The sequence below is a fragment of the Sphingobacteriales bacterium genome, from assembly GCA_016699615.1.
Lineage (GTDB): Bacteria > Bacteroidota > Bacteroidia > Chitinophagales > JADIYW01 > JADJSS01.
In genome coordinates, this window is the sequence record CP064984.1 from 2,404,386 (window position 1) to 2,519,728 (window position 115,343).

Consider the following 115,343-nt stretch of genomic DNA (forward strand, 5'->3'; position numbering starts at 1 on the left):
AACCAACAAATATGCTTAGCTTTAAATTAGAATGGGCAGGTGGTTTTGTTGGAGTATTAGGAAAAAAGAATATAAGCTACAGTAATTCATATTATAGTTATAATTTTTACAATCAAAAAGTAAGAGGAATTGGTAGAATGACGTTTAGTATAGGATTCAATTTCTAGGCTACTAATCTACGAAAGGCAATACTTTTGGTCCTTGTGCATTTACTTTGCTCACATATACTTCAGACTTAATACCCAAATTATTCATGACTGCTTTCATAGCATCGCCAACTTGGTGTGCAACGTCTTTGCCTTTGCACAGTGCAAATACACTTGGGCCACTTCCACTAATGCTACTACCTAATGCACCATTTTCTATGGCAGCATTTTTCATATCATAAAATCCAGGAATTAATTTGCTTCTGTATGGTTCTGCAATATAGTCTATTAAGCTTCTTCCAATTAAATCATAATCACCACGCAATAAACCTATCATTAAACCACCAACATTGGCACTTTGACGTAATGAATGTGCTAATGATATATCTTTTGGTAATATTTCTCTTGCTTCTTTAGTTAATACAATCACATCTGGATTGATAACGGCACACCATAATTCTTCTGGAACAGGAATTTGAATGATGTCTAATGGTTCGTAGCTTCTTACTAAAATGAAGACACCAAACAAACTTGCTGCTACATTGTCTGCAATGGCTGCATCACAAGCTGCTTTTTCAGCATCAATTAAAAATGGAAGCATTTCATTTTTTGTCAATTTTTCATTGCATAGCATATTTATAGCATATACACCAGCTACTGCACTAGCTGCACTACTACCTAAACCACTTCCACTTGGCATCATTTTTTTAAGCCAAATTTTGCAACCAAAATCAACATTGATGTAATCTAAATATTCTTGAATAGCTACTGTTGCAGAGTTTTTTAGTGGATTTCTTGGTAATACACCACCATCGCCTTCTATGTCTACGATTTCTACGCCTTTTTCTGCTTTAATTTCCATTATCAACTCATCACCTGGTTTTTCGATTGCAAAACCTAAAACATCAAAACCACATGCTACATTTGCTACTGTTGCTGGTGCGAAAACTCTAATTTTATCTCCAATTTTCATTTTATTTCCTTCAATCTTATATCAATTAATTGGCTAAATAATTGCCTAAACTAATTATTTCTGCAAATACGCCAGCTGCAGTTACTTCTGCTCCAGCACCTGGTCCTTTTACTACTAATGGGTTGTTTTTATATCTATCTGTTGTAAATACTATCATGTTGTCACTACCATTCAAATTGTAAAATGGATGTTGAGTATCTACTTCTTTTAGAGCAATTTCTACTTTGTTGTTTTCAATAATTGCCATGTATCTAAGCACTTTGTCTTTTTTCTCAGCTTTAGATTTTAGTTTTTCATACAATTCATCTAACTCTGTTAGTTTTTGCATAAAACTCTTTAAATCTAAACTTCTTAATTCTTTTGGTACTAAATTTTCTACTTTAATTTGTTCAAGCTCCAATTGGCTACCACATTCTCTTGAAAGTATAAGTGCTTTTCTTGCAACATCCAATCCACTCAAATCATCTCTTGGATCTGGTTCTGTAAATCCTTTTTCTTTTATACAATGTTAGAAAATAATGCATCACCTTTATAATTATTAAAAATATAAGAAAGTGTGCCAGAAAGTACAGCTTCAATTTTTAGAATTCTATCGCCAGAGTTTAATAGTGCATGTAATGTATTGATGATTGGTAAGCCAGCACCAACATTGGTTTCATACATAAATCTTGAGTTCGATTTTTTTGCTGTTTCTCTCAATGCAACATATTTTGCATAAGAAAGTGTATTTGCAATTTTATTTGGCGTTACAATAGATATGCTTTTCTTTAATATTTTTTCGTAATGTTCTACATAAGCTTTGTTTGATGAGCAATCTACTAAAATTGAATTTGCAAAGTTTAATTCAATTATTCTATTGATAAATGTATTTGTATTTGCGTCTTCTTTTTGTTCTTCAATCGTTGCTTGTATATTATTTATGTTGATGCCATTGCTATCAATAACCATTTGTTTAGAATTGATGATTCCAATCAAATTAATTTTTACATTTTTCTCTTTTTCTAAGTATTGTTGTTGTTGGTGTAATTGTTTTATCAATGTACTTCCAATTAGTCCTGTGTAGCCAACTAAGAAAATATTGATTGATTGTTTGTCTTGAATAAAAAAGATTTCGTGCAGTGCGTTTAATGCTTTTGCTTCATTGTATCTATCGATTACAGCAGTGATATTTAATTCTGATGAACCTTGTGCAATTGCTTTAACATTGATGCCATTTTTTCCTAATGCTTTAAACATTTTTGCAGAAACGCCTGGTACACTGTTCATGTTTTCGCCAATTACTGCAATAATTGTTTTATCTAATTCTATTACTAATGGTTGTATATATTTATTTTGAATTTCATATTTGAATTCTTCTTCAACAGCTTTTTGGCATTTTTTTACATCATTTGGTAGTACACCAAAGCAAATCGAATGTTCTGATGAGCCTTGTGTAAGGAAAATTATATTTACACCAGCTCTTGAAAATGCACCAAATAATCTTGATGCTATTCCAATCACACCTACCATTCCTGTACCTTCCATTCTTAATAATGCAATGTCAGAAATAGATGAAATGCCTTTGATAATATTGCTTGACTTGCCTGTGTTTTTAGAAATATACGTGCCTGGGTGTTCTGGATTAAAAGTATTTTTAATAATAATAGGAATGCCTTTTACATAAGCTGGTTGAATTGTAGGTGGATAAATTACCTTAGCACCAAAGTGTGATAATTCCATAGCTTCTTTATAACTTAAAGTAGGAATAGTAAGTGCCTGCTCAACTCTTCTTGGGTCTGCTGTAAGTACACCATTTACATCTGTCCAAATTTCTATTGAATCTACTTTTAGTGCTGCACCAAAAATTGCTGCAGTATAGTCTGAGCCACCTCTGCCTAACGTTGTAATGTTATCATGCTCATCTGTGCCAATAAAACCTGTGACAACAGCAGTGCCGTGTATATTGTCAAAATATTCAATGATATTTTTATTAGTTCTATCGAAATTTACTTTTGCAGATAAATAATTGCTGTCAGTTTTTATTAATTGCGTAGCATTTACATAAATACCTTTTAATCCAACTTCTTTCAATGCACCAGCAATGATAAAACATGATAATCTTTCTCCAAAACTCACCAGTCTTGCTAATGTTTTGTCCGACAGTTCGCCTAATAAATGTATGCCACCAAGTATGTTTTCTACTCTTTGTAAGCCTTCTTCTAGTTCTTCTACTAATGCTGGTTTTATTGTTTTTTTAGTAATTAAAGCATGAATAGCATCTAGATGTCTTGCTTTAATGTTTTCTAATATTTCAGTATAAGTATTGTCTCTCTTTTCTGCTAATTTTCCAGCATTAATGAGTTGGTCTGTTATTTTGGTAAAAGCAGAACATACAAGTACAACTTCGTTGCCTTGTTTTTTCTCTTTTTTTATGATTTCAATAATTTTTCTGATGTTTTCTACAGAACCTACAGACGTTCCTCCAAACTTTAGTATCTTCATAAATATTTTAACTTAATTTGCTTAAATTTGCGTTACTTCAAAAGTAATAAATAGAATGCTAATATTTATGCATACCTTAGTGAATTAAATTAATTTAAAATTAAATGTTGAGGTTTTTATATACTTTATACAGTATTTGGCTTGCGGTCTCATTTTTTTTAATGACACCATTCATGTTGCTTTTTTTTATTTTATGTAAAATATTTGTGCCATACAAACATCAAATAAAAGTAGTGTACTATATTAATCGTACTTTTTTCTTTTTTTGGTCTGCATTTACAGCAATTAGATACAAAATAAAAGGAATAGAATATGTTGATAAAAAACAGACGTACATATGTGTATTAAATCATACAAATTCTGCTGATATGATAGCTGCTGCGTATGGTGGCAGAGTGTATGCAAAGCCATTAATCAAAAGAGAATTAACATTGATACCATTTTTAGGTCAAATCTTCAAATTAAGTTGTATCGCTGTAGATAGAAGCAGCTCTGAAGCAAGAAAACAGAGTAAAGAAAATATGTTAAGTGATTTAAATAAAGGAATTTCTATGCTTATTTTTCCCGAAGGAACTAGAAATAGAACAGGCAAGCCATTGAAGGAATTTTTTGATGGTGCATTTGATATTGCTGTAAGTGCAAATTTACCAGTAATTCCTATGGTATTTACAAATATAAAAAAAATAAATCCAAGACATGACTTGGTATTTAAGCCAGAAACTTTGGAAGTTAATCATCTAGAACCAATTTTTCCTGATGGAAACGATGAGTTGGCTGTGCAAACTTTAAAAGAAAAAACATTCAAAGCAATGTGGAATTTTTTAGTGATGCATGATGAAGGATTTAAAAATTTTGAATTAATATGAGTGTCGGAATTAGTTATTTGTCTGTTGTGCCTATACGTGCAACACCTTCAGATAAAGCTGAGTTAGTTAGTCAGCTATTATTTGGTGAAACATTTGACATTATAGAACAGCAAGAAAAATGGACTAAGATTAGATTGCACCATGATGCATATGAAGGTTGGATTGATAATAAACAATATCAATTGGTTGATAAATTAAATAGTAATAAATTTGTTGTAGATAAAAACTTATTATATAAAAATAAAATTTATTATACAATGGGCAGTTTTGTTGATTTTGACATTAAAAAAAAGCAACAAAATTCAATTATTTCTACTGCAAAACAACTACTAAATGTTCCGTATTTGTGGGGCGGTCGTTCTATTTTTGGTATTGATTGTTCTGGATTTGTGCAGATTGTTTATCGTGTAAATGGAATTAATTTGCCACGTGATGCCTATCAGCAAGCAGAAGTAGGTGAGTTGGTAGATATTGAAAATGCTAAAACTAATGACCTAGCATATTTTGCCAACGATGCTGGTAAAATAATACATGTAGGTATTGTAATTAGAAATAGAAATTCGATAAAAATCATTCATGCATCAGGCAAAGTAAGAATAGATATTTTAAACAAAAAAGGCATCTATAATGAAGAAACTAAGACGTATTCACATCAATTACATAGCATAAAAAGAATTGAGAAGTGACTATGATAAGTCAGTCAAACTTTTCTCTAAAGTATTTAATTTAGATTGTCCATCTTCTAATTTCTTTCTTTCGTTTTCTATTATTTCTGGCTTAGCATTTTGTACGAATTTTTCATTGCTTAATTTTTTCTCAATGCTTGCAATAAAACCTTTGTAATACTCAATTTCTTTTTCTATTTTTTGTTTTTCTTCTGCTGTATTTACTTGAATTCCTGTAATGATGTATAATTTGTCTTTGTCAATAAGTTGTGATACACTATTGGCAACTTCTGATGATGTGAATTGTATTGGATTGATGTTTGCCAGTTTTACTAATGCTGCTTCATATTCTTTGTAGAATGATGCGTCTTCGCATTGTACTTGTACATCTATCACATGTTTTGGCGATAGTCCATTTCTATTTCTTACGTCTCTGATTGCTGCAATAAATTGCTTTGCTTTTTCGCCTTTCGCTATTTCTTTTTCATTAATATTTCCAGCACTTGGGTATGTTGCAACAATAATATCAGTATTGTTTTCATTTAATAAATGATAGATTTCTTCAGTAACAAATGGCATAAATGGATGCATTAATTTCATTAATTGCTCAAAATATGCAATAGTTTTTTGGTATGTATTTTTGTCTATTTTTTCGCCAAATGGTGGCTTTACATATTCCAAATACCAAGAGCAAAAATCATCCCAAATAAAACTATAAAGTGTTGTTAGTACTTCTGATAAACGATATTGTTCGTATAGTTTATTGGTGGTTTCAATGGTTTGATTTAATTTATTTTCAAACCATGTAAATGCTGATTGATTTAGGATTTGTGAAGTAGAATGTTCATTATCTATTTCCCAACCTTTTACTAATCGCAAAGCATTCCATATTTTATTGGTGAAGTTTCTACCTTGCTCACAAGATTTTTCATCAAATAATAAATCGTTTCCAGCAGGCGAGGAGAATAGCATTCCAGTGCGCACACCATCAGCACCATATTTGTCAATCAAATCAATTGGGTCAGGCGAGTTGCCTAATGATTTAGACATTTTTCTGCCTTGTTTGTCACGAACAATTCCTGTTAGATATACATTTCTAAAAGGTTTCTCATTTCGGTATTCATATCCAGCAATAATCATACGTGCAACCCAAAAGAATAAAATTTCTGGTGCAGTAACTAAATCATTAGTTGGATAATAATAATTGATATCTTTTCCGTTTGGTTCTTTAAATCCATCGAAAACAGATATTGGCCATAGCCAAGATGAGAACCAAGTATCTAATACATCTTCATCTTGTTTTAGATTTGATGTGTTTGAATTCGGATTTTTTTCTAAATATATTTTTAATGCTTCATCATGTGTTTTTGCTACTACATGGTTTCCTTTATCATCATACCAAGCAGGAATTTGATGTCCCCACCATAATTGTCTTGAGATGCACCAATCGTGTACATTTTCCATCCAATGCTTGTATGTGTTCTTAAACTTTTCAGGCATTAATTTAATTTCATCATCCATTACTGATTTTAATGCTGGTTGTGCTAATTCTTCCATTTTCAAAAACCATTGCATAGAAAGTTTTGGTTCTATTACAGCATCTGTGCGTTCAGAATAGCCAACTTTATTTTTAATGTCTTCAATTTTAAGTAGATGATTTTTTTCTTCTAATTCGATAGCCACTTTTTTTCGCGCAGCAAATCTATCTTCGCCAATATATAATTGAGCTTTTTCACTCAAGGTGCCATCGTCATTCAATATATCAATTACTTCAAGATTGTGTTTTATACCAAGATTATAATCATTAATATCATGTGCTGGTGTTACTTTTAATGCACCTGTTCCAAATTCAATATCAATGTAATCATCAAAAATAACTGGAATTATTTTGTTGAGTAATGGTAGAATTGCCTTTTTTTCTTTTAAGTGTTTGTATCTTTCATCATCTGGATGTACACAAACTGCAGTATCACCAAATAACGTTTCTGGTCTTGTTGTGGCAACAGTGATATATTCATCAGTTGCTTGATTGTTTTCATCAGCGATGAAATATTTAATGTAATATAATTTGGAGTTAACTTCTTTATGAATTACTTCTTCATCAGAAACAGCAGTTTTGCCTTTTGGATCCCAATTGACCATACGTACACCACGATATATTTTTCCTTTATTGTATAAATCAATAAAAACTTCTATCACTGCATCACTCAATGAATCATCCATAGTGAATTTTGTGCGTTCCCAGTCGCATGATGCACCAAGTTTTTCTAGTTGTTTCAGGATAATTCCACCATATTTGCTTTTCCATTCCCAAGCATGTTCTAAAAACTCTTTTCTACTTAAATCTTTTTTTTCAATTCCTTTTTCTTTTAGTAATGCAACTACCTTTGCTTCTGTTGCAATAGATGCGTGGTCTGTGCCTGGAACCCAACATGCGTTTTTTCCTTGCATGCGCGCACGTCTAATCAATACATCTTGTATAGTATTGTTGAGCATGTGTCCCATGTGCAAAACGCCTGTTACGTTTGGTGGTGGAATTACAATTGTATATGGTTCTCTCTCGTCTGGCTCAGAATGAAAATATCCTTTTTCCATCCAGTGTTTGTACCATTTTTGCTCTATCTCGTTTTGGTTTATATTTTTAGGTAGTTCCATCATCTGAATTAAAGTTGCAATTTATATAAAAATGCAAATTTAATCATTTAGATTACTAATGAAAATTCTAATTTAAAATGAAATGTTTTGATAATGTATGTGTTCTAATTTATGAGATTTAGTTTGTGCTTATTGGCGTTACTGTAAAGCCTTTGTTTTGTAATAGTTTTATTAAACCATTTTTGCCTGCAAGATGACCAGCGCCAACAGCAAAAAAACTTGTTTTTTTGCTTGCAATTTGTTCAATTTTTGCTATCCATTTTTCGTTTCTATCGTCTAATAATATTATCTTATAAATGCTCATATCGCCAGTAAAATTATTTTCAAATTGCTCGTTTAAATAATTTAAATCTTGTTTTTTATAAGCTTGAACCATTTCATTATACTGTGTGATTTGTTCATCGTAGTTGTGTAGGTTTTTTACTAAGTTTTGATATTGTAATTTTAGCGGAATACTATCGATAATTGCTAATTGTTCTTCAAATTTTTCCAATCCAATTTTTCCAATATTATTTTCGGATGCTAAATCATTTAATTCATTTTCGTAAACTTTTTTATTTTCTCCAATGATGCTTAATAAGATAAATTGTTCTACATAAAATGGTTTAAGCTTTGTGTATACATTTTCAAAAATTGCTTTGCTCATGCCAAATTTTTCAATTAAAAATTCTTCTAAATCATTGTATTCTTTATCAGAAATAAAGTCCTTGATGTTTTTGTCTTCTGGTAATAAACTTAATTCTGTTAGTTTTGCTTCATTTATCTCAGTCAAGTCTAGTTCCATAACTAATTGCTCACATGCTTTAAGTTTTTTTATGGTATTCTTCCCAATAAAAAAATCATCATATGGTATTGCATGGATAGTGCCAAATAGATATGATGGTGCTTTAAGATTATTGCCTGATATTTCCCACAGAATAGAATTTTGATTAGGTAAAGTTGTTTTGTTACTTTTTTTAGATTTCTCTGTTGCAGATAAAAGTTGTATGGCAAACATCATGATAATAAAAGCATTAGATTTCATTGTCTTTTTTTACAAATTTAATGTATTATGGAATACCAAATTATTTCTAAACATTTTTTAAGAATTTTATTTTGCTAAGTATAAATTAAGGTATGATATTTGACAACTTACTTTTTATGCGAAATAGTATATTCATATTTGTTGCTTTAATTTTATTTTCTTTTACACCTACAAAAGATGAGCCATATGTTTTATGGAACAAAGAAAGAAAATTACTATGGTCAGATTTTAATGCAAAGCCAAATAATCTTGGTGCAGAAGCAGCCATGACTTCATCTTCTATAGAATTTGGCTATTCTGCAACAAACACAAAATATCAATTTCAAATTATAAGTAAGTTTTTCCCCAATCTTTCTTGGAGTATAAAGAGCAAGCAATCAAATTATATTTTACAACACGAACAGTTGCATTTTGATATTACAGAACTGTACACGAGAAAACTTATAAAAAGTATTCAGGATAATGTAAAAACAAAAAAAGATGTAAATAAAATTAGTGTGCTTGTACAGAAAAATATGAGTGATTGGAATAAAGATCAGGATTTATATGATAAGGAAACAAAACACAGCATCAATACTGAAAAACAAGCATATTGGAATGAATACGTTAATTCACAATTGGACTCAATGCAGAAATATACAAATTATAAGTTTGTGAAAATTTTAAAATAAATTCTGTTTGCTATTAATTTCTGATTCATATCCAATATCAACTAATAGGTTATTACTATCAGCAGCAGTTGTAGCTAAAAAATCACATCTTTCATTTTCTTTATGCTCATTGTGTCCTTTTATCCAAGTAAATTTTATTTGATGTTTTTTGTATGATGCATAAAATCTCAACCAAAGGTCTTTGTTCTTCTTTTTAGCAAAGTCAGGTTTCTTTAGCCAAGAAAATAACCAAGATTTTTCTACACTATCTACTACATATTTTGAGTCAGAAAATATTGTAATATTCTGCCCATCTTTTTTTATTGCTTCTAAGCCAATAATACATGCCAAAAGTTCCATTCTATTGTTTGTTGTTAGCCTGAAGCCTTCACTAATTTCTTTGTAATGTTGTCCTAAACGCAAAATTACACCATATCCACCTTTCCCAGGATTTCCTCTTGCGGCACCATCTGTGTAAATTTCAATCATTATTTTGAGTATCTTGCAAATCTATTCATAATTAGTAATATGACCAAGAAAGAAAAGGCATCTTTTGTTGTAGATATATTAAATCAATTATTTCCAGAAACACCAATACCATTGGATCACAAAGATGCATACACCATGTTGATAGCTGTCTTGCTTTCAGCACAATGCACAGATGAACGCGTAAATAAAATAACACCATTGTTGTTTAAGAAAGCAGATACACCAAAAAAATGATACAACTTTCTGTAGAAGAAATTAAAGAAATAATTAGACCATGTGGTTTGTCTCCACAAAAATCAAAAGCAATATATGAGTTGTCAAAAATTTTAGTAGAACAATATAATTCTAATGTTCCAAGTACATTTGAGGCATTAGAAGCATTGCCGGGTGTTGGACACAAAACTGCATCTGTTGTGATGAGCCAGATTTTTGGCTATCCAGCTTTTCCAGTAGATACACATATTCACAGGCTTGCTTATCGTTGGGGTTTGAGTAATGGCAAGAGCGTAACACAGACAGAAAAAGATTTAAAGCATATATTTAATGAAAATTTATGGAATAAATTACATTTGCAAATTATATATTATGGTAGAACATATTGTAAGGCAAGACAACATATAGTAGAGAATTGTGTAATGTGTAAAAATATTGGAGTTAAGAGCAGAATTTAATTTTTTTTATTATCTTTATCCGAAACTAATCTTAATTTAATATTATGAGTAGAAAAAAAATATTGTTATTTACTTTAGTAGTAACTTTTGTATTACAAACTCAAAATTCATTCGCACAAAAAAAGAAAAACTTTGGTGGCGATGATGCAAGTGGTCATGCTGTTGGTATATCTTTAGGGCCAGCATGGGCATTAACTGATTTAGGTGGTGCTAATAAAATTAGTACACCATTTATAAAAGATTTAGATTTCCCAGGTACAAAATTTGGATTATCTGCTTTTTATAAATATCACATAAATGAATGGGTTGCTGTTAGAGCAAATTTAATGTGGGCTATGTTGCATGGAGATGATAGATTTATTAGTGGACCAGATGTTTATGCAGTACATAGTGATGTAAATGATGCATTTTTTAGAAAAGTAAGAAATCTAGATTTTAAAACTCATTTGTTTCAAATAAATGCTATGGCAGAAGTAAATTTGAAGAAATACGATCCAAGAGCATATGGAAAAGGAGATAAATTGAGATGGGCACCATATGTAGGTGGTGGTGTAGGAATGTTTTTCTTTAATCCATGGACTAAAACATTTGATGCAACCAATGTAGCTGATAATCCATATATTTCAACAGCTGAGGCTACAGCATTAGAAGAATATAATGGTAAAAAGATTAAACTTAGAAAATTAGCTACAGAAGGAAGTTCATATAAACCAATTAATTTTAATTTATCTGCGATGTTAGGTATTAAGTTTAATGTTTCAGAAAGAATTTCAGTAGCATTAGAAGGTTGGTATCATCAAACATTTACGGATAGATTAGATGATGTGGATGGAAATTATCCAAATTTAGATGTATATACTGCAATGACACCATTACAAAAAGCAATGTCTGTAAGATATTATGAAATTGCTTCTGATATAGATCCAAATGGTTACTATAGTGCAAGTATATGGTCTGGAAATACAGGACAAGAAAGAGGCGATAATAATATTACGGATGCTAAAGGTAAAAATGACCAGTTTTTTAATATACATGCAACAGTAACTATTAACTTGTTAAGAAACAATAAAGGTAAATCATTTGGTTGTGGAAGTAGGAATCCATACAATCATAAATTTAGTTGCCCAAAATGGTAATATAACTTTTAATATAATTTTATTGGAAAGGCTGTCAATTTTGACAGCCATTCTTTTTTTAACAAAAGTATAGTTTCTTGCAACTCATATTGCATATATTTGAAAGAAATACTTATGTCTGATAAAAATTCTTTCTTTAGTTTATCTAATTATTTCAGTTTATACAATCAATTCTTGGATACGCCAATTGCCAAGTCATTAAATCTTAGAAAAATATCTGAAAAATTTGTTTATGAAGGCGCAAAAAATGGTGTAAAAATCGCCTCGAAAACTTCTACAATTTTTAAATCAAATAACAAACAACCCGAAAGATTAAATCCAAAATCTAGTAATAATGTTTTTGACTTAAATTATAATGAAGAGCAAATAATTATTCAAGAAACTATCCAGCAGTTTGCACAAAAAATGAGAGTTGATGCAGAAAAAACAGATGAAGCTGGAAAAATATCAGATGATTTGTGGCAATCTTATCATGAATTGCAGCTACCATACATGCAAACACCAGAGCGTTTAGGTGGAATTATGCAAGAAAAATCAACTGTAACTCAAATGTTGATAATAGAAAATTTAGCACATGGAGATTTGGGAATGACTTATGCGTTTTATACAAGCAATAGTGTATTAAATGCAATTGTTGAGTTTGGAACAAATGCGCAACAAGAAGAATTAGTTCCAAAGTTTCTAAGTGATACACCAATGATAGCTACAATTGCTGTTAATGAACCAACACCATTATTTTCTCCATTTGAACTGAGTACAAAAGCCACAAAAAACGAAGAAAATTACATTTTAAATGGTATAAAAAATATGGTACCACTTGGCAAGCAAGCAGAATATCTTTTAGTTGCTGCTCAAGATGAAAGTAATAGCATAAAAATATTCATTGTTGCAACAAATCAAAATGGTTTAGAAATAACTACAGATAAGAGTATGGGACTTAACTCAGCAGAATTATGTACTGTTAAATTAGATAATGTTGTCGTACATGCATCTGCAATATTAGGTGATGATAGTTTTAATTATGATAAGTTTATAACGTACAGTAGATTAGGTTGGTGTGCTTTAGCAGTTGGTTGTTGCCAAGCAGTTTTGGATTATGTAATACCATATGCAAATGATAGATATGCATTTGGTGAGCCAATAAGCAACAGGCAAGCAGTTGCATTTATGATTGCAGATATGAAAATTGAATTGGATAGTATGCGCATTTTGTTGCAAAGAGCTGTTGCATTAGCAGAACAAGATAAAGATTTCTCCAAACAAGCATATTTGGCATATATATTATGTTCTGAAAAATCTATGCAGATAGGCACAAATGGCGTGCAACTATTGGGAGGACATGGATATGTTCGAGATTTTCCAGTAGAAAGATGGTATAGAGATTTAAGAGCAGTATCTATTTGTACAAATGGATTACATATTTAATTAAATTATTTTAATAATAAACATATGAATTTAGAAATACCAAAAAAGTTTTATGCATTACAGAATGCAGCAACTTTAGTAGCAAAAAATATATTTAGACCAATTTCAAGAAAATACGATGTAGCTGAACATGATTATCCAGTTGAGCTAGATTTATTAGCATCTGGACTTAATGGATTGAATGATGGCTCAGATGCACCAATTGGTGGCACAAATGCAAAGTCTGACTCAAACACTGATGCAGTGAAGAATGGTGCTAATATGGCTAACTGTGTTAATATTCAAGCGTTATGCTACGGTGATGTTGGATTGTTATTGTCAATACCAGGACAAGGTTTAGGCAATGCAGCAATTAATGCTGTAGCAAATAAAGAACAATTAGAAAAATTCTCAAAATCTTGGGCAGCAATGGCAATTACAGAACCCAATTGTGGTTCAGATTCTTCTGCAATAACTACCACAGCAACAAAAGATGGCGATGATTATATTTTAAATGGCGAAAAATATTTGTTACAGCAGGCGAACGTGCCAATGCTGTTGTAGTTTGGGCTACATTAGATAAAAATATTGGAAAAGCTGCAATCAAATCTTTTGTGGTAGAAAAAGGCACACCAGGAATGGAAATTGCTCGCTTAGAAAAAAAATTAGGCATTCGCGCATCAGATACAGCAGCAATTACATTTACAGATTGTAGAGTGCCAGCAAAAAATCTTTTAGGTACTGCCGAAATTGATGTGAAAAAAGGATTTGGTGGTGTAATGGAAACATTTGATAACACTAGACCATTTGTGGCATCAATGGCAAATGGTGTAGCAGAAGCATGTATTGAAAGAACTAAAGAATTATTAAAAGAAAAAGTAAATTTAGATTATAAAACACCAATTAATAATACCAAAACAATAGAAGCTGAGCTATATAAAATGGAAGCCGAATATGAAGCAACAAGATTATTGACTCTAAAAGCATGGATGGCTGATAATAGAAAGCCAAACTCTTTAGAAGCTTCTATTTGTAAAGCAAAAGCTGGTAGGATTACAAATTATATTTCGCTAAAGTGTGTTGAGTTATGTAGTTCATTAGGCTATTCTCATGCTGAATTATTAGAAAAATGGGCACGTGACTCTAAGATTTTAGATATATTTGAAGGAACTCAACAAATACAACAACTAATTATTGCAAGAAGATTATTAAATAAATCATCTGCAGAATTGAAATAATATTATTATGATTAAAAAGGAAATTACTTTTTCAGATATCGTTACTCAACTACCAAAAGTAATCACAGATTTACCTAAAATTGCAACTGCATTATATTATAATTTTACAGTAAAATCTAATACTGAGATTACATTTGCTGATCTATTTCAGAAGACAGCAACAAAATTTCCTAATAATATATGTATTTATTATTTAGATAAAAAATGGACATACAAAGCATTTGATTTGTGGACGAATAGATTAGCCAATCAGTTTTCTTCATTAGGTATTAGAAAAGGTGATGTTGTTGCAGTATTATTAGAAAATAGACCAGAAGTATTAGCTGTGGCTATGGCTATGGCAAAAATTGGTGGCATTGTTGCATTGATAAATCCTGCACAGAAAAACAAAACACTAATTCATAGCTTGAAGTTAGCATCGCCAAAATTGTTTTTAGTTGGTACAGAACTTATACAAAACTATATTGATATTAAAGATGAATTAGAATTATCAAAAAAACAGATTTTTTGTTATTCAAAACGAGTTAATCAAATATAAAAAAAATAATATCGAAGTATTTGATATAGAATCTGAAAACTTTTCTGAAACAAAACTTACAAAGAAAGTTCAATTATTTGCAAAAGATCCAGTGTTGTATATATATACATCAGGTACAACAGGCTTGCCAAAAGCATCAGTAATTAGTAATTTAAGATGGATAAAAGCATACAGTGCATTTGGATTAACAACATTAAGATTAAACGATAAAGATATTCTATATGTGCCATTGCCATTAATACATGGTACTGCAATGTTAGTATGTTGGTCGTCTGTGTTGGCTGGTGGCGCAGCTATGGTAATTAAAAATAAATTTAGTGTATCTGATTTTTGGAAAGATATAAAATATTATAATGCAACAGGTTTTGGATATATTGGAGAAATGTGTCGTTATTTGTTGAATACATCAGAACATCCATTGGAAAAAAATAATTCTTTGCAAAAAATGATAGGCAATGGAATGCGCCCAGAAATTTGGCAACAATTTAAACAGAGATTTGATATAGAGCAAGTGGCGGAGTTTTATGCATCAAGCGAAGGCAATATTGCATTCTTTAATATATTTAATCTAGACCAAACTATGGGTTTCTCAATTACAAGCTATGCCATAGTTGAATATGATAAAGAAAAAGATGAAATTGTAAGAGATAAAAATGGCTTTTGCAAAAAAGTGGGCAGCAACCAAATAGGCTTGTTGCTTGGCGAAATTAATGAGCGTTATCCTTTTGATGGTTATACAGAAAAAGATAAAACATCATCATCTGTTATGAAAAATGTATTTAAAAAAGGCGATGCATATTTTAATACTGGTGATTTGGTGAAAGATATGGGCTTTGCACACACACAATTTGTAGATAGGCTAGGTGATACATTTAGATGGAAAAGCGAAAACGTTTCAACAACTGAGGTAGAAAGTATTATTAACCAATATAAATTAATAGATGAAAGTGTAGTGTATGGTGTAAGCGTTGCTGGCGCAAATGGAAGAGCAGGAATGGCAAATCTAATTTTTAAACCAAAAAATGCTGAAAATTTTAATTTTGAATTATTCTATAATTATCTGTCTAAAGAATTGCCACCATATGCAATTCCAATATTCTTAAAAATATCCAAACAAACAACAGTTACATCAACATTTAAGTATCAAAAAAATGAGCTTAAAGAAAACGCATATCATCAATACAAAAATGAAGATATATATATATTGATTGATAAGAAGTATGTTTTGATGAATGACGAAATTTATGAAAAATTAATGAGTGAACAGATACGGTTGTAAAACTTATGTGCTATTATTGTTCATCATTATATGAAAATTAGAATAGCTTTTCATTCAGATATTCCAAAAATTATTGCTGTTGCAGAAAAAGTATTTAAGCAACACTATGCAAATATTCTTTCTCAAGCGCAAATAGATTATATGTATGATAAAACATATAGTAACGAATCTTTGCTACAACAGATGAAAGATGGCGTTACTTATTTTATTTGTGAAATTGATGAAATACCAGTTGCGTATATGGCATATTTTTTAAAAGAAGATAATAATATTTATCTATCAAAGTTGTATGTAGATATGTCTATGCACAAATCTGGTGTAGGAAAACAATTGTATCAAACTTTAGAAAATATCGCAATTAAGAATAAATGCGATTATATAGAATTGAATGTACATAGAAAAAATACAGCTATGTATTTCTATAAAAAAATGGGTTTTGAACTACATGAAAATACTGATATTGCCTTTGGCAAATATTCGTTGTGTGATTATGTATTAAGAAAATACTTGAAGCCAAAATAGCTTCAAGTACTTCAATTTTTATTTAGCAATATTCTTCGTATGCAGCAACTAAATTGTCTGCTATCATTTTGGCTGGTCTTCCTTCTATCATATGTCTTTCGATGAAGTGTACCAACTTGCCATCTTTGAACAATGCAATGCTTGGTGAGCTTGGTGGATAAGGAAATGTAAGCTCTCTTGCTTTTGCAACAGCTTCGCTATCTACACCAGCAAATACAGTTGCTAATTTGCTTGGTTTTTTTTCTGCTTCAGTAGAAATAATTGCAGCTGGACGTGCATTTGCAGCAGCGCAACCACAAACTGAATTAATGACTAAAAGCACTGTTCCTTCAGATTGAGCAACAACTTCTGTTACTTCGTCTGCTGTTTTTAATGCTTGAAAACCTTTTGATGTTAATTCGGCTTCCATTGGTTTGGTTAAGTGTTCTGGATACATATTTGTGTATTTTGATAATTAAGTAATAAAATATTTTAATAAAGATGTTCAAAAATTGTGCTATGGTTTTTCTATGTCAATTTGTCTTTTTTATTTGAAATTTTAATTCTTGGATTTATGAATTATACAGTAATAATTTCATTATTACATTGCTCCATTATTAAATTATAAAAACCCAAGTTCTAATTTTGCTTCTTCAGTCATCATATCTTGATCCCAAGGTGGGTCGAAAAGTAATTTCAACATTGCAACTTCATTTACGCCATCAATTGCTTTTATTTTTTGCTCTACTTCAGCTGGCAAACTTTCTGCTGCTGGACAGTTTGGTGCTGTTAATGTCATTAATATATGCACGTCATTGTTTAGATTTACGTTTATTTCGTAGATTAATCCTAATGCATATATATTTACTGGAATTTCTGGATCGTAGATAGTTTGTATCTGAGTGATACATTCGTCTTTAATTTCCATAAAAGTTTTATTTAATACATTTTCCATATGAATGAATAACTATTTTCTAATTTGAATGTGCTATTGCGTAATATTTCATTTGCTTTATCATGCTTACTAAGCCATTGGCACGAGTAGGTGATAAGTGCTCTTTTAATCCTATTTCTTCTATAAAATATAAGTTTGCTTCGGTGATTTCTTTTGGTGTGTGTCCACTCAAAACTTTTATCAATAATCCAATAATGCCTTTGGTAATTATTGCATCACTATCTGCATAAAAAAATATTTTGCCATCTTGTATTTCAGAATGCAACCATACTCTACTTTGACAACCATGTATTCTGTTTTCTTCTGTTTTATACTGTTCATCAATTAATGGCAAAGACTTTCCAAAATCAATTAGATATTCGTATTTGTCATTCCAATCATCATACATGGAAAAGTCTGCTATAATTTCATCTTGTATTTCGTTTATGCTGCTCATTATTTTTGCAAAATTATATTTTATATTTCAGTAGAATTAATTTATTTATCTCTTCTGAGAAAGTATACACCAATTAATATTAAAACTACACCCAATATATCAGAAATATTTAATGGTTCTTTTCCAACTAATACGCCAATAAATATGGCAACAATTGGTGTAATGTAAGTTACAGACGCTGCTTTAACTGCACCCATCTTATCAATGATATAGTAATAAATTAAAAATGAAATACCTGTTCCTAAGATAGCAAGACCAAGTATTGTTTCAATTGTTATGGTTAGGTTCTGAAATATTTTATCAATTCCACTAAATGGTGTAATGAATAATAATATTATGGTTGCACTTACCAATTGATAGGTTGTTAATGCAATGCCTGATATTTTTAAAGGTGTGATGAATTTTCTAGCATAGATAAATGATGCACTAAATGATAATGCTCCAATCATCATAAATGATATTCCTTTTAATGTGTTGCTGTCAAATTCAGCATCAAATGGTTTTGAAAGTACTATTATTCCAATTATTCCAAGTAATAATCCAATACTTCTGCTTTTAGTAATACTTACTTCTTTAATAAATAATAAACTAAGTATAAATGTAAAAATTGGTACTGTTCCACTTATAGAACCAGCAATGCCAGAATATAATAAATGTGAGCCAATAACAAAGCAGAATAAATAAATGACTCCAGCTAATAATGACATAGCTAAAAAGTGATACCAATATTTTAAATGATGTACACTGTATGATTTGTTTATTATTCCATAAATAATAAGTGGTATTATAGATATTGAAATTCTTAAAAAAACAACTTGAATTGTAGAAATATATTCTGTTGCATTCTTCATAAATAAAAAATTGCTTCCCCAGAATAATCCAAGTAATAGAAATGCAATGTTTGAGTTTATATCTTGTTTTAAATTTTTGTACACAATATTATTTTATAGTTTTAACTCAACATTTTTTTTGCTTTTAAAATTCCATCATACAATAAATCTATTTCTTCTTTCGTATTATAAAACGCAAAAGATGCTCTCGTGTTCCTGGTATAGAATAAAAATCCATCACTGGTTGCGCACAATGGTGTCCTGTTCTGATGGCAATGCCCATATTGTCTAAAATAACGCCAACATCATACGGATGAATACCATCTAACAAAAATGAAATAACAGATGATTTATTTGTTGCTGTACCATAAATTTTTAATCCATCTATTGATGATAATTTCTCTGTGGCATATTGCAATAATTCGTCTTCGTATTTTTTTATATTTTCTAAACCTAAATTTTCTATATATTCTATTGTTGCGTTAAGTGCAATGCAGCCAGCAATATTTGGTGTTCCAGCTTCAAACTTAAATGGCAAATCATTAAAAACTGTACCTTTGAATGATACAGATTTTATCATATCTCCACCACCTTCAAATGGTGGTATTTCGTTTAGTATATCTTCTTTTCCATATAATATTCCAGTACCTGTTGGTCCATAAATTTTATGGCCACTAAATGCTAAAAAATCACAATCTAATGCTTGAACATCAATTGAAATATGTTGTATAGCTTGTCTTGCATCTATCAATATTTTCGCATTATTTTTTTTAGCTATCGCAATAATTTCTCTTATTGGATTGATAGTACCTAATGCATTAGATACATACGTAATTGATACTAATTTTGTTTTTGTTGTAATGATTTTTTCTGCATCTTCAATTTTAATACTACCATCTTCTTGCAATGGAATTACTTTTAAGATACATTTTTTTTCTTCGCACAGCATTTGCCATGGCACAATATTAGAATGGTGTTCCATTTCTGTCACCACAATTTCATCACCTTCATGAATAAATTTTTTACCAAAAGTATAGGCAATCAAATTTATACTATTTGTTGTACCTTTTGTAAATATTATTTCGTGCTCATGTTTTGCATTGATAAATTGTTGAACTTTTTTCCTTGTTTGTTCGTATAAATCTGTGCCAATTTGCGATAGGTAATGCACACCACGATGTATGTTTGCATTTTGATGTTCGTAGAAATATGTTTCAGCATCAATTACTGCTTGTGGCTTTTGAGTTGATGCGCCATTGTCTAAATAAACAAGTTGCTTGCCACGAATTTTTTCATTTAATATTGGAAATTGATTTCTTATATGTTGTATGTCTAATGCCATTGTATATTAATTAGCTATTGTATTTTTCCTTATAATAAACACTCGAGTTTATCTTTTTTCATGGCTTAAATATTTAATTTTGCCTCAACAGCTTCGATAAGATAGTTGCAAGAATCTTTGCTGTCTACTTTTTCTATTACTTCTTCAGCAAATGCAATCGTTAATAATGCTCTTGCTTTTTCTTTTCCAATGCCACGTGCTTGCAAATAAAATAATTCTGTATCTTCAATTTGTGCAATTGTAGCACCATGCGAACATTTTACATCATCAGCAAAAATTTCTAATTGTGGCTTAGTATAAATATTTGCTTTGTCATTAATAATAATGTTTTTATTGCTTTGAAATGCATTTGTTTTCTGAGCAATTTGGTCTACTAATATTTTTCCATTAAATACGCCAGTAGCTTCTCCATCTACAATTCCTTTGTACAATTCATTGCTATTGGTGTTTGGTTGGTTATGATTTACTTTGGTTCTATTGTCACAATGCTCATGTCCGTTCAACAAGTACAAACCATTCATATTGCATTCAGCATGCTCGCCATTGATGTCTACAACTAAGTTGTTTCTTGTAATTGCACCAGAAACTGTAATTGTGTTTACTGTAAATATCGATGATTTTTCTTGCTGTACAAATGTATTGTCTGTAATATAAAATTGTTGTTTTCCATTTTGAATTTTATCCCATTTTACAATACTATTTTCATGTATAGAAATGTTATTTACAATGTTGTAGTATGTTTTTAAATGATTTGGATTGATATAATATTCTGTGAAATGTACTTGTGTTTTTTTAGCAATATTTATTTTGTGTTTTAAATTGATGATTTGATCTGATTTTGTTGCTATATATAATATTGCTATTGCTTTTTCTTCTTCAAAACTTTTATCAATATTTATGTTGATGCCATCAGAGCTCAAAGCATTATTTAATTCTAATAAAAAATCTTTGGTAGCTTGTTCTTCTATGTTATTGCTATTCCAAAATGTAAACTTTGGTGTGTTTGGTATGTAAGATAATTCTGCAATAAAAACACCATCTACAAAAACAATTTTATATGTTGCATTGAATTGTGTTTCTATATGATTTTTAATTTCATCTATAGTACCATCACTCAACTTATATGCATCATCTGCTTTGCTTGTGATATTGCTGAAATTATTGTCAATAATCTTATTGTAATAAGTATATTTCCATTCTTCATTTTTCATTGATGGAATGCCAATGCTTATTGCATTCAATAAAGATTGCTGTTGTTTCTTATCAATTATGTTTGGTAGTAAACTTTTAAGTATGTCTGTATTTGAATTCATTAATTTGATAATTCGTTAATTTGATAATGGTTTTTTTGATGTGGCAATTATTTTTGTTGTAATTTTTTTTATTTCAAATAATTGTTCAATTAATTCTTTACTTGTAGGATAGCCGTCAGAATGTTCACAAATTAATAACCAATATTCTGTTTCTTCAATTTCTTTCGCAGCAATTTTTAGTTTATGAATGAAATCTGATTTGCTTTCTGCGTTTTGTGCTTCTCTAATATTTGCACCTATTGATGTTCCCGATTTTAATAACTGTCTTGCAATAATATATTTCCTATCATTTTCTAATAATGTAACATACTTTACTATTTGTAAAGCAAATTGAAAAGATTTTTGAACAATGATATTATCTTCTGTTTTTTGCATAATTACTTCATTAACGAATTAATGAATTGATAAATTATTTAATTAATTCATATTCCTCGTATCCTTTTTCTTCTAGTTCTAATGCTAGATTTTTATCGCCAGTTTTTACAATTTTACCATCATACATCACATGTACAAAATCTGGAACTATATAATCTAATAATCTTTGGTAGTGTGTAATAACAATAAATGCATTGTCTTTAGAATGTAACTTATTTACGCCATTAGCTACAATACGCAATGCATCAATGTCTAACCCAGAATCTGTTTCATCTAAGATAGCAAGCTTTGGATCTAACATTGCCATTTGGAAAATTTCGTTACGTTTCTTTTCGCCACCTGAAAAGCCAACATTTACAGAACGAGAAATAAAATCTTTTTTCATTTCTACCAATTCCATTTTTTCACGCATTAATTTCAAAAATTCATTTGCTGGCATAGGTTCTTCGCCATTAGATTTGCGTTGTTCGTTGATGGCAGCTTTTAAGAAATTTGCATTGCTCACACCAGGAATTTCTACTGGATATTGAAATGCCAAGAACAAACCTTTTTGCGCACGTTCATGTGTTTCTAATTCTAATAAATTCATTCCATCAAACTTGATGGTGCCTTGTGTAATTTCATAGCCTTCTTTTCCAGCAAGCACATTTCCCAGTGTAGATTTTCCTGTTCCGTTTGGTCCCATGATAGCGTGTATTTCGCCTTTGTTTACTGTTAAAGAAAATCCTTTTAAGATTTCTTTATTGTCAATTGATACGTGTAAGTTGTTTATTTTAAGCATGATGTTGTTGTTCAATTTTTTAATTAGCGAATTTTTTACTACAAAGTTCGCAAAGTTGATTCGCAAAGTTCACAGAGTGAGATTTTGCTATGAGTTCTTTGTGTATTCCGAAGTTTCGGAACTTAGTGTGCTTTGTGGTTTCATTTTTCATGTTTTATATCGAATAGTTTTTCATATTTATTGAATGATATTTCACTTTGGCTAAATGAAAAATACAATAGTTTACAATTTTCATCATTAGGATTTTTCTCCAAATATACCACCAAAGACTGCTTTAACATTTTAAAAGGTGTTTTATATTTATTCATTTCATTAAATAAATTTTTCTTTAAATAATTATCAATATTTTCACTTTCGTGTAAATATTCAAATAATACAGTCATGCCAAAATCTACATTTATAATATCCAGACATAATGCCTTAAATTTTGGTGAGTATGTGTCGATTTTTTTATTTAATATTCTATTAGTCAATTCAAATATTGCATATGAAGATTTAAATATTTCGCCTTCATCATAAAACATTAAGTTGTCATATAAATGTAATATTCTATTGTATTTACTCAGAGCGATTCCATATTGTTTTTCTGAAAGATTATTTATCTTTTCATCCTCTATGATTTTAAGTTGAATTTCATTAGCTTTTTTTTGTTCCTTAAATGCTATATAAACTAAAAATGCTGAAAAAAATGCTATTATTGGACCAATAATTCCTCCAATTGTATGACCTATTTCATTTGGATCTAATATTTCTTTTTCGTTATATAGTAATGAAGTTATTATAAATATAGATGCAACTATTATTATAATTAATATAAAAATTAGAATAAAGCTATAAAGCAAGTTGTTTGAAACCCATTCTAAAATATGCTTGTCATTTTCTTGTAATTTTTTTTGATATTTATTAATAAATATTTTCATTTTCAAATTATCACATTTACAAATTAATTATCCAACACTACCTTCTAAGCTTATTTCTAATAATTTTCTGGCTTCTACGGCAAATTCCATTGGCAAGTATTCATTACTTCTTTTACAAATCCATTCACTATCATGGCTACTGCAGTTTCTTGGTCAATTCCTCTCTGTTGAAAGTAGAATAATATGTCTTCGCCTATTTTTGATGTAGTTGCTTCGTGCTCTACTTTCGCAGATTTGTTACTTACTTCCAAATATGGAAATGTATGTGCGCCACATTGGTTGCCCATTAATAATGAATCGCATTGAGAAAAATTGCGTGCATTTTCTGCTTTGCTATGTACTTTTACCAAACCACGATAAGCATTTTGTGATTTTCCTGCAGAAATACCTTTTGATACAATTCTGCTTTTAGTGTTTTTGCCAATATGTATCATTTTGGTGCCTGTGTCTGCTTGCTGAAAATTGTTAGTTACAGCAACAGAATAAAATTCTCCAATAGAATTATCGCCAGCCAAAATGCAACTCGGATATTTCCAAGTAATAGCAGAACCTGTTTCTACTTGTGTCCATGAAATTTTACTATTATTACCTTTGCAAATTCCACGTTTAGTTACAAAATTATAAATGCCACCTTTACCATCTTTATCACCTGGATACCAATTTTGTACTGTGCTGTATTTTATTTCTGCATTTTCTAATGCAATTAATTCAACTACTGCTGCATGCAATTGGTTTTCATCGCGCTGTGGTGCTGTACAACCTTCTAAGTATGATACATATGAACCTTCGTCTGCAATAAGTAATGTACGCTCAAATTGTCCACTACCAGCTTGGTTTATTCTAAAATAGGTGCTTAGTTCCATTGGACAACGAACACCTTTTTGAATATAACAGAATGAACCATCAGAAAATACGGCACTGTTTAATGCAGCATAGTAATTGTCTTTTTGTGAAACAACTGATCCAATATATTTTTGCACCAATTCGCCATGGTCACGTATTGCTTCACTCATAGAACAAAATATAATGCCTTTGTCTTTCAATGTTTGTTGGAATGTTGTTTTTACAGAAACAGAATCAAACACAACATCAATTGCTACACCAGATAGTCTTTTTTGCTCGTCTAATGATATACCAAGTTTTTCAAATGTTTTTAGTAGCTCTGGATCTACTTCATCTAAACTGTTGAGTTCTTTCTTTGGTTTTGGTGCAGAATAGTAAATAATATCTTGAAAATTTATTTTTGGAAAATGCACATTTGCCCAAGTTGGCTCAGTCATTTTTTGCCATTGTCTAAATGCTTTTAAACGCCATTCTAACATCCAGTTTGGTTCTTCTTTTTTTGCAGAAATGAATCTTATGATATCTTCATTTATACCTTTTGGTGTGGTTTCTGCTTCAATATTTGTTGTAAAACCGTATTTGTATTCCGAATTTACGACTACATCTAATATTTCATCTTGAGTTTCTTGCATAACTAATAATTATTAGCGTATTACCTAATATTAGGTACAAATTTACGAAGATTTATTGTAGAAAAACAGATTAATTTAGATTTAATCTAAATAGTTTCATTTTGTTAATGTTAAATATTAACTGTCTTTACATTGTACATAGATTTTACTGTTGGATGCATCACTCGTTTTTCTTTGCTGAAATAAATTAACATATTTATTTGCTTTATAATCTAATATTTTATTATTATCTTTTTATATTTGATATTTATTTCTATTTTGAATTATGAATGATTTATTTTTTTTAATCCATTCGTTGTCTGCCAATGAAAAAAGATACGTGACTTTGTATATCAATAGGTTTAGTAATACAAAAAATAATTATTCAAACTTATTCAACACAATTTCAAAAGACATCAATTGTAATGATGATGTAATTATAAAAAAGCACAGAAAAGATGCATTTATACAAAATTTGTCAGTAACAAAACATTATTTATTTAAGATAATTCTTAATGCAATGTGCGAATATTTCGATGAACAATTTATTGATTGGAAGTTAAGGAATCAATTGTCGCATATTTTTGTTTTAACATCAAAAGGATTAGATAAAACAGCACATAAGATGATGCTTAAAACAAAAGAAGAAGCTGCAAAGTATGAGAATTATTACATCTTGTTGGAGGTAATAAATCATGAACGTTGGTTGTATGGCAATAGAAGAATTATGCAGAAAGATAAGAATTATGGCATTCAACTATGCAATGAAGAAAAATCTATATATGATATCTTAAATAAATTACATCAATACAGAGAAATTTGGCATCAGTTAAATAGTGTTGAGCTTTCGCAACACCAGATGGACAATACTACGTATATTAATAAAATACATGATATAGTCAATGTTGACGCATTAAAGGAAATTCCAACATCTGATTCATTCACAATTAAAACTTGGTATTTTTCATGTTTAGCACATTATTATACACTTATTGATGATGCAGAACAACACTTAAAATATTATAAAGAAGTAATACTATTGCGCGAAAATCAATTTGCATCAAATCCATCAGCTCCAATTGATTTATTTGCGATATTTTATAATTATATGCTAGCATGTTACAAAAGTAAGAATTGGGAAGAGTTGAAAATTTATTTAGATAAAATATTGCAAGTTGAAGCTAAAACGATTGAAAAAAAGATAAAACTATTCCATGATTATTATCATTGTAAATTATTGTATCTTTTAGGTACAGAAGAATACATAGATATAGATTTAGTCTTGAATGAAGTAAAAAAAGGTTTGGCGTTATACCAAGAAAGAATAAGAACAGATTTTTTGATTTTAATTTTGCAATGTTCTGGGTTACTTTGTCTATTTAATAAAAGGTATAAAGAGGCAAATGCATGGTGGCAAAATGTTGTACACATTGAAAAAACAAACATAGAAATAAAAACACAATGTGCCGTTCATATATATATGCTCATGCTTTCTGTTGATGAGCAGGATTATGATGTATTAGAATATCAAATAAATACAGCAACAAAATTTTTAAAAGATAATAATCAATACAATAAATCTGAAGAATTATTATTGAAGTCTTTTAAAAAAATATCTAAAAACAAAAACAAACAAAAAGTGTATTTTTCTGATGTATATCATGAAATATCTAATATAAATAAAGGTAACTTGGTAACCATAATTGATGATTTTATTCTAAAATGGTTGAATCAGAAATTAAACTAAATCCATTTTTAATTAATTGATTTGTATGTAGTTATGTAGGTTTTTTAAGCTCAGAAATTTAATACACTGAGGTTATTAGCACCAATAATAATAATAATAAGATATAACTTTGTAATGTGTTGGATGTATTCGCAGCATAAGTAGTAGAAGCATGAAAACTAACTAACTACCTAACTTAAACTACTATTTTAAAGGCCGTAGACTTAACACCTAAAAATTAATGTAATGAGCATTGTTTTTAGTTAGGTCTACGGTTTTTTTTCAAGATTTATTAATACATTCTGGCTTTATTCTGCTCATCTTCTTCAAAAATTTCGTCAGAATAATCTTTAATAGTGTTGTATAATGTGTCTCTTTCTATTGGTTTTCTGCCTACATCTTTGATTAGTTTTACCAACTCATAAGTATTCATCGCAGGCTTTTGCTCTTCACTTCCAGCCATCGAATATATTTTTGTAGTATCATCAATAGTACCATCTACATCATCAACACCAAAGTTTAATGAAAGCTGTGTTGTGTTTCTACCAATCATTGCCCAATAAGACTTTATATGCTCAAAATTATCTAAGTATATTCTAGCAATAGCATAGTTTCTTAAATCTTCAACAATACTTACCTCAGGTAGATGTTGCATTTCATTATGTTGGTTCCTAAATTTTAATGGAATAAACGCATTGAAACCACCAGTTTTATCTTGTAGTTGTCGTAGTCTTTCCATATGGTCAACTCTTTGCTCAAAAGTTTCTATATGACCATACAACATCGTTGCATTACTTGGAATTCCAATACTGTGCGCAGCTTCATGCACAGCCAACCATTCTTCTGCACTACATTTTCCGCCAGCAATTTCTTCTCTAATTTTTTCATCAAAAATTTCTGCACCACCACCAGGCAAAGAATCCAAGCCAGCTTCTTTCATAATTTGTAAACCTTCTTTGTATGTTAGTTTTGCTTTTTTTAATATGTAATGGTATTCTACTGGTGTCAATGCTTTGATATGCAAATCTGGACGATGTGCTTTAATAGCTTTGAATAATTCTTGATAAAAATTAAAATCTTGCTTTGGCACAACACCACCAGTTATATGCACTTCAGTTACTGGCTGATTGTCGTATTTTTTTATAATGTTTAATATGTCATCTATCGAATATTCCCAACCTTGTTCTCTGTGTTTTATTAACCTAGAATAAGAGCAAAATTTGCAAGTATACACGCAAATATTTGTAGGTTCAATATGAAAATTTCTATTGAAATATGTATTGTCACCATGTTTGTAATTTCTAATATAATTGGCTAAAGCACCAACAAAACCTAGTGTTGCATGTTTGTATAAATACACACCTTCGTCAAAAGAAATACGTTCTTTATTTAAAACTTTTGATGTAATTATTTGTAAGTTTTTATCTGAATTATTGAACGCTAAGATTGTTTCAATATTATCTTTTTCCACCATATTCATAATTCAAAATTACTGATATCAAACAATAAAATAAAATTATTGTTGAGTTAAGGTTTGTATTTCTAGAAAAATAAAATTTTAACTAATGTATTTTTGAGTAATGGAAAATGAAAAGCAGATAATTTATGTACTTACATTTATGTGGTTCTGTGCTGTTGTAGACTTTATGCTGATGATGCCATTCGGTGCTGATTTTATGAATATCTATAGCATTCAGCCAAGTCAATTTAGTCTACTCATTTCTGCATATTCAATTGCTGCTGGTACTTCTGCATTTTTAGCTACATTATATATTGATAGATACGATAGAAAAAAAATATTAATGACTGCATTTTTTCTATTTTCATTAGGTAGTATATTTTGCTCATTTGCTGCAAATTTTTATATGATGTTTGTCGCAAGATTCATCACTGGTGCATTTGGTGGAATACTAGGCTGCGTTACTATTGCTATTATTTCAGATTTAGTACCATTTAGTAGAAGAGGAAAAGCAATGGGCGTACTCAATATGGCTTTTGGTATGGCATCTATTGTAGGCATACCGCTAGGTTTATTAATTAGTAAATATTCAGATGTGTTTTTCCCATTTAGAGTTATTGGTGTTCTAGGTTTAATTGTATTCTTTTTGCAAATAGAATTATTCCATCATTAGAGAAATACATCAGACAAGAATCTAAAATTAAATTTAATGATATAAAAGATTTAGTATTAGATAAAAATATATTAAATGCATTAGTTTTAGTCTTCTTTTTAATTGTTGGACATTTTATGTTTATCTCATTTGTTAATCCATATCTAACAGAAAATTTAAAGTTTACTAAGAATGATACTACTTTAATGTATGTTGTTGGTGGTTTGTGTGTTGCACTATCATCATCTTATGTTGGTATGCAAATAGACAAGATAGGAAAATATAAATCTTTTGTTATTCTAATCATTTTGTCATTTATTCCAATTTTGGCAATTGCACATTTACAAAGAGGCAGTTTAGTTTTGTCGCTTGTATTGTGCGCAATGTTGTTTGTATTTAGTTCAGGAAGAATGATGGCAGCAATGACTTTATTAACAGGCGCACCAACAGAACAACAAAGGTCAAAGTTTTTAGCAATTCGTTCAGCAATTATTGAGTTTAGCGAAGGTATTGCAGTATCTATAGGTGGATTAATTTTATCCAAAAACCAAGTAGACGGCACCATTGAAAATTATTCTATCTTAAGTTATATCACAGTTGTTGTTGGTATTCTATGTATATTCTTAGCAAAAAGAGTAAAAATCAGAGAACAAGATTAAATATAGTACATTTTCTATTCCAAAATTCATCATATAAACATTAACTTCAAATTAATATTTATCTTCTTATTTTCGCAACAAGGTAGCAAAGAAAAACTTTCTACTTATTACTAAATACTTAATAATTTTTTATGTATAGATCGCATACTTGTGGAGAATTACGCATTTCTGATGTTGGCAAAGCAGTCCAATTATCAGGTTGGTTACAAACAACACGTAACTTTGGAGAACTTATCTTTTTAGATTTAAGAGATAGATATGGCATTACTCAGCTAGTATTCAATCGTGATAATAATCCAATTATTGCTGATAAAATCAAATACCTTGCAAGAGAATTTGTAATTCAAGCAGAAGGAAAAGTTGTAGAACGTTCTAATAAAAATCCTAAAAATCCTACTGGAGATATCGAAATAATAGTTAATGATTTTAGAATTTTATCTGAGTCTAAAACACCACCATTTACTATAGAAAATGAAACCGATGGTGGCGATGATTTAAGAATGCAATACAGGTATTTAGATTTAAGAAGGGGAGAAGTACAAGAAAAAATTATGTTCAGACATAAAGTTGGACATGAAGTGCGTACATACTTAAATGCTAACGGATTTTTAGATATAGAAACACCATTTCTAATAAAATCTACACCAGAAGGTGCAAGAGATTTCGTGGTGCCAAGTAGGATGAATCCAGGACAATTTTATGCATTACCACAATCACCTCAAACTTTCAAACAATTATTGATGGTTTCAGGATTTGATAAGTATTATCAAATTACAAGATGTTTTAGAGACGAAGACTTGCGTGCAGATAGACAACCAGAGTTCACACAAATAGACTGCGAAATGGCATTTGTAGAGCAAGAAGATATTTTAAATATGTTCGAAGGTTTAATTAAACACGTTTTCAAAACAGTAAAAAATATTGATTTGCCAGAATTCCCACGTATGCAATACGATGATGCTATGAAATTATATGGCAGCGATAAGCCAGATATTCGTTTCGGAATGCAATTCGTAGAAATGAATGACATTGTAAAAGGAAAAGGATTTGGTGTTTTTGATAATGCAGAATTAGTCATTGGTATTAATGCAGAAAATTGTGCAGAGTTTACACGCAAACAATTAGATGAATTAACAGATTTTGTAAAACGTCCACAAATTGGAGCAACAGGCTTAATTTATTTAAGATATAATTCTGATGGCACTTTAAAATCTTCAGTAGATAAATTTTATAATGAAGATGAATTGAAAAAATGGGCAGATGCAGCACAGATGAAACAAGGCGATTTGTTGTTGGTACTATGTGGTAATACAGACAAAGTACGTAAGCAAATGAATGAGTTGCGATTAGAAATGGGCAACCGTCTTGGATTGAGAGATAAAAACGTATTCAAACCATTGTGGGTATTAGACTTTCCATTGTTAGAATACATAGAAGAAGATAATCGTTGGTTTGCAATGCACCATCCATTTACATCACCAAAAAAAGAAGACATAGAATTTTTATATACTGATCCAGCTCGTGTGCGTGCAGATGCATATGATTTAGCAATTAATGGTGTAGAAGTTGGCGGTGGTTCTATAAGAATTTTCGACAAGCAGCTACAAGCAAAAATGTTTGAACGTTTAGGATTTACAGATGAAGAAGCACAAAAACAATTTGGCTTCTTAATGAATGCATTTGAATACGGTGCACCACCACATGCGGCTTAGCATTTGGTTTCGATAGATTATGTGCTGTAATGAATGGCGTAGACTCTATTAGAGATTATATTGCATTTCCAAAAAATAACTCAGGCAGAGATGTAATGTTAGATGCACCAAGCACCATAGACGAAAAACAGATGAAAGAGCTGAATATAAAGACTATGGTGTAGGTAAACAATAATATTTTCATAAAATAATTTGTATTTGATTTATTTTCCAATAGATGTTGCTGAAAGTAATTTTAGGGAATTTTATTTTTAGGATTAAATCCAAAATAATTATGTTTAATTTTGATTGTAATCCAAAATTATTATGTATTTTTAGGATTGAAATCCAAAGTTATGATAGTACGCACGCAACTCAAATATGCGCAAGATCGATTATTTAAAGGCAAAGCATTGCTGATTTTTGGTCCAAGACAAGCAGGAAAATCTACTTTCGTAGCACAGTTATTGGCTCAGAATAAAAAGAAAAAAGTGTTGCATTTAAATGGCGATGATGACGATACAAGAGAATTGCTTAGAAAACCCAATTCGACCAAACTGAAAAATATAATAGGAAAGAACGATGTTCTATTTATAGATGAAGCTCAGCGTATCAATGATATTGGAATTGTTGTAAAAATTATTGTTGATCAAATAAAAACTGTACAAGTAATTGCAACTGGCTCATCTGCATTTGAATTAGCTAATAAAACCAATGAACCACTAACAGGCAGAAAGTATGAGATGTATTTATTCCCTTTTTCATTTAATGAATTAGTTGAAGAGTTTGGAATTATAGAAGAAAAACGACAATTAGACCAACGATTAATTTATGGTTCGTATCCTGAAATAGTAGTAAAGCCTAAGGATGCTGAGGAACATATTAAGCTATTAGCTAGTAGTTATTTATATAAAGATTTATTTAGACTAGAACAATTAGGTAAGCCTGTATTGTTAGAAAAAATTGTAAAAGCTCTTGCGTTGCAAATTGGAAGTGAAGTGAATTATAATGAATTAAGTCAGTTGGTTGGTGCAGACAACAAAACAATTGAAAAATATATAGATTTATTAGAAAAAGCATTTGTGGTTTTCAAATTACCTGCATTGAATAAAAATGTAAGAAATGAAATTAAAAAAGGTAAAAAAATATATTTTTATGATAATGGTATTGTAAACGCTATTACTGGAAATTTTTTACCACTACATAGTAGAAATGATGTAGGTGCTTTATGGGAAAACTATGTAATTAGCGAAAGAAAAAAATATTTATACCAAAAACACTTAGCATACGATACTTTCTTTTGGCGTACCACACAGCAACAAGAGATAGACTATATAGAGAAACATCAAAAAAAGTATCTTGCTGTTGAAATAAAATGGAACGCAAAGTCTAAACATAAAATTTCTAACACTTTTTTAAATGCCTATCCTTCTGATAATTTGTTGATTACTTCAAATAATATAGAAAATTTCTTGATATAATAGCGTATTAGTGTTATTAATACTAATGTTGTCTTTTATGATTTTCCAAAATAAGTATGTTTATTTAGGAATGTAATCCAAAACTATTATGTTTATTTAGGAATGTAATCCAAAATAATTATACTTTTATTGCTAGTAGTTTTCTTAACATATCTTCAATAGTATCTAATCTAAGCATGTTTTTGCCATCACTTAGTGCAAGTTCTGGGTTTGGATGCGTTTCTAAAAATATACCATCAACACCAGCTATAATACCACATTTAGCCAACGTTTCTGCAAATTGTGGTTGCCCATGCGTAATGCCATTTTCTTTATTGGGTTGTTGCAAACTATGCGTAATGTCTAATACTACATTATTGCCTTGTGATTTTAATATAGGAATATTTCTAAAATCAACAATCAAATCTTCATAGCCAAAACTATTGCCACGTTCTGTAATCCAAATTTTATTATTTCCAGTTGATAAAACTTTTTCTCTGGCAAATTGCATTTGTGTAGCATTGGCAAATTGTCCTTTTTTTATATTTATAATCTTTCCAGTTTCTCCTGCAGCAATCAAAAGTTCTGTTTGTCTACACAAGAAAGCCGGAATTTGTATCACATCCACAATATTTTTTATTTTTTTAATATCAGATGTTTCGTGTATGTCTGTTACTATTTTTAAGTTTAATATTTCTTTTATATTTTTTAAAATATCAATTGCTTTGTCTTCGCCAATCGTAGAAAAAGAATGTATAGATGTTCTATTTGCTTTTTTATAAGATGCTTTAAAATAAAATGGAATATTGAGTTTAGTTGTAATTGTTTTTAAATTTTCAGCAATCTCAAATGTAATAGCTTTATTTTCTACAACACATGGCCCAGCAATTAAAAAAAAACTATTTGTATTGTTGTGCATTTATATATTAGTTTAATAATTATACTTTTGTTGCCACCTTTCTTTTAAAAATTTTCTCAATTCCTCTTCTCTTGCATTTCTTCCTGGTTCATAAAATTTTGTTCCAGATATTTCTTTAGGTAAAAATTCTTGTTCTATAAAGTTTTTCTCATACTCATGTGCATACTTATAATTTTTACCATATTCTAAATCTTTCATAAGTTTGGTAGGAGCATTTCTTAAATGCAGTGGAACAGATAAATTACTTGTTCTTTCGGCCAATGCAATTGCATTGTTGATGGCTACATAGCTTGCATTGCTCTTTGCTGAACTTGCCAAATACACAACACATTGTCCAAGTATGATTCTACATTCAGGATAACCAATTTTCGTTACAGCATCGAATGTTGCGTTGGCTAATAATAATGCATTTGGGTTTGCATTACCTATGTCTTCAGATGCTAAGATGAGCATCCTACGTGCAATAAACTTTGGGTCTTCGCCAGCATTTATCATGCGTGCCATCCAATACAAGGCAGCATTTACATCACTACCTCTTATAGATTTTATAAAAGCTGATATGATATCATAATGTTGTTCGCCACTTTTATCGTATCTCGCAATATTATTTTGTATTATTTCTTCTACTTCTTTGTTAGTAATATTATTTGGGTTGCTTGTATTTTCAAATACTAATTCCAAAATGTTCAATAACTTTCTTGCATCACCATTTGAAAAATATATTAATGCATCATATTCGGCTATTTTTATATTTCTTTCTTTAAAGTATTCATCTTTTTCCAAAACATCATTGCATAATTGTATCAATTCTTCTTCGCTCAATGCGCTTAAAGTATACACTTGACATCTTGATAGTAATGCAGCATTTACTTCAAAGGATGGATTTTCTGTTGTTGCACCAATTAATATAAGTGTTCCGTCTTCTGCTGCACCAAGTAGTGCATCTTGTTGTGATTTGTTGAATCTATGTATCTCATCAATGAATAATATTTTTCTACCAAATTTTTTAGCTTCATCTATAATCAATCTAATTTCTTTTACACCAGCAGCAATTGCACTCATTTGTTCAAAAGGCAAATTACTATACTGTGCAATTAGCCTTGCTAAGGTTGTTTTTCCTACACCTGGTGGTCCCCAAAAAATCATAGAATGTACATTGCCAGATTCTAATTGATTTCTAAAAGCTTTACCTTGAGCCAAAAGATGCTGTTGTCCAATAATTTCTTGGATAGAGTTTGGTCGCATTCTTTCAGCAAGTGGTTTCATGGTTTATATTTTATTTTACAATTTTCATGACCATCATAGTCAGTCTTGAGATATTTAATAATTGCTCAGCATCATTGTAGATTTTTATTTCCCAAACATGTGTTTGTTTGCCAATATGAATTGGTTTCGCAATGCCATGTACATAGCCATTATTCACACTTTTTAGATGATTTGAGTTGATATCTAAACCTACTGCATATTCTTGTGTGTTGTCTAAGCATAAGTTTGCTCCAAGGCTACCTAATGATTCAGCTAATACAACATGAGCACCACCATGCAAAATGCCCATAGGCTGTTTTGTTTTTTCATTTACTGGCATTTTGGCTCTTATAAAATCATCACCAATTTCAGTGTATTCAATTTCAAGAAATTCCATCATTGTGCCTTTTCTTCTGAGTTGCAAAGCATCCAAAGTAATTTCATCTCTTTTCCAAATTCTCATTTTCTTTTTTATTTCAAACATAGATAAAATATACGATAATGTATAGAGCAATTAAATATTACTGATATTTTTTTACTTTTGTTGTAAATAACAAAATTTGTATACATTAAGACATATCGCAAGCTTGGTAGATGCTGAAATTATTGGAAATCCAGATTACGAAATTCACGTGGCATCGAAGATAGAAGAAGCAAATGCAGAAACAATCTCATTTTTAGCTAATGAGAAATATATAGATGTATTGTTAACTGTGCAAATTGGTGCATTATTAATATCAAAACATATTTATAATATTATTAAAGATAAAAAGATTGCTTGTGATGTAAAAGGTGGTTTTTTGTTGGTAGATGATGCATACCAAATTCTTCCAAAGCTTTTGGATATTTTTCAAATAAAACAAAACAAAGATTACATTATTGGAGAAAATACAAAAGTATATCCGAATGTGTATATTGGTAAAAATGTGCAAATTGGCAATGATTGTATTGTGTATCCTAATGTGTGTATTTATGATAATTGTGTAATTGGTAATAATGTTATTATTCATGCTGGCGCAGTAATTGGTGCAGATGGATTTGGCTTTGCACCACAAAAAGATGGTTCGTATACAAAAATAGCACAATTAGGTAATGTAGTAATTGAAGATGATTGTGAAATTGGCGCAAATACATGTATAGATAGAGCAACAATGGGTTCTACAATAATTAGAAAAAGTGTGAAATTGGATAACTTAATTCAGGTTGGACATAATGTAGAAATTGGAGAACATACTGTAATTGCTGCACAAACAGGAATTGCTGGCTCTACAAAAATTGGCAATTATTGTATGATTGGTGGGCAAGTTGGTTTTGTTGGTCATATTAGCATTGCACCTTATACTAAAATTAATGCACAAAGTGGTATTGCTAGTAGTATTCAAAAAGCAGAAAGTGTAGTTGGTGGCTCACCAGCATTTGAGTTGAAATCATTTTTTAAATCATCAATAGTGTTTAAAAACTTACCTTTAATGCAACAAAAAATAATGAGCTTAGAAAAAGAAATTGAAGCATTAAAAAAATCTAATCTTAATGATTGATAAGTTTGAACAATATATAGCAAAGAATAATTTATTTAATAAAGGCACACCATTACTAATTGCATGTAGTGGTGGTGTAGATTCTATGGTGCTTTTAGATATATTACAAAAGTTAGAATATAATATTTTAGTCGCGCATTGTAATTTTAAATTGAGAGGTGCGGAGAGTGATGCTGATACTGCATTTGTGAAAAAATATTGTGAAGAAAATAATATAAAATATTTTATAAAAGAATTTGATACTACGAAATATAAAAAAGAACATAAAATATCTACGCAAGTTGCTGCAAGAAACTTAAGATATGAATGGTTTGAACAAATAAGAATAGAAAATAAAATCCATTTTATTGTAACAGCACATCATGCTGATGACCAACTGGAAACTATTTTGTTGAATTTTGCAAAAGGCACTGGATTGAATGGTTTGATTGGCATGAAAGCAAAAAATAATTTTATTGTAAGACCGATGTTGCAAATTTCTAAAGCAGAAATTTTGAATTATGCTACTGAAAATAAGATTGAATTTAGAGAAGATAGTAGCAATGAAAGTATAGATTATACAAGAAATAAGATAAGACATCAAATATTACCAATACTAAATGAAATCAATTCAAGTATAGTTTATAATATAGATGATTTTAGTCAAAGAATGAAAGATATTTCTTTGTTGTTGGAAACGCAAATCAAACAAATAAAGAAAAAATGTTGGACAGAAAAAGATGGTGTTGTATATGTAAAAATTAATTACATTAAAAATCATTCATCAAGAGATACGGTTTTGTATTATTTGCTCAAAGATTTTGGTTTTACAAATGATGTTTTAAATAATGTAGTTAATCATAAAAATATTAGTGCGCAATTTTTTTCTGATACACATAGAATGATTATTGATAGAAATGAATTAATTATTTCATCAATTAGTGAAGTGAAAAATAATATTCTATGTTTTGATAAAATTCCAAATCAAATAATATTCAATAATTTTACGATTCAGTGTAGTTTGGTTCCAATTGAAAAACTGAATTTAAAAGAAAATAAAAACTATGCATACTTAGATGTAGATTGTATAGATTTTCCAATTGTAGTTAGAAATTTAAAAGATGGCGATTATTTTTATCCATTTGGAATTGGAAAAGCAAAGAATAAAAGCAAAGTTGGAAAAAAGAAAATCTCAAAATATTTTAGAGACTTAAAATTAAATTTATTAGAAAAAGAAAACACACCTATTGTATTCTCAAATGAGCGCGCATTGTGGTTGGTTGGCTATGCTATTGATGATAGATTTAAAGTAACAGCAAATACAAAACAAGTCTTAAAAATGAAAATTATTTGCTAACTATCCATTTCCTAAAGCCTTTGCCAAGTCTTTAAGTTGACTTTGCCATAATTCTTTAGCACTTTCTATATCAGCTTTTTCTGCAAAATCAGTTATGGTTAGTATAGTTTCTTTCGTAATATCAGTAACTTTTATTCTGTATTCAAAATAGGCTTTGTCATCTTCTTCATCTTCCCATTGTAATTTTACATATTCATCATCTTCATAAGCTAAAACAACTGCTTTTTGTTCATCTCCATTCCACTCAAAAGTAAATACTTCACCATTTGGGTCTAGGTCTACATAATCTGCAAACCACTGTACTAAGCCTGATGGTGTCGTAATAAAATTATACAAAATTGCAGGTGATGATCTGAAAGTTCTTTCTACTGTAAATGGAATTTTTTTGCCCATATTCGATTATTGATTGTGAAGTGCAATTAAAAACAAATTTTTATTTTATCCAAATATATTTTAACTTTTTTTTGATAAAATATCTTCCAAAATAAAAAAGCTGCCAATTATCAAAATTAAGTCATTGTTTTTTGATGCTTTCTTAGCTTGTTGTAATGCATTTTGGGGTTCAGTAAATGCATTTCCATTTAATTGATGTTTTTTTGCGCTTTCCAGAAGAATATTTGCATCAAGTTTGCGTTCTATTTTAGCTTCAGTAAAATAATATGTAGCATCTTTTGGCAAAAGTGGAAGTATCTTATCAATATATTTGTCTTTTACGGCGCTATAAATGATATGTAAATGATTGTATTGCTCATTTTTTAATTGTTCTAATGCATGATTTATGCCATCTTCATTGTGTGCTACATCAATAATTGTTTTAGGATTTTTGCCAATACATTGCCATCGTGCAAGTAATTTTGTATTGGTACAAACATTACTTAAACCTTGTTCTATATTTTTCTGTTTTATTTTATTTTTTGCATTTCTATTATATATATCTATACTTGATAGAATTGTTTGTATATTTTCTACTTGATATTTTCCAGATAAATCAGATTTTATTTTTCTTTCTTTTGATTTTATAGCGTAACGTACCTTATTGTATTTATTATTTTGTTTCGATTCAATAAGCTTGGTTGTATCTTCACTAAAAAACAATTTTGCATTTTGCTGTTTTGAAGTTTCTATAAATACTTTATCTGTTTCAGCATTTTTTCGACCAATTACTACTGGCGTATTTTTTTTAATGATGCCAGCTTTTTCTCTGGCAATTTCAGTAAGCGTATTGCCCAAAATACTTTGATGGTCATATGAAATATTAGTAATAACAGACAATTCTGGATGAATAATATTTGTAGAATCCAATCTTCCACCCAATCCAGTTTCTATAATTGCAATATCTACTTTTTTTGTGCAAAATAATGGAAAGCCATAGCAACTGTAATTTCAAAAAACGATGGCTGAATTTCCTCAATTATTGGCATCAACTTTTGCGTAATTTCTACAACATATTTTTTTGAGCAAAGTTGCCCATTTATTTTTATTCTTTCTCTAAAATCAATAATATGTGGCGAAGTGTACAAACCAGTTTTGTAGCCTTGTGCCTGAAAAATACTTGCTAAGCCATGTGCTGTAGAACCTTTTCCATTTGTGCCAGCAATATGTATCGTTTTTATTTTTTTATGTGGATTGCCCAGAAATGCACACAATTTAATTGTGTTGGCTAAATCTTTTTTAATTGCTTTTTCTCCTATTTTAGAAAACATAGGTAGCTGTGTATATAAAAAATTTATACTGTCCTTGTATCGCATGTATAAATATAATTAAGTTTCACGAATTATGTTATTTTTGTAGCTATGAGAGTGTTCAGAGGATTGGATTCGTTGCCAAAATTTAAAAACGCAGTATTGACAATTGGCACATATGATGGTGTGCATTTAGGTCATCAACATATTGTACATAGAATAAATGATTTGGCAAAAAATATAGAAGGTGAAAGTATTTTATTGACTTTCTATCCACATCCAAGACTGATTTTGCATCCAGAAGATAATACTTTAAAGCTGATAACAACCATTGACGAGAAAATTGAATTGTTAGAAGGACTTGGATTACAAAACTTAGTAATCTTACCATTTTCAAATGATTTGGCAAATTTAGAAGCAGAAGATTATATAAAAAATATACTAATTAAATATTTTAATCCATCGTATATTTGTGTAGGATACGACCATAAGTTTGGAAAAGGTAGGACAGGAGATTATCATTTATTAGAACAATTAAAAGATAAATATCAATACCAATTAGAAGAAATACCAGCACAAACCATTGATGAGATTTCTGTAAGCTCAACCAAAGTTAGAAAGGCATTGTTGGAAGGAAATATTAAAATTGCGAATCAATTTTTATCGCATCCATTTAGTATAAAAAGTAAAGTAATTCATGGTAATAAAGTAGGCAGACTGTTAGGCTTTCCTACTGCAAATATTGATGTTGCTGACGAGCATAAATTAATTCCAGCATCTGGTGTGTATGCAGTTTGGGTAAAAATAGATAATCAATTGCTGAAAGGTGCTTTGAGTATTGGTTATAGAGAAACTGTATTTGATAATAGTGAACTGACTATCGAAGTATTTATTTTAGATTTTAATCAAATGATTTATGATAAATCTATAGAGTTGATATTTGTTGATTATGTACGTCCACAAATTAAATATGATAATTGGGAATTGCTTCAAGACCAAATAAAAAAAGATGTTCAACAAGTGGAACATCTTTTAAGCTAATTATATTTTAGTAATGTTTATGCTTCTTTAGGCATTAATGCTTTCTTAGATAGCTTAAATTTACCAGTTTTTTGGTCTATACCTATTAATTTTACTTGTACAATATCGCCTTCTTTTAGTATTCCATCTAAATTTTCTAACCTTTTGTGGTCTACTTCAGAAATGTGTAATAAGCCATCTTTTCCTGGCATAAACTCTACAAATGCACCAAATGCTAGTATAGATTTTACTTTTCCTTCGTACACTTCGCCAACTTCAGGAACAGCTACTATACCTTTTATTCTTGTTACAGCAGCATCCATGTTATCTTTATTGTTCGATAGAATAACTACTTTCCCAATTCCTTTTTCTTTATTCTCTTCAATAGTTACAACTGTCTTAGTTTTTTCTTGTATGTCTTGTATTACTTTTCCGCCTGGTCCAATTACTGCACCAATAAATTCTTTAGGAATTTCAAAAGTCACAGCTCTTGGTACATGTGGTTTCAACTCAGGTCTTGGTGCAGAAATACATTGTTCCATTGCATTTAATATATGTAATCTTCCTTTTCTTGCTTGCTCTAAAGCTTCTGACAATATTTCGTAAGAAAGTCCATCAACTTTTAAGTCCATTTGTACACCACAAATGCCATCTTTTGTTCCAGTTACTTTAAAGTCCATATCACCAAGATGATCTTCATCACCAAGAATATCAGATAAAATAGCATATTTCCCATTTTCTGCAATCATACCCATTGCAATTCCAGATACTAATTTTTTAAATGGAATACCTGCGTCCATTAATGCTAATGAACCAGCGCAAACTGTTGCCATAGATGAAGAACCATTGCTTTCTAATATATCAGATACAACTCTTATTGTATAAGGATTTACATCATCACTTGGTAGCATTTGTTTTAGTGAACGTAATGCTAAGTTTCCATGCCCAACTTCTCTACGTGAAGTACCACGCATTGGTTTTACTTCGCCAGTTGAAAAAGGTGGGAAATTATAGTGCAATAAGAATTTACTATATGTTAATTCCTCAGCTTTATCAATCATTTGCTCATCTTGCTTAGAGCCTAATGTTACAGTAGTTAATGATTGTGTTTCGCCTCTTGTAAATAATGCAGAACCATGTGGTGTTGGCAATACATCAATTTCCATATCCAGTGGTCTTATTTCATCAGTTTTTCTACCATCTAATCTAACTCTATCATTCAAAACTGTATTTCTAATTGCATTTTTTTCTACTTTAGAATAGTATTTTGAGAAAAGACCTTTGTTGAAAGTTTCTAATGCTTCTTCACTTAATGTTGCTAAATAATCTTCCTTTATTTGTTTTAATGCATTTTTTCTTTCATGTTTGCCTGTTGCCGATTTTGCTATTTCAATCACTTTATTTTCTGCAAATGCTTTAACTGATTGGTATAATTCTTCGTCACTTTCTGGCAATTCTACAGCCATTTTCTCTTTGCCTGCTAATTTTTGTAATTCAATCTGTGCATTACAGTGTTGTTTTATTACATCATGTCCAGTTTTTATAGCATTGATCAAATCTGTTTCAGATGCTTCATTTGCTTCACCTTCAACCATTAAGATATTATCTAATGTGCCAGCAAGTATAATGTTTAAAGTAGCTTCTGTTTCTTGTGTTGGTGTAGGATTAACGATTAAATCGTTTCCTAATTTAATAACTCTAACTTCTGAAATTGGACCTTCAAATGGAATTGAAGATATAGTTAATGCAGCTGATGCTGCTAAGCCAACCAACGTATCTGGATTTACATTCTCATCATGCGAAATTAAGCTAATTAAGACTTGTGTGTCATTAACAAAGTTATCAGCAAACATAGGTCTAATTGCTCTGTCCACTAATCTTGATATTAATACTTCAAAATCTGATAATTTTGCCTCTCTTCTATGGAATGAACCTGGAATTCTACCAGCAGCAGCAAATTTCTCTTGATAATCTACTGTTAATGGAAAGAAATCCACACCTTCTTTAGGTTTGTCTGTTGCACATACTGTAGCTAATATATAGCAATTGCCTTTTTTTACTAATACTGCACCATCAGCTTGTCTTGCAAGTTTCCCAGTTTCTATTGTTACTTCATCAGTATTATTGTAATTGCATGAAATTTTTTGTTGTTTAAATTCTATCATAATATTTTTTAGGATAAGGTAATAAAAAAAAAGCGAGGTTTTGCCTCGCTTCATTATTTTGGTTTATTTTCTTAGGTTAAGTTTCTCAATTAGCCTTCTGTACTTATTGATGTCTTTACTAGATAAGTATTTTAGTAGTTTTTTTCTTTGACCTACCAATTTGTATAAAGATCTAGTAGATGAATGATCTTTTCTATTTGAACGTAAATGTTCAGAAATATGGTTGATTCTATGTGTAATTAATGCCACTTGCGACTCCACAGCACCTGTATTGGTAGCTGCTCCACCAAATTCTTTAAAAATTTCAATTTTCTTTTCAGTTGTTAAACTCATAATGTTTAGAATTAATAAGAGTGCAAAGATAGTAAAATATTATTTAATTAAACAAGAAAATAAATCTACACAGGTTAATTTAATTTTAAAGTTTTTTTTAATCTTTAACACAACGGACATTGTAAAATATGTTTGCATGTGGACCTTCAATTACATAAATATCTGGAAATGTATTATCCATTGCTTGGTAGTATGCCCTAGCTGTAGTTGCACCTTCTGTACTTGACCATAAGAATGAACTTGCACCTACAGATTGGAATGTTGATGTAGATGCACTATATCTACCTGCTAATATTTGGCCAAATCCTGTTGTATTTGTTCCTTGTCCAGTACCACCACCTTGGTCTTGTCTTTTAAGAGTATTGCCATCATCTACAACAGCAGCAGATAATGCATCAAATTCTTCTTTTGATGGTAGATGCCATCCTGTAGGACATACACCTTTTACAATGCCTGTGCCACCTAATGTAAGTGCTGGTGAGCCTTGTAGTGCATTTGTCCATAGATAGTATCTTCCAACTGAGTCTGGATGATACGCACCTGTATTTGCTTGACTGCCAGATGCATTGAATGCTAGTCCTTTAGCCATCCAACATTTTCCTCCAATACTTACAGATGGATATACTTTTCCATCTCTTTGGTCTATAAAAGTTGCACCACAAACAAATGCAGATGGTGCTAAACTACCACAAAGTTCAACCCAATCTGTTCCATTAAAGAAATTTAAACAGTTTGAAGTTGTACAGTAAATTATAAGACCTGCAGCTGGTGATACAATACTATCTCTTGCAGCAGCGCTCATTCTTGGTGGTAAGAAACCTTTGTTGTTAGAAACCACATCAAGCATTGCTGTAGCATGTGGTGTTGTGGTATTTACACCCATATTTTGCGCAAATGACGATATTCCCATTAATAACGTCAGTAATGATATTGTAAATAGTTTTTTCATATTGCTAATGTATTTATTTTTATTTAATATTTTGAATTTTTTTTGTAAACACTTTGTTATTATTTAAATTTTGGCATAATACATAGTAGTTTGCATTAGATAAATTATCTGTGTTAATGCTGTATTTGCTTTCTTTTGTTGAAGTTTCATACATGATATTTCCATTTAAGTCTATAATTTTAATATTTAAATGATTTAGGTTTTTGTTGTAAATATAAAAACTTTGGTTTGTTACTAAAGTAGGATATATTTTAATTTCTTGTTCAGCAACCTGCATATTTGATATTTTTACAGATTCAATATTTGAAAAGGTGAATTTCTCATCTAAATCTACTTGTTTTATTCTATAATAGACAAATTCTGTTGCTATGTCACAGTCAGTTGTATTATATACTTGTATTAAATTGCTATTTCCATAAGAATTAATTCTGTTTATTTCCTCAAAATTTATGCCGTCTAATGATTTTTCAACAACAAAATAATCATTATTTGTCTCGGATAGTGTAGTCCAATTTAAATCAGCGCAATTTGTATTTTCATTATATGTTGCATTAAATTCTGAAAATTCAACAGGTAACGGTGTGCCACTGACTTCAGCAAATGTGTAGCTTTTTAATTGACTTAAATTATTTGCAGTAATGGTTTTGTTAACAAAATCAATATTTGCAGATGTTAAGCTCCACGTTAGTCCGCCATCTGGTGAAGTATACATAGCTAAAGTACTTTCATTGTTGCCATTTAATTCACTTGATAAGTATTTTAAAACTAATTGAGCGTTTATATTTGTACTATTGTTGTAAATAATATTATACAATCTTTCTGCTGATGTAAATCCAAGAAAATTAAAGCTATTTACTATTCTTTCTATTTGTGTATTGCCTAAATTTGAATTGGTTGTGATTGTTGCACCCAAATTTCCTAAATTTTGATTATTCGGAGCATTGAGTTCTTTTGATATTACAACCTTACTTAATAATCCAATAATTCTATTGCTGTCATTCTCTCCAATAATACTAGCATTTTGGTCCAGTATAATAGTTCTTAAAGAATTATTTATTTTGCCATGAGTGAAAATAATTGCATTGTGTATATTTATATCATTGTAAATATTTAGTTCATTGCTTGGTTTATTAATTTCTAAACTGTCAATTTTTAGTAAATCGCCTTCTATTTTTTGTTCATAAATTCCTGAAAATTCAATGTTTTTAATATAAACAGTATCATTTGTGCCTAATTTTATAAGATCTCCTGATAGATTAATTTGTGTATTATTTATAATAGCAGAACTATCATCTATAATAATATTATCTAAAAGTTTTGTTGGTGTGTTTTCTCCAATAAATAATGTTGTGTTAATATATACATTATTTGAGAACATTAGTGTGTATAATAACATTATACACACTATAAAAGTTGTAAATTTTGGGTTCATTATGTTTGGGTTTAATGTTACTGTAAAGTTAATTTAATGTTTTATATATGTCAATTGATATATGTCAAATAAAATAATTTTCTAATTTTCTTTTATTACTTATCTTTATGCAAATGCATAAGATTTTCTTATTTGTATTCTTTAATTCTGTTTTGAGTATCGCTTTTAGTCAGATAGGAGGTAAGTCTGTTTTCCAATTCTTAAAATTTCCTTCAGCGAAGAATAGAAGGAATGGGTGGTGGTTTGGCCACAATTAGAACTAATGATATATCATTAGTTCTATCTAATCCAAGTTTGATTGATTCTAGTTTGCATAAACACATTTCATTTTCAAATGCATTTTTTATAGATGGAATAAATATTGGAAATCTAAATTATGGTCATTACCATAAAAAAATAAAAACCACTTTGGTATATACATTTCAATATGCATCGTACGGAAAATTTGAATACAGAGATATAAGTGGCAATAGTTTAGGAACATTTAGAGCGTCTGATTTTAATATTCAAGTAGGAAGCTCACATTATTGGAATAAACTATACTACGGAATTAATTTAAAGTTCATTATCTCACAATTAGCAAATTATTCAGCATTAGGCTTAGCATCAGATATTGCACTAGGTTATCATGATAATGAGAAGAAAATATATTTTTCTATTGTATTAAAAAATGCTGGCGCACAACTAAAAACATATACAAAAGAACAATCTAGAGAACAATTGCCAATTCAGCTAGATGCATCATTTGCAAAAACATTCAAAAAGTTACCATTAACATTAGCAATCACAGCGCAACACTTACAAACTTGGAAACTAAGCTATCCAAAAGAAAGTAGTAGCAATTTACTTGGAACTAATGAACCAAATAAAAGAAAAGAAATAATCAATAATTTATTTAGCCATTTAGTATTTGGTACAGAAATACAAGCAGGAAAGCCTGTGCGTTTGCGTTTTGGATACAATCATTTAAGAAGATTAGAATTAGCTTCATCATACAAAAAAGGTATGTCTGGCATTAACGCAGGTTTAGGATTAAATATTAAACAATTTGGAGTAGATTATGCTTTTGGGGCATACCATCAAGCAGGAAATGATCATCTATTAACTTTGAAGATTAAATTAGACGAATTCGGTAAAAAAGCAAAATAATGAGTAAGATAAATATTGCAATAGATGGATATTCTGCATGTGGAAAATCATCAACTGCAAAAATAGTTGCCAAGAACTTAAATTACACATACATTGACACTGGTGCAATGTACAGAGCAGTAACTTTATTTTGTATAAATAATAATATTGATATTAATAATTTAGATAAACTAAGTGTTGCATTGGATGAAGTATCACTTACTTTTAATGATAAAAATGAAATATTACTCAATCAAGAAAATGTATCATCAGCTATTCGTTCTGTTGAAGTCAATCAATTAGTATCTGAAGTAAGCGCAATATCATTAATAAGAAAAAAAATGGTTGAACAACAACAAAAAATGGCAGAACAAAAAGGAATTGTCATGGATGGTAGAGATATTGGTTCAGTTGTATTGCCTAATGCAGAATTAAAATTTTTTATGACTGCAGATATTGATGTTCGCACTAAAAGAAGAATGAAAGAACTAAACTTAGAATTTAATGATTCAAGTTTTCAGGAAATAAAAGATAATTTATTAAAGAGAGATAATATAGATTCTACAAGAGCAGATAGTCCACTTACAAAAGTAGATGATGCAATTGTAATAGATACTACAAACATTACATTAGAAGAACAAATCGATATAATTACTCAAAAAGCTTTGGAATTAACTCATTTATAAATTATCATTTGTTCAGTAGAAAATATTTTTTAAAACGTATTTTTACATAATAACAACTGTTTATGCTTACAGATGCACAAAAAACAACACTTATTAGAAAGGAAATTGCGCAATCTTATAAGGATTTTAAACAAAAATATCCAATCCTAAAAAATCAAAACACTATTGGATTAATAATATTTCTTTTCAGTGTAATAATGATTGTTTTAGCATCAATTTTATATTTAAAGAATATACTTTCTATTTGGATTTTAATACCATTCAATGCATTTTGGATGGGCATTTTACATGAATTAGAACATGATCTAATACATTGGATGTACTTTAGAAAAAATAAGTTGGTACATGATAGTATGTTATTTGTAATATGGATTTTAAGACCATTGACCATAAACCCATGGTTGCGTAGAGATTTGCATTTTCATCACCACAAATATTCAGGCACACTACACGATGTGGAGGAAAGAGGCGTGACAAATGGCGAAAAATGGAGTTTAAAGAGATTAATCACCACACCAGATTTATTATTAGGTGGAATTTTGAGAGCAAATACAATCAGAAAAGACATTATAAAACAAATACAATTAGGAAACTTAAGTAAAGCACAAGCATTAAGATTTAAGACAATAAAAACCTATGCTATGTTGCCATTCGGATTAATGGCACATTTCTTATGGTATGTATTTTTAATACATGTATTGATTCATTTTTTTACAAATACATTTGGCATAGCATACACAAGTCCAGCCATTGTTACCAATAATATGTGGTGGCTGCAACCATTTATTATGATACTAATATTACCAAATTTATTAAGACAATTTTGTTTGCATTTTATTACATCCAATATGCATTATTTTGGTGATGTTGAAAGTGGTAATGTAATTCAACAAACTCAAATACTAAATATATGGTGGACATTTCCATTGCAATTGTTTTGTTTTTTCTTCGGTTGGACACATGCCATTCATCACTTTGTTGTTAATGAAACATTTTATATAAGGCATCTTACTAGGAAAAATGCACACAAAATAATGAAAGAAAATGGTGTTAGATTTAATGATTTAGGTACATTCAAACGTGCCAATCGTTATAATGACACACAGAAACTAACCATAGCATAGATTTTCTGTTTTTTTATATTTTTCTATTTGCTAAAGAATTGTATATTTACATCATTGATGAAATGATGCTAAAGTTTAAAATACTTTTTATATTACTAAGTGTATTTCTAATACAACATGCCTTTGCCACACACAATAGAGCAGGAGAAATTACTTACAGACATATTACAGGATATACCTACGAATTTACAGTTACAACATACACTAAACTGAGTGGTGAAAGTGAAGGCGCAGACAGACCAAGATTGCAAATCGTTTGGGGCGATGGCAATGCAGATTCTATAGATAGAGTTTCGAGAATTCCAACACAGTATGCAGATGTTTTTCAGAATATTTACAGAATGTATCATACTTACACAGGTCCAGGCAGGTATATTGTAAGCATGGCAGACCCAAACAGAATTGACAACATCATAAATATGACCAATTCTGTAAATACTGTATTTTATATTGAAGACACAGTAATTATTCTAAATCCAAATAATGTTGGCTATAATAGTTCTCCAACACTTTTAATCAGCCATTAGATGCCGCCAATGTAGGACAGCGATTTGTACACAATCCAAATGCATTTGATATTGATGGTGATAGTTTAGTTTTTATGCTCATTCCACCAAAACAATCACAAACATCAAATGTAAATGGTTATTTATATCCAAATCAAATAAGAAGTGGATTAAATAATCAATTCAATATAAATGCTAATACAGGAGAAATAATTTGGGAATACCCTCAATTATCAGGAATATATAATATTGCAATTCTAATAAAAGAATACAGAGCAGGACTTTTAATAGGTACAGTTGTTAGAGACATGCAAATATTTGTTGATTCAACAAATAACAGACCACCAGTATTACAAATCCCACAAAATATATGTGTAGTTGCAGGCGACAGTGTTAGGTTTTCTGTAAGTGCATCTGATCCAGATGCAGGTCAATTAGTTACACTAACATCAAATAGTACAGCATACAACCAGATAGTTAATTCAGCAGTTTTTGTTGCAAATCCACCAAACAATCCAGTTTCTGGTTTGTTTAGATGGAAAACAGATTGCGCACATCTAAATAAAAATGACTATCCAATTTTATTTAAAGCAACAGATAATTTTGATGATTTACACTCATTAAGAGTCCAACATAATGATTTTGAACCTCAGCCTCTTGTAGATATAAAAACATTATATATTAGAATTGTAGCACCAGCACCTCAAAATCCAGTTGCACAAATTATAACTTCCAATAGTAGCGTTAAAATATCTTGGGATAGTTTGTATTTATGTAGCAATAATACCAAATTCTTGAATTTTTCTATTTGGAGAAAAATACGTTGTGCTGCTACTCTAAATAATTATAATACTGAATTAGCAGCTCAAGGATATCAAAAAATAAGTACCACAAATCTTTATACATTTATAGATAATACAATTGATGTAGGAAATGAATATAGTTATAAAATAGTGGCAGAGTTTGGAGATAAACCAGCTCAAGGTGTGCCAATAAATACGTTTAGAAGTATTGCATCCGAAGAAATATGTGTGCGTTTGCCATTAGATTTACCAATTATTTATAATGTAGATGTAAGAAATACATCCACTTCAACTGGAAGTATATATATAGAATGGTCAAGACCAAGTGCTTCCGAATTAGATACTACAATAAATATTGCACCATATACTTTTGTATTATACAGAGCAGATGGAATAAATGGTACGAATTTTACACCTATACATTCTGTTTCTGCCAATTCATATTCATTGTTAAATGATACAAGTTTCATAGATACTAATTTGAATACAGAAGAAAATAGTTATACTTATAAAGTAATGTTTATTGCAAATAATGATACATTAGGTTTTTCTGGAACATCTTCTAGTGTATTCTTGCAAACGACACCAGACTATAAAAGTATTGTGCTTTCATGGAGTTCAAATACTGCATGGGAAAACTACGAATATGTAGTTTATAGAAAATTACCAGGAAGTACGACTTATGACTCAATAGCTATTGTAAGTACAACTACATTTAGAGACACAGGATTAATAATTGATAGTACTTATTGTTATAAAATTAAAGCATTTGGCCAATACAACATTTTAGGTTTAAAACAACCATTAATTAATTTTTCTCAAGAGAAATGTGATGTTCCTATAGATACAACATCACCATGTGCACCAACACTTGCAGTTGATAATTTTTGTAAGAATACAACATTGACTCAAGATGATTTTGTCAATTACCTTGCATGGAGTTTCGCTAGTACATGTGATACAAGTACCATTGTTCAAACAAATGTGTATTATAAATCATACAACTCATCAGTGTATGTACAAATAGACAGCTTTAGTAGAACAAGTGTATTAGCATATGCACACGATTTGAATACATTAAAATCCTTAGCTGGTTGTTATTACATAGAAACTGTTGCTAAGAATAAGAAAAGAACAATATCCAATATTATATGTGTGGATGATTGTCCAATCTATGAATTGCCAAATACATTTACACCAAATGCAGATAATCAAAATGACTTATTTACGCCAATTTTGCCATATCGTGGTGTGTCCAAAATAGATATGAAAGTGTACAATAGATGGGGAAACTTAGTGTTCGAAACCAATAATCCTGATATTAATTGGAATGGTATGGATATTAAAAATGACAAAGATTTAAACACAGCAGTGTATTATTATGTATGTTACATATATTACAAAACAGCTAATGGAGAGCAAAAATTATCAGAACCATTAAGCGGATATATACATTTATTTAGATAAGATGTTCACAGGAATTGTACAAACTTTCGGTAAAATTATTGATGTTGTAAATGACAAATCTAATGTGCATTTTACCATCGAAAGCAATCTATCTAAGCAACTAAAAATTGACCAAAGTGTAGCACACAATGGCGTTTGTCTGACTGTAGTTAAGCAAAATAAACAATCGCATACGGTAACTGCAATAAAAGAAACTATTGATAAAACAACATTAGGTACTTGGGAAAAAGGAGATAAGATAAACTTAGAATTAGCTATGCAAGCTAATGCATTTCTAGACGGACACATTGTACAAGGTCATGTAGACCAAGTAGCAATTTGTAAAAAAATTGAACTGCAAGAAGGTAGTACTATGTTTTATTTTAAATTCATAGAAAAACCAAAATATGCTTTAGTAGACAAAGGTTCAGTATGTGTTGATGGTACAAGTTTAACAGTAGTAAAAGCAAAGAAAAAGTTATTTAGTGTAGCAATTATACCATATACATTAGAACATACATTATTCCATCAATACCAAGTTGGAAGTATAGTAAATATAGAGTTTGATATATTTGGAAAATATGTAGAAAATTTCCTTAAGCAATCTAAAAAATCAAAGAAATAGATTATTGAACAATTGCAAACTGTTGCTCTGCAAAATAATTGCTCTTAGCCAATAAAAATAAAACATACTCAGCATCTTTGATGTCAATGTTTCTCGCAAAAACAGGAGATTTTTGTGGTGTGTCAAATTTTAAAATTGTTCTGTGTTGTTCTTTCCATTCATTATTTCTATTGATTCTGTATATTTCTTTATCAATTTTTATATTACTAATTTCTTTTATGTTGTAAAAACTTCTACGATAGAAAAGACAAGTGGTTTTTCAGTAATCAAAAAATCTTTACTGATAATGATTCTTTCTCTACCAAAGAAAATCCACATAAAAATTGATGCACCAACCAAACCCACAATTGTCCAGATAATAAAAGATAGAATCAAAATATATTTACTATAAGTATGGTCAATTTTATTGATGAAAAAATAAATTAATAGAAACAAAGAGATAGACCATGAGATAGTTGCAAGACTTAAAATAATTAAATTCTTTACACTTCTTTTCATAGGAATTCTAATGGCTAAATAATTTTTATTTGCTTTGTAAGTGATGTGACCTTTATATATGTAATCAGAAATTTTCATTCAATGTAAAAATAATCGAACAAAAAGAATATATTAGCAAAAATATCTTAAATTATTTTATATGGCATTATTAAAATTTCCAGAAAATTTCATTTGGGGCACTTCAACAGCAGCATATCAAATAGAAAAAGCAGGCGAACACGATTGGAAAGGATTTAAAAGTATGGATGGTAGCATCTTTGATAATTGTAGTATGCATGATTCGCACCGTGATGAAGATTTAGAGCTAATATGCCAAGTAAGTAATGGATACAGAATGAGCCACGATTGGAGCAAGCTACAAAAAGCACCATTTGCTGAATTTGATGAGAAAGAAGCTGATGCTTATTTGCAATTTATGCAAGAACTAAAAAACAGAGGCATGCATATAATGCTTGTGTTGCACCATTTTACGCATCCAAAATGGTTTGTGGAGGCTGGTAGTTGGGAAAAAGGCGATAACTACAAAATGTGGGTAGATTTTGCAAAAAAATCAGTAGATAAATATGGACACTTAGTAGATACTTGGAATACTTTCAATGAACCAAACGTATATGTTAGTAATGGATATTTAATGGGTAATTTTCCACCATTCAAAAAAGGTAAGTTGTTTTTAGCTAGAAAAGTTTTGAAAAAGATGGAAATGGCACATAATGAAGTATACGATTATATACATCAGAGATTTCCTAATGCAAAAGTTGGAATATCACACAATACAGTAAAATTTGTTGGAGAAATATTTCCAGGTCATTTATTAGCAAAATTATTCGATTGGTGGTTTATGGATTATTGCCACAAGCATTTCCAAAAAGTAGATTTTCAAGGCTTGAGTTATTATGCCAGAATGCCATTCAGACCATTGCCTATTGATAATATTACACAACCAGGAAAATTAGAAAAATTAGGCAGAAAATCTGATTTGATGTGGGAATATAAACCAGAAGAATTTTACCACATATTTCATAGATATTATAAAGAAAATAAAAGACCAATTATTATCACAGAAAGTGGCGTATGCACACATGACCCAAATTTTAGAATTGAAAGCATTAAAGAATATTTAGGTTGGATACATAAAGCACAACAAGATGGTATTCCAATACAAGGCTATTTCCATTGGAGCACAATAGACAACCATGAATGGAATATTGGCTTACACTACAAATTTGGATTGGTAAGTGTAAATTTTGAAACTGGCGAGCGCACCATGACAGAAGCAGGACGATTTATGAAAAAAGTAGCAACTGAAAACGCAGTTGAAGTTTGATATGATATAAATAAAGAATAATGTAATTATATTTTTTTTATTTCGAGTATGATTTTTTGTTTACATTTCTCCCATGTAAAATGTTTATCATATACTAAAGGTTGAGGTTGAATATCTGCTTCATCAAAATAACTAAGGCTCTTATAAACCATGAAGATTGAGTTGTTATTGTATTTTTGTGAATAAAAGTCAAACATATCTTTTAACTCAAATTCTTGTAGCAAGTAGAAAATATCTATAAAATCTTTTTTAGAACCTCTTCCAGCAATAGCGTTGAGTTTCATGGCTGCAATGTCTTTTTTAGCAACCAATCTTATATTATTAATTAATAGATGTGCATCCAACAGTGGATAATTGTAACATACAAAATCTACTTTTATATTATTTATATTTGTAATTAATATGTTTTTAGAAAAACTAAGAACTTGAGTTTTGCCAATTTTGCTTATAATATCTATAAATAAATCTGTTTCAATTGCTGCATTGCCAAATAAATCAATATCTATTGAATTTCTATGCCCAATTTGCAAAGCTAATGAAGTACCTCCAACTAAATTAAAATTAGAGAATGTGTCTTCTAACATTAGTTTTTCTAAGAGTTCCAAGAGTTCTGGAGCAACTGTCTGTTTTTGTAGCATGTAAATTCAGATTTATCAATATTAAATATTGTAGAAACAAATGAAAGCGTTACGGCATCTAAGTTTTTTGCTTTTAAAGCTGCTTCTTTAATATTATCCATACCATATAAACTTACAATTAATTTCCAGTCATCCATTGTGCCATATTCTAAAACTCTTGTAATAAAAAATGATTGATACTTTATTAAATCAAATAAAGCTAAATCTACATCCCAAAATAGATGTGGTGAGAAATCTTGTATTGAAATGGTTTTTCCCATCAATCAAAGATATGATATTTCATTTTAAAAAATATAGTATTAAACTACTATAAACCTAAACTGTTTAATTTAATTTTTATTCTTTCGCTTAAGTCTTCACTCACAGGCATTAATGGCAATCTGATATTCTCGCTACAAATATCTACATGATGTAATGCACATTTTACGCCAGCTGGGTTGCCTTGCTCAAACATCATATTGATTAAATCATCAAGTAGGAAAACAGTTTTTCTTGCTGATGCAAAATCATTGTTTAATGCTTGATGTACCATTTCAGTGAATAGTTTTGGCGTGGCATTTGCCATTACAGAGATAATGCCATCGTAACCTAAAGCTATTTGTGGTACAATCAAATCATCATTTCCAGATAATAAATAAAAATTATCAGGTTTGTTGTGTGCCAATTCAATTATTTGCGACCAATCTGAAGTTGCTTCTTTTATGGCGATAATATTGCTAAAATTTTCAGCTAGTTTTAAGGTTGTACTTGCTTTTATATTGCTTGATGTTCTTCCTGGAACATTGTATAAAATTAAAGGTAATTCAGTGCTTAGCGCAATTGCTTTGTAATGCTCATACAAACCATCTTGAGTTGGTTTGTTGTAATATGGCGAAACTGATAAAATGGCATCTACACCAGTTAAGTCAAATGATTTTAATTCTTCAGCAATTTTTTGTGTGTAGTTGCCTCCAAATCCTGCGATAACAGGAACACGTTTAGATACCACACTCACAGTTGCACTTATCAAATCTTGTCTTTCTTTGTCGTTCATAGTTGCTACTTCGCCAGTAGTTCCAAGTACCACAACATAATCCACCTTATTTTCTATGACGTAGTTACATAGTTTCTCGTATTGATTAAAATTAATCGTTCCATCTTCATTAAATGGTGTTACCAATGCAACGCCTACGCCTTTTAGATTTATACTACTCATTATGCTAAAATATTGCTCTAATTTCAGAAAAATAATTGAAATAAAATAGGATTTGACTTAAAATGAACATTAAATTGAGGATAATAATTTAATGTAATTAAGATTCTTCTTGGTAATATATTTTGTAAAATTTTCTACCATCGTCATCAACGCCTTGCTGAATTAAACTTGTATTTCCATGTATGTATATATGAAAATTTTTGTCCAATTTAAGCACACTTTTGAAATATTTTGCCTGTTTCTTTACTGCTGGTGCAGAAATTTCAAATTTCTCTTGAAAATCAAAGTCATTATCTAGTTGATAAGTTTCGTCGTATTTTCTAAAAGATTCTATGATGTTTTTGTCTACTAATACTTCTTCTTCAAACGCAGCTTGATGAAATGTGTCGTTTTTCTTAAAATATTGTACAGAACGATTCAATAATTCTATTTGGTCTGATTTAGAAGTTTCAAATTCTTCTGGCAATTGCTCCACAATATATGATTTTGCAAATTGCAAAAACTGATTTGTTGCATTGATGTTGTCATCTTTTAGTTCAACACTCAAAAACTCATTTTGCCAATAATCTGTTTCTACTTTTGCATTGTCTATCACTAAAATAGTATAAGGTTCTTCCGTTTGCAAAATCAAACATGCTTTGTCTAATTTTCTACCGTTGATGCCTTCTTTCAAATGCATTTCCAAATCTTGTTGTTTTGAAGTTATTTCTATAAAATTGTCTTTATTTTCAATTTTGTAGATGCCAATTGCATTGTATAATTGACCATTAAATTTTACGTCATCAAATTTTATTACAAACAAATCTCCATCTTTTATATTTTGGTGTTTTGATACAGATTTCAAGTAATGATATATTTGTTGTGATGTATTTACAAAGTCTGATGCATTGAAAATTGATTTTGCCAATTTATATAATGCATGTAATTCTAAGTCTATAGTGTGCGTGAATTGATAGGTTGCATTGCAAGTATTAAAAGGCTTTAAAAATATTTTCTTTAAAATTTCTTCTTCAAATTCATATTCAATGTCGTACGTTTTTTGGTTGACTAATGATTTTCTGTCGTCTGCTATTTTATGAAATATAAGTTTTCTAATCGCTGCCTCATTAAATTCTATCATGTATTTTTTTGACTAAAATAATGAAATTTAGATTGTAATAATTAAATATTTATCATTCAAGTCAATAAAATCTATGTTTTGTTGCTTAAGTATTTTTTTGTAAATATTCTGGTGTCTGTAATCATTGTTGCACGCAATAATCATTTGTTTGAAATTAAATTTGTCTTTAATGATGTTTAAGTCTAAGTAAATATTATTTGAAACAATTAAATAATCAACTTCGATAGTAGAACTAAAGTTTTTGTACTGATGATTGTCTAATATGTAGAATAATTTATTATCGAATTGAAGTGTCTTTGATTCTAATGGCTTTGTGTTTTTTTGTCTTCCATAGCATTGTCTAAAAGCATTATGTATATTGAAATTATAGTCTTTTGCAGAAATCGGATTGTAATAATATAAATCAAATTTGTCTTTGTGTTGATAGCTAATTGCAAGATTATTCTTCAGATTATAAAGTATTATTTTGTCTTTTTTATAATTATCATATGTTGTGTAGTAGGTAGATAAAACAATAATGATAGCTACACTTATTGCATAAATGAGATATTTGTATTTTAATCTATTTATAAAAACAAAAAGCAATATTGCTACTACAAACATGAGTAATACTTGATAAAAATTAATGTACAAATAATCAATCTTTGCAAATGGCAATGATGCAATTTTTTCTGTACACCAAATAAAAATATCTATACATAATGATGTGAAGCAGCCAATGTATTTTGCTAAAAATGGAACGAAAGAAAATGGCAATAACGCAATTGAACTCCAAAGGATAACAGAAGAAAGTGGAATGGCGAAGATATTTGCAAATAGAAAATACGTAGGAAAATTTCCAAAATAATATATAACTAAAGGTGTGGTAAATATTTGCGCAGCAATACTTGCAGCCCATAATTGCCAAATATAATCAGCAATTTTATTTGATGTATAATACAATCCATAAATTGGCTTGTAGAATGTAAATAAGCCAAGCATGGCAAGATATGAAAGTTGAAAGCCAATATTGTAAATCAATAATGGCTCAAATAACAATTGCAAAAATGCTGCACCAAATAACATATTGATAGATGAAGCGTCTTCTTTTATGATTTTACCAAAGTTTAGTAATGAAAATAAAATAGCAGCACGCACCACAGCAGGAGATAAACCAACTACAAATGCAAATAGCCAAATTAATAATGCAGCAACAATGAATTTTGAAAATCTAATTGTGAAATTTCTATTTGGTATAAATCGCAACAAAAATGAAATTAATAAGTATATAATTCCAACATGTAAGCCAGACACAGAAAGTATATGCACAATACCAATTTGAGAAAATGATGCATATAGCTCAGAATCAATTTCAGCACGATGACCAAGTAAAATACCATCAGCCAATGCAAAATTTTGTTCCTTTGGAATGTATTTTCGCAATAAATTCTGCATCATAATTGAAAGATTATTACTCCATTTTTTCAATAAATATTTATTTGTATGTGTTATAAATTTCAATTCATTTTCTTTGACATAAGTTTGATGATAAATTTCATCTAAGGCCAAATAGTTTTTATAATTAAATTGCCCAATATTTCTTGGCTCATCTATTTGTTTAGGATTTAATTTTATAAAAACTTTATCGCCAATATTCAATTGTTTTATGTTGTCAGTTTTCTGAGTATACACTAATAGTTTGCCATTTGCTTGTACTATTTCTTTGTTTTTATTAATGATTGATTCAATTACTAAAGCACTTTTGTAAGATTTTTCTTTTTCTTCTATTGCTTGATGGATATAGCCAATTGCATATTCAGCTTGCTGTTTTGAAAAATGTATTGCTTGATTGTTTAACTTAAAATATTGTGTATAGAGAAGTGCAAAGATAAATACAATAATACTAGAGAAAATATTCAATATTGTTTTGTTGTATTTCTTGTAAAATATATTCAATAATATATAAAATATTAAAATTGGCAGAATTATCCAAGTGTATTTTGTGTTTATATCGTACGAATAACCAAGCAAAATGCCTAGAATAAAACTAATCAGAATTTTATACCATGGAGCATAATCTACATTCATAGCTCAAATATAAATATTAGGAATAAACAAAACAAAACTTATCTTTGCACTAAAATTTTCGTTTTGAGTCGTGTAATATACTTTGACAATGCTGCAACTACGCCAATAACTAAAGACGTAGTAGATGCTATGTTGCCTTATTTTAATGAATATTTTGGAAATCCATCGTCAATTTATAGTCATGGTAGAGAAACGAGAGCTGCCATAGAAACAGCAAGGAAAACAATCGCAAAATTGTTAAATGCACACACTTCAGAAATTATTTTTACATCAGGTGGCACAGAAGCAAACAATATGGCTATCAAAGGTGCCGTGCAATATCTTGGTGTCCAAACCATCATAAGTTCAAAAATTGAGCATCACTGTGTGTTGCATACATTAGAATATTTAGAAAAATATCATCAAGTAAAAATTGAGTATGTTGCACTTGATGAAAAAGGCATTGTTGATTTAGCTCATTTAGAAACATTATTACAACAAGGCAGTGAAAAGAAATTGGTGTCGTTGATGCATGCAAACAACGAAATAGGAAATTTATTACCAATAAATGATGTTGCTATTTTGTGTGAGAAATATAATGCATACTTACATTCAGATACAGTACAAACTTTCGGACATATTTCAATAGATACACAAGCAGTCGCAGTAGATTTTTTATCAGGCTCGGCACATAAATTTCATGGTCCAAAAGGCGTTGGTTTTTTGTACATGAGGAAGAAAAATAAAGTACAATCATTTATTCATGGTGGCGGACAAGAGCGTGGTTTTAGAGCAGGCACAGAAAATGTATATGGTATTGTTGGTATGGCAAAAGCAGCTGAAATTGCATATCAAAATTTAGATAAAGATGCAGCGTATATTTTATCGATAAAACAATATTTTATTCAACAATTACAAGAGAGTTTTGATGATATACAGATTTGTGGCAACATGGAAAATAGTTTATATACTGTATTAAATATTTCATTTCCAAATAAAGAAAACACAATGATGTTGCTGTTTAATTTAGATATCAAAGGTGTTTGCGCAAGTGGTGGAAGTGCTTGTAGTAGTGGTGCTGCAACAGGCTCGCATGTTATACAAGCCATTTTGCCAAATGTAGATAGAGTGAATGTTAGATTTTCTTTTTCTAAATTAAATACAACAGAAGAAGTGGATGTTGTTATACAATCTTTGAAAGCAATTTTAGTCTAAAATAATTTCGTCAATCAACTTAGCAATTGCTTCATAGTTTGTGTATATATTTTGTTGTTTGATGCTTAAATCTTCTAATACTTTTTTGATTTTTGGATGTGATTTTATTTTGCTTAAAACCAAATCTTGAATGATTTTATTTTTCCAATATTCTTGTTGATTTATTCTAAGCTCATTTTCATGAACAGAAAGATAGTAATTCGAAATTAAATTGTAGATATTTTTAATGCCAGTATTTTCCAATGCAGATGCAAGCACTATTTTTGTTTCCCAATTACGCTGTTGTTGGTTCATTAATGGCAAAATACTTTTAATTTGAGTCATGCTAATTTTTGCCTTAGTCAAATGTTCATTATCAGCTTTATTAATAATGATGATGTTTGCCAATTCCATTATGCCACGTTTGATGCCTTGTAATTCATCACCAGCATTTGGTAAAAGTAGCAGTAAAAAAATATCAACTATATTGCGTACTTCAATCTCAGATTGACCAACACCTACTGTTTCAACAATGATGTAGTCAAATCCAAATGCTTCGCAAATTAAACTTGTCTCATAGGTTTTTCTAGCTACACCACCTAAATAATCACCATTTGCACTTGGTCTAATGTATATGTTTTTATGATGAATTAAATCACCCATTCTTGTTTTATCACCTAATATACTTCCTCTAGAAATTGTGCTACTTGGATCTATTGCTAAAACTGCAATGCTTTTATTGTTATCTAATATATGTTTTCCTAAGCTATTTATAAATGTACTTTTTCCTACACCAGGCGAGCCAGAAATGCCAATTTTCTTAGCTTTTTTATTTTGTTGTATACAAAATTCTATTAACTGATTTGCAGTTGCTTGGTGTGTGTCTGCGTTGCTTTCTATTAAAGTTATAGACTTGCTGAGTACATTTCTGTCTTTTTGCAATATGCCATTAGTGTAATATGATAATGGTTCTAAGTTCAAAAATTTAATTATTTAATTCCTGAAAAGCTAGCCAAGCCATCAATCCAGCGCCAATCTCTAAGCAATTTTCATCTACATCAAAATGTGGTGTGTGTATTGGTGATGTAATACCTTTTTCTACATTTCCAGTTCCTAGTCTATAAAAACATGCAGGCACAATTTGTGTGTAGTAGCTAAAATCTTCTGCTGTCATTCTTATAGGATGTTCTTCCACATTTTCTTTTCCAAGATATTCTACAGCATGATTAAATGCATTTTGTGTAGTTGTAATATCATTGTACAAAAATGGATAGCCGTGTGCAATATTTATATCAATACTTGCGCCCATACTTTCTGCAATGTTTGTTGCTATTTTAATGATTTTTTCTTTTGCTTCTTCTCGCCAATTTTCATCAAATGTTCTAAGTGTACCTTCCAATTTTACTTCTTCAGGAATAATATTTGTAGCACCATTAGCTATAAATTTTCCAATACTAAGTACAGTTGGCATTGTTGGATTGGCATTTCTACTTACAATCTGTTGCAATGCTACTACAATATGCGATGCTATTAATACTGTGTCAATTGCTAAATGTGGCACAGCACCATGTCCACCATTCCCTTTTATTGTAATATATATTTCATCGCAACTTGCCATAGAAAGTCCAGTTTTAAATGCCACTTTTCCAGTTTCAAGTTGTGGTAATACATGTTGTCCAAATATTTTTTCTACACTTGGGTTGCTCAAAACGCCTTCTTTTATTAAAATTGATGCACCACCAGGCAATTTTTCTTCAGCTGGTTGAAAAATGAATTTTATTTGTCCTTCAAAATCATCTTTTATGTCATTCAAAATTTTTAATGCACCAAGCAAACAAGTTGTATGTACATCATGTCCACATGCATGCATAATACCTTTTTTTGTGGAGCAATAACTAACTTCATTTTTTTCTTCAATAGGCAATGCATCAATATCAGCACGTAAGGCAATCGTTTTTTTATCAGGATTTTTACCTTTTATGATACCAATAATTCCATTGCCACCTACATCTTTAGTATAGTTAATATTTAATAAGTCTAATTGATTTGCAATATATTTTGCTGTTTCAGTTTCTTCAAAACTCAATTCAGGATGCGCATGTAAATATCTTCTAATTTCAATTAAATTATCTGATTCTTGATGTGCAATTTTTTTTATCTTTTCTAAGGTATTCATACAATACGTTCTTCTTGTAAAAATAAACAATTCTATATTAAGCTATTTTCATTTTTTGTATTAATTTTAAGTATGACAGAATTTGATGTAATTGTAATAGGAGCTGGTCCAGGTGGATATGTAGCAGCAATTCGTGCGGCACAGCTAGGTAAGAAGGTTGCTATTGTAGAAAAAGAAAATTTAGGTGGTGTTTGTTTAAATTGGGGTTGCATTCCAACTAAAGCATTATTAAAATCAGCACAAATATATGAATATATAAAAGATGCATCAGAATATGGTGTGCATATAGAACATTCAAGTTTAGATTTTGATGCAGTGATTCAGAGAAGTAGAAAAATTGCAAATGAAATGCAACAAGGCATTCAATTCCTTATGAAGAAAAATAAAATATCAGTTTTTCAAGGATATGGGAAATTATTACCTGGAAAAAATGTTGAAGTAACATCTGATAATGAAATAAAGATTTTAAGTTCAGAGTATGTTATTCTTGCAACAGGAAGTTCTTCCAAATCAGTGCCTGCATTGCCAATAGATAATAAGTATATTATTGATTATAGAAAAGCTTTGGTATTAGATAATAAGCCTAATCAATTAGTGATAGTTGGTGCTGGAGCAATTGGTGTGGAATTTGCATATTTTTTTAACTCAATAGGCACAAAAGTTACCTTAATTGAGTTTGCTAAACATATTTTACCAAATGAAGATGATGCAGTTTCAATTGAATTAGAAAAGATATTAATAAAAAAAGGAATTAATATTCTTACATCATCAAAAGTATTGAGTTCAATTATTCGTGATGAAAATGTTCGACTAATTGTAAATACTGCCGAAAGTGAAATTGAAATAAATACAGAGTTAGTACTTAGTGCAGTTGGCATCAAAGCGAATATCGATAATATAGGTTTGGAATATTGTGGTATTCAAACGCAAAATAGCAAAATACAGACAGATGAATATTGCCAAACAAATATACAAGGTGTGTATGCAATTGGCGATATTATAACAGGACAAGCATTGGCACATGTAGCAAGTGCAGAAGGAATAGTTGCTGCAGAGCATTTAGCAGGATATAGCACTTTGCCAATAAATTATAATAATATTCCATCAAGTGTGTATTGCACACCAGAAATTGCAAGTGTTGGCTACACAGAGCAGTATTTAAAAGATAACAATATTGATTATATAGTTGGTAAATTTCCTTTTTCTGCATCAGGAAAAGCAAAAGCAGTTGGCAAAAAAGAAGGTTTTGTAAAAGTTCTAATTGATAAAAAGTACGATGAAATATTAGGCGCACATGCTATTGGCGAAAATGTTAGTGAAATCATTCAAGAAATTGTATTGGCAAGAAATGTAGAAGCAACAGCAACTTCAGTAATGCATTGCATACATGGACATCCAACAATTTCTGAGACAATTAAAGAAGCCATAGAACAATCAAAACAACAATCTATACATTTGTAAATAAATATTTAAAATAATGTTGCTAAAATGTTCTAATATTAAAATAAATTATTATATTTGAGTAATTAAAAATTTTTAAAATGAAAAAAGTAAAAATGTTATTCGTGATGGTGTTAGCAGTGTTAGCACTATCTATTTCTTCTTGTAAGAAAGCAAAAGCTAAAAACTGTAACGAAGCAGTAACTGATTATTTAAATGCTTCCGATGCATATCATAACAGCGAATATACGGTGGCTGATTGTGAAACACTTAAATCAGCACTAAAATCTTTTATCGATGATTGTCTTTCCAAATTTCCTGAAGCATCTAGAGCTGAAATTCAAGATTGGTATGATGAAATAGACAGTATGGGTTGCGAAGCATATGTAGCTGAAGAAGAAGTAACAAGACAAGCAAAATAATTTAATTTTCTAAGAATTTTTTAAATGGCTCAATTTATTGAGCCATTTTTTTTATCAAACATAAATAAGTTCGAAATCTTAAAATAAAAAGTAAGTAATTTATTATCTTACACAAAACTAATACGCAATGTCGCCAAGTTTAATTCTAATTTGCATTTTTATTTATTTCTTGTGTTTAATTTTTATCGGATGGATTACCTCAAGAAAAGCAAATGAAGATTCTTATTTTATTGGAAACAAACAATCAGTTTGGTATATCGTTGCTTTCGGTTTAATTGGAGATTCATTATCTGGATTAACTTATTTGTCCGTTCCTGGTTCTGTGAAAGCAGCACAGTTTAATTATTTTCAAATTGTTCTAGGATATGTATTAGGATATTGGGCAATTGCCTATTTTTTATTGCCATTGTATTACAAACAAAATCTAACATCTATTTATACTTATTTGCAAAATAGAATAGGCACAATTTCGCAACGCACAGGCTCATTTTATTTTATTTTATCAAGGTTAATAGGTGCTGGTGGACGATTGTTTTTAGCTGCAATGGTTTTGCAAAAATTTGTGTTTGATGCCTTCTTTATTCCATTTCCAGTCACAGTAGCAATAATAATATTCTTGATGTTGGTATACACTTATCGTGGTGGTATCAAAACTTTAGTTTGGACAGATATGTTTCAATCTTCGTTTCTTTTACTAGGCGTTTTGCTTACCATTGTTTTTATACTACAAAGATTAGATTGGAATATAATGGATGCCTATTATCAAATTAAAGATTCAGAATATTCAAAAGTTTTTTTCTGGGATTGGCAAGCTAAAAATTATTTTTGGAAACAATTTATAGGTGGCGCATTTATTGCAATTTGCATGACTGGACTTGACCAAAACATGATGCAAAAAAATTTGAGTTGCAAATCATTATCAGAAGCACAAAAAAATATAAATGCATTTAGTATCATAGTTGTTGTAGTAAATATGTTTTTTCTTGCATTAGGTGCATTGTTGTATATATATGCTACTAAGATGAATATTGCATTGCCCGAAAAACCAGATCAATTGTTTCCTGCTTTAGCATTCAATCATTTGGGAAAAATTGCTGGTCTTGTATTTGTAATTGGATTGACAGCTGCAACTTTTAATAGCGCAGATTCTGTACTCACTACACTTACCACATCATTTTACATAGATGTATTGCATATTAAAAGTAATGAAAATGCTGAGAATAAAAATAAAAGACATATCATACATATTGCTTTTGCTGTAGTATTGTTCTTTGTTGTATTAGCTTTTGGTTTGTTTACAGACCAATCTTTGGTATTCACAGTTTTAGATATTGCAGGCATTACCTATGGTCCACTTTTGGGCTTGTTTGTATTTGGTATGTTCACCAAAAGAAATGTAAAAGATATATATGTTCCTATTGTTTGTGTGATAAGCCCAGCTATATGTACTTTCTTATATTTTTCAAGTAAAAATAAAGCAATTTGGCTTGGTGGTTATCAAATAGGAGCAGAGCTATTAATAATTAATGGTCTACTTACATTTTTAGGATTATTTATACTAAGCCAAAAACCTAAATAATTATTCCATCTCTCATGGTGATTTTTTTATCAGCTTTTTCTGCCAATTTCTCGTTGTGTGTAACAATGATAAATGTTTGATTGAAGTTTGTTTTTAATTTGAAAAACAAATCATGCAATTCTTCTGAACGCTCAGTATCTAAATTTCCAGTTGGCTCATCTGCCAAAACTACCAATGGACTATTGATTAATGCTCTTGCAACAGAAACTCTTTGTTGTTCGCCACCAGAAAGTTCATTTGGTTTATGGTGCATACGATTGGTAAGTCCCATAAAATCTAATAATTCTTTAGCTTTTTTTTCTGCTTCTGTTGTTTTTGTTTTTGCAATATATGCAGGAATGCAAATATTTTCTAATGCTGTGAACTCAGGTAATAAATGATGAAATTGAAATACAAAGCCCAAGTTTTTATTTCTAAAAATCGAAAGTTCTTTGTCTTTTAAATCAGAAATGTTTTTACCATCAATATTTACAATGCCTTTGTCAGCTTTGTCTAGTGAACCAATAATATGTAATAGTGTGCTTTTTCCAGCTCCTGATGGTCCAATAATACATGCCAATTCTGCTTTCTTAATTTCTAATGAAACACCTTTTAGTACTTCAAGGTTGGCATATGATTTATGTATATTAGTGCAACTTATCAATGTGTAAAAAATTAAAACGAACAATGGTGGCAATATAACCATGCGCCAGCATTTACATTATATTTAATACTATCCATGTCTTCGTATATTTGAGATGTATGACTTAAAATTAATACTCTATATAAAACTGAATTTCGTGGTTTTATCACAATTGCTTTCATTGCATTTTTTTCAATCTCTTTTGTTAATATATTTGCACTGTTCCTATTCTGAAATGCGCCTACACAAATATATGCATTAGCTATTTTGTTATTACTTAATAAGTTATTTGCTTCCGCTTTTTTACTTTCATTAATTGAGGTAAAAGTTGTTGTGTCAATTTTTGTAGCTGCAATAAATGTTTGTGTATCTATATTTGATGCAAATGCTTCTGTTGAGTTTTGTGTGTCTTTTGTAACTATATTTTGTTGAGTAGCTTCGTTTCCTTTTTGTGGTGTATTGTTTTTAGGCATAAACCAACTTTTTATATTTGGAAAAAAAGAAGCTATAGAATAGTTGTGCTTAAATTTGTTTTGTTGTAATACGCCAATCGTTCCTACAAAAAATAAAAGTAAAAAGATTGGAATTATGTATATTAACTTACTGCGTTTACGACTTTGGGCAACAATTTCTGGAATTGCATCTTTTAATCTTGATATTGGTGTGATACCTACAATTGGTAGTCCATAATTTTCACAAGAAAAATTATTTTGGAAAGACTCAAAAAGAATATTGTTATTTTGGTCAAGATATAGTCTGCCTATATTTTTTAGAATATGGTTTTTATTTTGTTGTAGATTGTTTTTGATGTTTTCTGCGTATTCAAATACAATCTTTTCAGCTTCTGCATAAGAAATTTGGTGTTTGTTTTGTACAGCGTGTATCAGTACACCATCATTGTTTTGCAGTTGTCTGTTGAATGCAATAGATTTTCCTGGTGGATATATTTTTTGCTCAATTGCTTCTACTTTTGCATTAGAATAATTTCCTATCCATGCACCAATTTTTGGAACAATCACACAATTATTAGTATAAAGCAGTTCTACAATTATTTCATCAATCACAGCATAAAGTTAATAAGATATCTTGATACCACCAATAGCTTGGAAACTATATGTTGGATAACTAACGAAACGCTGATATTTTTGAAATGCCAAATTATTTAAGTCGATAAATGCACCAATATTTTTAGTAAAGAAATAAGTTGCACTTAAATTTAAGTCTACAACACCTTTTATTTGTTCTGAAATTCTGTTGGTAATCAAGCCACTTTCTATTGTCTGTCTCGTTGCGTTCATTTTTCCATAAGCAATCAAGTTTAGATTCACATGTAATTTGTTTTTCCAATTATAGAACGCTGTAAAATCTGCTTTTAGATTTGGTTGATAAGATAATTCGGAAGTTGTATTTTTATATATAAAATAATCTAAAGTTACATTTGCGCCAAATTGATTGCCTTTTTGGAAACCTAAACTAAAACTTGGATTCCATGCTTTTAATCTATGTACATAATCAGCTTGGAAAGTGGCATTTGGTGGATAGTTAATAGTTGTTGTATCATATGTGTTGTCAATAAACTGAAGGTGATTTCTGTTTACCAACTGAGAAAAACTTACATTGTAATAAAATCCTGAAAATGCACCACGAAGTCCAATAAATGTGCGTTTTTCATTGATTTGATTTTTAAAGTTATTATCATAGATAAATGCATTTTCTAGTGATGTTTGGTGTAGACTATTGATTTTTACATTTGAGTTCCATTCATTATACATCACCAAATAGTTTTTGTATATTTTTAATGTATTTAAGAATGATGGAAGTACATAAAACTTATTGTTTGTAATCATCATGTTTGCACCAGCTTGTAGTTTCCAAATTTTATATTGTACAATTGCATAAGGATTTACAGCAATTGAAAATCTATTGTTTTTTGATGTATCATCTTTGTAAGCAATATTATTTGCCCAAAAGTTGGCGCCAGCACCAATATTTTGCATAAACATATATGAGCCTTTTGCTTTTATATCTATAGTTGTTTCTTTTTGTTTTAAAGTGTTGCTTGTATTCTGAAAACCTACATTTGCACTATAATCATAATCTTTGTCTGCAATATTTTTTAGATAGATGTCTGCGCCAAATCTTTTGTACATATTTTTTACATCATTTTTTTCTAACAATGTATCTGTGTTACCATAAAAATGATATTTATCAAATTGAAATGTAGCTGATGCACCAACTAATGCACTGTTTTTAATGAAATATTCACCAAAACCTTTTGCTTTCAAATCAAAATATTCTTGAAATCTTGGTTTTTTTGCTTTAGAGTAAATAAAATCTGCATTTAATCCAGCACGATATTTTGCTTGATTTGGATTGACGATGGATAAATTTAATAATGGAGTAAGGTAATTTCCAAAGCCAGCTTTTGCATAAAAAAACTTTTGTTTTTCATTTGGTTTTATTGCAACTTTTATTGGCTTAATATCTTCAGCAAGATATTTTATTTTTCCTTTTACATCAGCAAAGTTATATGTCTGTTCGTCAGCTTTTGTTTTGTTTATTTTTGGAATATCTGGCGAAAGCGGAACTTTCTCACTATTGATGAGAATTGGTTCATAATTTTGTATGATATTTACTTCATCTAATTCAAGAATAGAATCTTTTGTTGTTTGAGCAAACGTTATTTGTGCAAACAATAATGAAATAATAAGTGTTGTATGATATCTATTAAACATTTTCTTGTGTATTATTTTTATAACTAATTTATTTGTCAAACTGTAGAATGCTACTATTGCTTGGTAATTTCAGATTTGAATTTTGAGTTTCTGAGTCAAGTATTAATTGTAATTTCTCTTTAGCTTCTTTTAGTACATCATCATCAAAAGAATAATTGTCTACCAAACTTTGTAGTGTTGCTTTTGCTTGCAAAAGTTTGTTGTTTGTTTTGTATATATCACTCAAAAGAATATAAGATTTTCCTAAATAATATTCGTATGCTGGAAATAAATCATTGTATTTTAAACATTCAGCTTCAGCTTGTTTTAAATTCTTTTTGTCATAATATATTTTAGCTATTGTGTATTGTGCTTCTGCACCTTGTTCGTTGTTTAATGAAGCTGCAATATTTTGTAATTCTGGTAGTGCTTTATCGTATTCTTTTAAGTTGTAATGAGAAATGCCTTTGTAGTAAGCAATTTCTTTTTTATAAAACTCAGGAAGATTTGGAATTGCTTTTACTTTTTCTACATAAGTAAGTGCATTTGCATAATTTTTTAACTTAAAGTTGGTGCGCATCAATCCAATTTGGTACTCACGTTTATTTTCATCTAAGGTAGCAATGCTTTCCAATTTTGTATAGTATTGTTGCGCTTGCGCCATATCTTTTTTGTCAAAGTATAGGATGTTTGCTGCTCTTGCTGTAGAACGTTCTGTAAATCTATTTTGTGCTACATTTGCAATATTGATGTAGTCTGGCAATGCTTTGTCAAAGTTTTGTAAACTATAATTACATTCTGCTCTATAAAATTTTGCTTGCAAATTGAAAAACCCATTTGGAAATTGAAGAATATAATTATTAAAACCATCTAATGCTTGTTGTATATTTCCTTTTTGAAACTGATTTTCTGCACTCAAATATACAATTGAATCTTGTGCTGATGTTGTAAGGTTGCTGTTGCCATATTTTGATGCATATTTGATATAAGCATTTGCATCGCCTTTTTCTATATAAATATCTTTGATAGCTAATAATGCTTCGTTAGCATTTGGTGTATTTGGATATTTTTCTACAACTTTTTTGTACCAATTTAATGCTTCATCATAGTTGTTGTTATTATATTCAATTAATCCTAATTTTATATAGGTTTCTGGTACTCTATCAGATTTTGGATATTTTTGTAATAATGTATTGAATGTTTGTTTTGCATCAGCCGATTTGCTTAAGGAAAATTGAGTGTTTCCTGCTTGGAATAATGCATCGTCTGCAAATGATGAATTTGGAAATCTTGTAGCTAATGCGCTCATGCCAGCAATTTTATCATTATACTTTCCAGATAATCCGTCAATAATTGATTTTTGATATAATGCATAATCGGCACCTTGGTAATTATTTTTTATTACAATGTCATAATTTACATCAGCATTGTTGTATTGTTTTTGAATAAAATAAGCATCAGCCAATCTTAATAATGCATCTGGATAAATTGTTTGATTGATGTTTGATGACGTATTGTTTTTTAAACCATTCAATGATTTTGAAAATTGTTCTGCTGCGTTTGGATAGTCTTTTTCTTTATAGTAATTGTAGCCTTTTAAGTAATATGCTGTTCCTTCATTTGCTGTATTAGCATCTGCGGCAACTACATTTTTATTTAAACTCAAAAATTTATCTACGAGTTGTTTGCTTTTTGTATAGTCTGATTTTTGATAGGCAATATCTGCTTTCCAATAATAGGTAAGTGCTTCGTAAGATTTGTTGTTGGTGTATTTTAATGCTTTATTGAAAATGGCATCAGCTTCATCCATTTTTTTATCGTTGTATAAACTTAATGCTTTTAAATAAGCCATCTGCTGATAGCTGTTTTGTAACTTGGTAGATACTTGCGGCAAGTTTTCTATGATTTGCATAGCTTCATCATAGTTTTTTGTAATTAAAAATATATCAGCTAATATTTCATTGGCTTCATTGTAATACTGAGATTTTGGATAGTCTACAATGAATTTTTTAAGTGTAATTAATGCTTCGTTTGTTGCATTCAATTCATACGCCAATTTTGCATATTGGAAAATTGATTCTTCTTTTATTGCTTTATTAAAATCTAATCTTGCAGCCTGTAAAAAAGCATTTTTTGCCTCAGTTTTGTTGTTTATTTTTACATAGCATTTTGCCAACTGATACATTGCATTTTGTCCTAGCTCTGTTTCTTGTGATGATAATTGTTCTAAGTTTTTTACTGCACTATTACAATCATTTTCTTGTGCTTGCACATAACCTAAAATATAATAATCTTCAGGCGTAGCTTTTATAGATTGTTTCATATATTGCTCCAAATAGAATTTAGATTTATCATACTGTTGCAATTCAAAGAAAGCATTTCCTAATAAGTGTGCTATTTCATTGCTGTACTTTATATTTTCTTTTAATTTTGGTTCAGCATAACTTACCAAAGCTTTGTAATCTTTATTAATAAATTGGATAGATGCAATGTAATATGGAATTATTTTTTCATACTTTTTTGAGTTTTCTAATTGCTGAAATGTTTTATAAGCTGAGTTGTAATCATTAGAATAGTAAGCACACAAACCACCATAGTATAATGCATCTTCTTTGTAGTATGATGTTGAATTTGCAATCGCATTGAATTTTGGTCTTGCTTCTTTAAATTTTTTAAGCGCAAATAAAGAAAATGCTTCTTTGTAATCAAATGCTTCTCTTTGTGTTTTTGAAAGTTGTTTTTTATCTACTGCTTCAAAATATACAATTGCATCTTGGTAGTTTGGAATGCCAAATGCAATTTCTCCTAATAAAAAATTAGCAATACTGATGTTTGGATTTCCAGGATAGTCTTCGATAAATTGTAGTAATTGCGCACTTGCATCTGATGCTTGTGTAGCTTTTGCACAAGCTGCTTTTATAAAAATTGCATCAGCTAATGTATTGTTGTCAATTTGCTTTGGGTCTTTTTGGTATTCAATCAAAAAGTTTTGAATAATAGGGTAGGCGATAGCATATCTTTCAAAAGCTATATGTTCTTTCGCTTCTTTATATTGTTTGAGTAAGTCTTGGTGTTTGAGCGATGCTTGTGCCGAAAGTAATGATGGTGCTAATAAAAAGATAAAAATCCAAAAATATTTTTGCATAAATAATGTTTGTGTACAAATTTGATAAAATAATTCATTGCAAAGGTGTACTAATTCTTAAAAAGTATTAAGAAGAATTATACACTAATTGTGTATTGCACTTTTAACATAAAATTAGATATTTATGCAATGTTGAAGCCTGAAATCACAAGTGATTTTATTTTCGTTTCATTTTTTCATGCAATTCTTTGAATAAACCACGTGCAATCAATAATTTCATGATTTCGTTGGTGCCTGCATATATTCTAGCTACTCTATTGTCTGCATAAGCTCTTGCAATGTAGTATTCCCACATATAACCATAGCCACCATGCAATTGTACACACTCATCTACAACTAGTTGGTGCATGTCTGTACATGAATATTTTGCCATAGATGCTGTTTCTGGTGTTAGTTGTCCATTGCAGTACAATTGTACGCATTTATCTACAAATACTTGGTGTATTTGTATTTGTGTTGCTAATTCTGCTAATTTGAATTGTGTATTGTGAAAAGCAGCTACTGGTTGCTTAAATGCTTCTCTTGTTGTTGTGTATTGTATGGTGTTTTCTAATGCACCTTCTGCACCACCACTTGCCATCAATGCAACTGATAATCTTTCTCTGCCTAATTTTTGCATCATATAAACGAAGCCTTTACCTACTTCGCCTAATAAATTTTCTTTTGGAATGGATACATTGTCAAAAAATAATTCACAAGTATCTTGAGCTTTCATACCCACTTTTTTAAAAGGTTTGCCTTTAGAAAAACCATCTCTTGTTGCTTCTATTAAAAATAAACTGATGCCTTTAAATTGTCCGTCTACAATAGTTCTTGCAGCAATGATAGCCAAATCACTCATGTAACCATTGGTAATAAATGTTTTCTGACCATTGATGATGTAATGGTCGCCTTTGTCTTCTGCTGTAGTTTTTAATGCTTGTAAGTCACTGCCACAACTAGGCTCAGTCATACCAATTGAAGAAATAATTTCGCCAGTACACATTTTTGGAAGCCATTGTTGTTTTTGTGCTTCTGTGCCATAATCAATAATATAAGGTGCAACGATATCTGAGTGTAAAAAGAAACCTGGACCTAAATAACCTGCTTTTGATATTTCTTCAGTAATTAAGGCACAAAAAGAAAAATCTAATCCAGCACCACCATATTGTTCTGGAACATCTAAACATAATAATCCAGTTTCGCCAGCTTTTAACCATACATCTCTACTTACCATGCCATCTTCTTCCCATTGAGCATGATATGGTGCTATTTCTTTCTCTACAAATTGTTGAGTAGTTTTTTGTAGTAATTCATGCTCTTCTGTGCTGTAGATATCTCTTTTGATTTTAATATTAGCGTACATATTTTATTAATTATTGAATATTATAAAAATAATTGTTTTTTTAAAATTAAACCCTTCTTATTTCAGCGCCTAAGTTTTGGAGTCTTCTGTCTATGTATTGGTAGCCTCTGTCTATTTGATGTATGTTGGAAATGGTACTTTTGCCTTTTGCTGAAAGTGCTGCAATTAGTAATGAAACACCTGCTCTGATGTCTGGTGATGACATGTTGATGCCACGCAATGAATATTCTCTGTTGATGCCAATAACTGTTGCTCTATGTGGATCGCAAAGAATAATTTTTGCGCCCATGTCTATTAGTTTGTCTACAAAGAATAATCTACTTTCAAACATTTTTTGATGTACAAGAATGCTGCCTTTTGCTTGTGTTGCTGTAACTAATAAGATACTTAATAAATCTGGTGTGAATAATGGCCATGGTCCATCAGCAATTGTTAATATTGAACCATCTATAAATGATTGTATTTTGTATTGTTCTTGTTCTAGAATGATGATGTCATCTCCATCAAACTGTATGATAATGCCTAGTTTTTCAAAGTATTTTGGTATTAAACCTAACATATCTATTCTACAGTTTTTGATTCTGATATTAGATTGTGTCATTGCTGCTAAGCCAATGAAACTTCCAATTTCAATCATATCAGGTAGTATAGTATGTGCTGTGCCACCAAGCTTTTGAACACCTTGTATCTTTAATAAGTTTGAGCCAATTCCTATTATATTTGCGCCCATTCCATTGAGCATATTACATAGTTGTTGTAAATATGGCTCGCAAGCTGCATTGAATATTGTAGTTTCGCCTTCTGCTAAAACTGCTGCCATTACTATGTTTGCAGTTCCTGTTACGGAAGGTTCTTCTAATAATATATATTTGCCTAAAAGTGTGTCCGCTGTTAATGTATAAAATTCGTCGTTTTTGTCATAATCGAATTTTGCACCTAATTCTAAAAAGCCTAAGAAATGTGTGTCTAGTCTTCTTCTTCCTATTTTGTCGCCACCTGGTTTTGGTAAATATGCTCTTTTGAATCTTGCTAATAATGGTCCAAGTATCATTACTGAACCACGAAGGTGTGTTGCTTTTTGCTTAAATTTGTCAGATAACAGAATATCTGGGTCTGCATCTTTAGCATTAAAAATGTAAGTATCTGAATTTTTCTTACTTACTTTTACGCCCATATCTTGTAAAAGTTCTATCAAAAGCATTACATCCAGAATGTTTGGAATATTTGAGATTTCTATATCTTGGTCTGAAAGTAGAACTGCTGAAATAACTTGTAAGGCTTCGTTTTTTGCGCCTTGTGGAATTATGTCGCCATGCAGTTTGTTGCCTCCAATTACTTCAAATACATCGTTATTCATCTGTTTATTGCTTTATTTGAATCTTCTATTGTTGTTGTTTCTATTATTATTGTTTCTGTTGTTATTATTTCTATTGTTGTTGTTTCTGTTTTTGTTTTTTCCGTTGTTGCTTTGTTGGTAACTATTCTTTCTATGTAGTTTTGTCATTGTTTCAATGTTCATGTCATCACTAATTTCTAGAATACCATTTGACATTGCTTTCATGTCATTTTTGACAAGGTCATTGCTTACTTCTTCATTACTCCAATTTTTGTAGGCTAATTTCATGAAGTTTCCTATGATTTCAGTAAATGTTTGTTTTTTGTCGTCATCATCCATTAATGATGCTTTTTTGATCATAGACTCTACATTTTTACCATAATGTTTGTATCTGATTCTGTTTCTTGGATAGGCTAATTCTGCTGGTTTTATTCTTACTTCTTCTCTTGATGGAATTGGATATGGCGAATCTACCTCTAATTTAAAATCAGACATGATAAATAAGTGATCCCACAATTTTTGTTTGTAATCCACCATTGTTTTTACTTGTGGATTTAGGATAATCATTAAGTGAACAATGTTTTCTGCTGCTCTTTGACGTTTTTCTTTCTCTTCAATAGTAATGGCGTATTCTATTAGGTTTTGAATATGTCTTCCATATTCTCGCATGGTAATATTCACACGGTCTGTGTTGTAATTCATTTGGTAAGATATTTTTAAGTAATTTATTTCTTTAGTATTGAATAAAATTATTATTCTACTACTTGAAGTTTTGCAAATTTCAGCATTATTTTCTTAATTCCAAAATCTTCGAAGAAAATAGTTGCAATTTTATTGTTATCATTTCCATCAATTTGTACAATTTTTCCAATATTAAATCGTTCGTGTCTAACTTTTGTTCCAATATTGATATTGCCTGTATTTTGTCCTAATGGTAATGTATTTGTATTTTCTATTCTTTTTAGTTGCTTGTTTTCGTGTTCTATATTTATTGTTTTCTTATCTTTTTCTTGGGCAACACTCATGTACCATTTGCTTTCTTTTTGTATGTTGTATTGTTGTTTTGGTGTATTGATATTTGGCTTTGTTTGTCCAAATACACTTAAGTTTTTTGGATTTATCTCAGAAATAAACCTACTTGGTTCGCAATGATTGAGTTGTCCAAACTTATACCTTGTAAGTGCATACGATAATGAAAGAAATCTTTTTGCTCTTGTGATGGCTACATAAAACAATCTTCTCTCTTCTTCTAAATCTTCTCTTGTGTATATTGAAAGTGATGATGGGAAAAGCATTTCTTCTAAGCCAACAACAAATACGCTTTCAAACTCTAAGCCTTTGGCTGCGTGCACAGTCATTAGTTTTACTCTGTCTTTGTTTTCAGGATTATTGTCATCTTGGTCTGTGAGTAAAGATATTTGTTGTAAATATTCTGCAAGGTCGCTTTCTGGTTTTACTTCATCTATTTCATATTCTGGTTTTTCGCTTACAGTGTATTCTTTTATACCATTTAATAATTCTTGAATATTTTCGTATTTGCTAATTCCTTCTATTGTTTTATCTCTAAAATATTCTTCAACCAAACCTGTAGTTTTGCCAATATATGCTGCAATTTCATATGCATTTTTGTCTTTTAGCATTATTCTAAAACTTTTCATCATGACAGAAAAGTTCTTTATTAGTGTTTTTGCTCTTGCTTGTATGTCATTTATTACATCAGGATGTTCTACAACTTGCCACAATGAAATGTCGTGCTCATTTGCTGCAATAATCATTCTATCAATTGTCGTTTGTCCAATGCCACGTGCTGGAAAATTGATGATTCTTTTTAGTGCTTCTTCATCATTTGGATTGACAACTAATCTTAGGTATGCAATAAAATCTTTGATTTCTTTACGTTGGTAAAAAGAAATACCACCATAGATTTTGTATGGAATATTTAATTTTCTTAAACTTTCCTCAAAAGAACGTGATTGGGCATTTGTTCTATACAATATGGCAATCTCAGAATTGTGAATATGGTGTATGGTTTTTTGTTCAAATATTGAGTTGGCTATCATTTTTGCTTCTTCAGCATCACTCAATGTTTTATACACTTTTATTTTTTCGCCACCACTTTTCGATGTCCAAATTTCTTTTTTTAATTGAGATTTATTGTTTTGTATAATTTCATTAGCTGCGTGTACAATGTGTTCTGTAGAACGATAGTTTTGTTCTAATTTGAATACTTTTAAATCAGGGTAGTTTTTTTCAAAGTTTAAAATATTATCAATGGTTGCTCCACGAAAAGCATAAATACTTTGTGCATCATCACCAACCACACATATATTTTCATGTATTGCAGCTATTTTTTTGATAATTTCATATTGCGCAAAATTGGTGTCCTGAAACTCATCAATCATTACATATTGAAATCTGTTTTGGTATTTATACAGAACTTCAGGGTATTGACTTAATAGTTGATGGGTTTTTAAGAGCAAGTCATCAAAGTCCATTGCGCCAGCTTTAAAACATCTTACTGTGTATTTTGCATATAATTCAGCTGTTTTTGGTCTGCCAGCAATCTTATCTTCTTCTAAAAATGTCTCGTTTTGTAAATATTCATCTGCTGTAATTAAATTATTTTTAGCATTTGATATTCTAAAATATATAGTTGATGGTTTGTATAATTTGTCGTTTAAGCCTTCTTCTTTAATGATTGTTTTTAATAAACTTTTGGCATCATCAGTATCATAAATTGTAAAATTGCGTGGATAACCAATTTTTTCTGCTTCTATTCTTAAAATTCTTGCAAATACGGCATGGAATGTACCCATGTACAGATTTTTTGCTTCGCTACCAACAATTTTCTCTATTCTTTCTTTCATTTCAGCAGCAGCTTTATTCGTAAAAGTAAGCGCCAATACTCTGAATGAATCTACACCTTGTTCTAAAATATAGGCAATTCTATAGGTTAGTACTCTGGTTTTTCCAGAACCAGGTCCTGCGATTATCATTACTGGACCATTTATATTTGAAACTGCTTGGTATTGTATTTCGTTGAGTTCGTCTAAAAATGACATGTCACAAATGTAATAGATTTACTATGTTTTTTTATTTTTGATTGTGTATATGTTAGTAAGTATTGTAAAACTTAATTTGATATAGTTGCAACCTTTACCTAGCTTTGTTTGTCTATTTAATAGATATTTGTTATATTTGTATGAATTGTATGCTCAGTAACAGTTTAGAAATATTCATTCCACTTTTGTATGCAATTTTATTTGTAGTTCTTATTTATAAATCAAAGTACTTTAGCAATAGTAGTGTTTCAAAAGCATTTTTGTCAGTGGCTTTTTTATTGAAATGTATTTGTGCAGTATATTTTGGTTATCTTTTTAGATATAATATTATTAATGGTGGTGATACATTTTCTTATTTTAACAATGCAGAAATAGTATACAATGTATCAAAGCAATCGTGGTGGTATTATTTTTTATTGGTATTTGGACGAAATGATATAGCGCATCCAGTAAGTGGATTGTTGCCTTATATTCAAAATATGGATTTTTGGTATGACCAAAGTAACTATTTTATGGTAAGGTTAAATGCAATCATAAGATTATTCTCTTTTGGAATCTATAATGTACATGCTATCGTATTTGCATTTATTTCTTTTATAGGCATTTACCATTTGTATCAGTTTTTTGAAGAAAAAGTTTTTAATAAGAATATTTTAAAGCTAATCTTGTTTGGTATACCTTCTATTGTTTTCTGGACATCAGGCGTGCATAAAGAAGCATTGATAATGTTTGCATTAGGACTTATTTTAATAAACTTTGAAAGATTGAATCAGAATATTACTTCAAAAAAATACTTACTATATATCATTTTTGGACTGATATTGCTAGGATTTATTAGATTTTATGTTTTAGCATTTTTAATTCCTTTAGCACTTTCTATTTTTATATTTAAAGTTTATGTTCTAAAGAAAAATACATATAAGGTATATTTCTCAGTTTCATTTATTCTAATAGCATTGTTTGCAGGCTTTAATATTTTGTTTCCAGAATACAATATATTAAATGAAATTAGCATTAGAAGAGAGCATTTTCTATCACTACAAGGTAATACTTCATTCAATGTTATTACAGATATTTCACAACTTTCAGGATTTATAGCACTGTTAATAGATTCAGTAATTAATCCATTTATTCATCCATTTCCAAATGAGTCTAGTCTAATTTTGGTAATATTAGCTTCAATAGAAACTTATTTAATATTATTCATCATTATAGGATTAGGTCTAAGTATAAATTACAAAGACTTAGCAAAAAATCCATATGCAATATTTTGCATATTATTTTCATTGAGTATTTTCTTTTTGATAGGTTTAGTAGTCAATAATTCAGGAGCAATTGTTAGATATCGTTCTGTTGCAATTCCATTCTTATTAATTGGTTTATGCTTGGCATTAACAAAAAATAAGAAAGAAAATCCAGCTTTAGCCTGATTTTTTTCAAAATATGACAAAATTCATGTAATTCTTTCAATATTTATTTCTAATTTTATTGAAAATTCTTAATATATGTCGAAAATTAGATTTAATGCAATTTCTTCTTTTGCATCAAGACAAAAAGTAGCAGTAGACTTGCCAGGCGAAAAAATTTCAGACTTTTTTGCAAGTGCAGTATTCTCAGACAAACAAATGAAAGCATACTTATCATCAGATGCGTACAAAAAACTACAAGTTTGTATCAAAGAGAATAAAAAAGTAGATAGAGATTTAGCAGACCAAGTAGCAAGTGCCATGAAAGCATGGGCGATGAAACAAGGTGCTACACATTACACACACTGGTTTCAACCATTAACAGGTACAACAGCTGAAAAACACGACTCATTCTTTATGCCAAAAGGTACAGAAGGAATTGAAGAGTTTTCTGCTGATACACTTGTACAACAAGAGCCAGATGCATCTTCATTTCCATCAGGTGGTATTCGTGTAACATTTGAAGCACGTGGATATACAGCTTGGGATTTAACTTCTCCAGCATTTATTATGACAGTTGGAAGTGGAAAAACATTATGTATTCCTACTATATTTATTTCATACACAGGCGAAACTTTAGATTTTAAAGCACCTTTGTTAAAATCAATTCAAGCATTAGACCAAGCAGCAACTGAAGTTTGTCATTATTTTGATAGAGAAGTAAAACATGTAAATACAACTTTAGGTTGGGAGCAAGAATACTTCTTAATTGATACAGCAATGTATTATGCAAGACCAGATTTAGTAATGTGTGGTAGAACTTTATTAGGAAGAAGATCACCAAAAGGACAACAATTAGAAGACCATTATTTTGGCGCAATACCAGAAAGAGTATATGCATACATGAGAGATTTTGAAATTGAATGTTTAAAACTTGGAATTCCAATTCGTACAAGACACAATGAGGTTGCACCATCACAATTTGAGTGCGCACCAATGTTCGAAGAAGCTAACTTAGCAGTAGACCACAATTCATTATTAATGGACGTAATGGATAGAGTTTCTTCTAAACACAAAATGAAAGTATTATTCCATGAAAAACCTTTTGCTGGTGTAAATGGTAGTGGAAAACATAATAACTGGAGTTTAGGTACAGATACAGGCGTAAATTTATTATCGCCAGGAAAAACACCAAGAACAAACTTACAGTTTCTTACATTCTTTATCAATACAATTGCTGCTGTAAATAGACATGAAGATTTATTAAGAGCATCAGTTGCATCTCATGGAAATGATCATAGACTTGGCGCAAATGAAGCACCACCAGCAATCATCTCTGTTTTTACAGGAAGTTATTTGTTCGATGTGTTAGAAATGATTGAAAAAAGAGTGGATGAAGAAAAATTTGACGAGCAAGATAATATCACATTACGTTTGGATATTCATAATAGAATACCAGATATTATGTTAGATAATACAGATAGAAATAGAACATCGCCATTTGCATTTACAGGAAATAAATTTGAATTTAGAGCAGTAGGTAGTTCAGCAAACTGCGCATTACCAATGACAGTTTTAAACACAATAGTTGCAGAGCAATTAATTAAATTCAAAAAAGAAGTAGATGCACACATTAAAGCTGGAGATTATAAAGATGTGGCAATTCTAAAAGTATTAAGAAAAACAATAAAAGAATCTAAAAAAATATTGTTTGAAGGCGATAACTACTCAGATGAATGGCATAAAGAAGCAAAGAAAAGAGGATTGTCAAATAATAAAACAACACCAGAAGCATTAGGCTCATTTATCTCAGATAAGTCTATTAAACTATTTGAAGATTTACAAATTTATTCTCATAGAGAAATAGAAGCAAGATATGAAATAGCATTAGAAAATTATACTAAAGCAATTCAAATAGAATCTAGAACTTTAGGCGAGATAGTAGTAAATCAAATTATTCCTGTTTGTATTGAATATCAAAATAGATTAATACAAAACATAAAAGGATTAAAAGATGTTGGTGTTAGCGCATCTATACAAACAGATATGCTTAAGAAAATTGCTGAAGGAATTGAAAAACTTAATAAGCTAAGTGATGAGATGACTGCATTTAGAATAAAAGCAAATGAAATGAAAGCATCTAAAAAACAAGCAGACTTATATTGTGAAAAAGTAAAACCATTGATGGAGCAAATCAGAGAATCTGTTGATGATTTAGAAGCAATAATAGATAATGAAATTTGGCCATTGCCAAAATACAGAGAAATGTTGTTTACTAAGTAATAACATAAATTTTGAGGTTAAAAAAAAGCCTGCGAATTTTCGCAGGCTTTTTTAATTTAGTTTGCAGAAAGTAATATGAATATGAAAAATAAATATTAAATTAGATGAATGAAGATTGAAAAATTTATTGGTTGTTGGCTACAAGCAAGCAAAGGAGAAGAATAATTATATATTTTAAAAAAAACTAAATACAGAAATAATGAAATTAATTCCTTTCGAAATTGAGTTAAATAAAATTATCATTGATCCTTTTAATCCAAGGTTTGTAAATGAAAAGAAAGTTTCACAAGAAACTATGATTAGTGAAATGTTACAATCTTCACAATCTAAAGAATTACTTAAAAGCATGCAGCAAGACATAAAATGGGTAAATCGAATTGTTCTTCAAAAAATTGAAACTCATCAATATTCTGAAAATTTAAAAAAAACAAATCAAGAATATGAATATGTAGTTATTGAAGGAAATACTAGAGTAGCTTGTTTAAAATCAGGTAGCATTGAAGGATATAACCAATCAATATTGATTCCTGTACTTTTAGCTGAAAAAGAAGAAAACGAATTAGATGAGGAATTTTGGAAATAAGTTAGAATCACTCAAGGAATTGCTAATGTAACAACTGTTAAAGAATGGAGTCAAACAAAGTTAGGTAAATTAGGTAAAAATGGATTGAACTATATTACAACATCACATGACAAATCATCAGAAGCGGGCTCTGCTCATATGTTATATACTCAATTTCAGTTTGGTTATTTTATTAGAGAACACATACATAGTCATCCAGCGAATACAGATTATTCTTCAGGGCTTGAGGACGGAGAAGAAGATGTTGGTTTTGCTAGTTGGATTGAAAAATATATAAAGAACTCTAAACCTATCTTAATATTTTTTACAACAGGAAATGCTACTTATATACAATATAATAAAGATTCAAAACCTGAAGATTATTATGAACCAATAGAATATCCTGAAATTATTATTACACCAAAAGACTAGATGATAAAAGTAGTTAATTTTAATATATTATATTTTATATTCATTAGTGTCTTATTTATTTCACCTAAAGGTTTAATTGCTCAAAATAATAATATTATATCTAAAAAAATTACGGAAGTAACTGTTATAAATAATGAATTTCAGATAATATTGGATTCACTTATAAGGGAAGAAAAAAAATGTATTACTTATAAAAATGAATTATTTTGGTCGGTTTTTTTTTATGAACATAAAGACGGTACATATACAATTAATATTACGTTAAAGAGAGAGTTAAGTGAAACGTATAAATATTTAGGCTGTTTTAAGATTTCTGATGTTTATATAATTGTAACGGGGAAAAACCTTCATCCAGATTTTTTTAAAAAAGAAAAAAACGAACAATTATTTAAAATTAAAAAAAATAAAATACCTAAACCTGAAGACTATAATTCATGGTTGTACTTTTATAAGAATAAATCTTTATCTCTAAGAAAAGAATATACATTGCCCTGTAAATAAAATTCCCCCTCACGCCCACGTTGGTTTTTAACCAACGTAAAAATAACCAGCCATCGTAAAAAAGTTAAAGCATTTATAATCAATAGTTTCCGATTTGTCGCACAGCAACCTTTACAGTATTTATGTTATAAAGTGTTCGGTTATCCGTACATAAATAAAAATCAAGTATTTATATGTTAGTATTTTTTGTTGTATAAAATTATTGGTATGCGCTAATTTATTTGTCTTATTTCAGTGCCAACTTTCTTTCCCAGCAGAGTCTCTAAGCACAGGAAAAAAGCATAGCAGGACTCTGCGTAGCAATCTCTACAGCATTTATGCTATAAAACGTTTGGTGTTTTTTTTGTAAATAAAAAAACCGCAATTAGAAAATCCTAACTGCGGTAAATATATTTTGAAAAATAGCTAAAATAAAACAACTAAGATGCCGCTTGCTTCAAATTATTTAGTCTTTCTTGGTTGAGTTTCATTTTGCGTGCTTTGCGTTCCATATCTATTTTCTCTCTTTCAGAGCCTTTGTACACCAATCTTGTACCCATTACATAATCCCAAAGGGGAAATGTAACACACCAATTTTTATCTTGGTCTGGAGCCATATGATGGTCGTAGTGCCAAGGCAAATATTTGTAACCCCATTCTGGATCTAAATGAGATTTTTTGTGTACTCTATAATAATTGTACTGAGAAAACCACATGGCAGATACAAAACCTGGTGCAATAGGAAAAAATGGTGCCACCAACACTGCACCTGCCACCAACGATGCAACTTCCTTGCTCTGTGGATTCCAAGAATCTAAAATGTTTTTCTCATAATCAGAATCACGAAATTCTTCATGCATTACTGTTTTGTGATGCACTGCCCAATGAAATCGCCAAAAGTTATCTTTCTTTTTGCCTTGCCCATGCAATACGTATTTGTGAAAATACCACTCAAAAGCATTTGCTGCAATTAGTCCAGTTATAAATCCTCTGATCATAATTAGAAATTTAGTATAATAAATGTAAGGCATAATTCTCATAAATCAAATTTTTTTAAACTTAATTTGAGTATTTTTGTTTCACAGATTTATGGTAGAATACAACATTGCCCAATATACTTGTAAAATTTTTTCCGAAATAAATAATATTGACATACAATCGTGGAATAGTTTTATACACGATTTGAGTTTTTTTCAATCTTACCAATTTTTAAATATTATAGAAAATACACAAAAGCAAGTAGATTGTAGATATTGTACAATTTATGAAAATGAAGTCATGGTTGGCTTGGCATTTTTTCAGCTGATAGATTTTAAGCTTGAGAAATTAATGCAATACAATTCATCCATTAAGTCTAATTTTATAAATAGAAAAATAAAAAACTATTTTGCTAATAAACATTGTATGTTACTCAACTTAGTAAATGTATTTTTTACTTGAGATAAAGGAATTGTCTTTGAACAGAACAACAATCTTTTTAATATCGTTCCAGAGTTGTTCGATGTTGTTGCTTCCACATATAATAAAAAAGTTCAAGCATATCTTACCTCAAATATTGCTTTGAATGATGAGCGAAAATGTGCTAATTTTCCTGTACATGGCTTTCATCATTTAGATACAGAACCAGATATGTTGATGAAACTACAAAATGAATGGAGTGACTTTGAAAAATATATCCAAGCTATGTCATCAAAATATAGAGTGCGAACAAAAAAAGTATTAAGTCAGTCTGCATGCATAGAAAAAAGAAAATTGAGTGTAAATGATGTGAAATTGTATAAAAATGAAATTGATGTTTTATTTAATAATGTAATGAAAAAAGCTACATTCAATTTAGCTGAATTAGATACTGATTTTTTTATTGAGAATTTTGTACAATTACCACATATTTTTGAGATGTATGGCTATTTTATAGATGGCAAAATGTGCGGCTTTTCATCATTGTATATATGTAAGAATTTAATTCATGTACATTATATTGGATTAGATTATGAAACTAATCATACCTATAAATTGTACAATAGAATGCTGTTAGATGTGGTGCAATTGGCAATACAACAAAACATACATCAAATACATTTTGGAAGAACAGCAACAGAAATAAAATCTACCATTGGAGCAAAACCAGTTTTGCTGAATGCGTATCTTAAAATAAATAATAGATTTTATAATAGAATTGCACCTTATATATTGAAAAGAATTAAAGCACCAGCATTTACAATCAGAAATCCTTTTAAAGATTAATGAATTTCTGTATCTAAAAAATCTCTAAATGTTTTTCTTTCAATTTCTTCTGTTGGCGTATTAGTTATTTCTTTCCTATCTGAGTTTCTAAATATATATGCTAATACAGCACCAACAATTCCACCAATTAAATGCGATTCCCAAGAAACACCAGCTTGTATTGGCAATACGCCCCAAACCAATCCACCATACATTATAGTAACAATAAGTGCAATTGCAATTGCTCTAGCATCAAGTCTAAACCAGCCACTAAAAAATAAAAATGATGCAACACCATATACAATGCCACTTGCACCAACATGGAATGATTCTCGTGCAAATAACCAAACAAAAAAACCAGTAAGAATATGTATTAAAACCCAGATAAAAATTCCAATTCTATTATAAGTAACAAAAAGTATAGTACCTAGAATAAAAATAGGCAAGGAGTTTGAAATTAAATGTTCCCAACTGCCATGAATAATTGGTGCTGTAAATATGCCAATTAGCGCATATTTTTCTCTTGGATAAATACCTAATTGTATTAATGACATTCCAAATACAAATTGAAAAATATTAACTACCCACATAAATAGAACAAAGAGAAATGGAATGAGTACAGTATAATATCGAATTTTCATTGGTATAAAATAAAAAAACCTTTCAATTTCTTGAAAGGTTTAAATATAAAGATAAATTTTAGATTAGTATCTATATTGCTCAGCTTTGTATGGTCCTTCTACAGGAACACCAATATATTTAGCTTGCTCATCATTCAATACTTCTAATTCTACACCAATTTTTGCTAAGTGTAATCTTGCTACTTTTTCATCTAAATGTTTGGGCAACACATAAACTTTGTTTTCGTAGTTTTTGTGATTGTTCCATAACTCAATTTGAGCCATAGTTTGGTTTGTAAATGAATTACTCATTACAAAAGATGGATGACCAGTAGCACAACCTAAGTTCACTAATCTACCTTCAGCTAAAATAATGATTTCATTGCCATTTACATTGTAGATATCCACTTGAGGTTTTACTTCAGATTTTGTTTGACCAAAATTTCTGTTTAACCAAGCCATATCAATTTCATTATCGAAGTGACCAATATTACATACAATAGTTTTGTCTTTCATTTTTTCAAAATGACGACCAACTACGATGTCTTTATTTCCTGTTGTTGTAATTACAATATCAGCATTCCCAACTACAGTGTCTAGTTTTTTTACTTCGTAGCCATCCATTGCTGCTTGCAATGCACAAATTGGATCTATTTCTGTAACAGTAACGATAGAACCAGCACCTCTGAATGATGCAGCAGTACCTTTACCAACATCACCATAACCACATACTACAACTCTTTTTCCAGCCAACATTACGTCTGTTGCTCTTCTTACAGCATCAACAGCAGATTCTTTACAACCATATTTATTATCAAATTTAGATTTAGTAACTGAATCGTTCACATTGATTGCAGGAATATGTAATGTACCATTAGTCATTCTTTCGTATAATCTATGTACACCAGTTGTTGTTTCTTCTGATAATCCTTTGATGTTAGAAATTAATTCAGGATATTTATCAAATACCATATTTGTTAAGTCTCCACCATCATCTAAAATCATGTTTAATGGTTTTTCAGCAGAACCAAAAAATAAAGTTTGCTCAATACACCAATCAAATTCTTGCTCGTTCATTCCTTTCCACGCAAATACTGGAATGCCTGCTGCTGCTATTGCTGCTGCTGCATGGTCTTGTGTAGAAAATATATTACATGAACTCCAAGTAACTTCAGCACCTAAATGTACCAATGTTTCAATCAATACTGCAGTTTGGATAGTCATGTGTAGACATCCTGCAATTCTTGCACCTTTTAATGGTTTGCTTTCTCCAAACTCTGCTCTTAATGACATTAGACCTGGCATTTCTGCTTCTGCTAATTGAATTTCTTTTCTTCCCCATTCAGCTAAAGAAATGTCTTTAACTTTGTATGGTAATTTAAAATCTATTGCTGTTTTTGTACTCATAATTAATTTTTATTTTGACTCGACAAAAATATATATTTGAATTAAAATATAAATTGTCCTATAGCAATAAAAACTATTTTATGAGTTTGTTGTTGTAATTATTAACTTTGTACTTAAATAAATTTTATGATTATTCCTAAAAAAGTAGAGAAAGCATTAAACCAACATTTGGAAATGGAAGCTAATGCTGTATTTAATTATTTGGCTGTTTCGGCTTGGTGCGAAAGTGAAGGTTTAGAAGGTTGTGCTAAGTTTTTCAGATCACAATCAGATGAAGAGCATATTCATTTTATGAAATTTTTTGATTATTTGAATGAAGTTGGTGAGCATGCCATTGTGCCTGCTGTAAAACAACCAAGAAATTCTTACAAAGATATTTTAGAAGTTTGTGAGCAATCACTTAAAAGTGAACAGAGTGTTACTAAATCTATTTATAATATTGTGAAGATTGCAGAACATGAAGGCGATATGGCAACAGTAGACTTTTTGCGTTTTTTTGTAGACGAACAACGTGAAGAAGAAGTTCAGTTTAAACGCATTATTGATAAAATAAAATTGATAGGAAAAGGTGCTCAGAGCTTATACTATATTGACAAAGAATTTGAAACCATACTAAGTCAAAAAGTGAAGGCAGCAGCTAAACAAGCTTAAAGTGACAACTAAATATTATTGTATAAATTAATTATATGGCATCTGGTTTTTTTGCAATATTAGATGATATTGCTATGTTGATGGATGATGTTGCTACAATGGGAAAAATAGCAACTAAAAAAACAGCAGGAATTCTTGGAGATGATTTGGCAGTAAATGCAGAAAAAGCAACTGGATTTGTAGCCTCAAGAGAGATTCCTGTACTTTGGGCAATTACAAAAGGTTCATTTTTGAATAAATTAATCATCTTACCAATAGTTTTTTTGTTGAATTTCTTTTTTCCATTTTTAATAAAAATTATTCTAATATTTGGTGGATTGTTTTTAGCCTATGAAGGTGCAGAAAAAATTATTGAATTTTTCTTTCATAAAAAAACAGCTGTTGAAGTTGAAGAAAATACAGAAGAAAAAGATGTAGAAACCTTAGAAAAAGAAAAAATTAAATCTGCCATTACTACTGATTTTATTTTGTCTTTAGAAATTGTAATTATAGCATTGAGTACAGTAATTGGAAAACCATTGCTTACTCAAATTGCTGTGGTATCTTGTGTTGCAATTATTGCTACAATTGGAGTTTATGGTATAGTTGCATTAATTGTACGTATGGACGATGCTGGAGTTTTTTTAGTGAATAAATCAAATGAAACAGGTATACGATCTAAACTACGCTTTGGGTTGATTAAATTAGTGCCATTAATTATTAGACTTTTGGCTATAATTGGTACATTTGCCTTGTTGCTAGTAGCTGGTGGCATATTTGCACACAATAGTCACTATATACATGATTTATTTCATGGTTTCCCAGAATTATTAAGAGATTTAATTTTAGGCTTAGTATTTGGCACAGCAGTAGTTGGAGTAGTAACTTTAGTAAAAAAGATACTAAAAAAATAATTTTTGTATAGAATATAGATGTATTTAGAAATACTCTAACTTATATTTTTGTGTAAAATCCCAAAGTGCAATATATAAAGAAGAGTTTAATAAATGTAATCGTTTTCTAAATGGTGCTGAGATAGTGAAAATTCCTCCAGAGGCATCTAAACAAAAATCTGCAAATTTATCACTATCTTGGAAATTATCGACAATTATTCCTGTTTCTTTGTCTCTTTGTATAATAGGAATTTTATTACTGTCTTGCCCATTGTATTTATGTATTATATATATATAATTTCTAATTATATCTAGTAATTTAAATTTGTAATCGGTTTCTAAAATATTGTTTCTTGAAGTTGTAATGTTTTTTACTAGAATATTAAAGTTTTCAATCTCTACTTCATTCATATTATCATAACTGATATTATTAATATCAGTTAATTTATCTTTATACTCAGAAAATATGTCGTCATTTACTTCCTTAATAATTCCAAACATTTCATTTAGCTCATTATTTTTAAAAATAAGATCAATTGCATCTCTGATATCACTAAGAAATCTGATAAAATGATTTTTTGATTCTTTGTTTTTAGAGTTTGTTTTAAAGTAAAACTCTGGTAACATACTATATAGTTTTTTAAATGTTTTGTTGCTTACATCATTCTCTGATAGTTTGTACACAATAAGTAATCTAAAAAATAACATAATAATATTTCTTTCAGCAATTTGATGATTTGAATCATGTAGTTGATTTGCTTGAAGTAATAAATAGTTGATATGCCAGTAAGTGTACTGTTCTATATTCTTGTTAAATGAAATAGAATAAGTAAGAAAATCAACATACAGATATGCATTGAAATCTTTGTGTTTTAATAAGATTTCATTTATGATTTCATTTTCTAAACTTGTAAAAATTTTATTAATATTAATTATATTTTCGTTGTCATTGAGTGGTTTATACGTACATTTTTTAGGATAATTCTCAGAATTAAAAAATTTAATATACCTTTGATATTTTTTAATATCAAAATTTTTTAAATTATCTAAAATAGAATCCATCATAAAGTTTGATATTTCATGAAGAAAAACACTAAGAAAAATATAAGGTTCAAAAATATGTTGTTGATTTATTTTTAATGAGTTTTTTGTACTATTTATTCCAATTTTATCAGAAATATAAACTAATTGAGGACTTATGTTTTCATAAATTTTATGTCTAAATTTGGGGCTTACATTTCTATATGCAGATGTGTTGTAGTGTAGATGGTATCCAAAATATTTATATAATGCATCATAAATACTTAATTGTTGATGAATAGCACCTTTATAATCTAAATTAATATCTGTTAAATCTGCTGTTCTATGAGTTTGAAAATATCTATCATGGAATGCGCTTTCAAAGATTCTACAAGATTCTGTTAATTCATTTATAATCTCACTTTTAGGCTTGACTTCATAGATATTATATGAATTATTGATTTCATAATCATTAATTTTCTGTAAGATTTGTATTTTTAGAAATACCTCTAGTTCTATAAATGAGCCAAAAAGTACCTCATCTTGTATTACATTATTAAAAATATTACATATAGAAATTACTTTTTCTATTAATATTTTAGGAGCACCAATTTTCTTTAGTTTTTCTTCATATCGAATAATTGTTGATGGTTTTACAGCACATCTGTCATCTAAAATATTATCAATTGAGTACCAATGCTCATTTTCATCGAATGTATCAATGATATCATTAATATTCATTCTGAAGGATACAGAAGTAATACATTCTCTAATATTATTTATTATTGCTTCTGATTTAGTGTTTAAGAAGTTTAGATATTTTATAAATAACTCAATATTGCTTTGTTCAAAATTTATTAAATCATTAATAACCATATCGCCTCTTCCAAGTGTAAGAGAAGCATTGTTGGTGCGTCCCAAATTACCGAAATCAGTTATCTCATCGAGCTTAGTAATAATTGCATCATAAGTTTTTCTAAAATGACCTGGCTTTACGAACCATTTGGTGACAATTTGTAAATTAGAAATATCAATATCCAATTGTTTGCTTGTATTCTTAAAGAAATCTGTATGGACTCCAAAATTTGAAATTGTATCTACAAATAAGTGGTTGTTGAATAAACTTAAAGTATCTTGAGGTTCTTCTTCTTTGCTGTCCTGCCAATTAAATAGTAGAGAATTTTCTAGAAATATTTTTTTTTCCTTACTATCTTGTTCACATAAATCATTAATAGATAGCTCTCTAATGTCTGATAATAGTTTAGATAATTTATTAGTTGAATTAGAAAATAACATCAAAATTAACTCATGACTTCCTAAATTCAATAATATTATATTTTCTATACCACTAATTTTATCATTTATACAGTTTATAACTTTATTTAGATAATAAGAGCCATTACCAATTAAAATACTTGGGTTTAGTTTTAATTGAGTAGAAACAATAAATGGATTTTTCTCTGTGAAATCAGTTGAGGTTATTTTTTTTATTTTTTCTAAAAAATAATTTTGTTCTATCTTTGGTGTTTTTATCTTTGGTATTAATGTGCTAAAAACTTGGAAATCAAAATTTCTAGGTTTATATTCCAAATCAAGAATGGAGGAAGGAAAAGGACAGAAGTTTCTATTGGCAAATTCAGTATCATCAGTTAGAGTAAAAATCAGTAAATCAAATTTTCCAAATAGGAAATAGCCATTGGGAGAATAAAGCTGATGGTCATCATTAGGCTTATATTTATCAGAATCTTTAAAATGTTTATTTAATTCTTCTTTGTATTTTTTGAAGATAGGTGATTTATCATTTTTGAAATTTTCATCGTAGAATTTGGTTGTTGGAGTATCGTTAGGTGTAGTAACAAAAGAAATGAACGCACTCAGATTTTCAAAATTTATCATGTAATACTAGCTTTCAAATTACCAAAAATAAATAAACAAGCTTCAAATTCTAAATTAGAAGCAACTAATTTTCTAATGAAATAATTTTTGAATTAAAAGTTATATTTATCTAACTTAATCTTAGAACCTTCATTGAAATCATCATTAGCTCCAAATGCCTTACTTGTAACATCTATAAATCTAAATCCGTTATGGGCATTATCTTTACCATAATAGAGTAAATAATTTTTATTTCTGTTATAATGAGCAGGAAATAATACATTTATATAAAACTCTTCGAAAGTTTTAATATCATTTTCAGTTAGAATATTATTAGGTTTAGGCTTGTCAGACACTGGGGTTGAATATCCTTTGGCAATATTAATGTATGCCCAATCTAAAAGGTGAGAAATTCTATTTCTGTACATAAGCTTGTTGTCATTTTTATACTCATGTATTACCATATATTCCACAAATTGGTACTCATACATAAAATCTTCAGCGATTGCTTCCTCAATTCTGTAATCCATTATAAATTACTTTTTGTTGTATTGAAAATAATGATATTATATTGTAGACTTGATGTCTTCATTTTGTTTTGATTGTCCAAGATACGAATATATTTTTAAATGAATAATTTTTAACATAAAATTAATAAAGAAATTGTACATCTAATTATTATATAATTGTTTAAAAATAAAATCTTTATATCAAATTTAATGACATAATATTTTAACTAAAGTTTTTCTTTTAATCATTTTGTGGATAACTTATTTTTTTGTAGAAATACTCTATTATTTATGATATCAACTTCTGTACCATTTTCATTATAATTAACCTTTGTAACAAAAAAACCTATATCGTTATGTTCTTCTCTTCCAATTTTAGTATTTGGAATTTTTATTAATTCCTCTATATCAAAAATATAATTTTCTAAATCTAAATCTTTTGGTGGTATTAAGCATCCTGGTATGTTAATTTGATAATCAGAAAGTGACTTATATGCTTGCGCATCTTCTGCTACATCGCTGTTTTTGTGAATATGTCCACAATATCCAATATTTATAATATTTTCACTTAGATATTTTTGGGTTTCCTTTGTTTTTTTAGGCGTATATTCTTTAAATATTCTACAGTTTGAGTGCAGTTATCAGAAATGTATTCAAGTGGATGATGCAGAATTAGTATGTTGAAATCATTTTTACTGTCCTTTCTATTAAAACCACAATTTTTTATTCTATTCTCATTAATGATATAAAGATTTTTGTAATTTAGATGATCTCCATTGGTAGATAACCATGAAGTATTTAAATTCAATATTCCTATATTTAGTCTATTTTTTATTTCTATTTTTTTGAAACCATTCACAAAATTATCATCAACAAAAGAAACTATATTAATATTATTTTTATCCTTATAATTTTCTTTGAGTTTATCTATTAATGATATGTAGTTTTTGTATGTTTCAGAATAATTATAGTACTTTAAAATATTATGTTTAATTTTAAAAATATTATTAGAAATATCTTGAGTAGCACTTTTTATATTATAGTAAGTTATTTCTTTTAGCATTTCTATGCCATTCGTCTTTCTTCCATTATATTTTTCTTTATCAAATATTTTACATGTTTTATGTTCAAAGATTTCTTCTATAACTTTATCTTTAATTTTTTTACGATGTACATCATCAAATAATTTATGTTTATCTCTACTGTTAATTATTTTTGAACATGTACAGTCGTCCTCAATTTCACACAAGTTTTTTTCTATAAATTGATTTACATTTCTTTCAATACTATTTAAAAACGATTTTACCTCATCACATCTTGTACAAGTATAACAAATATCTGTGCATAAGTCGTGGTTTCCCCCAGCAAAAACAATATATATGTTTTTGTTAACATCATTATTTATCCCACAAATAATATTATTAACAAATTCTGAGAAACATTTGATTGATACTTCACAATTATTATTGCGGTCAATTATATCACCACCAAATATTATAATAAAAGAATTGCTTTCGTCCTTTATATCATTAATGTAAGATACTATTTTTTTAAATAATAAATTATATTTTGTAATGTTCTCTTTTTTAATATGTAAGTCAGTAAAATGTAATACAATAAAATCACTCATAACCTATAAATGCCACAAATATAATATTTTTAGAGATTATTTAATAGATTACTTATAAAATTGCTTACCTGCATTTGCATAGTCTACTAAAATTTGTGCAGGTTTAAATCTAGCACCATATTTTTGTTCTAATTCTTCTAAAATACGAACAGCTTCTTTAGCACCAATACTGTCTACATATCTAAATGGACCACCTCTAAATGGAGGAAATCCTAATCCAAATACTGCTCCAATATCACCATCTAAAGGATTTTCAATAATATTTTCTTGTAGGCAAAGTGCAGCTTCGTTTACCATTGCCATAGCACAACGCATATGAATTTCATTGGCATCAAATTTCTTTCTGCTATTGCCACCATAGTAATTATAAATTTCGCTATCTACTTGTCCATTAACTTTCTTGCCTTTTTCGTCGTATTTGTAAAATCCTTTTTTGTTCTTACGACCTTTGTAACCTGCTTTAGAAATCTCTAAAAGCGTTTTACTTACTTTGAAATCAGGACGTAGTTTAAGCATTTCTGTCATTAACTCACCACTCATAATATGCGCACCAACATCAATACCTACTTCATCAGCTAATGTAATTGGACCAACTGGGAAACCAAATAAATTCATTTCTTTGTCTATTTGTAGTATATCACCACCTTCATCCAACAATAATTGTGCTTCATTCATTAATGGTGCTAAGATTCTTGTTGTGTAAAATCCTGGTCCATCATTTACAACAATACATGTTTTTCCTTGCCTTACGCCAACTTCATAGCATGTTGCCACAACCCAATCAGCCGTTTGCTCTGTCTTAATGATTTCTAATAATGGCATTTTTGGAACAGGAGAGAAGTAATGCATACCAATTACCAACTCAGGATTTTTTGATTTTGCAGCTACATGTTTAATTGGCAACGCAGATGTATTTGTTGCAAAAATTGTATCAGGCTTAGTGTTTGCTTCGCAATCAGCTAAGATACGTTGCTTTAAACTTAAGTCTTCAAATACTGCTTCAATAATCATATCTTGATTATCTAAATCACTATAATTTAAAGAACCAGATAGCATAGCCATTTTCTCTTCTAATTCAATTTTTGTAATTGCTTTTTTAGATACTTTCTTATTATAATCAGTATATACTTGTTGGAATGCAGAATTAATCATGTCTTGATTAATGTCTTTTAATAATACATGGATATCATCATCAATAGAAACTTGAGCAATACCAGCGCCCATGAATCCAGCGCCAACCATTCCAATACGATGAATTTTACGAATTAATTTTTCATCATAAGGATTTTTCTTCTTATCAGTCATTGCAAAGAAAATATTGATTAACTGACGCGATACTGGAGACAAAATAAGTGCTTCAAAGTTTTCTACTTCAGCTTGGTATCCTTTTTCTTCACCGTCATTCCAGCCAACTTTTACACATTCAATAATTTTGTAAGGTGCAGGATAGTTGCCATGTGCTTGTTTGTCTACCATTTTTTTAGCTTGGTCAAACACAATATTATTCACCAATGGTGCTTCTAAAATTAAGTTTGTAAGTTTTGCTTGCAATGAAGGAAATCCAGATTTTACAGTATCTAAATTTATTTCATTACGTTCTCTTTTTATTGGTTGTTCAAGAACTTCTAATGCTAATTTTTGAGCGCTTTTTGCAAGGCATTTACGTGTACAACTTTATCTACCAAACCCATTTTTAATGCAGGATAAGGAAATATGTTTTTGCCAGTGAGCATCATATCTAATGCTGTTTGCAAGCCTACAAGACGTGGCAAACGTTGTGTACCACCACCACCAGGCAATAAACCTAATTTTACTTCAGGTAGTGCCATTTTTGTAGATTTGTCATTGCTACAAATACGTGCATGGCATGCAAGTGCAATTTCTAATCCTGCTCCTAGTGCATTTCCATGTATTGCTGCAACAATTGGTTTCTTTGATTGCTCAATTCTTTTTAAAATCGTATGGCCTTTTTCTGCGATAGGTTTCCAGTCTCCTGGTTTTTCAACTTTTTGAAATGCATCTATATCAGCGCCTGCAATAAAATCTTTTTTTCTACTAGCAAGTACATACGCTTTTATAGAATTGTCTTGTTCTAATTCATTAAACACATCATCAAATAATCCAATTAAATCTGGTCCTATTTTATTGATTTTTTCGTTTATTTGATTCATCCAAATTGTACAAACACCATTGGTATTTTTTTCAATTCGTATATACTCTTCTCTTTTAATTGACATCTTTTCTCGTTTTGAATTACCCTATTTTTTCTTTTATTTCTTCCAAAGTTTCTTCTGCTTTATTAATTGCTTTTTTTGCAGCAGTTTTTAATTTTTCTTCAGTTGTTTCGTATTTTTTAATTAGCATAGCTGTGCCATGTGCACCAGCAGCACAAGCTGCAAGCACTGCATATTTTCCATTGCCTTTTTCTAGTCTATTTGCTGCCATTGTAAGTAGACGACCACCTGTTGCACCAAATGGATGTCCTATTGACAATGAACCACCCCATTGGTTGATTTTGTCTTTTGGAATACTACCTACAGCTTTATCATAACCAACATGTGCTTTGCACCATTCTTCGTTTTCTAATGCTTTTAAGTTTGCTAATACTTGTCCTGCAAATGCTTCGTGTATTTCCCAAACATCAATATCTGCAATGGTTAAGTTATTTTTCTTTAATAACGCAGCTATAGAATATGCTGGACCAAGTAATAACTCATCGTATAAATCGCCAGCTGTGAAAACATAATCAACTAACTCAGCTTTAGGTTTTAAATTCAATTCTTTAGCTTTTTCTTCTGATGTTAAAAGTACTGCTGTTGCTCCATCAGTTAAGAAAGATGCATTTGCTGCTGTGATTGTACCAACATATTTATCAAATGCAGGTTTTAATTTTGAAATTTTATCTACTGTAGTATCACCACGAACACCATTGTCTTTTGCAATTGGAGCAAATTTTGGAGGAAGTTGAACAGTTATTACATCATCAAGCAAGCCTTGCTCTTGTGCTTTTCCTGCATTTTGATGTGACGCTGCTGCAAATTCATCTTGTTCTTTTCTTGTAACACCAAATTTTTGTGCTAATATCTCACAATCTTGTCCCATTGTTCTTCCAGTAATAAATTCTGCAACAGCTGGTCTATCTGGCATGAAATCATTTGGTCTAAGTGTAGTTGCAAATTTTGCATACTCCATAGGAGTAGATAATTTTTGAGCAGCAAATAATTTTTTACGCATTTCTTTTGAGTATCCAATTGGAGTGTCTGATGTACACTCTGTGCCACCAGAAATGATTACATCTTCTCTGCCTAATTGAATAGAATCCATAGCAATAGAAATTGCTTGGTTGGCAGAAATACACGCTTGCTTTATGGTACTTGCAGGCGCTTTAATTGGTACACCTGCTGTAACAGCAGATTCACGTGCTACGTTTTCTGTTTTAACATTTGAAATTACATTGCCATAAATTACTCTATCAACTTCATTTGCATCTAATCCTGTTTTATCTAATAAACCTTTGATTGCAAATTGACCAAGTTGATAAGACATTAAATCCATATAGTCTGTTCCCGACTTTAAGAAAGGCGTACGTACACCATCAATAAACACTACTTTTTTCATTTTCTAATTTTTTTATTTCTCCAAATTTAATCAAATCCAATGCATGCATTGTAATTATAAGGTTAAGTTTGGGTTATAGAAAATATTTTAACTTTTGTTAAATGAATTGTATAAATATGGAATTATTTTTTTAGATTTATGCCTTATTACATTAATACTATTTATATTATGATGGATTCTATCATTACTTTTTTTTCTCAGAATGATTACTACTATATTAAATTACTTTCAATTCCAATTGTTTCTGGTGGAATTGGTTGGTTTACAAATTGGCAAGCAATTAAAATGACTTTCTATCCAATTAATTTTTGGGGTATTAAAATTGGTAAAATTCCAATTGGTTGGCAAGGTATTATTCCTGCAAATGGACCAAAAATGGCAGATATTACTGTTGATTTGATGACGCAAAAACTTATTTCTGTAGAAGAAGTTTTTGAAAGATTGAATCCAGATGATGTGGCAAAAGAGATGGCACCACAAATGAAAGAATTATCTGAAAGAGTTGTATCTGATGCTATGATGAAGCATCAACCTAATCTTTGGAAAAATACACCACAGATTGTAAAAAATACAATTTTTAATAGAACTGCTCAAGATATTCCTGAAGCTATTCGTGGTATGATGCAAGATGTGAAAGACAATATCAATGATTTAATGAATTTAAAGAAATTGTGTGTTGAAGCAATTATCAAAGACAAGACATTAATTAATGAAATTTTTCTTACTTGCGGAAAAGAAGAATTTAAGTTTATAGAAGTTTCAGGCTGGTGGTTTGGTTTAATATTTGGTATTGGACAAATGTTGGTATGGCATTTCTTTCCATTAGATTGGACATTGCCTGTGGCAGGAATTATTGTTGGTTATGCAACAAACTGGTTAGCGTTGAAGTTGATATTTTCGCCAAAACGTCCTGTTAAGTTTTTATTTTGGACATTTATTGGTTTATTTATTAAAAGACAAAATGAGGTTTCTGCATTGTATGGAAAAATTATTGCAGATAGAGTTTTAAATTCTGAAAATTTGTGGGAACATATGTTGAATGAAAAAGGTGGTGAGCGAATGTATAAACTTATAGAAAAACATATTAATGATGGTATTGAGAAGGCAACAGGTGCTGTGCCAGATCCAATTATGAATTTATTAGAAGGTACTAAGGCATATGCTGAAATAAAAGAATTGATAGTTAGAGATATGGTAAGACAAATGCCAAATCGACTAAGAAATTTATATGATTTTACAGATAAAGCATTTGATATTGAAGGAATCATGCGTGAGAAGCTACAAGCATTACCACCAGAAGATTTTGTTGGCGTATTGCGTCCTGCTTTTGAAGAAGAAGAAATGAAACTTATACTTGTTGGTGCTGCATTGGGTGGCTTAGCTGGTTTAGCACAATTGGTATTCGTCTTTGGTGGTGCGTAGAAAATTTGAAATTACTTAGCAATATGTTCTGCAACTAAATATGCTGTAGTCCATCTTGCTTGGAAGTTGAATCCACCAGTAATGCCATCTATATCTAATATTTCGCCAGTAAAAAACAGCTTATTGTATTGTTTGCTTTGCATTGTTTTTAAGTCTATATTGCTTAAACAAACACCACCAGCTGTTACAAACTCATCTTTATTGGTGCTCTTTCCATTTATTTTTAATTGAAATTGTGTAAGATTTTCAATCAATTGTTGAATTTCTTTTTTGCTAATATCAGCCCAGTTTTTTTCTATATTAATATTTGATACATGAAGTAGATTTATCCAAAATCTATTGGGTAACTCAAATGCTTTGGTATTACTTATCTTCTTTTTTGAAGAAATATTTTTCATATCAATTATATATTCGCTTGCTTCATTTGTTGTTTTGTTTATCCAATTAATTATGATATTGCAATTGTAGTTTTTATTACCTAATTCTTTTGCTCCAAATGCTGATAGCTTAAGCACACATGGTCCAGTGATGCCTTGGTGTGTGATCAAAATATTGCCTTCTGTTTTTATTTTTGTTTGTTCTATTTGTGCTGTACAATCTTGTAAAGTAATACCTGATAATTCTTTGAATAATAAGTTTTTTGTATTGAAACTAAATAATGATGGAATGCATGGTTCTATTTGTATATTTTTTTGTTCTAATTCTTTTAATATAATAGCATTGGTGCTGCATGCTAAAATTAATTGTTGGCAAGAATATTGTGTGTTTAATGTCTTTAACTCAAAGCTGTTGTCGTTTATTTTTATTCCAACTACTTTTTGTTCTGTAATTATTTCTATGTTGTGTTGTTTGGCAAGTGTAAGAAAACAATCAATAATAGTTTGTGATTGATTGCTCTTTGGAAAAACTCTACCATCAATTTCTGTTTTTAGCTCAATGTTGTGTTGCTCAAACCATTCAATAGTATGTGTTGTATTAAAAGTATAAAATGCATTTAATAAATTCTTTCCACCACGTGGGTAGTTTTTTATCAATTCTTTTGGGTCACTGCATGCATTCGTTACATTGCATCTTCCACCACCAGATATCTTTACTTTTTCTAATACTTTTTTACTTTGCTCAAGAATAGCAATTTTTAGATTTGGTTTTTTCTTAGCAATATTTATAGCTGCAAAAAAACCACTTGCGCCAGCGCCAACAATAATTATATCATAGTGATTTTGCATTATTAGACTTAAAATATCAGCATGAAAATAGATAAATTTAAAGACAAATAAATCATCCACTACAATAATTTTCATTATACTTGTCCTATCAACAACTAAAATGTATCACAATTAAATGGAAGCAGCATTAAAAGGATTATTACTTGGAACTACAATTAGTTTTATGATTGGTCCAATCTTTTTTGGATTAGTAGATATTACTATTTCAAAAGGATGGCGTTGTGGTTTAGGTTATATATTTGGTGTTATAGTAAGTGATGTTATTCTAATTATGTTGGTGAATAATATTTTTAGAACAACAAATTTTAGTGACTATCAATCAATAATTGGTGTTGTAGGTGGTATTGTATTATTAATTTTTGGGATGATAACATTTTTCTCTAAAGTAAGTGTCAAAGGTATTGATGTAAAAGACATTAAAACCATATTGCAAGCTTTTGCAAAAGGCATTACCATTAATGTATTAAATCCATTTGTGATACTATGGTGGATAGGTTTGTATTCTACAACTAGTAGTTCTAATTATACTTCAAAAGATAAGTTTTTGTATTACTTTTCACTTTTGCTAATAGTTTTTTTGTTTGATTTGTTGAAAATGCGATTTGCCTATTTTATAAAATATAAATTAAGTATTGAGAAAATTGCTATCGTAAAAAAGTTTGCAGGCGTAGCCTTATTTATTTTTGGCATTGTATTGATTGTAAGAGTTTTAATTTAAATAATATGATTGTGTTATTTGAAATTATACAATAATAATGAATATATATTTCAGATTTGAATGAGCTTATGATGAGTTATTGTTTTAAAGAAATGCTAATGAAAATAAAATTATATATTATTAATCTCATTAGTCTTCAACATAAATACTTTTGCTCAAGATATTACTGAAAATGATATTTTGGCAAAAGATTTAGATTTCAAAATCAATGATTATGTTTGTCTAGATACAAAAAAATGCAATAATTATTTATTAAAGCCAAGTACATCATCCATCGTGTACACACCTTTTTTGCCAATCAACCATTCTGCGGCAACTAATGCACCACCAGCAAATCCTTTTCTGTTGTGCGCAATATGTTTTAGTTCTATGGTATCAATGTCAGAGTTGTAAAATACAGTATGTGTGCCTGGTACATTTGCTTCTCTTAATGAAATAATGTCTAATGTATTTTTATCATGGCTTACTTCATTTTTCCAATTACTTTTTGCATCATGCCATTTTAGTATATCTTCGGCTGCGTACAATGCTGTTCCACTTGGTGCATCTTTTTTTTCAGTGTGGTGTATTTCTTCCATAATGACATCATAGTCTTGATGTTGATTCATGATTTTAGCGAGTTGTCTATTTATTTCAAAAAATATATTCACACCAATGCTAAAATTTGGTGCATATAATAAACTTTTATTTTCTGCTAATGCAATGTTTTTAATACTATCTAATTGATGCAACCATCCAGTACTTCCAACCACAACAGGCACATTTGCTTCAAAGCACCATTGAATATTTTCTACTGCGGTGTGTGGCGATGTAAATTCAATAGCTACATCACATGCTTGTAATTGCTCTATTGTTGTTGTTTGTCTATTGTCAATATCTACAATTAATGAAATATTGTATTTGTTATTTTGCAGTGCAGCATTTTTGTCGTTAGCTATTTCATGTATAGCTTTTCCCATTTTCCGTATCCAATCAGTGCAATGTTCATGTTCGTTTTTTTATAGATATTAAAAATAATAGATTATTATTGATATATGCGTTGTGTCGTTTTATCTTAGGTTTAAGTTTACTTGCAGTGCCACATATTCTTGAAAATTGCTTTGTTTGATGCTAGGTTTTATTTGCATAGATAAATTCTCAGAAATATCAAATGGTTTGATGTGCGCATCAACAGCTGCATCTAATATAGTAAATCCCCAAACCATCATTGTTACAAATGATGCCAATTGCACACTTCTTCTATGTGTGTTTCTTATACTTTCTAATTGTGCTGTAGAGTATCGCTCAATGCCAGTTGGAAGTGTTATTCCATTTGTTCTTTTGTACCAAATATTGGTTGTATTGTTTAGTGCTTTTGCTTGCCTTGATACCCAAAAAATACAACCTGCTATGCCACCATAAACGATAGGCAATTTCCAATATTTTTTGTTGTATACTTGTCCCAATCCAGGAAATGCTAAACCAAGCAATGCTGCATGTTTTGCAGAACTTCTGGTAGAATCATCAAATATTTTTTTTTTACTTTTTTCAATACTTGATTGAGGAATTTCTTGCGTTGGTATTGACTTTTTTTTAAGCTTATTAAAATTAGATTTATGTATTACATCTTCCAAGTTTGAAGCAATAGCTGTGTCTATAGTTTGATAGATTGAATCTTGAGCAACAATGGTATTAGTTTTTATTCCTACAATAGACCAAATAAATATGATTAAAATTGCTTTTAATGATGTATTGTAGCTTATAATACGCATTGGTAATTATTCTCCTTCTATAATTTCAAGTAATCTGTTTAAGTCTGATGTAGAATAAAATGGAATGGTAATTTCGCCTTTTTCACCTTTGCCTTTTTTTATTTTTATTTTAGTTTCAAGTTTGTCCATAAGTCTTTGTTCTACTTGTTTGTAGGCATTTGGCAAACTTTGTGTTGTAGGTGTTGCTGTAGTTTTTTTATCAGACTTTTGTCCAATTGTTCTTACTAATTCTTCAGTTTTTCTTACAGAAAGTTCATTCTTTAATACTTCTTTTAAAATATAAAGTTGTTTATCTATTTCTGGAATGCTAATGATAGAACGCGCATGTCCCATGGAAATAGATTTGTCACGTAAAGATTTTTGAATCTCTGGTGGTAATTTTAATAGTCTTAAATAATTTGTTACTGTAGATCTATCTTTACCTAATCTATCAGCAAGATTTTCATGTGTTAATTGTATTTCATCAATTAATCTTTGATAGGTAAGTGCTATTTCCATCGCATTCAAATCTTCTCTTTGAATATTTTCGATTAATGCAATCTCTACTAATTCTTGGTCATTGGTAGTTCTTACATACGCAGGAATATCAGTAAGTCCAGCAATTTTAGATGCTCTAAATCTTCTTTCACCAGCGATTAATTGGTATTTTTTATCATCTATTTTTCTAACAGTAATGGGTTGTATTACACCATGAACTTGTATAGAATTTGCTAATTCTTGAAGTGCTTCTTCATTAAAATCTTTTCTTGGTTGATATGGATTAACTTCAATATATTCTAAGTTGATTTTTGGAACTGTATTGATGATAGAATCTTGGTCTTTATCACTTATTTTCAGGATTTCTGTTTCCTCATCCATATCAGACAATAATGCTCTAAGTCCTTTGCCCAAAGCTTCTTTCTTTTTATTTACTAATGCCATGTTTTTTTAGTTTAGATTTTCGTCAAGTTGAATTGTTTTTTCGTCTTCAGTTAGTTCAGTAAGTCCATTGTTTTGCATAATTTCTCGAGCAAGATTTAAGTAATTAATTGCGCCTTTGCTTTCTGCATCATACATAATTATTGGTTGTCTTAAACTTTGTGCCTCGCCCAATCTTATATTTCTGTGGATGATGGTATCAAACACACTGTCATTAAATCTTCTTTTTACTTCTGATACTACTTGATTTGATAGGTTTAATCTTTGATCGTACATTGTCAATAGAATACCTTCAATTTCTAAATCAGTATTTAATTTTGATTGAACAATTTTTATTGTATTTAATAATTTTCCTAAACCTTCGAGTGCAAAATATTCACATTGTACAGGCACAATTACAGAATCTGATGCTGTAAGTGCATTTACTGTAATTAAACCAAGAGATGGTGAACAATCTATCACAATAAAATCAAAATCATCTTTTAATGGTGTAATGATTTTCTTTAATATTTTTTCTCTGTCTGGATGGTTGATTAATTCTATTTCAGCACCAACTAAATCTAAATGAGCTGGAAGCAAAAATAAATTTGGTGTTTCGGTTTCTAGAATAATGTCTTTAGGTTTTTTTTCTTCAATTAAGCATTCGTATAAGCTTATTTTTATGTGTTTTGGGTCAAAGCCACATCCACTAGTGCTGTTTGCTTGTGGATCTGCATCAATAATTAATGTTTTTTGCTCTAACACAGCTAAACTTGAAGCTAAATTTATAGCTGTTGTTGTTTTTCCTACTCCACCTTTTTGATTGGCAATGCTTATTATTTTTCCCATTATGTATATTATATAGATTGTAAATTAATTGTGTCTCCGATGTTTAATAGTATCAGCTCTTTTCCGTTGTTCTTAAATTTCTCAATTGCTTCTTGCTCATCAATTACAATGTATGGAAATGTATTGTAATGTACACCAATTACCTTTGATGTCATACAAAAGTCTGAAGCTGATAATGCATCTTCAATATCCATTGTGAAATTATCACCAATTGGTAATACTGCAAAATCTATTTTTGCCCAAGATGGTATTAATTGCATATCTCTGGTCAGTGCTGTATCTCCACTGTAGTAAAAATTTCCTTCGTTAGATGTTACAATAAAACCCATTGGATTTCCACCATATGTTCCATCAGGCAATGCACTTGAATGTTGTGCTACTACACATTTTATTGTAAATGTACCTGCATTCCATTTTCCACCTATATTCATTGGTCTAAAGTTGCTTAAACCTTGTTTGCTTAACCATTCGTAAATTTCATAAGCACAAATTATAGTTGCATTTGTGTTTTTGGCAATTGCTACTGCATCTGCAATATGGTCAGCATGCCCATGAGATATAACAATGTAGTCACAAGTAATTGAATTAATATCAATATGTTTAGCCAAATCATTTGGTGTAATAAATGGATCGAAAAGAATTTTTGTTTGATTTATTTCAACTAAAAAGCAGGAATGTCCGTAATAAGTATATTTCATCTAAAAAACTATTTTAATGTTTCACGCACCAAAAATAGCATTTATGGAAGTGATGTTTCACGCAAGTTATCCATTATTTACACACAAAGTGCTGTGGATAAACTACAATTACTTGTTTATTAATATGTTAATACTATTGTTAAGAACATTTATTGTTTGATAAACTTTTCAAATGATACAAAATCTGCATTGTACAACTTAATCACGTATGTTCCGTTTTTAAAATCTTGAATATTGATTGATTTTAGACTTGAATTAGTGTCCATGTGATTTTGCTGAATAAGCTTTCCATCAATTGTATATATATCTATGTTCGTATTTTGATTTTTTGTTGCTTCAATGTGTAATATATCTTGAGCTGGATTTGGATATACATTAAATTGATTGGCAGTGTTTTTTATATTTTTAGTAGAGCTAATTATTTCTGTCTCTCTTTTTGAAATAATGCCACTACGTCTTGTTGTTAATACAAATCGCAAAAAATCTGCTTGTTTTTTTGTGAACATGTTATAGCAAGCATCACCTGAGTAATCCATGTAGTTTTCAAATAAGTCTGGATAATCTATTCCTTGATAGGGTAAATTGCATGAGTTTGTTGCAGTATCGCATCTATATTCACCTAATTGTGATGAGAATGGTGCTTTGCAAGGTGGTGTATCGTCCATACCATCAGAGAAAAATATGTCATGCGTAAAAGCATTGCAAGGTAAGTTAAAAACATTGCCATAATCGCCCCAAATATGTCTCAATCCAAGGTAATGCCCAACTTCATGTACTGTAGTTCTGCCTTTTCCAATAAATTCTGCAATACTTGGTCTGTTGCGTGCAAAGTAGTTGTTTTCTCCAAAAAATCTATAGTCTATCGAAACTCCATCAACAGCATCTGCTGGATAGCCAATACCAAATGGCCAATTTGAAAGTCCTGGTGGTGCAAATGCAAATCCTCCAAGTGTACCTTCAGTTGGTAAACTAAATAGATTTAAGTCTGTTACCCAAATATTTAGATATTTACTGTTGTCCCAAATTGGCGAACCAATTGTAGTGTCTTTCACATTATTGGGTAAATTAACTATTGAAAAGCCTTTTTTAAACCAATCTCCAATTGTATTTGTTAATTCGAAAAGTATAGAATCTATTGGGTTTGTAAATGTTGGCTTTTTACTTGGTCCTCTTCCTGCCACTTTTACAACACCATTTGTCGGATTTCCATTTGGGTCATTAGTTGCTAATTCAAATTTTATTTTAGGATATCCTCTGAAATTCTTAAAAATTAACCTGAGATTTGCAGTGTCTTCGTTGAGTACACCAAAATCTTTATTCAATCTATCGATTTGTGATTGTATAATATCATCAGGAATGTTTTGTTCTAAATTATCTTCTAGATATACAATATGAATTACAGTTTGGATGGTGTAGGTGGTGTCTAGTGCATTTATTCTTGCATTGTTGTTGTCTTGTTGTTTTTGTTCCCATTCATCATATATTAATTTAGTTTCTGTATCATAGTTGGGTACAATTTTTCGTAATATTTCTGTTATTTTATCTTGATTACAAGATTTTAAAGGTATAGATTGCCCATATAATAATTGAGTAATTAGAAAAAATATAAAATAAGTAGCTATTTTTTGCATAAATATGATTTTAAGATGAAAATACATATTTTTCAATAGAATGCATCAATAAAGTGTTGAATATTTTTACCTTCAATAGCAATAATATCAAACCTTAATTCTCCATTCCATTTAAATTGTTCAATAAATTCTTCAGCTGCTTCATGCATTTTTTTTATCTTATTTTTTGTCAAAAACTCTTCTGGATAACCAAAATTTTTATTCTTTCTATATTTTACTTCTACAAATACAATGATGTTCTTGTCTTTGGCAATAATATCAATTTCAGCATGCTTAAAACGCCAATTTGTGTGTAAAATGATATAATTTTTGCTTGCCAAATATTCTTGAGCTAATATTTCACCATTATATCCAATATTTTTTGTGTCTTTGGTCAATTGCAGAATTATTTTATGAAATAACAATAAAATTTATTTACTTTGTTGTGTAAAAATAACTATTTTAATAGACATAGATTAGCTACATAAAAATGTTTTATATATGAAAATGAATCAACTAGTAGAAGAGTTTCCAAATCAACTAAAAAGAGCCCTAGAAATTGGACAAGCAGCAAAAATTGGTAAAAATAAATTTCCTATTAGAAATGTATTAATTACTGGTTTAGGTGGCTCAGGAATTGGTGGAACTATTCTTTCTAATATATTAAAAGATGATATTCAAGTACCAATACTAATCAATAAGGAATATCAAATTCCAGCATTTGTTAATGAAAATACATTAGTAATTGTATCTTCTTATTCAGGAAATACAGAAGAAACAATGAGCGCAATGCTACAAGCATTTAAAAAGAATGCGCAAATTGTATGTATTACTTCTGGTGGATTAATAAAAGAATATGCAGATACAAATGAAATAGATTATGTATTAATAGACAGTGGTTCGCCACCACGTGCAGCTTTTGGACAATCATTTGTGCAAATATTTTTTATTTTACATTATTTAGGTTTAATCGAAAATAAATTTGTTGAGTATACACAGAATGCAATCGCATTATTAGAAGAAGACAAGGAAGAAATAATGTCATTGGCAAAATCTTATGCCGAACGCTTAAGTGGCAAAATGCCTGTGATATATTCAGATTCAAAATTTGAAGGTGTTTCTATAAGATTTAGACAGCAAATCAATGAAAACTCTAAAATGTTGTGTTGGCATCATGTTGTACCAGAAATGAACCACAATGAATTGGTTGGATGGCGTGATAAAAATGAAAATATTGTTGTTGTATTCTTAAGAAATTCACTAGATTTTGAAAGAAATCAAGAACGTATGGAGTTTGTAAAAGATGTAGTTTCCAATTATGCAGCAGATGTAATTGAAATTCATTCGAAAGGCAATACAGATATTGAAAGTGCATTGTACTTAATTCATCTTACTGATTGGATTTCTTGCTATTTAGCTGATTTTAAAGGCATTGATGCAATAGAAATAGATGTAATTAATAAACTAAAAATAGATTGGCTGAGAATCCAATGATGTAATGCATGTTGTTCAGTTACATGATTTAGGCATACAATCGTATGCAGAAGTTTTAACATTACAAGAGTTATATTTCAATCAACTTTTAGATAACAAACACAATGGTGTTTCAAATAATGATTTACATAAACTCATCATTTGTGAGCATTTTCCAGTAATTACATTAGGCAAATCTGCAAATAAAGAAAATGTATTACTTTCCAAAGAATTGTTAGCACAACAAAATATAGACTTATTTGAAGTAAATAGAGGAGGAGATGTTACCTTGCATGCACCAAATCAACTTGTTGGTTACCCAATTTTAGACTTAGAATATTTTTCTACAGATTTAAAATGGTATATGCGACAATTAGAAGAAATTATGATACGTACTATTGCACATTTTGGAATAGAAGGTTATAGAATTGATGGTGCAACTGGTGTTTGGGTAAATTCAATAGTAGATTATCAACCAAAAAAGATTGCAGCTTTTGGCGTAAAAACTTCAAGATGGATTACCATGCATGGCTTTTCATTAAATGTTTCCAATGATTTAGGTATGTATAGATTTATTCATCCATGTGGTTTTGTAGACAAAGGTGTAACTTCTATTCAACAAGAATTAGATTCTGATGTTGACATCATAGCAGTTAAGCAGCATTTATTATTTCATTTCATAGAAATATTTAACATCAAATTTTCTTAAATTTATTTGGAATTATTCTAAATAAATGTAATTTTGTATGGATGAAGGCAAATTCTACAACAGCAAATCATGAACAACAACAAATGTATTGTATTGCTGACAGCAATGTATTATTGTCAAAATACATGATGCTTTCTTGTTCTAAAAAATCTAAATGTTGTGAAAAACATAAGAAAGGCAAGCGTTGCAAGAAATGTCCAAATCGTTGATGTCATTTAAAACATCAGCCATCTCCATTTTACTTTTTGCGTACTTGATGTATTGAATTCCACAGCTGGAAAAGGAAGTTTTATAATATTTAAAATACCTAAACAAGTTTTTGCCCATTTTCGTTTTACTGGAATTTTTGTCCAATCTATATCAGCTGAAAGATAAAATTGTCTGTATCTTTCAATATCTGTTCTATCTACAATATGACTTGGATCGCAATTATGTATATCATCATCAGAAGTGGCATTGCTACACCAAATATTTGATGTGCCACCCAACATATTCTGAGCACCATATCCAAAAGATGCCATTATCCATTTCGGAAATTTAGAATTTTCTTTTTTAATGAAAGAACCAGGACTCACACTCAACCAAAATGTTGTTGCATTATAATCTTTTAAAATTAATTCTGTAAATGAAGTTCCAAATAAATCATCTGTTCTTGGTCTTAAATCTGAAGCATATTTTTGTGGAAAGGCAGATATTTTTAATCTAAATCTTTGGTCGTGCCACAAGTACTGTTGTATGCCAAATAATAATGAACCAGTCATGTTGAATGCAATGTCGCCCCAAGAAAATCCCCATTTTTTTTGTAGTCCATCATTTATTTCGATTGAGAGCATCCACATTTGTGCGTTGAGCATACCTATCCAAATAGCATTTTTTTCTTTGATGCCTGTCCATTTAAACATATGATAGGACCAATCTGTGATAAAATATGAATTAAATCCATGTGCGATTTTATCAACTTGATACCATCCTTTCCAATCGTTAAAAAAATGAAATTTTGATTTATTGTATTTTGAATACCAAGCACTATTCCACCAAATATTGGCAGCAGCATAAATTCCACCATTAAAACCAGCAATAAAACCAATTCTTGATTTGTTTAATACTGGCGAATTTTCAAAGAATTTATAAGGTTTTCTGAGTTTGTATTTTCCAGAATAAATAGGTGCACTATTAAAAATTGTATCAAAATGTATGTCGTAGTATTTTTTGTAATGCGTGGTAGAATGATTAATATATTCTATATTTCCATTGTTTATTACTGTATCTATATGATTGTCTAATTCTTTTTTAATATGAACTACTGTATCAGCATAGATAGTGTAGTCTTTTTCAAAAATGGTATCATAGTATAATGAATATACATTCTCATTTTGCCAAATAGTATCTCTTTTTAAGGTAAATTTGTTTTGTGCAAATGCAAAATTGCAAAGCATAATGAATAATATATTTATCCAGAATTTATTCACCTAATAATGTTTTCTTAGTATCTTCTAAGATGTCAATTACGGCATCTCTACTGTTGCTTTGTGCGTACACACGAAGCACTGGCTCTGTTCCAGATGCACGTATCATCAACCAATCTTCATCATTCAAAAAGTATTTCCAACCGTCAATCGTTTCTCTTCTTAGTACATTGTATTTGCCAAAGTTTTTATAGTTGTCTTCGTTACAATTCTTAATTACATTTTGTTTGATTTCTTCAGAAATATGCAAATCATATCTATCATAATCAAAAGCACCAACTACATCATATACTTCATTAATTAATTCAGTGATATTTTTACCAGTTTTTGCCATAAATTCCATCAATACCAATGCAATCCAAATACCATCACGCTCAGGAATGTGTCCTTTTATTGCCAAACCACCACTTTCTTCGCCACCTACCAACACATCTTCATTTACCATAATTTCGCAAATATATTTAAAACCTACTGGCGTTACTTCACATGGAATATTATAGGCATCACACAATTTTTTGATTTTGTTGGAAACTGTAAAAGATACTACTACTTTTCCCATTTCTTTTTTATAATGATGCATGTAATGTATCAGCAACAAAAGAATATGATGTGAGTCTATAAAATTGCCATTTCCATCATAACATCCAATTCTATCTGCGTCTCCATCATTAGCAAAACCAAACTCAAGTTCTGGTGTTTTTTTCATTAATTCTGAAAACTCTAATAAGTTTTTATGAATTGGCTCAGGCGCTTGACCATAAAAACTTGGATTGTATTCGCAATGTAGATATACTAAATTATTTGGTAATAATTTTCTTGCAACATTTTGACCAGCACCATACATGGCATCATAGCCAAAGAGCATGCCTGAGTTTCGTATAGCATTCATATTAAAATTTGCTTCTACATGTTTGATGTAGTCAGTTTCTAAATCTACGTAGGTTAATTTTTGTTCTTTTACCAATTGCTCTAAAGGAATTTTAGGAATCTCAATAGTGTCAGGAATAAAAGATTCTACCAATGCAATATCTGATGGAATTGTTGGTCCACCAAAATTAGATTTTAGTTTAAAACCATTGTAGCTTGGTGGATTGTGTGATGCAGTAATTACAATGCCAGCCGTAGTATTGTAATTTTTACAAGCTAAAGAAAGCATAGGTGTTGAGCATATTCCTTTGTGTGCATATACTTTTATGCCTTCATTACACAATATATTTATTGTTGTTTCTACAAATAATGAACCACCAAATCTACAATCGTGTCCAATTGCAATACTTGGTTCATTTGAGATAGATTTTACCCATTTTGCAGTAGCAAACGCTACTCTTGCTACATTTTCTGTTGTAAATTCCTCTGCAATAATTGCTCGCCAACCGTCGGTGCCAAATTTGATTTTCTTAATGCTCATTCTGATACTATATTTGTTCTAAAAATTTAAGCAAATATACTATATTTGATATTCATAACAAATATTTATGAGACTAGTGTCAGCATGTAGAGTGTCATTTTTTGCAATACTTATATTGAATATAACTTTTTCTTGGAGTAATGATAATAAAATTGCGAATCTAAGTTATATTGAAAATAAAGGACAGTGGAATGAAAAAGTAAAATTTAAAGTAGACATGTCTGGTGCAACTGCATTCTTAGAAAAAGATGGAATAACTTACTTATTATCAGATAAAATTGAGCATAATCATCAACAACATGAAAAAAAAGCATTGCTAATTGAAGAAGAACACGAAATAGAACAAGTTATTCGCTATCATGCATATAATTTTAGGTGGTTAAATACTAATTCTACAGTATTGCTTCAACCTTCAGTTAAAGAAAAAGCTTACAATAATTATTTTATAGGTAATGATAAAAGCAAATGGGCATCAAATGTTTCTATTTATAAAAATGTAACGTATAAAAATTTATACAATCAAATTGATGCTAAGGTTTATAGTACTGGTAATTCAATGAAAATTGATTATGTTGTAAAGAAAGGTGCAAAGGTAAGTGATATTCAATTGCGATATAATGGAACTGATAATATCCGAATAAGTAATAATGGACAATTAAGAATTACTACTAGCTTGGGTGAATTGGTAGAAATTCAACCTTATGTATATCAAAATATTGGTGGAATTGTTACAATCATTTCATGTAAATATACACTTACAGATAATGTTGTTTCTTTTAAATTATTAGAAGACTATGATAAAAATTATGATTTAATCATAGATCCAACTCTTATTTTTTCTACATACTCAGGTAGTCCAGTAGATAATTGGGGCTCATCTTCAACTTACGATTCAGAAGGAAATATGTTCTTAGGTGGTATTTCATTAGGAACTGATTATCCAACTACTATGGGTGCTTTTCAAACCACATTTGGTGGCCCATTAGATTCTTTTTCGAATAATACAGATATAGTTATAACAAAATTTAATAATATAGGAACAAATAGAATCTTTTCAACGTATTTAGGTGGAAACAATAATGAACTATTGAGTAGTTTGTATTGCACACCTCAAAACGAATTAGTCGTTCTTTTGGTAACTGGGTCTCCTAATTTTCCAACAACAGTAAATGCATATGATACTTCATTTAATTATGGTTTTCCAGTTTATACATCAATGAATATCTATTTTGATACGGGTGTTGATGTTGCCTTAACAAAATTAAGTTCCAATGGCAGTGCACTTGTTGGCTCAACATTTTTTGGAGGATCAGGCAATGATGGATTTGGATTTGCATATAACTATGGTGATGAAACAAGAAGTGATATTGCATTAACAAGTGATGGAGATATTATTATTTGTTCATCTACAAATTCATATGATTTGCCCAATACTTCAGGTAGATTTCAACCAAATTTTGGTGGCGATTTTAGAGATGGATTTATTGCAAGATTTAATTCAAATTTAAGTAGTAATAAATGGGCTACTTACTTTGGTTCTACTGCAACAGAAAATGCAAATGGAATAGCTTTAGATAAAAATGAAAATATATCTATTTGTGGGCTAACAAATAGTGTTGATCTGCCAGGAAGTAATGTCGGATTAAATCAAACATTAATGGGTTTTTTGATGGCTATGTTACTAAGGTAAATAATAATGCTACGCAAGTCTTAGCTACAACTTATTTAGGCACAGCAAATTACGATCAAGCGTTTTTAATAGATACAGATAATGAAGATAATATTGTTGTGTTTGGTCAAACAACAGGACATTACCCAATTACAAATGGAGTTTATAGTAATGCAAATGCACCACAATTTATACATAAATTGAATAATAATCTTAATACTACAATATTTTCAACAGTTTTTGGTCATACAGAAGATTCATCCTATAAGCAAATTAATATATCACCTACAGCATTATTGGTTGATGTTTGTGGAAGTGTCTACGCTGTTGGCTGGGGCGGAAGAAATAATTATTCAGGAAGTACATTTTCTATGCCTATTACAAATGATGCTTTTCAAGATTCAACTGATGGTAGTGATTTTTATTTTATTACTTTTAATAGAGATGCATCAGATATAATTTATGCTACCTATTTTGGCGAATATGGTGGTAGTGGAGACCATGTAGATGGTGGAACGAGCAGATTTGATAAAAATGGTGTAGTGTATCAGGCAGTATGTGCAAGCTGTTGGGGCACAAATTCTTTTCCAACAACTGATAGTGCATATAGCAAAAATAATAATTCAGATAATTGTAATATGGCAGGTATTAAATTCAAATTTGATTTTCTTCCTTTACAAATTATTAGTATAATTCCAACTAAGTCTTGTGTCTTAGATTCTGCTATATTTTCATACACATCTACACAACCAGCAACTTCATTCTTTTGGGATTTTGGTGATGGACAAACTTCAGATATAGAATTTCCAAAACATAAGTATAGTAATGCAGGAACATATAATGTAAAGTTAGTGCTTAGAAATCCTGATAATTGTAACGTAGTTGATTCTGCTGTAATATCAATTTTCATTGGTGACTCAATTTCGGTATCAAAAGATACTGTAATCTGCGAAGGAAATGAATTAATATTTGGAGAACAATTAATAACACAAAGTGGAATATATAGAGATACATTTAAAACTATTGCAGGTTGCGATAGTTTTGTGAAATTAAATGTAATTGTAAGACCAACAGCTACTAATATAATAGATACAACTTTTTGTAATGATGGTATGTTTGTATTTAATGGACAAATAATTACACAAACAGGAACTTATAGAGATACATTAAAAACAACATTTGGTTGCGATAGTTTCATTATTCTTAATGCAATTATTAGACAGGCATCAATCACAATAATAGATACAAGTATATGCACAGGAACATCAATAGTATTTAACGAACAAGAAATTACTCAAGCTGGCACATATAGAGATACACTAAAAACAACAACAGGTTGTGATAGTATAATTGTACTTAATGTTCGTATTATATCTATTTCTAATACTATTATTGATTCTACATTTTGTGAAGGAGACACAGTAATAATAGCTAGTAAAAAATACTATAGCACAGGCAGATTTTTTGATACCTTAGTTTCAGTAAGAAATTGTGATAGTATATTGATAATTAATATTCAAATTATAAAAACAAAAGACACTACACTTAATGTTCAAATTTGTAAAAGTGATAGTGTAGTTGTTGGTAATATGGTGTTTAAACAAACAGGAAATTACCAAATTAATTTAATTTCTAAAGAAACTAAATGTGATAGTATTGTTTATCTACATCTAAATGTAGTCGATACTTTGTTCACAAATATTGATACTACCATCTGTCTTGGTCAGCGTATTATTGTTAATGGTACAAATTATACTGAAACTGGAACTTATAGAGTAAGTATGAAATCATCAAAAGGATGTGATAGTATTGTAAATCTAAAATTATTAGTCGTAGAACCAAAATATATTACAATAGATTCCACAGTTTGTGAAGGCGATTCCGTACAAATTGGTAGTCAAATATTTAAAACTCAAGGTGAATATGTTGTTAGGCTATTAGGTGTTCAAAAATGTGATAGTACAGTCACGTTAAATTTAAAAGTTAATCCAATTAAATATACTACAATAGATAGTACAATTTGCGAAGGTAGTTCTGTTGTAATCAATAATCATACTTATACTATATCTGGACAAACATTCGATACGCTTGTATCGTCATTAAATTGTGATAGTATTATTACATTAAATCTTACAGTTCTGAAAAATTCAAGTACAACCATAAATCCAGAAGTTTGTGAAGGAGAAAGTTTTGTTGTTGGAGATTCTATATATACAAAAACTGGAACATATAAAATTATGTATGATGCTGCAAATGGTTGCGATAGTACCTTGAATATTAATCTAACAGTGCATCCA

The 115,343-nt window shown here is 29.7% G+C and carries 96 protein-coding genes and 9 pseudogenes (2 of these 105 cut by a window edge); 45 read left to right on the plus strand and 60 right to left on the minus strand.

Annotated elements, in window-relative coordinates:
• Positions 1-167 carry the 3' end of a hypothetical protein gene (locus tag IPK18_11345; GenBank protein ID QQR97451.1) on the plus strand. Its footprint begins 745 nt before the window's first position, so only the last 167 of its 912 coding nucleotides appear in the window; its start codon lies off the left edge, out of view; its stop codon occupies positions 165-167.
• A gap of 4 nt (positions 168-171) precedes the next feature.
• Here the strand turns inward: IPK18_11345 and IPK18_11350 are convergent, their stop codons facing one another.
• Both IPK18_11350 and thrA read right to left on the minus strand, forming a co-directional pair.
• Positions 172-1,119 carry a homoserine kinase gene (locus IPK18_11350; protein ID QQR97452.1) on the minus strand — a complete coding sequence of 316 codons (948 nt, stop codon included), beginning with the start codon at positions 1,117-1,119 and terminating at the stop codon, positions 172-174.
• A 25-nt stretch (positions 1,120-1,144) separates the two neighbouring features.
• Positions 1,145-3,600 (minus strand): annotated as a pseudogene (thrA, locus tag IPK18_11355) (bifunctional aspartate kinase/homoserine dehydrogenase I).
• Between the two features lie 173 nt (positions 3,601-3,773).
• Here thrA and IPK18_11360 point away from each other — a divergent pair.
• Positions 3,774-4,466, plus strand: coding sequence for a 1-acyl-sn-glycerol-3-phosphate acyltransferase (locus tag IPK18_11360; protein ID QQR97453.1), 693 nt, complete (start codon positions 3,774-3,776; stop codon positions 4,464-4,466).
• Complete coding sequence (locus IPK18_11365) at positions 4,463-5,152, plus strand: C40 family peptidase (GenBank protein ID QQR97454.1); 690 nt, start codon at positions 4,463-4,465, stop codon at positions 5,150-5,152. Before IPK18_11360 ends, IPK18_11365 begins: the two co-directional genes overlap by 4 nt.
• Here the strand turns inward: IPK18_11365 and IPK18_11370 are convergent, their stop codons facing one another.
• Complete coding sequence (locus IPK18_11370) at positions 5,153-7,786, minus strand: valine--tRNA ligase (protein QQR99342.1); 2,634 nt, start codon at positions 7,784-7,786, stop codon at positions 5,153-5,155.
• A gap of 118 nt (positions 7,787-7,904) precedes the next feature.
• Positions 7,905-8,810: a TraB/GumN family protein gene (locus tag IPK18_11375; protein ID QQR97455.1), complete on the minus strand. Its 906-nt coding sequence runs from the start codon at positions 8,808-8,810 to the stop codon at positions 7,905-7,907.
• Between the two features lie 116 nt (positions 8,811-8,926).
• Between IPK18_11375 and IPK18_11380 the strand changes: the two genes are divergently transcribed.
• Complete coding sequence (locus IPK18_11380; protein ID QQR97456.1) at positions 8,927-9,481, plus strand: DUF922 domain-containing protein; 555 nt, start codon at positions 8,927-8,929, stop codon at positions 9,479-9,481.
• Here IPK18_11380 and rnhA read toward each other — a convergent pair.
• Positions 9,473-9,949, minus strand: a complete 477-nt coding sequence (gene rnhA, locus IPK18_11385) for a ribonuclease HI (GenBank protein QQR97457.1) — start codon at positions 9,947-9,949, stop codon at positions 9,473-9,475. The two genes, IPK18_11380 and rnhA, sit on opposite strands and share 9 nt — an antisense overlap.
• A gap of 39 nt (positions 9,950-9,988) precedes the next feature.
• Between rnhA and nth the strand changes: the two are divergent.
• From nth to IPK18_11420, 7 genes and pseudogenes are all read left to right on the plus strand, one after another.
• Positions 9,989-10,620 (plus strand): annotated as a pseudogene (gene nth, locus IPK18_11390) (endonuclease III).
• Between the two features lie 44 nt (positions 10,621-10,664).
• Positions 10,665-11,756 (plus strand): outer membrane beta-barrel protein, encoded by a 1,092-nt coding sequence (locus IPK18_11395; protein QQR97458.1) that lies wholly within the window; start codon positions 10,665-10,667, stop codon positions 11,754-11,756.
• 114 nt (positions 11,757-11,870) lie between these two features.
• A complete protein-coding gene (locus tag IPK18_11400; GenBank protein ID QQR97459.1) occupies positions 11,871-13,181 on the plus strand; it encodes an acyl-CoA dehydrogenase family protein in 1,311 nt (436 codons plus the stop codon).
• Between the two features lie 24 nt (positions 13,182-13,205).
• Positions 13,206-14,398: pseudogene (locus IPK18_11405) on the plus strand (acyl-CoA dehydrogenase family protein).
• 7 nt (positions 14,399-14,405) lie between these two features.
• Entirely contained in the window at positions 14,406-14,936 is a 531-nt protein-coding gene (locus IPK18_11410) for an AMP-binding protein (protein QQR97460.1), read from the plus strand.
• Positions 14,911-16,215: a long-chain-acyl-CoA synthetase gene (locus IPK18_11415; protein ID QQR99343.1), complete on the plus strand. Its 1,305-nt coding sequence runs from the start codon at positions 14,911-14,913 to the stop codon at positions 16,213-16,215. Before IPK18_11410 ends, IPK18_11415 begins: the two co-directional genes overlap by 26 nt.
• 30 nt (positions 16,216-16,245) lie before the next feature.
• Positions 16,246-16,737 (plus strand): GNAT family N-acetyltransferase, encoded by a 492-nt coding sequence (locus tag IPK18_11420; GenBank protein QQR97461.1) that lies wholly within the window; start codon positions 16,246-16,248, stop codon positions 16,735-16,737.
• 22 nt (positions 16,738-16,759) lie between these two features.
• Here IPK18_11420 and IPK18_11425 read toward each other — a convergent pair whose 3' ends face one another.
• The 10 genes and pseudogenes from IPK18_11425 to sufB form a co-directional block, all read right to left on the minus strand.
• Positions 16,760-17,173, minus strand: coding sequence for a BrxA/BrxB family bacilliredoxin (locus IPK18_11425; GenBank protein ID QQR97462.1), 414 nt, complete (start codon positions 17,171-17,173; stop codon positions 16,760-16,762).
• 165 nt (positions 17,174-17,338) lie between these two features.
• Complete coding sequence (locus IPK18_11430; protein QQR97463.1) at positions 17,339-17,671, minus strand: DUF59 domain-containing protein; 333 nt, start codon at positions 17,669-17,671, stop codon at positions 17,339-17,341.
• A 19-nt stretch (positions 17,672-17,690) separates the two neighbouring features.
• A complete protein-coding gene (locus tag IPK18_11435; GenBank protein QQR97464.1) occupies positions 17,691-18,107 on the minus strand; it encodes a SufE family protein in 417 nt (138 codons plus the stop codon).
• A 41-nt stretch (positions 18,108-18,148) separates the two neighbouring features.
• Positions 18,149-19,009: pseudogene (locus tag IPK18_11440) on the minus strand (DMT family transporter).
• A gap of 50 nt (positions 19,010-19,059) precedes the next feature.
• A pseudogene (locus tag IPK18_11445) lies at positions 19,060-20,279 on the minus strand (cysteine desulfurase).
• Positions 20,280-20,344: 65 nt separating this feature from the next.
• Entirely contained in the window at positions 20,345-21,592 is a 1,248-nt protein-coding gene (gene sufD, locus IPK18_11450; GenBank protein QQR97465.1) for a Fe-S cluster assembly protein SufD, read from the minus strand.
• A 15-nt stretch (positions 21,593-21,607) separates the two neighbouring features.
• Positions 21,608-21,967, minus strand: coding sequence for a four helix bundle protein (locus IPK18_11455; GenBank protein QQR97466.1), 360 nt, complete (start codon positions 21,965-21,967; stop codon positions 21,608-21,610).
• A 34-nt stretch (positions 21,968-22,001) separates the two neighbouring features.
• Positions 22,002-22,748: a Fe-S cluster assembly ATPase SufC gene (sufC, locus tag IPK18_11460; protein QQR97467.1), complete on the minus strand. Its 747-nt coding sequence runs from the start codon at positions 22,746-22,748 to the stop codon at positions 22,002-22,004.
• Between the two features lie 140 nt (positions 22,749-22,888).
• A complete protein-coding gene (locus tag IPK18_11465; GenBank protein ID QQR97468.1) occupies positions 22,889-23,668 on the minus strand; it encodes a hypothetical protein in 780 nt (259 codons plus the stop codon).
• Between the two features lie 27 nt (positions 23,669-23,695).
• A pseudogene (gene sufB, locus IPK18_11470) lies at positions 23,696-25,143 on the minus strand (Fe-S cluster assembly protein SufB).
• 265 nt (positions 25,144-25,408) lie between these two features.
• Here sufB and IPK18_11475 point away from each other — a divergent pair.
• Positions 25,409-26,869 carry a hypothetical protein gene (locus IPK18_11475; GenBank protein QQR97469.1) on the plus strand — a complete coding sequence of 487 codons (1,461 nt, stop codon included), beginning with the start codon at positions 25,409-25,411 and terminating at the stop codon, positions 26,867-26,869.
• 271 nt (positions 26,870-27,140) lie between these two features.
• Here IPK18_11475 and mqnE read toward each other — a convergent pair whose 3' ends face one another.
• Positions 27,141-28,322, minus strand: coding sequence for an aminofutalosine synthase MqnE (mqnE, locus tag IPK18_11480; protein QQR99344.1), 1,182 nt, complete (start codon positions 28,320-28,322; stop codon positions 27,141-27,143).
• 106 nt (positions 28,323-28,428) lie between these two features.
• Between mqnE and IPK18_11485 the strand changes: the two genes are divergently transcribed.
• The 4 genes and pseudogenes from IPK18_11485 (at position 28,429) to IPK18_11500 (ending at position 32,790) form a co-directional block, all read left to right on the plus strand.
• Positions 28,429-28,980: an MFS transporter gene (locus IPK18_11485; protein ID QQR97470.1), complete on the plus strand. Its 552-nt coding sequence runs from the start codon at positions 28,429-28,431 to the stop codon at positions 28,978-28,980.
• Positions 28,981-29,096: 116 nt separating this feature from the next.
• Positions 29,097-29,618, plus strand: a complete 522-nt coding sequence (locus IPK18_11490; protein QQR97471.1) for an MFS transporter — start codon at positions 29,097-29,099, stop codon at positions 29,616-29,618.
• A 131-nt stretch (positions 29,619-29,749) separates the two neighbouring features.
• Positions 29,750-31,494, plus strand: a pseudogene (gene aspS / locus IPK18_11495) (aspartate--tRNA ligase).
• A 171-nt stretch (positions 31,495-31,665) separates the two neighbouring features.
• The gene (locus IPK18_11500) at positions 31,666-32,790 is read left to right on the plus strand and encodes an ATP-binding protein (GenBank protein ID QQR97472.1); all 1,125 of its coding nucleotides are present in this window, start codon (positions 31,666-31,668) and stop codon (positions 32,788-32,790) included.
• Positions 32,791-32,908: 118 nt separating this feature from the next.
• Here IPK18_11500 and kdsA read toward each other — a convergent pair whose 3' ends face one another.
• Genes kdsA through IPK18_11515 form a run of 3 tightly spaced genes read right to left on the minus strand, consistent with a single transcriptional unit; the run spans position 32,909 to position 35,417 of the window.
• Positions 32,909-33,688, minus strand: coding sequence for a 3-deoxy-8-phosphooctulonate synthase (gene kdsA / locus IPK18_11505; protein ID QQR97473.1), 780 nt, complete (start codon positions 33,686-33,688; stop codon positions 32,909-32,911).
• A gap of 12 nt (positions 33,689-33,700) precedes the next feature.
• Positions 33,701-34,954, minus strand: a complete 1,254-nt coding sequence (locus tag IPK18_11510; GenBank protein ID QQR97474.1) for a replication-associated recombination protein A — start codon at positions 34,952-34,954, stop codon at positions 33,701-33,703.
• A 10-nt stretch (positions 34,955-34,964) separates the two neighbouring features.
• Positions 34,965-35,417: a hotdog fold thioesterase gene (locus IPK18_11515; protein ID QQR97475.1), complete on the minus strand. Its 453-nt coding sequence runs from the start codon at positions 35,415-35,417 to the stop codon at positions 34,965-34,967.
• A gap of 76 nt (positions 35,418-35,493) precedes the next feature.
• On the opposite strand from IPK18_11515, the gene lpxD reads away from it, so the two are divergent.
• Positions 35,494-36,471 (plus strand): UDP-3-O-(3-hydroxymyristoyl)glucosamine N-acyltransferase, encoded by a 978-nt coding sequence (gene lpxD, locus IPK18_11520; protein QQR97476.1) that lies wholly within the window; start codon positions 35,494-35,496, stop codon positions 36,469-36,471.
• Positions 36,464-37,807, plus strand: a complete 1,344-nt coding sequence (tilS, locus tag IPK18_11525) for a tRNA lysidine(34) synthetase TilS (protein QQR97477.1) — start codon at positions 36,464-36,466, stop codon at positions 37,805-37,807. The genes lpxD and tilS overlap by 8 nt, the downstream gene beginning before the upstream one ends.
• Here tilS and IPK18_11530 read toward each other — a convergent pair whose 3' ends face one another.
• Both IPK18_11530 and IPK18_11535 read right to left on the minus strand, forming a co-directional pair.
• Entirely contained in the window at positions 37,808-38,200 is a 393-nt protein-coding gene (locus tag IPK18_11530) for an SRPBCC domain-containing protein (protein QQR97478.1), read from the minus strand.
• 60 nt (positions 38,201-38,260) lie between these two features.
• Positions 38,261-39,555: pseudogene (locus IPK18_11535) on the minus strand (bifunctional folylpolyglutamate synthase/dihydrofolate synthase).
• A 45-nt stretch (positions 39,556-39,600) separates the two neighbouring features.
• Here IPK18_11535 and IPK18_11540 point away from each other — a divergent pair.
• Positions 39,601-40,530 carry a bifunctional riboflavin kinase/FAD synthetase gene (locus IPK18_11540; GenBank protein ID QQR97479.1) on the plus strand — a complete coding sequence of 310 codons (930 nt, stop codon included), beginning with the start codon at positions 39,601-39,603 and terminating at the stop codon, positions 40,528-40,530.
• Between the two features lie 17 nt (positions 40,531-40,547).
• On the opposite strand, the gene pnp is transcribed toward IPK18_11540, so the two are convergent.
• From pnp to IPK18_11560, 4 genes are all read right to left on the minus strand, one after another.
• Entirely contained in the window at positions 40,548-42,674 is a 2,127-nt protein-coding gene (gene pnp, locus IPK18_11545) for a polyribonucleotide nucleotidyltransferase (protein QQR97480.1), read from the minus strand.
• Positions 42,675-42,737: 63 nt separating this feature from the next.
• The gene (gene rpsO, locus IPK18_11550) at positions 42,738-43,007 is read right to left on the minus strand and encodes a 30S ribosomal protein S15 (GenBank protein QQR97481.1); all 270 of its coding nucleotides are present in this window, start codon (positions 43,005-43,007) and stop codon (positions 42,738-42,740) included.
• A gap of 97 nt (positions 43,008-43,104) precedes the next feature.
• The gene (locus IPK18_11555) at positions 43,105-43,956 is read right to left on the minus strand and encodes a hypothetical protein (protein QQR97482.1); all 852 of its coding nucleotides are present in this window, start codon (positions 43,954-43,956) and stop codon (positions 43,105-43,107) included.
• A gap of 19 nt (positions 43,957-43,975) precedes the next feature.
• The gene (locus IPK18_11560) at positions 43,976-45,352 is read right to left on the minus strand and encodes a hypothetical protein (protein ID QQR97483.1); all 1,377 of its coding nucleotides are present in this window, start codon (positions 45,350-45,352) and stop codon (positions 43,976-43,978) included.
• Between the two features lie 267 nt (positions 45,353-45,619).
• Here IPK18_11560 and porQ point away from each other — a divergent pair, with 267 nt between their 5' ends.
• The 6 genes from porQ (at position 45,620) to IPK18_11590 (ending at position 51,706) form a co-directional block, all read left to right on the plus strand.
• Entirely contained in the window at positions 45,620-46,537 is a 918-nt protein-coding gene (gene porQ / locus IPK18_11565; protein ID QQR97484.1) for a type IX secretion system protein PorQ, read from the plus strand.
• Positions 46,537-47,202 (plus strand): (d)CMP kinase, encoded by a 666-nt coding sequence (locus IPK18_11570; protein ID QQR97485.1) that lies wholly within the window; start codon positions 46,537-46,539, stop codon positions 47,200-47,202. The genes porQ and IPK18_11570 overlap by 1 nt, the downstream gene beginning before the upstream one ends.
• A gap of 62 nt (positions 47,203-47,264) precedes the next feature.
• The gene (locus IPK18_11575; protein ID QQR97486.1) at positions 47,265-48,326 is read left to right on the plus strand and encodes a fatty acid desaturase; all 1,062 of its coding nucleotides are present in this window, start codon (positions 47,265-47,267) and stop codon (positions 48,324-48,326) included.
• Between the two features lie 62 nt (positions 48,327-48,388).
• The gene (locus IPK18_11580; GenBank protein ID QQR97487.1) at positions 48,389-48,853 is read left to right on the plus strand and encodes a hypothetical protein; all 465 of its coding nucleotides are present in this window, start codon (positions 48,389-48,391) and stop codon (positions 48,851-48,853) included.
• A gap of 74 nt (positions 48,854-48,927) precedes the next feature.
• Positions 48,928-51,102, plus strand: a complete 2,175-nt coding sequence (locus IPK18_11585) for a gliding motility-associated C-terminal domain-containing protein (protein QQR97488.1) — start codon at positions 48,928-48,930, stop codon at positions 51,100-51,102.
• A 1-nt stretch (position 51,103) separates the two neighbouring features.
• On the plus strand, positions 51,104-51,706 hold the full coding sequence (locus tag IPK18_11590) for a riboflavin synthase (protein QQR97489.1): 603 nt from the start codon (positions 51,104-51,106) through the stop codon (positions 51,704-51,706).
• Between the two features lie 216 nt (positions 51,707-51,922).
• Here the strand turns inward: IPK18_11590 and IPK18_11595 are convergent, their stop codons facing one another.
• A complete protein-coding gene (locus IPK18_11595; protein QQR97490.1) occupies positions 51,923-52,282 on the minus strand; it encodes a hypothetical protein in 360 nt (119 codons plus the stop codon).
• 61 nt (positions 52,283-52,343) lie between these two features.
• On the opposite strand from IPK18_11595, the gene IPK18_11600 reads away from it, so the two are divergent.
• The gene (locus IPK18_11600; protein ID QQR97491.1) at positions 52,344-53,528 is read left to right on the plus strand and encodes a glycoside hydrolase family 1 protein; all 1,185 of its coding nucleotides are present in this window, start codon (positions 52,344-52,346) and stop codon (positions 53,526-53,528) included.
• A gap of 26 nt (positions 53,529-53,554) precedes the next feature.
• Here the strand turns inward: IPK18_11600 and IPK18_11605 are convergent, their stop codons facing one another.
• The 5 genes from IPK18_11605 to IPK18_11625 form a co-directional block, all read right to left on the minus strand.
• Positions 53,555-54,166, minus strand: a complete 612-nt coding sequence (locus tag IPK18_11605; GenBank protein ID QQR97492.1) for a nucleotidyl transferase AbiEii/AbiGii toxin family protein — start codon at positions 54,164-54,166, stop codon at positions 53,555-53,557.
• Positions 54,121-54,426 carry a hypothetical protein gene (locus IPK18_11610; protein ID QQR97493.1) on the minus strand — a complete coding sequence of 102 codons (306 nt, stop codon included), beginning with the start codon at positions 54,424-54,426 and terminating at the stop codon, positions 54,121-54,123. The genes IPK18_11605 and IPK18_11610 overlap by 46 nt, the downstream gene beginning before the upstream one ends.
• 47 nt (positions 54,427-54,473) lie before the next feature.
• Complete coding sequence (locus IPK18_11615; protein ID QQR97494.1) at positions 54,474-55,361, minus strand: 4-hydroxy-tetrahydrodipicolinate synthase; 888 nt, start codon at positions 55,359-55,361, stop codon at positions 54,474-54,476.
• Between the two features lie 97 nt (positions 55,362-55,458).
• The gene (locus tag IPK18_11620) at positions 55,459-56,481 is read right to left on the minus strand and encodes a nucleoid-associated protein (protein ID QQR97495.1); all 1,023 of its coding nucleotides are present in this window, start codon (positions 56,479-56,481) and stop codon (positions 55,459-55,461) included.
• 27 nt (positions 56,482-56,508) lie between these two features.
• Complete coding sequence (locus IPK18_11625; protein QQR97496.1) at positions 56,509-58,548, minus strand: ComEC/Rec2 family competence protein; 2,040 nt, start codon at positions 58,546-58,548, stop codon at positions 56,509-56,511.
• Positions 58,549-58,611: 63 nt separating this feature from the next.
• Here IPK18_11625 and IPK18_11630 point away from each other — a divergent pair, with 63 nt between their 5' ends.
• A complete protein-coding gene (locus tag IPK18_11630; protein QQR97497.1) occupies positions 58,612-59,742 on the plus strand; it encodes a cysteine desulfurase in 1,131 nt (376 codons plus the stop codon).
• Here the strand turns inward: IPK18_11630 and meaB are convergent.
• Positions 59,734-60,702 (minus strand): methylmalonyl Co-A mutase-associated GTPase MeaB, encoded by a 969-nt coding sequence (gene meaB, locus IPK18_11635; protein ID QQR97498.1) that lies wholly within the window; start codon positions 60,700-60,702, stop codon positions 59,734-59,736. The genes IPK18_11630 and meaB overlap by 9 nt on opposite strands.
• A gap of 4 nt (positions 60,703-60,706) precedes the next feature.
• Positions 60,707-61,897 (minus strand): amidohydrolase, encoded by a 1,191-nt coding sequence (locus IPK18_11640; protein ID QQR97499.1) that lies wholly within the window; start codon positions 61,895-61,897, stop codon positions 60,707-60,709.
• Positions 61,898-61,969: 72 nt separating this feature from the next.
• On the opposite strand from IPK18_11640, the gene lpdA reads away from it, so the two are divergent.
• From lpdA to IPK18_11655, 3 genes are all read left to right on the plus strand, one after another.
• Positions 61,970-63,358 (plus strand): dihydrolipoyl dehydrogenase, encoded by a 1,389-nt coding sequence (lpdA, locus tag IPK18_11645; protein QQR97500.1) that lies wholly within the window; start codon positions 61,970-61,972, stop codon positions 63,356-63,358.
• Positions 63,359-63,438: 80 nt separating this feature from the next.
• On the plus strand, positions 63,439-63,759 hold the full coding sequence (locus IPK18_11650; GenBank protein ID QQR97501.1) for a hypothetical protein: 321 nt from the start codon (positions 63,439-63,441) through the stop codon (positions 63,757-63,759).
• A gap of 127 nt (positions 63,760-63,886) precedes the next feature.
• Positions 63,887-65,338: a sodium:solute symporter gene (locus IPK18_11655; protein QQR97502.1), complete on the plus strand. Its 1,452-nt coding sequence runs from the start codon at positions 63,887-63,889 to the stop codon at positions 65,336-65,338.
• Here the strand turns inward: IPK18_11655 and IPK18_11660 are convergent.
• The 8 genes from IPK18_11660 to IPK18_11695 form a co-directional block, all read right to left on the minus strand.
• Positions 65,331-65,981, minus strand: coding sequence for an ABC transporter ATP-binding protein (locus IPK18_11660; protein ID QQR97503.1), 651 nt, complete (start codon positions 65,979-65,981; stop codon positions 65,331-65,333). The two genes, IPK18_11655 and IPK18_11660, sit on opposite strands and share 8 nt — an antisense overlap.
• An 11-nt stretch (positions 65,982-65,992) precedes the next feature.
• A complete protein-coding gene (locus IPK18_11665) occupies positions 65,993-67,024 on the minus strand; it encodes a hypothetical protein (GenBank protein ID QQR97504.1) in 1,032 nt (343 codons plus the stop codon).
• Between the two features lie 9 nt (positions 67,025-67,033).
• Entirely contained in the window at positions 67,034-68,695 is a 1,662-nt protein-coding gene (locus IPK18_11670) for a hypothetical protein (GenBank protein QQR97505.1), read from the minus strand.
• A 28-nt stretch (positions 68,696-68,723) separates the two neighbouring features.
• A complete protein-coding gene (locus IPK18_11675; GenBank protein ID QQR97506.1) occupies positions 68,724-71,819 on the minus strand; it encodes a tetratricopeptide repeat protein in 3,096 nt (1,031 codons plus the stop codon).
• A 157-nt stretch (positions 71,820-71,976) separates the two neighbouring features.
• Positions 71,977-73,164, minus strand: a complete 1,188-nt coding sequence (locus IPK18_11680) for an acyl-CoA dehydrogenase family protein (protein QQR97507.1) — start codon at positions 73,162-73,164, stop codon at positions 71,977-71,979.
• A 46-nt stretch (positions 73,165-73,210) separates the two neighbouring features.
• The gene (gene murA / locus IPK18_11685) at positions 73,211-74,521 is read right to left on the minus strand and encodes a UDP-N-acetylglucosamine 1-carboxyvinyltransferase (GenBank protein ID QQR97508.1); all 1,311 of its coding nucleotides are present in this window, start codon (positions 74,519-74,521) and stop codon (positions 73,211-73,213) included.
• A 12-nt stretch (positions 74,522-74,533) separates the two neighbouring features.
• Positions 74,534-75,202 carry a DUF4290 domain-containing protein gene (locus IPK18_11690; protein ID QQR97509.1) on the minus strand — a complete coding sequence of 223 codons (669 nt, stop codon included), beginning with the start codon at positions 75,200-75,202 and terminating at the stop codon, positions 74,534-74,536.
• A gap of 50 nt (positions 75,203-75,252) precedes the next feature.
• Positions 75,253-77,562, minus strand: a complete 2,310-nt coding sequence (locus IPK18_11695; GenBank protein ID QQR97510.1) for a UvrD-helicase domain-containing protein — start codon at positions 77,560-77,562, stop codon at positions 75,253-75,255.
• Positions 77,563-77,711: 149 nt separating this feature from the next.
• Here IPK18_11695 and IPK18_11700 point away from each other — a divergent pair, with 149 nt between their 5' ends.
• The 5 genes from IPK18_11700 (at position 77,712) to IPK18_11720 (ending at position 82,746) form a co-directional block, all read left to right on the plus strand.
• A complete protein-coding gene (locus IPK18_11700) occupies positions 77,712-78,992 on the plus strand; it encodes a hypothetical protein (protein QQR97511.1) in 1,281 nt (426 codons plus the stop codon).
• 75 nt (positions 78,993-79,067) lie between these two features.
• Entirely contained in the window at positions 79,068-81,251 is a 2,184-nt protein-coding gene (locus IPK18_11705) for a glutamine synthetase III (GenBank protein QQR97512.1), read from the plus strand.
• A 199-nt stretch (positions 81,252-81,450) separates the two neighbouring features.
• Positions 81,451-81,834, plus strand: a complete 384-nt coding sequence (locus IPK18_11710) for a hypothetical protein (GenBank protein QQR97513.1) — start codon at positions 81,451-81,453, stop codon at positions 81,832-81,834.
• A 6-nt stretch (positions 81,835-81,840) separates the two neighbouring features.
• Positions 81,841-82,245 (plus strand): hypothetical protein, encoded by a 405-nt coding sequence (locus IPK18_11715; protein QQR99345.1) that lies wholly within the window; start codon positions 81,841-81,843, stop codon positions 82,243-82,245.
• Positions 82,246-82,746 carry a hypothetical protein gene (locus IPK18_11720; GenBank protein ID QQR97514.1) on the plus strand — a complete coding sequence of 167 codons (501 nt, stop codon included), beginning with the start codon at positions 82,246-82,248 and terminating at the stop codon, positions 82,744-82,746.
• A 419-nt stretch (positions 82,747-83,165) separates the two neighbouring features.
• Here IPK18_11720 and IPK18_11725 read toward each other — a convergent pair whose 3' ends face one another.
• Positions 83,166-83,723 (minus strand): sterol desaturase family protein, encoded by a 558-nt coding sequence (locus IPK18_11725; protein ID QQR99346.1) that lies wholly within the window; start codon positions 83,721-83,723, stop codon positions 83,166-83,168.
• A gap of 91 nt (positions 83,724-83,814) precedes the next feature.
• On the opposite strand from IPK18_11725, the gene IPK18_11730 reads away from it, so the two are divergent.
• Entirely contained in the window at positions 83,815-84,165 is a 351-nt protein-coding gene (locus IPK18_11730; protein QQR97515.1) for a hypothetical protein, read from the plus strand.
• Between the two features lie 54 nt (positions 84,166-84,219).
• Entirely contained in the window at positions 84,220-84,969 is a 750-nt protein-coding gene (locus IPK18_11735; GenBank protein QQR97516.1) for a GNAT family N-acetyltransferase, read from the plus strand.
• On the opposite strand, the gene IPK18_11740 is transcribed toward IPK18_11735, so the two are convergent.
• Both IPK18_11740 and IPK18_11745 read right to left on the minus strand, forming a co-directional pair.
• Positions 84,966-85,538, minus strand: a complete 573-nt coding sequence (locus IPK18_11740; protein ID QQR99347.1) for a rhomboid family intramembrane serine protease — start codon at positions 85,536-85,538, stop codon at positions 84,966-84,968. The genes IPK18_11735 and IPK18_11740 overlap by 4 nt on opposite strands.
• A gap of 114 nt (positions 85,539-85,652) precedes the next feature.
• A complete protein-coding gene (locus tag IPK18_11745; GenBank protein QQR97517.1) occupies positions 85,653-86,975 on the minus strand; it encodes an adenosylhomocysteinase in 1,323 nt (440 codons plus the stop codon).
• A gap of 126 nt (positions 86,976-87,101) precedes the next feature.
• Between IPK18_11745 and IPK18_11750 the strand changes: the two genes are divergently transcribed.
• Together IPK18_11750 and IPK18_11755 are read left to right on the plus strand one after the other, a co-directional pair.
• Positions 87,102-87,626 (plus strand): ferritin, encoded by a 525-nt coding sequence (locus tag IPK18_11750; GenBank protein ID QQR97518.1) that lies wholly within the window; start codon positions 87,102-87,104, stop codon positions 87,624-87,626.
• A gap of 35 nt (positions 87,627-87,661) precedes the next feature.
• Positions 87,662-88,519, plus strand: coding sequence for a DUF808 domain-containing protein (locus IPK18_11755; protein QQR97519.1), 858 nt, complete (start codon positions 87,662-87,664; stop codon positions 88,517-88,519).
• A 24-nt stretch (positions 88,520-88,543) separates the two neighbouring features.
• Here IPK18_11755 and IPK18_11760 read toward each other — a convergent pair whose 3' ends face one another.
• The 6 genes from IPK18_11760 to IPK18_11785 form a co-directional block, all read right to left on the minus strand.
• Positions 88,544-91,414, minus strand: coding sequence for a hypothetical protein (locus tag IPK18_11760; GenBank protein ID QQR97520.1), 2,871 nt, complete (start codon positions 91,412-91,414; stop codon positions 88,544-88,546).
• A 92-nt stretch (positions 91,415-91,506) separates the two neighbouring features.
• Complete coding sequence (locus IPK18_11765) at positions 91,507-91,923, minus strand: hypothetical protein (GenBank protein QQR97521.1); 417 nt, start codon at positions 91,921-91,923, stop codon at positions 91,507-91,509.
• Positions 91,924-92,470: 547 nt separating this feature from the next.
• Positions 92,471-93,532, minus strand: coding sequence for a metallophosphoesterase (locus IPK18_11770; protein ID QQR97522.1), 1,062 nt, complete (start codon positions 93,530-93,532; stop codon positions 92,471-92,473).
• A 48-nt stretch (positions 93,533-93,580) separates the two neighbouring features.
• Positions 93,581-95,083 (minus strand): hypothetical protein, encoded by a 1,503-nt coding sequence (locus IPK18_11775; GenBank protein QQR97523.1) that lies wholly within the window; start codon positions 95,081-95,083, stop codon positions 93,581-93,583.
• 80 nt (positions 95,084-95,163) lie between these two features.
• Positions 95,164-95,769: an enoyl-CoA hydratase/isomerase family protein gene (locus IPK18_11780; GenBank protein QQR97524.1), complete on the minus strand. Its 606-nt coding sequence runs from the start codon at positions 95,767-95,769 to the stop codon at positions 95,164-95,166.
• A 16-nt stretch (positions 95,770-95,785) separates the two neighbouring features.
• Positions 95,786-97,150: a thiolase family protein gene (locus IPK18_11785; protein QQR97525.1), complete on the minus strand. Its 1,365-nt coding sequence runs from the start codon at positions 97,148-97,150 to the stop codon at positions 95,786-95,788.
• A gap of 138 nt (positions 97,151-97,288) precedes the next feature.
• Between IPK18_11785 and IPK18_11790 the strand changes: the two genes are divergently transcribed.
• Positions 97,289-98,572 carry a DUF445 family protein gene (locus IPK18_11790; GenBank protein QQR97526.1) on the plus strand — a complete coding sequence of 428 codons (1,284 nt, stop codon included), beginning with the start codon at positions 97,289-97,291 and terminating at the stop codon, positions 98,570-98,572.
• A gap of 11 nt (positions 98,573-98,583) precedes the next feature.
• Here IPK18_11790 and IPK18_11795 read toward each other — a convergent pair whose 3' ends face one another.
• On the minus strand, positions 98,584-99,873 hold the full coding sequence (locus IPK18_11795) for an NAD(P)/FAD-dependent oxidoreductase (GenBank protein ID QQR97527.1): 1,290 nt from the start codon (positions 99,871-99,873) through the stop codon (positions 98,584-98,586).
• 40 nt (positions 99,874-99,913) lie between these two features.
• Here IPK18_11795 and IPK18_11800 point away from each other — a divergent pair, with 40 nt between their 5' ends.
• The gene (locus IPK18_11800; protein QQR97528.1) at positions 99,914-100,516 is read left to right on the plus strand and encodes a LysE family transporter; all 603 of its coding nucleotides are present in this window, start codon (positions 99,914-99,916) and stop codon (positions 100,514-100,516) included.
• Between the two features lie 245 nt (positions 100,517-100,761).
• Here the strand turns inward: IPK18_11800 and dapB are convergent.
• The 7 genes and pseudogenes from dapB to IPK18_11835 all read right to left on the minus strand — a co-directional run bounded on the left by dapB (position 100,762) and on the right by IPK18_11835 (position 106,719).
• Positions 100,762-101,504: pseudogene (dapB, locus tag IPK18_11805) on the minus strand (4-hydroxy-tetrahydrodipicolinate reductase).
• A gap of 61 nt (positions 101,505-101,565) precedes the next feature.
• Positions 101,566-102,267 (minus strand): hypothetical protein, encoded by a 702-nt coding sequence (locus IPK18_11810; GenBank protein QQR97529.1) that lies wholly within the window; start codon positions 102,265-102,267, stop codon positions 101,566-101,568.
• Between the two features lie 6 nt (positions 102,268-102,273).
• Positions 102,274-103,188: a ParB/RepB/Spo0J family partition protein gene (locus IPK18_11815; GenBank protein QQR97530.1), complete on the minus strand. Its 915-nt coding sequence runs from the start codon at positions 103,186-103,188 to the stop codon at positions 102,274-102,276.
• A gap of 6 nt (positions 103,189-103,194) precedes the next feature.
• Positions 103,195-104,013 carry a ParA family protein gene (locus IPK18_11820; protein QQR97531.1) on the minus strand — a complete coding sequence of 273 codons (819 nt, stop codon included), beginning with the start codon at positions 104,011-104,013 and terminating at the stop codon, positions 103,195-103,197.
• An 8-nt stretch (positions 104,014-104,021) separates the two neighbouring features.
• Positions 104,022-104,711 carry a metal-dependent hydrolase gene (locus tag IPK18_11825; protein QQR97532.1) on the minus strand — a complete coding sequence of 230 codons (690 nt, stop codon included), beginning with the start codon at positions 104,709-104,711 and terminating at the stop codon, positions 104,022-104,024.
• Positions 104,712-104,860: 149 nt separating this feature from the next.
• A complete protein-coding gene (locus IPK18_11830) occupies positions 104,861-106,342 on the minus strand; it encodes a T9SS type A sorting domain-containing protein (protein QQR97533.1) in 1,482 nt (493 codons plus the stop codon).
• Between the two features lie 32 nt (positions 106,343-106,374).
• A complete protein-coding gene (locus IPK18_11835; protein QQR97534.1) occupies positions 106,375-106,719 on the minus strand; it encodes a YraN family protein in 345 nt (114 codons plus the stop codon).
• A gap of 109 nt (positions 106,720-106,828) precedes the next feature.
• Here IPK18_11835 and IPK18_11840 point away from each other — a divergent pair, with 109 nt between their 5' ends.
• Together IPK18_11840 and lipB are read left to right on the plus strand one after the other, a co-directional pair.
• Entirely contained in the window at positions 106,829-107,815 is a 987-nt protein-coding gene (locus IPK18_11840; protein ID QQR97535.1) for a bifunctional phosphoglucose/phosphomannose isomerase, read from the plus strand.
• A gap of 4 nt (positions 107,816-107,819) precedes the next feature.
• Entirely contained in the window at positions 107,820-108,503 is a 684-nt protein-coding gene (gene lipB, locus IPK18_11845) for a lipoyl(octanoyl) transferase LipB (protein ID QQR97536.1), read from the plus strand.
• A 215-nt stretch (positions 108,504-108,718) separates the two neighbouring features.
• Here the strand turns inward: lipB and IPK18_11850 are convergent, their stop codons facing one another.
• Both IPK18_11850 and IPK18_11855 read right to left on the minus strand, forming a co-directional pair.
• Positions 108,719-109,939, minus strand: a complete 1,221-nt coding sequence (locus IPK18_11850; GenBank protein ID QQR97537.1) for a DUF2279 domain-containing protein — start codon at positions 109,937-109,939, stop codon at positions 108,719-108,721.
• Positions 109,940-109,964: 25 nt separating this feature from the next.
• A complete protein-coding gene (locus tag IPK18_11855) occupies positions 109,965-111,371 on the minus strand; it encodes a phosphoglucomutase/phosphomannomutase family protein (GenBank protein QQR99348.1) in 1,407 nt (468 codons plus the stop codon).
• A 121-nt stretch (positions 111,372-111,492) separates the two neighbouring features.
• On the opposite strand from IPK18_11855, the gene IPK18_11860 reads away from it, so the two are divergent.
• Positions 111,493-113,067, plus strand: coding sequence for a hypothetical protein (locus tag IPK18_11860; protein QQR97538.1), 1,575 nt, complete (start codon positions 111,493-111,495; stop codon positions 113,065-113,067).
• Positions 113,068-113,165: 98 nt separating this feature from the next.
• On the plus strand, positions 113,166-115,343 hold the 5' portion of the coding sequence (locus tag IPK18_11865; GenBank protein QQR97539.1) for a gliding motility-associated C-terminal domain-containing protein. The gene runs 834 nt beyond the window's last position; 2,178 of the gene's 3,012 nt are visible here — the first part of the coding sequence; it begins with the start codon at positions 113,166-113,168; the stop codon falls past the right edge of the window.

Bases quoted from the DNA above. Each gene is read 5' to 3' on its own strand.
- IPK18_11515 (QQR97475.1), bottom strand. From the start codon at position 35,417: ATGTTTGAAATAAAAAAGAAAATGAGAATTTGGAAAAGAGATGAAATT.
- porQ (QQR97484.1), top strand. From the start codon at position 45,620: ATGGGTGGTGGTTTGGCCACAATTAGAACTAATGATATATCATTAGTT.
- IPK18_11840 (QQR97535.1), top strand. From the start codon at position 106,829: ATGAATCAACTAGTAGAAGAGTTTCCAAATCAACTAAAAAGAGCCCTA.
- IPK18_11765 (QQR97521.1), bottom strand. From the start codon at position 91,923: ATGGATTACAGAATTGAGGAAGCAATCGCTGAAGATTTTATGTATGAG.
- IPK18_11745 (QQR97517.1), bottom strand. From the start codon at position 86,975: ATGAGTACAAAAACAGCAATAGATTTTAAATTACCATACAAAGTTAAA.
- IPK18_11380 (QQR97456.1), top strand. From the start codon at position 8,927: ATGCGAAATAGTATATTCATATTTGTTGCTTTAATTTTATTTTCTTTT.
- IPK18_11825 (QQR97532.1), bottom strand. From the start codon at position 104,711: ATGAAATATACTTATTACGGACATTCCTGCTTTTTAGTTGAAATAAAT.
- IPK18_11500 (QQR97472.1), top strand. From the start codon at position 31,666: ATGATAGTACGCACGCAACTCAAATATGCGCAAGATCGATTATTTAAA.
- IPK18_11370 (QQR99342.1), bottom strand. From the start codon at position 7,786: ATGGAACTACCTAAAAATATAAACCAAAACGAGATAGAGCAAAAATGG.
- IPK18_11360 (QQR97453.1), top strand. From the start codon at position 3,774: ATGTTGCTTTTTTTTATTTTATGTAAAATATTTGTGCCATACAAACAT.
- IPK18_11585 (QQR97488.1), top strand. From the start codon at position 48,928: ATGCTCATTCCACCAAAACAATCACAAACATCAAATGTAAATGGTTAT.
- IPK18_11740 (QQR99347.1), bottom strand. From the start codon at position 85,538: ATGTGGGTAGTTAATATTTTTCAATTTGTATTTGGAATGTCATTAATA.
- IPK18_11730 (QQR97515.1), top strand. From the start codon at position 83,815: ATGGTAGAATACAACATTGCCCAATATACTTGTAAAATTTTTTCCGAA.
- IPK18_11640 (QQR97499.1), bottom strand. From the start codon at position 61,897: ATGAATACCTTAGAAAAGATAAAAAAAATTGCACATCAAGAATCAGAT.
- IPK18_11755 (QQR97519.1), top strand. From the start codon at position 87,662: ATGGCATCTGGTTTTTTTGCAATATTAGATGATATTGCTATGTTGATG.
- IPK18_11675 (QQR97506.1), bottom strand. From the start codon at position 71,819: ATGCAAAAATATTTTTGGATTTTTATCTTTTTATTAGCACCATCATTA.
- IPK18_11455 (QQR97466.1), bottom strand. From the start codon at position 21,967: ATGCAAAAAACAGAAGATAATATCATTGTTCAAAAATCTTTTCAATTT.
- IPK18_11510 (QQR97474.1), bottom strand. From the start codon at position 34,954: ATGAAACCACTTGCTGAAAGAATGCGACCAAACTCTATCCAAGAAATT.
- rnhA (QQR97457.1), bottom strand. From the start codon at position 9,949: ATGATTGAAATTTACACAGATGGTGCCGCAAGAGGAAATCCTGGGAAA.
- IPK18_11485 (QQR97470.1), top strand. From the start codon at position 28,429: ATGGAAAATGAAAAGCAGATAATTTATGTACTTACATTTATGTGGTTC.
- IPK18_11570 (QQR97485.1), top strand. From the start codon at position 46,537: ATGAGTAAGATAAATATTGCAATAGATGGATATTCTGCATGTGGAAAA.
- IPK18_11790 (QQR97526.1), top strand. From the start codon at position 97,289: ATGCCTTATTACATTAATACTATTTATATTATGATGGATTCTATCATT.
- IPK18_11670 (QQR97505.1), bottom strand. From the start codon at position 68,695: ATGTTTAATAGATATCATACAACACTTATTATTTCATTATTGTTTGCA.
- IPK18_11625 (QQR97496.1), bottom strand. From the start codon at position 58,548: ATGAATGTAGATTATGCTCCATGGTATAAAATTCTGATTAGTTTTATT.
- IPK18_11365 (QQR97454.1), top strand. From the start codon at position 4,463: ATGAGTGTCGGAATTAGTTATTTGTCTGTTGTGCCTATACGTGCAACA.
- IPK18_11750 (QQR97518.1), top strand. From the start codon at position 87,102: ATGATTATTCCTAAAAAAGTAGAGAAAGCATTAAACCAACATTTGGAA.
- IPK18_11785 (QQR97525.1), bottom strand. From the start codon at position 97,150: ATGAAAAAAGTAGTGTTTATTGATGGTGTACGTACGCCTTTCTTAAAG.
- lpdA (QQR97500.1), top strand. From the start codon at position 61,970: ATGACAGAATTTGATGTAATTGTAATAGGAGCTGGTCCAGGTGGATAT.
- IPK18_11465 (QQR97468.1), bottom strand. From the start codon at position 23,668: ATGAAAATATTTATTAATAAATATCAAAAAAAATTACAAGAAAATGAC.
- IPK18_11410 (QQR97460.1), top strand. From the start codon at position 14,406: ATGATTAAAAAGGAAATTACTTTTTCAGATATCGTTACTCAACTACCA.
- IPK18_11395 (QQR97458.1), top strand. From the start codon at position 10,665: ATGAGTAGAAAAAAAATATTGTTATTTACTTTAGTAGTAACTTTTGTA.
- IPK18_11375 (QQR97455.1), bottom strand. From the start codon at position 8,810: ATGAAATCTAATGCTTTTATTATCATGATGTTTGCCATACAACTTTTA.
- mqnE (QQR99344.1), bottom strand. From the start codon at position 28,322: ATGGTGGAAAAAGATAATATTGAAACAATCTTAGCGTTCAATAATTCA.
- IPK18_11575 (QQR97486.1), top strand. From the start codon at position 47,265: ATGCTTACAGATGCACAAAAAACAACACTTATTAGAAAGGAAATTGCG.
- IPK18_11695 (QQR97510.1), bottom strand. From the start codon at position 77,562: ATGTCATTTTTAGACGAACTCAACGAAATACAATACCAAGCAGTTTCA.
- IPK18_11475 (QQR97469.1), top strand. From the start codon at position 25,409: ATGAATGATTTATTTTTTTTAATCCATTCGTTGTCTGCCAATGAAAAA.
- sufD (QQR97465.1), bottom strand. From the start codon at position 21,592: ATGAATTCAAATACAGACATACTTAAAAGTTTACTACCAAACATAATT.
- IPK18_11490 (QQR97471.1), top strand. From the start codon at position 29,097: ATGTTTATCTCATTTGTTAATCCATATCTAACAGAAAATTTAAAGTTT.
- rpsO (QQR97481.1), bottom strand. From the start codon at position 43,007: ATGAGTTTAACAACTGAAAAGAAAATTGAAATTTTTAAAGAATTTGGT.
- IPK18_11580 (QQR97487.1), top strand. From the start codon at position 48,389: ATGATGCTAAAGTTTAAAATACTTTTTATATTACTAAGTGTATTTCTA.
- IPK18_11350 (QQR97452.1), bottom strand. From the start codon at position 1,119: ATGAAAATTGGAGATAAAATTAGAGTTTTCGCACCAGCAACAGTAGCA.
- IPK18_11530 (QQR97478.1), bottom strand. From the start codon at position 38,200: ATGGGCAAAAAAATTCCATTTACAGTAGAAAGAACTTTCAGATCATCA.
- IPK18_11700 (QQR97511.1), top strand. From the start codon at position 77,712: ATGCTCAGTAACAGTTTAGAAATATTCATTCCACTTTTGTATGCAATT.
- IPK18_11725 (QQR99346.1), bottom strand. From the start codon at position 83,723: ATGATCAGAGGATTTATAACTGGACTAATTGCAGCAAATGCTTTTGAG.
- IPK18_11780 (QQR97524.1), bottom strand. From the start codon at position 95,769: ATGTCAATTAAAAGAGAAGAGTATATACGAATTGAAAAAAATACCAAT.
- IPK18_11720 (QQR97514.1), top strand. From the start codon at position 82,246: ATGATAAAAGTAGTTAATTTTAATATATTATATTTTATATTCATTAGT.
- IPK18_11690 (QQR97509.1), bottom strand. From the start codon at position 75,202: ATGAATTACAACACAGACCGTGTGAATATTACCATGCGAGAATATGGA.
- IPK18_11425 (QQR97462.1), bottom strand. From the start codon at position 17,173: ATGTATCCAGAACACTTAACCAAACCAATGGAAGCCGAATTAACATCA.
- IPK18_11595 (QQR97490.1), bottom strand. From the start codon at position 52,282: ATGAAAATTTCTGATTACATATATAAAGGTCACATCACTTACAAAGCA.
- IPK18_11705 (QQR97512.1), top strand. From the start codon at position 79,068: ATGTCGAAAATTAGATTTAATGCAATTTCTTCTTTTGCATCAAGACAA.
- IPK18_11620 (QQR97495.1), bottom strand. From the start codon at position 56,481: ATGATAGAATTTAATGAGGCAGCGATTAGAAAACTTATATTTCATAAA.
- sufC (QQR97467.1), bottom strand. From the start codon at position 22,748: ATGCTTAAAATAAACAACTTACACGTATCAATTGACAATAAAGAAATC.
- IPK18_11555 (QQR97482.1), bottom strand. From the start codon at position 43,956: ATGAAAAAACTATTTACAATATCATTACTGACGTTATTAATGGGAATA.
- IPK18_11610 (QQR97493.1), bottom strand. From the start codon at position 54,426: ATGGGAAAAACCATTTCAATACAAGATTTCTCACCACATCTATTTTGG.
- pnp (QQR97480.1), bottom strand. From the start codon at position 42,674: ATGATAGAATTTAAACAACAAAAAATTTCATGCAATTACAATAATACT.
- IPK18_11615 (QQR97494.1), bottom strand. From the start codon at position 55,361: ATGAGTAGTATAAATCTAAAAGGCGTAGGCGTTGCATTGGTAACACCA.
- lipB (QQR97536.1), top strand. From the start codon at position 107,820: ATGCATGTTGTTCAGTTACATGATTTAGGCATACAATCGTATGCAGAA.
- IPK18_11815 (QQR97530.1), bottom strand. From the start codon at position 103,188: ATGGCATTAGTAAATAAAAAGAAAGAAGCTTTGGGCAAAGGACTTAGA.
- IPK18_11600 (QQR97491.1), top strand. From the start codon at position 52,344: ATGGCATTATTAAAATTTCCAGAAAATTTCATTTGGGGCACTTCAACA.
- murA (QQR97508.1), bottom strand. From the start codon at position 74,521: ATGAATAACGATGTATTTGAAGTAATTGGAGGCAACAAACTGCATGGC.
- IPK18_11820 (QQR97531.1), bottom strand. From the start codon at position 104,013: ATGGGAAAAATAATAAGCATTGCCAATCAAAAAGGTGGAGTAGGAAAA.
- IPK18_11760 (QQR97520.1), bottom strand. From the start codon at position 91,414: ATGATAAATTTTGAAAATCTGAGTGCGTTCATTTCTTTTGTTACTACA.
- IPK18_11800 (QQR97528.1), top strand. From the start codon at position 99,914: ATGGAAGCAGCATTAAAAGGATTATTACTTGGAACTACAATTAGTTTT.
- IPK18_11680 (QQR97507.1), bottom strand. From the start codon at position 73,164: ATGTACGCTAATATTAAAATCAAAAGAGATATCTACAGCACAGAAGAG.
- IPK18_11435 (QQR97464.1), bottom strand. From the start codon at position 18,107: ATGAGCAGCATAAACGAAATACAAGATGAAATTATAGCAGACTTTTCC.
- tilS (QQR97477.1), top strand. From the start codon at position 36,464: ATGATTGATAAGTTTGAACAATATATAGCAAAGAATAATTTATTTAAT.
- IPK18_11400 (QQR97459.1), top strand. From the start codon at position 11,871: ATGTCTGATAAAAATTCTTTCTTTAGTTTATCTAATTATTTCAGTTTA.
- IPK18_11810 (QQR97529.1), bottom strand. From the start codon at position 102,267: ATGCGTATTATAAGCTACAATACATCATTAAAAGCAATTTTAATCATA.
- IPK18_11830 (QQR97533.1), bottom strand. From the start codon at position 106,342: ATGCAAAAAATAGCTACTTATTTTATATTTTTTCTAATTACTCAATTA.
- IPK18_11560 (QQR97483.1), bottom strand. From the start codon at position 45,352: ATGTTATTATACACACTAATGTTCTCAAATAATGTATATATTAACACA.
- IPK18_11770 (QQR97522.1), bottom strand. From the start codon at position 93,532: ATGAGTGATTTTATTGTATTACATTTTACTGACTTACATATTAAAAAA.
- IPK18_11850 (QQR97537.1), bottom strand. From the start codon at position 109,939: ATGCTTTGCAATTTTGCATTTGCACAAAACAAATTTACCTTAAAAAGA.
- IPK18_11590 (QQR97489.1), top strand. From the start codon at position 51,104: ATGTTCACAGGAATTGTACAAACTTTCGGTAAAATTATTGATGTTGTA.
- kdsA (QQR97473.1), bottom strand. From the start codon at position 33,688: ATGCACAACAATACAAATAGTTTTTTTTTAATTGCTGGGCCATGTGTT.
- IPK18_11540 (QQR97479.1), top strand. From the start codon at position 39,601: ATGAGAGTGTTCAGAGGATTGGATTCGTTGCCAAAATTTAAAAACGCA.
- IPK18_11710 (QQR97513.1), top strand. From the start codon at position 81,451: ATGAAATTAATTCCTTTCGAAATTGAGTTAAATAAAATTATCATTGAT.
- IPK18_11420 (QQR97461.1), top strand. From the start codon at position 16,246: ATGAAAATTAGAATAGCTTTTCATTCAGATATTCCAAAAATTATTGCT.
- IPK18_11795 (QQR97527.1), bottom strand. From the start codon at position 99,873: ATGAAAATTATTGTAGTGGATGATTTATTTGTCTTTAAATTTATCTAT.
- IPK18_11605 (QQR97492.1), bottom strand. From the start codon at position 54,166: ATGCTACAAAAACAGACAGTTGCTCCAGAACTCTTGGAACTCTTAGAA.
- IPK18_11655 (QQR97502.1), top strand. From the start codon at position 63,887: ATGTCGCCAAGTTTAATTCTAATTTGCATTTTTATTTATTTCTTGTGT.
- IPK18_11650 (QQR97501.1), top strand. From the start codon at position 63,439: ATGAAAAAAGTAAAAATGTTATTCGTGATGGTGTTAGCAGTGTTAGCA.
- IPK18_11430 (QQR97463.1), bottom strand. From the start codon at position 17,671: ATGGAAAATGTATTAAATAAAACTTTTATGGAAATTAAAGACGAATGT.